Origin of the sequence: Bacillus sp. FJAT-53060 (assembly GCF_037104745.1) — a bacterium.
In the GTDB taxonomy this organism is placed as follows: domain Bacteria; phylum Bacillota; class Bacilli; order Bacillales; family Bacillaceae; genus Bacillus; species Bacillus stratosphericus_B.
Genome location: NZ_JBAWSW010000003.1, coordinates 57672 through 153178, shown reverse-complemented (window position 1 = coordinate 153178; position 95507 = coordinate 57672). Strand labels below are relative to the sequence as shown.

95 protein-coding genes and 1 pseudogene (1 of these 96 only partly in view) are annotated in these 95507 nt (G+C 39.5%); 20 read left to right on the top strand and 76 right to left on the bottom strand.

Annotated features, from left to right (window positions below):
* The 8 genes and pseudogenes from WAX46_RS02980 to WAX46_RS02945 all read right to left on the bottom strand — a co-directional run.
* Nucleotides 1–468 (bottom strand): annotated as a pseudogene (locus tag WAX46_RS02980) (IS3 family transposase); the annotation flags it as partial.
* A gap of 120 nt (nt 469–588) precedes the next feature.
* The gene (gene pstB / locus WAX46_RS02975; protein ID WP_226566863.1) at nt 589–1371 is read right to left on the bottom strand and encodes a phosphate ABC transporter ATP-binding protein PstB; all 783 of its coding nucleotides are present in this window, start codon (nt 1369–1371) and stop codon (nt 589–591) included.
* A gap of 14 nt (nt 1372–1385) precedes the next feature.
* A complete protein-coding gene (gene pstB, locus WAX46_RS02970; RefSeq protein ID WP_376776395.1) occupies nt 1386–2198 on the bottom strand; it encodes a phosphate ABC transporter ATP-binding protein PstB in 813 nt (270 codons plus the stop codon).
* Between the two features lie 23 nt (nt 2199–2221).
* Nucleotides 2222–3106 (bottom strand): phosphate ABC transporter permease PstA, encoded by an 885-nt coding sequence (pstA, locus tag WAX46_RS02965; protein WP_226566862.1) that lies wholly within the window; start codon nt 3104–3106, stop codon nt 2222–2224.
* On the bottom strand, nt 3106–4032 hold the full coding sequence (gene pstC / locus WAX46_RS02960) for a phosphate ABC transporter permease subunit PstC (protein WP_226566861.1): 927 nt from the start codon (nt 4030–4032) through the stop codon (nt 3106–3108). Before pstC ends, pstA begins: the two co-directional genes overlap by 1 nt.
* A 79-nt stretch (nt 4033–4111) precedes the next feature.
* Complete coding sequence (locus WAX46_RS02955) at nt 4112–5029, bottom strand: phosphate ABC transporter substrate-binding protein (RefSeq protein WP_226566860.1); 918 nt, start codon at nt 5027–5029, stop codon at nt 4112–4114.
* 215 nt (nt 5030–5244) lie between these two features.
* A complete protein-coding gene (locus WAX46_RS02950) occupies nt 5245–7380 on the bottom strand; it encodes a peptidoglycan D,D-transpeptidase FtsI family protein (RefSeq protein ID WP_336493331.1) in 2136 nt (711 codons plus the stop codon).
* 122 nt (nt 7381–7502) lie between these two features.
* A complete protein-coding gene (locus WAX46_RS02945) occupies nt 7503–8789 on the bottom strand; it encodes an MFS transporter (protein WP_336493330.1) in 1287 nt (428 codons plus the stop codon).
* Nucleotides 8790–8963: 174 nt separating this feature from the next.
* Between WAX46_RS02945 and WAX46_RS02940 the strand changes: the two genes are divergently transcribed.
* Nucleotides 8964–9146, top strand: a complete 183-nt coding sequence (locus WAX46_RS02940) for a hypothetical protein (protein ID WP_336493329.1) — start codon at nt 8964–8966, stop codon at nt 9144–9146.
* A gap of 75 nt (nt 9147–9221) precedes the next feature.
* Nucleotides 9222–9359: an IS3 family transposase gene (locus tag WAX46_RS02935; RefSeq protein ID WP_312887855.1), complete on the top strand. Its 138-nt coding sequence runs from the start codon at nt 9222–9224 to the stop codon at nt 9357–9359.
* Nucleotides 9360–9398: 39 nt separating this feature from the next.
* On the opposite strand, the gene sodA is transcribed toward WAX46_RS02935, so the two are convergent.
* A complete protein-coding gene (gene sodA / locus WAX46_RS02930; RefSeq protein ID WP_336493328.1) occupies nt 9399–10007 on the bottom strand; it encodes a superoxide dismutase SodA in 609 nt (202 codons plus the stop codon).
* A gap of 184 nt (nt 10008–10191) precedes the next feature.
* Nucleotides 10192–10677, bottom strand: coding sequence for a DUF456 domain-containing protein (locus WAX46_RS02925; protein ID WP_226566855.1), 486 nt, complete (start codon nt 10675–10677; stop codon nt 10192–10194).
* Between the two features lie 143 nt (nt 10678–10820).
* On the opposite strand from WAX46_RS02925, the gene WAX46_RS02920 reads away from it, so the two are divergent.
* From WAX46_RS02920 to ispG, 3 genes are all read left to right on the top strand, one after another.
* Complete coding sequence (locus tag WAX46_RS02920; RefSeq protein WP_264188616.1) at nt 10821–11573, top strand: DUF1189 domain-containing protein; 753 nt, start codon at nt 10821–10823, stop codon at nt 11571–11573.
* 145 nt (nt 11574–11718) lie between these two features.
* Nucleotides 11719–12021: a hypothetical protein gene (locus WAX46_RS02915; protein ID WP_226566853.1), complete on the top strand. Its 303-nt coding sequence runs from the start codon at nt 11719–11721 to the stop codon at nt 12019–12021.
* A 104-nt stretch (nt 12022–12125) separates the two neighbouring features.
* Nucleotides 12126–13241 (top strand): flavodoxin-dependent (E)-4-hydroxy-3-methylbut-2-enyl-diphosphate synthase, encoded by a 1116-nt coding sequence (gene ispG / locus WAX46_RS02910; RefSeq protein ID WP_226566852.1) that lies wholly within the window; start codon nt 12126–12128, stop codon nt 13239–13241.
* Between the two features lie 42 nt (nt 13242–13283).
* On the opposite strand, the gene WAX46_RS02905 is transcribed toward ispG, so the two are convergent.
* Nucleotides 13284–13646 carry a DUF308 domain-containing protein gene (locus WAX46_RS02905; RefSeq protein WP_226566851.1) on the bottom strand — a complete coding sequence of 121 codons (363 nt, stop codon included), beginning with the start codon at nt 13644–13646 and terminating at the stop codon, nt 13284–13286.
* 138 nt (nt 13647–13784) lie between these two features.
* Here WAX46_RS02905 and WAX46_RS02900 point away from each other — a divergent pair, with 138 nt between their 5' ends.
* The gene (locus WAX46_RS02900; RefSeq protein ID WP_226566850.1) at nt 13785–14363 is read left to right on the top strand and encodes a 5' nucleotidase, NT5C type; all 579 of its coding nucleotides are present in this window, start codon (nt 13785–13787) and stop codon (nt 14361–14363) included.
* A 438-nt stretch (nt 14364–14801) separates the two neighbouring features.
* Here WAX46_RS02900 and WAX46_RS02895 read toward each other — a convergent pair whose 3' ends face one another.
* The 4 genes from WAX46_RS02895 to WAX46_RS02880 all read right to left on the bottom strand — a co-directional run bounded on the left by WAX46_RS02895 (nt 14802) and on the right by WAX46_RS02880 (nt 17852).
* Nucleotides 14802–15221, bottom strand: a complete 420-nt coding sequence (locus tag WAX46_RS02895) for a Fur family transcriptional regulator (RefSeq protein WP_226566849.1) — start codon at nt 15219–15221, stop codon at nt 14802–14804.
* Complete coding sequence (locus WAX46_RS02890) at nt 15199–16059, bottom strand: metal ABC transporter permease (RefSeq protein ID WP_226566848.1); 861 nt, start codon at nt 16057–16059, stop codon at nt 15199–15201. The genes WAX46_RS02895 and WAX46_RS02890 overlap by 23 nt, the downstream gene beginning before the upstream one ends.
* A complete protein-coding gene (locus tag WAX46_RS02885; RefSeq protein ID WP_226566847.1) occupies nt 16059–16835 on the bottom strand; it encodes a metal ABC transporter ATP-binding protein in 777 nt (258 codons plus the stop codon). The genes WAX46_RS02890 and WAX46_RS02885 overlap by 1 nt, the downstream gene beginning before the upstream one ends.
* A gap of 135 nt (nt 16836–16970) precedes the next feature.
* Complete coding sequence (locus tag WAX46_RS02880) at nt 16971–17852, bottom strand: YitT family protein (protein WP_226566846.1); 882 nt, start codon at nt 17850–17852, stop codon at nt 16971–16973.
* Nucleotides 17853–17992: 140 nt separating this feature from the next.
* Here WAX46_RS02880 and WAX46_RS02875 point away from each other — a divergent pair, with 140 nt between their 5' ends.
* Complete coding sequence (locus WAX46_RS02875; protein WP_226566845.1) at nt 17993–18247, top strand: DUF2624 domain-containing protein; 255 nt, start codon at nt 17993–17995, stop codon at nt 18245–18247.
* Nucleotides 18248–18296: 49 nt separating this feature from the next.
* On the opposite strand, the gene WAX46_RS02870 is transcribed toward WAX46_RS02875, so the two are convergent.
* Both WAX46_RS02870 and WAX46_RS02865 read right to left on the bottom strand, forming a co-directional pair.
* A complete protein-coding gene (locus tag WAX46_RS02870; protein ID WP_226566844.1) occupies nt 18297–19190 on the bottom strand; it encodes a deoxyribonuclease IV in 894 nt (297 codons plus the stop codon).
* Nucleotides 19184–20518 carry a DEAD/DEAH box helicase gene (locus WAX46_RS02865; RefSeq protein WP_336493327.1) on the bottom strand — a complete coding sequence of 445 codons (1335 nt, stop codon included), beginning with the start codon at nt 20516–20518 and terminating at the stop codon, nt 19184–19186. Before WAX46_RS02865 ends, WAX46_RS02870 begins: the two co-directional genes overlap by 7 nt.
* A gap of 155 nt (nt 20519–20673) precedes the next feature.
* Here WAX46_RS02865 and WAX46_RS02860 point away from each other — a divergent pair, with 155 nt between their 5' ends.
* Nucleotides 20674–21390 carry a YqfQ family protein gene (locus WAX46_RS02860; RefSeq protein ID WP_226566842.1) on the top strand — a complete coding sequence of 239 codons (717 nt, stop codon included), beginning with the start codon at nt 20674–20676 and terminating at the stop codon, nt 21388–21390.
* A 159-nt stretch (nt 21391–21549) separates the two neighbouring features.
* Nucleotides 21550–22494, top strand: a complete 945-nt coding sequence (locus tag WAX46_RS02855) for a 4-hydroxy-3-methylbut-2-enyl diphosphate reductase (RefSeq protein WP_226566841.1) — start codon at nt 21550–21552, stop codon at nt 22492–22494.
* A gap of 36 nt (nt 22495–22530) precedes the next feature.
* Here WAX46_RS02855 and WAX46_RS02850 read toward each other — a convergent pair whose 3' ends face one another.
* The 25 genes from WAX46_RS02850 to rpsU all read right to left on the bottom strand — a co-directional run bounded on the left by WAX46_RS02850 (nt 22531) and on the right by rpsU (nt 45830).
* Nucleotides 22531–23652, bottom strand: a complete 1122-nt coding sequence (locus WAX46_RS02850) for a Nif3-like dinuclear metal center hexameric protein (protein WP_226566840.1) — start codon at nt 23650–23652, stop codon at nt 22531–22533.
* Nucleotides 23645–24361: a tRNA (adenine(22)-N(1))-methyltransferase gene (locus WAX46_RS02845; protein ID WP_226566839.1), complete on the bottom strand. Its 717-nt coding sequence runs from the start codon at nt 24359–24361 to the stop codon at nt 23645–23647. The genes WAX46_RS02850 and WAX46_RS02845 overlap by 8 nt, the downstream gene beginning before the upstream one ends.
* A gap of 119 nt (nt 24362–24480) precedes the next feature.
* Nucleotides 24481–24840: a cytochrome c550 gene (gene cccA / locus WAX46_RS02840; RefSeq protein ID WP_226566838.1), complete on the bottom strand. Its 360-nt coding sequence runs from the start codon at nt 24838–24840 to the stop codon at nt 24481–24483.
* A gap of 301 nt (nt 24841–25141) precedes the next feature.
* A complete protein-coding gene (rpoD, locus tag WAX46_RS02835; protein ID WP_008342392.1) occupies nt 25142–26263 on the bottom strand; it encodes an RNA polymerase sigma factor RpoD in 1122 nt (373 codons plus the stop codon).
* 202 nt (nt 26264–26465) lie between these two features.
* Entirely contained in the window at nt 26466–28295 is a 1830-nt protein-coding gene (gene dnaG / locus WAX46_RS02830; protein ID WP_226566837.1) for a DNA primase, read from the bottom strand.
* A 33-nt stretch (nt 28296–28328) separates the two neighbouring features.
* A complete protein-coding gene (locus WAX46_RS02825) occupies nt 28329–28829 on the bottom strand; it encodes a YaiI/YqxD family protein (RefSeq protein WP_226566836.1) in 501 nt (166 codons plus the stop codon).
* 260 nt (nt 28830–29089) lie between these two features.
* Complete coding sequence (locus WAX46_RS02820) at nt 29090–29911, bottom strand: pyruvate, water dikinase regulatory protein (protein ID WP_226566835.1); 822 nt, start codon at nt 29909–29911, stop codon at nt 29090–29092.
* Nucleotides 29912–29936: 25 nt separating this feature from the next.
* Nucleotides 29937–30575: a helix-turn-helix transcriptional regulator gene (locus WAX46_RS02815; RefSeq protein ID WP_024423017.1), complete on the bottom strand. Its 639-nt coding sequence runs from the start codon at nt 30573–30575 to the stop codon at nt 29937–29939.
* A gap of 166 nt (nt 30576–30741) precedes the next feature.
* Nucleotides 30742–32787, bottom strand: coding sequence for a glycine--tRNA ligase subunit beta (glyS, locus tag WAX46_RS02810; protein WP_336493326.1), 2046 nt, complete (start codon nt 32785–32787; stop codon nt 30742–30744).
* On the bottom strand, nt 32780–33667 hold the full coding sequence (gene glyQ / locus WAX46_RS02805) for a glycine--tRNA ligase subunit alpha (protein WP_226566833.1): 888 nt from the start codon (nt 33665–33667) through the stop codon (nt 32780–32782). Before glyQ ends, glyS begins: the two co-directional genes overlap by 8 nt.
* Before the next feature lie 330 nt (nt 33668–33997).
* Nucleotides 33998–34768 carry a DNA repair protein RecO gene (gene recO / locus WAX46_RS02800; RefSeq protein ID WP_226566832.1) on the bottom strand — a complete coding sequence of 257 codons (771 nt, stop codon included), beginning with the start codon at nt 34766–34768 and terminating at the stop codon, nt 33998–34000.
* 35 nt (nt 34769–34803) lie between these two features.
* Nucleotides 34804–34947 carry a YqzL family protein gene (locus tag WAX46_RS02795; protein ID WP_226566831.1) on the bottom strand — a complete coding sequence of 48 codons (144 nt, stop codon included), beginning with the start codon at nt 34945–34947 and terminating at the stop codon, nt 34804–34806.
* A gap of 135 nt (nt 34948–35082) precedes the next feature.
* The gene (gene era / locus WAX46_RS02790; RefSeq protein WP_226566830.1) at nt 35083–35988 is read right to left on the bottom strand and encodes a GTPase Era; all 906 of its coding nucleotides are present in this window, start codon (nt 35986–35988) and stop codon (nt 35083–35085) included.
* A complete protein-coding gene (locus tag WAX46_RS02785) occupies nt 35981–36379 on the bottom strand; it encodes a cytidine deaminase (protein WP_226566829.1) in 399 nt (132 codons plus the stop codon). The genes era and WAX46_RS02785 overlap by 8 nt, the downstream gene beginning before the upstream one ends.
* A 116-nt stretch (nt 36380–36495) precedes the next feature.
* Nucleotides 36496–36879, bottom strand: a complete 384-nt coding sequence (locus WAX46_RS02780) for a diacylglycerol kinase family protein (protein WP_226566828.1) — start codon at nt 36877–36879, stop codon at nt 36496–36498.
* Nucleotides 36857–37336: an rRNA maturation RNase YbeY gene (ybeY, locus tag WAX46_RS02775; RefSeq protein WP_226566827.1), complete on the bottom strand. Its 480-nt coding sequence runs from the start codon at nt 37334–37336 to the stop codon at nt 36857–36859. Before ybeY ends, WAX46_RS02780 begins: the two co-directional genes overlap by 23 nt.
* Nucleotides 37337–39466 carry an HD family phosphohydrolase gene (locus WAX46_RS02770; RefSeq protein ID WP_442895654.1) on the bottom strand — a complete coding sequence of 710 codons (2130 nt, stop codon included), beginning with the start codon at nt 39464–39466 and terminating at the stop codon, nt 37337–37339. It abuts the gene before it with no gap.
* Nucleotides 39467–39542: 76 nt separating this feature from the next.
* Nucleotides 39543–40502 carry a PhoH family protein gene (locus tag WAX46_RS02765; protein WP_226566826.1) on the bottom strand — a complete coding sequence of 320 codons (960 nt, stop codon included), beginning with the start codon at nt 40500–40502 and terminating at the stop codon, nt 39543–39545.
* Nucleotides 40503–40505: 3 nt separating this feature from the next.
* Nucleotides 40506–41696, bottom strand: coding sequence for a sporulation protein YqfD (gene yqfD, locus WAX46_RS02760; protein WP_226566825.1), 1191 nt, complete (start codon nt 41694–41696; stop codon nt 40506–40508).
* A gap of 18 nt (nt 41697–41714) precedes the next feature.
* Nucleotides 41715–41996 (bottom strand): sporulation protein YqfC, encoded by a 282-nt coding sequence (gene yqfC, locus WAX46_RS02755; RefSeq protein ID WP_012010618.1) that lies wholly within the window; start codon nt 41994–41996, stop codon nt 41715–41717.
* A 204-nt stretch (nt 41997–42200) separates the two neighbouring features.
* The gene (locus tag WAX46_RS02750) at nt 42201–42683 is read right to left on the bottom strand and encodes a hypothetical protein (RefSeq protein ID WP_226566824.1); all 483 of its coding nucleotides are present in this window, start codon (nt 42681–42683) and stop codon (nt 42201–42203) included.
* 31 nt (nt 42684–42714) lie between these two features.
* Complete coding sequence (floA, locus tag WAX46_RS02745; RefSeq protein ID WP_226566823.1) at nt 42715–43707, bottom strand: flotillin-like protein FloA; 993 nt, start codon at nt 43705–43707, stop codon at nt 42715–42717.
* 26 nt (nt 43708–43733) lie between these two features.
* Complete coding sequence (locus WAX46_RS02740) at nt 43734–45047, bottom strand: NfeD family protein (protein ID WP_336493325.1); 1314 nt, start codon at nt 45045–45047, stop codon at nt 43734–43736.
* Between the two features lie 145 nt (nt 45048–45192).
* Complete coding sequence (locus WAX46_RS02735; protein ID WP_226566821.1) at nt 45193–45642, bottom strand: GatB/YqeY domain-containing protein; 450 nt, start codon at nt 45640–45642, stop codon at nt 45193–45195.
* Between the two features lie 14 nt (nt 45643–45656).
* Nucleotides 45657–45830, bottom strand: a complete 174-nt coding sequence (gene rpsU, locus WAX46_RS02730; protein WP_003152957.1) for a 30S ribosomal protein S21 — start codon at nt 45828–45830, stop codon at nt 45657–45659.
* 181 nt (nt 45831–46011) lie between these two features.
* Here rpsU and WAX46_RS02725 point away from each other — a divergent pair, with 181 nt between their 5' ends.
* Entirely contained in the window at nt 46012–46941 is a 930-nt protein-coding gene (locus WAX46_RS02725) for a Na/Pi symporter (protein ID WP_226566820.1), read from the top strand.
* A gap of 39 nt (nt 46942–46980) precedes the next feature.
* Here WAX46_RS02725 and mtaB read toward each other — a convergent pair whose 3' ends face one another.
* The 12 genes from mtaB to gpr form a co-directional block, all read right to left on the bottom strand.
* Nucleotides 46981–48339, bottom strand: a complete 1359-nt coding sequence (gene mtaB / locus WAX46_RS02720) for a tRNA (N(6)-L-threonylcarbamoyladenosine(37)-C(2))-methylthiotransferase MtaB (RefSeq protein ID WP_226566819.1) — start codon at nt 48337–48339, stop codon at nt 46981–46983.
* The gene (locus tag WAX46_RS02715; RefSeq protein ID WP_226566818.1) at nt 48327–49109 is read right to left on the bottom strand and encodes a 16S rRNA (uracil(1498)-N(3))-methyltransferase; all 783 of its coding nucleotides are present in this window, start codon (nt 49107–49109) and stop codon (nt 48327–48329) included. The genes mtaB and WAX46_RS02715 overlap by 13 nt, the downstream gene beginning before the upstream one ends.
* 22 nt (nt 49110–49131) lie before the next feature.
* Nucleotides 49132–50067, bottom strand: coding sequence for a 50S ribosomal protein L11 methyltransferase (gene prmA / locus WAX46_RS02710; protein ID WP_226566868.1), 936 nt, complete (start codon nt 50065–50067; stop codon nt 49132–49134).
* Nucleotides 50068–50089: 22 nt separating this feature from the next.
* Nucleotides 50090–51223 (bottom strand): molecular chaperone DnaJ, encoded by a 1134-nt coding sequence (dnaJ, locus tag WAX46_RS02705; protein ID WP_226566817.1) that lies wholly within the window; start codon nt 51221–51223, stop codon nt 50090–50092.
* A 168-nt stretch (nt 51224–51391) separates the two neighbouring features.
* Entirely contained in the window at nt 51392–53230 is a 1839-nt protein-coding gene (gene dnaK / locus WAX46_RS02700) for a molecular chaperone DnaK (protein ID WP_226566816.1), read from the bottom strand.
* A gap of 24 nt (nt 53231–53254) precedes the next feature.
* Nucleotides 53255–53812: a nucleotide exchange factor GrpE gene (gene grpE, locus WAX46_RS02695; protein WP_226566815.1), complete on the bottom strand. Its 558-nt coding sequence runs from the start codon at nt 53810–53812 to the stop codon at nt 53255–53257.
* 63 nt (nt 53813–53875) lie between these two features.
* Nucleotides 53876–54907, bottom strand: a complete 1032-nt coding sequence (gene hrcA / locus WAX46_RS02690) for a heat-inducible transcriptional repressor HrcA (RefSeq protein ID WP_226566867.1) — start codon at nt 54905–54907, stop codon at nt 53876–53878.
* 84 nt (nt 54908–54991) lie between these two features.
* Nucleotides 54992–56131, bottom strand: coding sequence for a radical SAM family heme chaperone HemW (hemW, locus tag WAX46_RS02685; protein WP_226566814.1), 1140 nt, complete (start codon nt 56129–56131; stop codon nt 54992–54994).
* Between the two features lie 114 nt (nt 56132–56245).
* Nucleotides 56246–58084, bottom strand: a complete 1839-nt coding sequence (gene lepA / locus WAX46_RS02680; RefSeq protein ID WP_226566813.1) for a translation elongation factor 4 — start codon at nt 58082–58084, stop codon at nt 56246–56248.
* A 176-nt stretch (nt 58085–58260) separates the two neighbouring features.
* Nucleotides 58261–58593, bottom strand: a complete 333-nt coding sequence (locus tag WAX46_RS02675) for a YqxA family protein (RefSeq protein WP_226566812.1) — start codon at nt 58591–58593, stop codon at nt 58261–58263.
* Nucleotides 58594–58606: 13 nt separating this feature from the next.
* A complete protein-coding gene (locus WAX46_RS02670) occupies nt 58607–59815 on the bottom strand; it encodes a stage II sporulation protein P (protein ID WP_336493324.1) in 1209 nt (402 codons plus the stop codon).
* 66 nt (nt 59816–59881) lie between these two features.
* Nucleotides 59882–60997, bottom strand: coding sequence for a GPR endopeptidase (gene gpr, locus WAX46_RS02665; RefSeq protein WP_226566810.1), 1116 nt, complete (start codon nt 60995–60997; stop codon nt 59882–59884).
* 198 nt (nt 60998–61195) lie between these two features.
* Between gpr and rpsT the strand changes: the two genes are divergently transcribed.
* The gene (gene rpsT, locus WAX46_RS02660) at nt 61196–61462 is read left to right on the top strand and encodes a 30S ribosomal protein S20 (RefSeq protein ID WP_226566809.1); all 267 of its coding nucleotides are present in this window, start codon (nt 61196–61198) and stop codon (nt 61460–61462) included.
* Between the two features lie 128 nt (nt 61463–61590).
* Here the strand turns inward: rpsT and holA are convergent, their stop codons facing one another.
* Nucleotides 61591–62610, bottom strand: a complete 1020-nt coding sequence (gene holA, locus WAX46_RS02655) for a DNA polymerase III subunit delta (RefSeq protein WP_336493323.1) — start codon at nt 62608–62610, stop codon at nt 61591–61593.
* Nucleotides 62611–62847: 237 nt separating this feature from the next.
* On the opposite strand from holA, the gene WAX46_RS02650 reads away from it, so the two are divergent.
* Nucleotides 62848–62982, top strand: a complete 135-nt coding sequence (locus WAX46_RS02650; protein WP_226566807.1) for a YqzM family protein — start codon at nt 62848–62850, stop codon at nt 62980–62982.
* A 38-nt stretch (nt 62983–63020) separates the two neighbouring features.
* Here the strand turns inward: WAX46_RS02650 and WAX46_RS02645 are convergent, their stop codons facing one another.
* The 3 genes from WAX46_RS02645 to WAX46_RS02635 form a co-directional block, all read right to left on the bottom strand.
* Nucleotides 63021–65348 (bottom strand): DNA internalization-related competence protein ComEC/Rec2, encoded by a 2328-nt coding sequence (locus WAX46_RS02645; protein WP_336493334.1) that lies wholly within the window; start codon nt 65346–65348, stop codon nt 63021–63023.
* Complete coding sequence (locus WAX46_RS02640; protein WP_120208234.1) at nt 65341–65910, bottom strand: ComE operon protein 2; 570 nt, start codon at nt 65908–65910, stop codon at nt 65341–65343. Before WAX46_RS02640 ends, WAX46_RS02645 begins: the two co-directional genes overlap by 8 nt.
* A 65-nt stretch (nt 65911–65975) precedes the next feature.
* Nucleotides 65976–66602, bottom strand: coding sequence for a helix-hairpin-helix domain-containing protein (locus tag WAX46_RS02635; RefSeq protein ID WP_336493322.1), 627 nt, complete (start codon nt 66600–66602; stop codon nt 65976–65978).
* Nucleotides 66603–66692: 90 nt separating this feature from the next.
* Here WAX46_RS02635 and comER point away from each other — a divergent pair, with 90 nt between their 5' ends.
* On the top strand, nt 66693–67541 hold the full coding sequence (gene comER, locus WAX46_RS02630) for a late competence protein ComER (protein WP_336493321.1): 849 nt from the start codon (nt 66693–66695) through the stop codon (nt 67539–67541).
* Between the two features lie 48 nt (nt 67542–67589).
* Here the strand turns inward: comER and WAX46_RS02625 are convergent, their stop codons facing one another.
* From WAX46_RS02625 to WAX46_RS02590, 8 genes are read right to left on the bottom strand one after another with little or no spacing between them, the layout of a single operon-like run.
* On the bottom strand, nt 67590–68333 hold the full coding sequence (locus WAX46_RS02625) for a class I SAM-dependent DNA methyltransferase (protein WP_336493320.1): 744 nt from the start codon (nt 68331–68333) through the stop codon (nt 67590–67592).
* A complete protein-coding gene (gene rsfS, locus WAX46_RS02620; protein ID WP_226566802.1) occupies nt 68330–68686 on the bottom strand; it encodes a ribosome silencing factor in 357 nt (118 codons plus the stop codon). The genes WAX46_RS02625 and rsfS overlap by 4 nt, the downstream gene beginning before the upstream one ends.
* A gap of 14 nt (nt 68687–68700) precedes the next feature.
* A complete protein-coding gene (yqeK, locus tag WAX46_RS02615) occupies nt 68701–69264 on the bottom strand; it encodes a bis(5'-nucleosyl)-tetraphosphatase (symmetrical) YqeK (RefSeq protein ID WP_226566801.1) in 564 nt (187 codons plus the stop codon).
* Nucleotides 69254–69823, bottom strand: coding sequence for a nicotinate-nucleotide adenylyltransferase (locus tag WAX46_RS02610; RefSeq protein ID WP_226566800.1), 570 nt, complete (start codon nt 69821–69823; stop codon nt 69254–69256). The genes yqeK and WAX46_RS02610 overlap by 11 nt, the downstream gene beginning before the upstream one ends.
* 13 nt (nt 69824–69836) lie before the next feature.
* Nucleotides 69837–70127: a ribosome assembly RNA-binding protein YhbY gene (gene yhbY, locus WAX46_RS02605; RefSeq protein ID WP_226566799.1), complete on the bottom strand. Its 291-nt coding sequence runs from the start codon at nt 70125–70127 to the stop codon at nt 69837–69839.
* A complete protein-coding gene (gene aroE / locus WAX46_RS02600; RefSeq protein ID WP_226566798.1) occupies nt 70121–70963 on the bottom strand; it encodes a shikimate dehydrogenase in 843 nt (280 codons plus the stop codon). Before aroE ends, yhbY begins: the two co-directional genes overlap by 7 nt.
* Nucleotides 70964–70985: 22 nt before the next feature.
* Nucleotides 70986–72086: a ribosome biogenesis GTPase YqeH gene (gene yqeH, locus WAX46_RS02595; protein ID WP_336493319.1), complete on the bottom strand. Its 1101-nt coding sequence runs from the start codon at nt 72084–72086 to the stop codon at nt 70986–70988.
* A 2-nt stretch (nt 72087–72088) separates the two neighbouring features.
* The gene (locus WAX46_RS02590) at nt 72089–72610 is read right to left on the bottom strand and encodes a YqeG family HAD IIIA-type phosphatase (protein ID WP_226566866.1); all 522 of its coding nucleotides are present in this window, start codon (nt 72608–72610) and stop codon (nt 72089–72091) included.
* A gap of 361 nt (nt 72611–72971) precedes the next feature.
* Between WAX46_RS02590 and WAX46_RS02585 the strand changes: the two genes are divergently transcribed.
* Nucleotides 72972–73112 carry a sporulation histidine kinase inhibitor Sda gene (locus WAX46_RS02585; RefSeq protein ID WP_099681243.1) on the top strand — a complete coding sequence of 47 codons (141 nt, stop codon included), beginning with the start codon at nt 72972–72974 and terminating at the stop codon, nt 73110–73112.
* A 135-nt stretch (nt 73113–73247) separates the two neighbouring features.
* Here WAX46_RS02585 and WAX46_RS15715 read toward each other — a convergent pair whose 3' ends face one another.
* From WAX46_RS15715 to WAX46_RS02570, 3 genes are all read right to left on the bottom strand, one after another.
* Nucleotides 73248–73778 (bottom strand): hypothetical protein, encoded by a 531-nt coding sequence (locus WAX46_RS15715; RefSeq protein WP_442895653.1) that lies wholly within the window; start codon nt 73776–73778, stop codon nt 73248–73250.
* A 27-nt stretch (nt 73779–73805) separates the two neighbouring features.
* On the bottom strand, nt 73806–74546 hold the full coding sequence (locus WAX46_RS02575; RefSeq protein ID WP_226566795.1) for a polysaccharide deacetylase family protein: 741 nt from the start codon (nt 74544–74546) through the stop codon (nt 73806–73808).
* A gap of 177 nt (nt 74547–74723) precedes the next feature.
* Complete coding sequence (locus WAX46_RS02570) at nt 74724–75845, bottom strand: Rap family tetratricopeptide repeat protein (protein WP_226566794.1); 1122 nt, start codon at nt 75843–75845, stop codon at nt 74724–74726.
* Between the two features lie 215 nt (nt 75846–76060).
* Here WAX46_RS02570 and sigK point away from each other — a divergent pair, with 215 nt between their 5' ends.
* From sigK to WAX46_RS02550, 4 genes are all read left to right on the top strand, one after another.
* Nucleotides 76061–76798, top strand: a complete 738-nt coding sequence (gene sigK / locus WAX46_RS02565) for an RNA polymerase sporulation sigma factor SigK (protein WP_226566793.1) — start codon at nt 76061–76063, stop codon at nt 76796–76798.
* 660 nt (nt 76799–77458) lie between these two features.
* Nucleotides 77459–78901, top strand: a complete 1443-nt coding sequence (hpaB, locus tag WAX46_RS02560) for a 4-hydroxyphenylacetate 3-monooxygenase, oxygenase component (RefSeq protein ID WP_226566792.1) — start codon at nt 77459–77461, stop codon at nt 78899–78901.
* 439 nt (nt 78902–79340) lie between these two features.
* On the top strand, nt 79341–80684 hold the full coding sequence (locus WAX46_RS02555) for an ABC transporter permease (RefSeq protein WP_336493333.1): 1344 nt from the start codon (nt 79341–79343) through the stop codon (nt 80682–80684).
* An 11-nt stretch (nt 80685–80695) separates the two neighbouring features.
* Nucleotides 80696–81382: an ABC transporter ATP-binding protein gene (locus tag WAX46_RS02550; RefSeq protein WP_226566791.1), complete on the top strand. Its 687-nt coding sequence runs from the start codon at nt 80696–80698 to the stop codon at nt 81380–81382.
* 536 nt (nt 81383–81918) lie between these two features.
* Here WAX46_RS02550 and WAX46_RS02545 read toward each other — a convergent pair.
* The 7 genes from WAX46_RS02545 to WAX46_RS02515 form a co-directional block, all read right to left on the bottom strand.
* Complete coding sequence (locus tag WAX46_RS02545) at nt 81919–84549, bottom strand: RICIN domain-containing protein (protein ID WP_336493318.1); 2631 nt, start codon at nt 84547–84549, stop codon at nt 81919–81921.
* A gap of 568 nt (nt 84550–85117) precedes the next feature.
* Complete coding sequence (locus WAX46_RS02540) at nt 85118–86605, bottom strand: sensor histidine kinase (RefSeq protein ID WP_336493317.1); 1488 nt, start codon at nt 86603–86605, stop codon at nt 85118–85120.
* Entirely contained in the window at nt 86598–87263 is a 666-nt protein-coding gene (locus tag WAX46_RS02535; RefSeq protein ID WP_336493316.1) for a response regulator transcription factor, read from the bottom strand. Before WAX46_RS02535 ends, WAX46_RS02540 begins: the two co-directional genes overlap by 8 nt.
* A gap of 346 nt (nt 87264–87609) precedes the next feature.
* Nucleotides 87610–89037 (bottom strand): glycoside hydrolase family 1 protein, encoded by a 1428-nt coding sequence (locus WAX46_RS02530; RefSeq protein ID WP_226566786.1) that lies wholly within the window; start codon nt 89035–89037, stop codon nt 87610–87612.
* 26 nt (nt 89038–89063) lie between these two features.
* Complete coding sequence (locus WAX46_RS02525) at nt 89064–89411, bottom strand: PTS lactose/cellobiose transporter subunit IIA (protein WP_226566785.1); 348 nt, start codon at nt 89409–89411, stop codon at nt 89064–89066.
* A 25-nt stretch (nt 89412–89436) separates the two neighbouring features.
* Nucleotides 89437–90675, bottom strand: coding sequence for a PTS sugar transporter subunit IIC (locus tag WAX46_RS02520; RefSeq protein ID WP_226566784.1), 1239 nt, complete (start codon nt 90673–90675; stop codon nt 89437–89439).
* Between the two features lie 21 nt (nt 90676–90696).
* Nucleotides 90697–91011 (bottom strand): PTS sugar transporter subunit IIB, encoded by a 315-nt coding sequence (locus WAX46_RS02515; RefSeq protein WP_226566783.1) that lies wholly within the window; start codon nt 91009–91011, stop codon nt 90697–90699.
* Between the two features lie 157 nt (nt 91012–91168).
* On the opposite strand from WAX46_RS02515, the gene WAX46_RS02510 reads away from it, so the two are divergent.
* Both WAX46_RS02510 and WAX46_RS02505 read left to right on the top strand, forming a co-directional pair.
* Entirely contained in the window at nt 91169–93076 is a 1908-nt protein-coding gene (locus WAX46_RS02510) for a BglG family transcription antiterminator (RefSeq protein WP_336493315.1), read from the top strand.
* Nucleotides 93077–93885: 809 nt separating this feature from the next.
* Nucleotides 93886–95507 carry the 5' portion of a spore germination protein gene (locus WAX46_RS02505; protein ID WP_336493314.1) on the top strand. The gene runs 4 nt beyond the window's last position, so only the first 1622 of its 1626 coding nucleotides appear in the window; it begins with the start codon at nt 93886–93888; the stop codon falls past the right edge of the window.

Genomic DNA, 95507 nt, shown 5'->3' with positions numbered 1-95507 from the left:
ACGTGCCGACCTGTTTCTCTAGTTGTCTTTTAGATTGATTCTGAGTCAGCTCCTTTTTCCATCTATAATACGAAGTGCGTAAGATGCCTAAATGGACACAAATGTCCTGTACCGTCATCGTTTTGCGCAATTCTTCTACCAGTTCGATTGACGTTTCCTTATCAACTTCCTTTCCAATTCGTTGTACTTTTTTAAAACTTCATTCTGTTGACTCAGATAACGATTTTCTGCCTGCAGTCTCTCTAATTCGGAAGAGTACTCGGGACCCTTTCCATAGATATATTGTTTTCCAACAGGCTGTTCGAACCTGTGTGTATCCCCAGCCTTATGCCACCTCACCCATGTCTGAACCTGCGTCTTATTCTTGATATTCAATTCCTGCATGATCTCTTTCATAGGTACACCTGCCAATCTCATTTCTACAGCCTTCTGTTTGACTTCAACTGGATAACTCACTCTTGTCCCCATAGAAAAAACACCTCCATGTTTTATTTCGGATCACAACGGTCCGTTTTCAAACTTGAAGGTGTTTTTTATTTGTCTCATCTTAGGGGGTCAGTCCCGCACTGATTTCCAGGGGGTTTTTTATTATCCAAAACGTCCAGATATATAATCATTCGTCCTTTGATCGTTTGGCTCTGAGAACATCACATTCGTATCATTGACCTCAACAAGCTCGCCCATCAAGAAAAAGGCTGTTCGATCTGAAACCCTTGCCGCCTGCTGCATATTGTGTGTGACAATGGCAATCGAGTATTTTTCTTTCAGTTTCATAATCAATTCTTCAATCTTTAAAGTTGAAACAGGATCAAGCGCTGATGTGGGTTCATCCATTAATAGGATGTCTGGGCTTGTGGCAATCGCTCTTGCGATACAAAGACGCTGCTGCTGACCGCCGGAAAGACCTAATGCAGGCGCACTTAAACGATCTTTCACTTCATCCCAAAGAGCGACATCACGAAGCGCTTTTTCAGCGATTTCTTTCAATTGCTGCTTGCTCTTCACACCATGAATTCTTGGGCCATATACGACATTATCAAAGATAGACTGAGGGAATGGATTCCCTTTTTGAAACACCATTCCCACGTTTTTACGTAGTTCAACTAAATCGACACGGCCTTTTAAGATGTTTTCACCGTTATACATCATATCCCCTGTGATTTTCACACCTGGCACTGTTTTGACCATGAGATTTAAAGTTTTAATAAATGTTGACTTCCCGCAGCCTGAAGGGCCGATAATCGCTGTGACTTCATGCTTCCTAATGGCTAAGTCGATATGTTTCAGTGCATGATGCTCCCCATACCAAAGGTTCATATCATGCACACGAAACACTTCTTTTGCTGCTGTTTCAGTTGCTACTGCATTCATCAAAATCCACCGCCTTATCCAAATCGACCATTGATATAGTCTTCTGTTTTTTGCTGCGCAGGACGTGTAAAGATACGTTCAGTGGCATCATATTCCACTAGATCACCGTTCAGGAAAAAGGCCGTATGATCAGATACACGTAACGCCTGCTGCATGTTGTGTGTGACAATGACGATGGAATAATCATTTTTTAATTCTGTCAATAGCTCTTCAATTTTTGCATTTGAGATTGGGTCTAGGGCAGAAGCTGGTTCATCTAATAGAAGCACACTCGGTTTCATCGCAAGAGTACGTGCAATACACAGACGCTGCTGCTGACCACCTGATAATGACAATGCAGAGCGGTGCAGACGATCTTTGACCTCATCCCATAACGCTGCTTTTGTTAAGCTTTCCTCTACTGCATCATCAAGCACTGATTTTCTTTTTTCACCCGCATACTTTAACGCATGGGTAATGTTATTGTAGATCGATTTTGGGAATGGATTTGGCTTTTGAAAGACCATCCCGATTTCTCTTCTTAAATTCACCACATTAATGCGATCATCAAGAATGTTCAACCCTTCGTACATGATCGCGCCTTCACTTCTCGCACCTGGAATCAGGTCGTTCATTCGGTTAATGCTGCGTAAAAAAGTTGATTTCCCGCAGCCTGAAGGGCCGATTAAAGCGGTAATGGCGTTCTTTTCAATTTCGAATGAAATTTGATTAACTGCACTTTTTTCACCATAATAAATACTTAAATCCTGCACCTGTAAAATTTGTTCCGCCTGAAGTGGAGCCTTTTTTGCTGCAATCTCTTTTTTCTCTGCGAGCATTTGAACCATATCCCCTTCACACCTCTCTCAATTTATTTTGACGTAAGCTTCTTATGAATAAATGAACCAAGCCATCTAGCTGCTAAGTTAAAAAGTAAGACTGAAAGCACAAGTACGGCTGAAGCACCATTTGCAATGGCCTCTGCATCAGGAATGATCCCTTGTGTATTGACGTTCCAAATATGAACGGCCAACGTTTCTGCCGGTCTAAAAATATTTAGTGGTGACGTATCGGAGAAAGGATTCCAGTTCGTAAAATTAAGCCGTGGTGTTGTCAGACCTGCTGTGAAAAGAAGTGCTGCCGCCTCACCAAAGACTCTTCCTGATGCTAAAATAGCGCCAGTAATAATAGACGGAATTGCGCCTGGAATAAGAACGGTCTTGACTGTGTGCCACTTTGTCACACCGAGTGCAAGTGATGCTTCCTTTTGATCCTTGGGTACTGAACGAATCGCGTCTTCTGTTACCCTGACCATCACTGGTAAGTTAAACACAGTGAGCGCAAGAGCTCCTCCAATGATCGTATAACCCCAGCCTGTTAAATTAACAAACATCAGTAAACCAAACATACCAATGACGATTGATGGTAGTGACGATAGCACTTCAATACATGTACGAATAAAATCCGTGACTTTGTTTTGAGGTGCATACTCAGCCATATACACTCCGCCACCGACGCCAAGTGGAACAGTGATCATCATTGTAATAAACAGAATGTAAAACGAGTTAAACAGTTGATCTCGAATTCCGCCGCCAGACCCAATCGCACTTGAGCGTGTTGTCAGAAAATCAAAATTTAATTCTTTTGCACCGTTGAAAATGATATAAGAAAACAAACCAACAAGTATTGCGGTAATAATGGCGGCACATAATCCAAAAACAAACGTGGCAAAACGATCCGTCATTTTACTATTCATTAAATCTTCCTCCTAGACGATAAGTATCTGATCATGAGTATAAACATAAATGATACAACTAGAAGGACAAGTCCCATTGACCAAAGTGTATTATTTTCAACACTTCCATACGTAGTGTGACCCATGTTTAACGTAATAATGGTTGTTAAGGTACCAGCTGTGTCCATAATGCTCTCTGGTAGATTACGCGTGTTTCCAATGACCATCTGAACGGCAAGTGCTTCTCCAAATGCTCTAGCCATCCCAAGTACGACCGCTGTCATTAATGTCGGAAGAGCTGCCGGTACTAGAACACGTCTGATCGTTTGCCATCTTGTTGCTCCTAATGCATACGATCCCTCACGTAAACTTTTTGGAAGTGAAGCCATTGCATCAGTGGCAATGGATGTAACAGTAGGCAGAATCATAATAGACAGGACAATCGTTGCTGCTAAAACACTATGCCCTGAGCCGCTTGACTTAAAGTGTCCAATAAACGGCACCAATACTGTAAGACCTATGAATCCGTAAACTACGGATGGAATCCCTACAAGCAATTCAATGACTGGTTGGAGAATTTTCCGTCCCCATGCAGGTGCAATTTCCGTCATAAAGATCGCTCCTGCGATGCCTAGCGGTGCTGCAATGAGTGCCGATAGGAGCGTGACGGCGATTGATCCAAAAATAAATGGAAACGCGCCGTATTGCGGGTTTTCTGCTGTTGGGTTCCAATTGATACTGGTTAAGAACTCAATTGGGCTTACACCATTTACGATGAAAGATTGTAAACCCTTAATGCCAAGGAAGATCGTGATGGCGATCGATACAGCAATCATTAAGAAAGCGCAAAATCTCACCAAAATACTTCCTATTACTTCATCCATTTGCCTATTTTTCTTCGAGCTGATCAGTCGATCGCTCGCTTCTGTATGTTCTATCTGTTTCATCTTTTTCTACACTCCTATGAATGTCATAAAAGGAAAAGTGAAAAGTTCCACTTTTCCTTCATCATCAATTCAAGACCTCTTACTTATCTGTTTGTTTGCCTGTTGCATCTCTTTCTACTTGCATATTAGAGACTGAGATGTAGCCTTGGTCTTTGATAATTTCTTTTTGTACTTCGTCACTCATTAGGTAATCTATAAATTGTTTTGTTAGACCTTCTGGCTCACCTTTTGTATAAGAGTGCTCGTATGCCCAAATTGTATATTTACCGCTTTCTACATTGCTTTCTTCCGGTTTCACCCCATCAATGCTAAGCGGTGTAATGTTGTCATCTGTTAAATAAGAGAATGCTAGGTATCCAATCGCACCTGGTGTTTCTGCAATCAGTTTTTTCACTGTGTTTGAAGAATCTTCTGTGATTCCTTCTGCAGGAGTTTCACCATCAAGTGCATATTTCACAAATGTTGCACGCGTTCCTGAAGAATCAGGTCTGTTGACAAGTGTGATTTTTTGGTCTTTCCCACCAAGCTCTTTCCAGTTTTTGATTTTGCCAGTAAAGATTTTTTTCAATTCGTCCTTTGTGATGTCTTTGACACCAACTTCAGGGTTTACAGCTGCTGCCATTCCAACAACTGCCACTTTGTGGTCTTTTAAAACGTTTGCGTCGATTCCGTCTTTCTCTTCTGCGAATACATCTGAGTTACCAATTTGTACAGATCCTTCAGATACTTGAGAAAGGCCTGTTCCTGAACCGCCGGCTTGTACTTGAATATCGGCTTTTGGATGTTTATCCATGAATTTTTCTGCTGCCGCAAGAACTAAAGGCTGCATCGCAGATGATCCTGAGATGGTAATGGAACCTGATGCCTCATCTTTGTTTGAAGCATTTTCTTTACTGTCTTTTGAATCATCGCTTGAGCTGCTGTTTCCGCATGCTGTGACGAATGCTAACAATGCGATAGTAAGGAAAGTAAGCAGCCATAATTTGTTCTTTTTCATTTCAAGAATACCCCCTGAATAATTTGTCCTACGAGTAATACATTAAAGGTTTTTTATTAATTTCGTTTAAATGGAATGTTAAGTTTTTGTAAATGCCGAAGATTTGTAGAGATCTTGCGGAGTTTTTTATGTTTTTTGTCAATTTAAATCGAAAAGTTTGAAGAAAACATAAAAAAATCGCCCACAAAAAGTGAGCGTTTTTACCTATGAAAGGTCTAGTTATTTGTTTCTGCTTCATTTTCAATTTTATTTTTATTTTTTGCTTGTGTATCATCGCTTTCCTGTTTCGATTTCAGTTCAAAGTATTTGTCTAATACTTGTTCACCAATGTCATTCGTAATCGAATAACGCTGGTTGTAGTCTTGATACACCCACGGGACAACGACCGAAATGGCCACTTCTGGATTATCAGCAGGCGCATATGCAACAAGTGTTGTGTTATACGTCTGTGTGCCGCGTTTGCTTTTAATTGGGCCGTCATAGAACGATTGAGCGGTCCCTGTCTTTCCAGCTGGATTATAATTTTTGTTGCCAAAGTTCGAATACGCTGTTCCTCTTGGGTTTTGCATAACAAGTTTGAACCCTTGCTGTACCCGCTTGATCTCATCACTTGTCATATCCAGCTTATTCAAAACATCCGGTTTAACGGATTCGGTCACAGCGCCAATGCCGCGCTGCGGATCTGGCTCTCTGACTTCTTTTACAAGCTGCGGACGTAAACGGTAACCGCCATTTGCAATCGTTGAGACGTATTGCGCCATTTGCAGCGGAGTAAACGTGTCGTATTGTCCAATCGCATAGTCAAGTAAGAGACCAGATTGTGTAGACGTTCCTCGATAGCCAGTTGCTTCGTTCGGAAGATCAATACCTGTTTTGACTCCAAGACCAAATTTACTGAAATTATAGCGGAACGTATCAAATGCTTTCGTATCAATTGGGAGCGGCTGATTCTTCCGATATTCCCCTTTCCCAATCGCAATCGCTGTTTTGAACATATAAACGTTTGACGAACGCTCTAGTGCAGTTAAATCATTAATGAGTCCCATATTTTGATAGGATTTCTTTGGCGGTGATTGCGCGATATAGAGAGGTTCATCATACTGGGTGCTCCCAATATGAATGACGCCTGTTTTATATCCTGTCAGTACTGTTGCTCCTTTCACTGCTGATCCCATTGCATAAGAAGATGTCATGGATCCTAATGCATAGTCATCGAATTTGTATTTTCCATTTTTGTTTGTAATCTGCTTACCTGCAATAGAGAGAACCTCTCCATTTCTCGGATCCATCATGACCACAAACGCACGATCAAGAAGCTCTGTTCCACCTCGTTGCTTCGCACTTCTCAAATTCTTTTCAATGATTTTTTCGACCTTTTTTTGCAGCTGAATATCAATGGTAAGCACGAGGTCTTTCCCGCTTTTCCCTTCTGTTAAGACTTTAGAGCTTGTGACATTACCATCTTTATCGGTTGTATTCTGTTCTTTTTCTTTTTGACCTTGCAATACATCTTCATATTGATATTCAAGATAGCTTTTTCCTACACGGTCATTTCGGCTGTAGCCTAGTGACAGATAATGTTCAAGCAGCGATTGCGGAAGGCCTTCATCACTTGAAGACACACTACCGAGCATACTGCGGAGCAACCCTTTATATGGATAACTGCGCATCCAGTCTGTTGTGACATCAACGCCTGGCAGCTCGTCCAAATGCTCTGAGACGTAAGCAATTTCGCTTGGCTTCACATCTTCATTTTTGATGAATTGAGGTGTAAGCGCATAGCCTGCATCCATCTGTCTTTTAATCGCAAGCACTTGCAAATCTTTTTTCGTCAGCTGATTTAATTCCTTGTCTGTGATGCGTTTAAGTTGAAGTTCGTATAGTTTATCATCAGAGAGCTTATCGTCACCCTTTAATTCTGATTCCTTTTGAACAAGCTTTTTGGCTTCATTCGGATGCGTTAAGATCCAAAAATCTTTTTTATCACGATCTGTGACTTTTTTCGTACTCACATGAATCATATCCGCTAATTTTGTTGCCACTTTGAGTCGCTCTTCTTGTGATGTCGTCGAGGTTCTCGTATATGTAATGGCATTTAGCGCTTTATTGCTGACGATCGTGTTATAGTTTCGATCATAAATTTTTCCGCGCGGAGCAGATGAGCTGACATTCACATCATTTTGTTTCTCTGCCTGCTTTTTATAATCTTCTCCATTGACAATTTGCACAAAACCGAGTCTGACCACAACACCGGTAAAAATTATGAATGCAGCTAAAAATAATAAATTTAACCGAATCGGAAGTGTTTTGCGCCCTTCCTTCGCATCTTTTTTGTTTTTCTTGTTTCTCATCACATCACCTTTTCTATAAAGAAAGAAATGACACCCCTTTTTGTGTATAAAAGATGCCATCATCATTTTAGCGTTTTTTCTATAATTTATCTAGAAATTTGCTGTTCCAATGGTAAGAAATTTTACCTTTCTCCCTTAATAAGGTTTGTGTGAGATACTGGCTTTTGACTGTCAGCCTCTTTCATATCAGCTGTTTTTTCTTTTAATTGAATATCCTTTACAAAATAATAAATAAGAGTATGTCCCGCTCCGAGAACAACTAATGATGCAGGAATGCCAACCTCATCGCCTAGTAAGGTGACAAACAAAAGAAACAACACAATGGAGCAAATACGTCCCGCATTTAAAAATAGTTCTCTAACCACAATATATTCAATCCGGGCTTTTCTTGCATACCTAGCGTGGCCGATCACATCGTAGGTTAATGATACATACGGGACAAGCAGGAGCGGATATCCTATGGCAATGGCCACTGCATACATGAGAAGCGATACATAGGACAAGTGAAAAACAATTAAAAATAATGCGCCAAATAAAATAAGCCCACCAAGCATAATCGCTTTCTTCCGCCATTTTTTCTTAATTAGACGTGTAGCGAAAAAATAAGCAAAAAAGGCGACACCTGAGTTCACTAAACCAAATGTTCCAAGAGCAAGCTCACTGTTTGTCGCAATAAACACAAAAACACTAATTAAAAAGACAAAGACGCCTTCTCTAAGCCCCTGAAAGAAGTGAGCCGTTGTAATCTTACGCCAATTCTCGTCTGCATGCCGCTCTTTCCAAATTTGCTTGATCATAAACTTCCCTTTTGACTGCCTTCTCTTGAGAAAGAAACTCATGACGACCGCTAATGAAAACAAAAGAAGCGATAACGTAAAAATGACTGTATAACCCGTATCATCCGTTAGTTTAGAAATGACAATACCAGCAATTAGTGGACCGATCATGCCAGCTGTAGACGTGAGCACTCCTAGAAATCCATTGAAGAAATCTCTTGTTTCAGGTTCAGTGATTTCAAAGGTGAGTACATTAAAAGCAAGCCAGTAAAAACCATAGCCGATCCCAAGGACACTCCCTAATAAGACAAGCCGCGCAGCCGCTTGTTCTCCTGCCATTAGTACAATTAAGTAAAAAGCGGCTAAGAAGATGACACCGAAACGAAGGACAAACGCACGGTCTATTTTTTTAGCGAGCCGACCAGCAAATAAAAAAGTAATGGGCTGAAGCACAACAATCGCCAAGTTATAAATCGCAAGATCCGTAAATCGCCCTGACTGTTTCCATAAGTACACATTCACAAACGTATTCGAAAGTGCAATGGCAAGTGCGTACAATCCGCCAATCGTTAGGAGGAGCAATAAATCTCTTGTGACATCCATGTCCCCGAACATTTTCTTTAATCTGCTCATATATTTCATTCTCCTTTTCTACACAATAGTCTGTCTCATCACAAGGCAGATATGTAAGAAAAGGAGGGAAAATATAAAAAGACCCGCTTTATGGTATGTTCCCATCTAAGTAGACAGTGTAGAAAGCCCAATTTTCATAATCGGCTGTTACACTATACTTGGAGGGGATTTTTTATGGCGAGAAAAGGACAATCTTTTGAAGACATAGGAAAAAATACAAAGTCAGAAAATCCTTTTAGGGGATGTCCTAAGTCTATCTTTAAAAGTGTGGAAGAAGAAAAAGATTATTTAAAGGCACAGGTAAGCGTTATCCAAATCTTCACGGGGAGGACGGATTTTGAAGACTGCACGGTTTGAAGTTGTTCACGAATTAAAGACCCTTTATCTGTTGACATGGCTGGTGTATCCATGGCGTAAGAATCAAGGGTTTGAATCGAATTATTTTTCTCTCATCTCAAAACACTTCACAAGAGCATAGAAGATTACATTCAATTCTATAATCACGATCCATTCCAGAAAAAATTAAACCAGTGTGCTCCGGTAGAATACCGTCACACACTGGCTACTTAGGCTTTTTATATGTGTCTACTTGACAGGGATTAGACCAATTTATTTTGCTTGGCTGTAAAGGCGAGCCACTTCATCCCAGTTCACAACATTCCAGAATGCAGAAATGTAATCAGGACGACGGTTTTGGTAGTTTAAGTAGTAAGCATGCTCCCAAACGTCAAGTCCTAGGATTGGTGTTTTCCCTTCAGTTAAAGGAGAATCTTGGTTTGGAGTGCTTGTGATTTCAAGTTTGCCGTTGTTCACAACAAGCCATGCCCAACCAGAACCAAAGCGTCCTGCAGCTGCTGCAGCAAAATCAGATTTGAATTTTTCAAATCCACCTAATTCTTTTTCGATCGCATCTGCAAGTTCACCAGTTGGTGCGCCGCCTCCGTTTGGTGAAAGAAGGGTCCAGAATAATGAGTGGTTAGCGTGTCCTCCGCCATTGTTACGTACAGCTGTACGAACATTTTCAGGTACAGAGTTCAGGTTAGCCACTAGCTCTTCAATTGATTGATCTTCAAGAGCTGACACTCCTTCGATTGCTTTACTTAAGTTTGTTACGTAAGTATTATGGTGTTTTGTGTGGTGAATTGTCATTGTTTCCTTGTCGATATGTGGTTCTAATGCATCGTAAGCATATGGTAATTCTGGAAGTTTAAAAGCCATGGTAAAATTCCTCCTTAGAAATGTATGTACTGAAATGCTTCCTTTGTAAGCAAGCAATTTCACCTTACTCAAAGAGTATCAAAAGAAACGACTTGTTTCAACGTTATTGTTCATGATATGAAACATTTCAGTGCTTATTTTGTATTTAGCCCTTTAGAAAGAATTTTAAACACCCATTCTCGAATTAGAGTAGCACATAAAGTAAAAAGATTCCCAGCATTAGTGCTTGGATCAATCCTTTTGCAAATACACCTGACACAAATCCAATGAGTGAGCCTAAGCCTACTTTCATACTTGTCTTCACATCTTTTTGATGAACAAGAAGCTCTGCTATGACGCTGCCTATAAATGGACCAATGATAATCCCTGCAATTGGAATGACAAATGGACCGATTAATAAGCCTATAGTGCTTCCCCAAATGGCTGCTCGACTACCGCCAAAGTGCTTTACACCAATGAGATTTGAGACATAATCCGCTGCAAATAACACGGCTGTAAACATGGCTTGAATGAGCCAAAATGTCAGTGTCAACGGCTCGAAGCTGAAAAAGAAGCCATACAGAATAAAACCAAAAATGATAAAGACCACACTAGGGATGATTGGATAGACGAGCCCAACAAATGCAATGATAAATGCACAGCCAATTAGAATCCAGTACAGCACGTCCACGTCACGGCCGCCTCCTTTTTATATGCTGTATACATTATGCCTCATTCCTGCTGTCTTAACCAGCGATGAAGGCCGTACTTGTACTTGATGGATAGACATTGATACAATGTGAGAAATAGAAAAGAATGTAGGAAGTGAAACAGTTGAACGTATTTAGTCTATTGTTAAAAGGAATTTATTCACCAAAAGATATTGCAAGAGCACGGTTTACTGGAATTGGAAAACCCATTTTGTACATTTTTATCCTTTCCATCATCGCAACTGTTCCTCAGGGCTATCATATGAGTCAAGAGATTTCGAGCGCAATGTCAGGATTTCAGCATGTGATCAAAAAAGAGTTACCCGACTTTTCAATTGAAAAAGGGAAGCTTCAAGCTGATCAAAGCGCACCGATAGAAAAAGAAGAAAACGGGATTACGATCTTCTTTGACCCTTCTGAGAAAATAAAAATGAGTGAGCTTGAAACAAAACAAACAGCCATCGCTTTATTAAAAGACAAAGCAGTGATTGCCATTGACGGACAAATGACGGATATACCATATCAGCTTCTTGGCGGGACACTGACAAAAGATGACCTCGCTCGCGTGATAAACCAAAACCAAACGATCATTATCCCCGTCATTTGTGCGCTGCTTTATCTTTCAACTGCTGCTCTCATGTTTATCAGCGCCACATTCCTTGCGATGCTTGGGACATTTATTAAACGGATGCAGCAAAAAGAGCTTTCCTTCCAAATGCTATGGAAGCTCTCAGCCTATTCACTCACATTAACGACGGTCTTTTTCGCTATCATGAGTGCGTTAAACACCCCTGTTGCGAACTCATTTTTATTAAATTGGGTGATTAACTTTATCTTTTTATACCTTGTCGTAAAAGAAATACCTGCTAAAAAATAAGCCACTTGTCAAAGTGGTTTTTCATTCCGTTACAAGCCTTACTAGAACAAACTAGAACCATCCTCTCTAGCTTTTCTCCCCTTTTTGGTTCTATCATTTCAGCACATGCATACACTGAAGTAAAATCATAAAAGCGGTGAGTGAAATGCGGCGAATTATTTTTTTACTTATTAGTTTGTTTGTGCTTTTTATTATCTTTTTTGATTTAAAAAATGGAACGATTCCTGTTCAAGAAGAGCAGGCCGTTCCCGCAAGTGCGTTTCAGTCTTCTGAGAAAAAAACGTATAAGACCCTTACTGTCAAACAAGGTCAAACCGTTGTATCCATCGTACATACAAGTAAACCTCTTGATGAGGTCATTGAAGATTTCGAAGAGCTGAATAAAGGCGTCAAAGCGAACGAAATTCGAGCAGGCAGCACATATAAGTTTCCGGTATATCAAAGATAAAACGTTAATTCCTTGTCATTCATACAAAGAGACTGTTACAATATGACATGTAAAACACGTCGTACACTGCAAACGAACTGTGTACACTAAGGAGCGATTGACAAGTGAGTGAAGTCACACATCGTACAAAAACGCGTCCCGTCAAAGTGGGACCTTTAACTATAGGTGGAAATAATGAAGTGGTCATTCAAAGTATGGCCACAACCAAAACACATGATGTCAAAGCGACAGTAGCTGAAATTAAACGTCTTGAAGAAGCAGGCTGTCAGATCGTGCGTGTCGCATGTCCAGATGAACGCGCTGCAAACGCCATTGCGGACATCAAAAAACAAATTGATATTCCGCTTGTTGTCGATATTCATTTTGACTACAAGCTTGCACTGAAGGCCATTGAAGCAGGCGCAGACAAAATTCGAATCAATCCAGGAAACATCGGCAGACGAGAAAAAGTCGAAGCGGTTGTCAAAGCAGCAAAAGAAAAAGGCATTCCAATCCGTATTGGCGTAAACGCCGGTTCATTAGAGAAAAAAATCCTTGATAAATACGGCTATCCAACAGCTGATGGTATGGTCGAAAGTGCACTGCATCACATTAAAATTCTAGAAGATCTAGACTTTCATGACATCATCGTCAGCATGAAAGCATCTGATGTCAATCTAGCAATTGAGGCGTACGAAAAAGCAGCAAAAGCATTTGACTACCCTCTTCACCTTGGTATTACAGAGTCAGGCACTTTATTTGCAGGTACGGTAAAAAGTGCAGCGGGTCTTGGCGCTATTTTGAATATGGGGATTGGGAACACACTCCGCATCTCATTAAGTGCTGATCCCGTTGAAGAGGTCAAAGTAGCACGCGAGTTATTGAAATCATTTGGTCTTGCATCAAACGCAGCCACACTCATCTCTTGCCCAACTTGTGGAAGAATTGAAATTGACCTCATTAGCATTGCAAATGAAGTCGAAGAATATATCTCCAAAATTAAAGCACCGATCAAAGTAGCTGTGCTAGGTTGCGCTGTAAACGGTCCAGGTGAAGCGCGTGAAGCTGACATTGGAATCGCAGGCGCGAGAGGCGAAGGTCTATTGTTCCGTAAAGGTGAAATTGTTCGTAAAGTACCCGAAGAAACAATGGTCGAAGAGCTGAAAAAAGAAATCGATAAAATTGCTGAAGAACACTATGCAAAAATGGAAGCTGTAAAAGAAAAACAAGCTAACGCATAGCAAAAACGCCTGACGTCACTGTCAGGCGTTTTTCTGTTCTTGTTAAAAGAACGGGGTGATAAAAATTCCAAGGATGACGGAAACGATTCCGATTCCAATTGACCACGCACCAAGCGTATGTGCTCCTTTTCTTCTTGCAATATAACCAACGACGATTGCCGCTATCCCTAATAGCACAGGCAAGACAAATAATGAGATAATCGCAATTGCGAGTGCTGTATAGCCTATCCCTTTACTGCCTAAATCGTCACCTACATGGTCACGTTCTAATCTGTCTTCTTGATCTCTTGATGCTTGATATGGCTCTGCGATTTCAGCAGCTGTTTCCTCTAAATAGCCATCATCATGACTAAAATCTGTGTCGATTTCACGATCTTTTCGTTTGAAATCCTCGTCTCTTTCCATGAGCAATTCCCCCTTTTGGTTAATAGAAAGGAGCTTTTTTAGTATGAGCAAAAATGTCTATTTCATGTTTGCTAAAACTTGCTGGAATTGTGAAATGATTATGATACACTTAAGAGTATAAATATGAGGAGTGTGGGCATGTTACGTTTAGGAATTGATATTGATGGCACAGTGACGGCACAAGACACCTTTGTTCCCTACTTAAATGAGTCGTTTCAATGTGCCATCACACTAGATGATATGACGGAATATGATTTGACAAAGCTTTTAAGGATTTCAAATGAAGAATTTTGGGGCTGGATGGATCAGCATGAGCCTCTTATTTATAAACAGGCAAAGCCTGCAGACGGTGCAAAAGAGATCCTTGATCAAATGAAAAAGCACCACAAACTGATTTATATCACAGCAAGAAGACAGTGTCACGCTGATGTCACCTACACGTGGTTTCAAGAACATCAGGTGCACTATAATAATATTGAGCTTGTTGGCGGTCATCATAAGTTGGAAGCTGTCCAAAAACACAATATTGATGTGTTTTTCGAGGATCATCATGGCAATGCCACAATGATTGCAAAAGAAGCTGACATCCCGGTCATTCTTTTTAACTCACCTTATAATCAAATGCCAATTGATGACAGGATCATCCGTGTTAACAACTGGAAAGAAGCGGCTCAATGGATTAAACAATATGAACAGCGACTACAAACTGCCCATTAATTCATTGATGAGAAAAAGCAGACACCTTAATGTATCTGCTTTTTTGATGTATCAAGGAATTCTTCTTTCATTAAGAAATGCAGCGTCCCCTTTATACCTGCCTGATTCAGGTAGTAGCTCGGCTCCAGTTTCACCTCAATGTCCTTCCATGCAATGTATGTTCATGCTTATCAATGTTTGGTATCAAATCTGGCTTCCACTCACGCCTCACCAATGAGAAATTTCTCTGAATTGAGGACAGTCACTACGTAAATTCCGATGGCTATTTGTTTGTCACTGATCCAGCATTTTCTGAATGGACAGATCATGCGCAGCCTGTTCAAAAAAAGACTCAAAATTGTTTAGCGTCATACCTGATGATCTCATTCTAATGAAACGGATGTCTTTTGTAAAACGTTTTCAAAAGACAAAATAAAAAACCAGCTCGTCGGCTGGTCTTCACAAATAAACTTCACAAGAAGGACACGTCCCATATATTTCAAACTTATGTCCGATAATGTGGCAATCCTCTAAATCCACTTCTAACTGGTCCATTGGACAGGCATCGATTTCCTTTGTTTTACCGCACACAAGACAAATAAAGTGGTGATGGTGATGGGAAAATGAACATTTAAAACGAAATAGCTTCTCACCTGACAATTCCGTTGTCTCTAATATCCCAAGCTCTACATATAAGGACAGGTTTCGATAAATGGTATCGAAGCTAAGACCCGGGTAGTCTTCACTTAATGCTGTTAACACATTTTTAGCAGTCAAGTATTTGTCAGAATCAGCAAACAATTGAAGCATATCTTCACGCTTGCTTGTATATTTGTAGCCTTTTTCCTTTAATAAATCAAGTGCTTCTTGTACGTTCATGATGATTCCCCCTTCTAACTTTTCCAATACTAATACACCCGATTAAAATCAAAATGGACAGCATCACAATGGTGCCACCCGGCGCTAGATCTAAATAATAGCTTAAGATCAATCCGACCATAACAGACAATTCACCAAACAATATAGAAAGGAAAATCGCCTGTTTAAATCCTTTAGCAATTCGAATACTCGCCGCAACAGGGAGCGTCATTAGAGCGGATACAAGCAGTGTGCCCACGATACGCATAGATGCTGCAATGACGAGCGCGACGACCAAGATAAAGATAAAATGAATCCATTTCGCTGAAATACCTGAAGCTTTTGCATGCTCTTCATCAAATGAAAGCAAGAACAATTCTTTATATAAAAGCACGACAACTAAAACAACAACGAGTGAAATCCCAACAATAATCCAAAGATCCAGTCTTGAAACCGCACTGACACTTCCGAACAAATAACTAAACAAATCTGTATTAAAGCCATTTGCAAGTGAAATGAAAATGACGGAAATTCCAATACCGCCGGATAAAATAATAGGAATGGCTAGTTCTTGATAATGTTTATACACCGAGCGAAGACGTTCAATAAACAATGAACCTGCTACAGAAAACGCCATCCCCATGTACAGCGGGCTAACCCCTGTCAGAAGTCCAAATTTCTTATCTAAGAACAGGCTCGCTGCAATCCCTGCAAGTGACACGTGACTAAGAGCATCTGCAATAAGTGAAAGCCTTCTCACGACAATAAATACACCAAGTAAGGGCGCAATAAAACCGATCAGCATTCCTGCGATAAACGCATTTTGTAAGAATTCATAATGAAAAAATGGAAATAGCATTATTCGTGTCCCCCATGATGATGATGGTCGTGATGAATCACTTGAATGTCATGTCCATAAAATTGCGATAACGCTTGATCATCCATTGAATCAAACGTTTTTGCGTCTCCATGAAAATGCAATTGCTGATTTAAACAAGCCACATGGGTTACTTTATCAGAAACGGTTCCAACGTCATGCGTGACGAGAATTAAAGACATTCCTTTTTCTTTATTTAATGTTTCTAACAGCTGATAAAATCCTTCTACTGTTTTTTGGTCAACCCCAACAGTCGGCTCATCTAAAATGAGCAGCTTTGGTTGGCTGACGAGCGCACGGGCGATAAATGCACGTTGCTGCTGGCCACCAGAGAGCTCACCAATGTTTTGGTGCTTTAGATCTTGTATACCAACTGAACGAACGGCCTCTTCAACCTGCCATTTATCCTGCTTACTCATTCGCTTGAATAAACCAATTCTCGCCGTCAATCCACTTGCGACCACCTCGTACACTGAAGCAGGAAAACCTGTATTAAAGCTGTTTGCTTTTTGTGAAACAAACCCAACTTGATCCCAGTCTCTGAATTTTGAAACAGGGGTGCCAAATATCTTTAATTCACCCTGTTGGGGTTTAATTAGCCCAAGCAAACATTTTAATAGGGTTGTTTTACCTGATCCATTCGGTCCAACAAGTGCAAGAAAATTTCCTTCCTCTACTGTTAAATGAACGTGATCAATGACATTTCGCTGCCCATACGAGTAGGAAACATCCTTCATTTCAATAATTGGCTTTGCCATGAATCTTTCCACCTTTAATCCCTTATAAAAAGAATGATTACGATTTATACAACAAAAAGAAAATGGCAAAAGCCATTTTCTCGTCCATACATAAATTCTATTATATAAAAGAAAGACAAAAAAGTAAAATAAAAGCTAATGAATGGCTGTTTTAAATTTTCCACCTCTAGTTTCATGCGTATTCATAATGGTAATAAAGGCATTACTGTCTATTTCAAAGACAATGGTTTTGAGCTTTGTTATTTCAAGTCTCGTCACAACGGCGTAGATGACGTCTTTTTCTTCATCTGTATAGCCGCCTTTTCCTCTAAGCTTTGTTGTTCCCCTGCCAAGACGGTGAAGAATTGCATCTGAAATTTCATCATAATGATCCGACACGATAATAACAGCTTTTGTTTCATCGAGCCCTTGAATGACAGCATCAATTGTTTTCATTGCCAAATAATATGTCATGACAGAATACATAGCTTGTTCTGGTCCAAAGACAAAGCCAGCCCAAATAAAAATGAACACATTGACGATCATGACAAACTCACCAACGGAAAAAGGGATTTTTTTTGTAAGCAGAATTCCTAAAATTTCTGTCCCGTCCATTGAACCCCCATTACGTATGACAAGCCCAACACCAAATCCAAGTAATAATCCTCCAAATACAGTAGCTAAAATCGGCTGATCTGTAAATGCTTCTACATGATGAAGTGAAGACTCAATCACGGCCAAGCTGACAATCCCAATCACAGTAGAAATAAGGAAGGTTTTCCCAATATGTTTGTATCCTGATATCATAAATGGAATATTTAAAATGACAACAATCGTCGCAAAATTAATAAATGGGTTATCAGTAAAGAGATAATCCAAAATAAGCGAAATGCCGATGATGCCCCCGTCAATAATCTTGTTTGGCACTAAAAATAATTCAATGCTGACTGCTGCACAAGCAGCGCCTACTAGGATCAATAAAATTCTCAAAATAAAATGAGGCACTGATTCCTTTCTATGCTGTTTACTATTTGCCATACGTTCTCCCTTCTACACTTGTTAAATTTTCAATGAATATTTCATTCACTTTTCTATTTTATCATTTCACAGAGTAAAATAAAGTTTTTGGAACATTTTCCGTTTTCGCCCATACATTATTACAGAGGGGAGGAATGGCATTGATTTTAATTCAAAAAATTGTGCTACAACGGCTCAATCAGATGACAGCCAATGATCTATTAAGGTATGCAAAACAGTATGGGGTCAGCTTAACTCCAAATCAGGCTGTAGAGGTCGCTAAACTGATGAACGGAAAAAACGTGAATATTTTTAATGATGCAGAGCGCAATCGACTTCTTAAGCAAGTGGAAGCGATTACTTCTAAACAGATAGCACAGACCGTCAACGATCTGTTTAATCAATTTACAAGTTAGGCAAAAAAGGGCCGCATTTAGCGGCACCTCATCATGTTACATGTGTTTTTTACTGTTCAGTAATTTTTTCTAGTAAGTCTTCATCAAATTGTTTTTCTTTCAGCATCGCAATTTCGAATTTGTAAGGTGGTTTTTTGTTCTTTTTATCTTCACCTACATAAGGCGTTTCTAGAATTTTTGGTACATCTTGAAGCTGTGGATGATGCACTATATCATTTAGCGCATTGAAGCCAATTTCGCCAAAACCGATATTTTCATGTCGGTCTTTTCTTGCGCCTTGCACGTTTTTACTATCATTGATATGAAGAACCTTGATTCGGTCAATGCCGACGATTCGATCAAATTCTTCTAATACACCATCAAAGTCTCTCACAATCGAATAACCAGCATCGTGCGTGTGACATGTATCAAAGCAGACAGAAAGTGCTTCGTTATGTGTCACACCGTCGATAATTTGGGCAAGCTCTTCAAAGCTTCTTCCGCACTCTGAACCTTTGCCTGCCATTGTTTCAAGTGCAATTTGAACCTCTTGCCCTTTTACAATAACCTCGTTTAAACCCTCGATAATTTTCTGAATACCAGCTTCTGCCCCTGCTCCTACATGCGCCCCTGGATGAAGAACGATTTGTTTTGCACCAATTGCTTCAGTACGCTCTATTTCTGAGCGAAGAAAGTCAACACCAAGCTCAAATGTAGACGGATTGACTGTGTTCCCAATATTTATAATATACGGAGCATGAACGATGATATCTGTCATACCATGCTCTTTCATATGAGCATGTCCAGCTTCAATATTAAGGTCTTCAATTTTTTTACGGCGCGTATTTTGAGGTGCACCTGTATAAATCATAAAAGTATTCGAACCATAAGAGGCTGCTTCTTGGCTCGCTGCATAAAGCATATGCTTTCCGCTCATGGATACATGTGATCCAATCTTCAACAATGTTTCCCCCTACTTTCCATTCGCTTTGACTTTCTTCGTTCCTGTCTTTTGATTTTATCCACCTCACGTGACATTTTCTGTTTATATCCAGGTTTGACGGCTTTTGGTTTTCTAACAAGACGCTTTGCTTTTTCTTCAATTTCATTTGGTGCTTTTTTACGTCTTTGACGCTTCAACCGGTCCTCCGCATCTCGCCATTCTCCATGAACGATTGTTTTGTTTTCAAACACAACGCCCATTTTCTCGATCTGAACAAGTGCATTCTCATCTGCCAAGTCGTAAATAGTCATCGCAATTCCAGAAGAACCCGCTCGAGCCGTTCGTCCTACACGGTGAATATAGAAATCAAGATCAGATGGAAGTTCATAGTTGATCACGTGGCTAACGCCCTTAATATCAATCCCGCGGGCTGCAAGATCAGAAGCCACAATATAGGTAAACTCTAAATTTTCAATTTGTTTCATCACTTTTTTACGTTCGCGTGGTGTTAATCCACCATGAAGCACACCAATTCTCATTCCTTTTTCCTGTAGGAATGAGGCAATTTCATCAACGGTGGTTTTTGTATTGGCAAAAATGATTCCTAAATAAGGCTGTACATTTGTCACCATTTCTTGCAGTAATTTTAATTTGTCACGCTGTTTAGATGGGACTAAAATATGCTGAATATTTTCGGCCGTAATACGTCTCGGTTCAACATGGGCGTACTTTGGATTGTCCATATATTTTTTGAGGAAGGGCTTTAGCTTTTCCGGAATAGTTGCTGAGAACACTAGCATTTGCAACTGCTCTGGCATTTGTGCACCAATACGGTCCACATCTTCTAGAAATCCCATATCTAGCATTAAATCCGCTTCATCAATGACAAGGGAAGTCGCTTTATATACATTCAGTGCTTGCTCATGAATGAGGTCAGCAATACGCCCAGGTGTGCCGACAACCAAATGCGGCTGGTTCTTTAGCTTTTGAATGGATTTCTGCTTGTCCGTTCCGCCAATGTAAAGCTTTGCCAGGATTTCTTCTTCTGGAGATGTGGTTTTTAGGATCGTTTGGGCTTCCTTGAAAATTTGATTGGCTAATTCTCGTGTTGGTGCAGTAATCACCACTTGTACTTGCTCTTTGCTTGGATCAATCGAATGAATAAGCGGCAATAAATATGCGTGGGTTTTTCCTGTTCCTGTTTGTGACTGACCAATCACGCTTTCTCTTTTTAAAACCGCAGGGATGATTCTTTTTTGAATATCAGTTGGCTCATAAAAACCTAGTTCATGAATAGCATCTATAATAAAAGGCTTTAATTCATATGTCGTAAATTTCGTTTCTTTCATGTTTTCACTCCTTAAGGCAATGCCTTTTTGCTCATCTCCTCATTATAGCTGATTTTCAGCGAAAAAACCATGTCCCCTTTTCTTACAGGAAACCAATTGACGCTTACTTGCATAACCTATGAAGAGAAAGAGAATGCAGTAAGGGAGGTACAAGTATGTTAGGGCAAAGGCCTATGGGCGATTTTCAGCCGCATCGTCCCTCACGACGGCACCTTGGAAATGGCGGACAGCCCAGCATTTTTCAAAGGAGACAGCAGGCTCCTATCGAACAGCCTTTTCAAGGGCAAGGGAATCCATTTCAACAAATGATGCCTCGCTCCCCGTCTGTACAGGGCGGCGGTTTGCGCGAGATGGGGGGGGTTCCAGTTGGCGAGAGCCGTGCACTAGGCGGCGGAGCCGGAATCAAGGGAATGCTCACTAAATTTCTTCCTGGAGCTGGAGGAGCAGGGATCTCTGGAGGTGGTGCGGGATTACAAGGAATCCAGAGCTTCACAAATCCTGCAACCCTCTCAAGCATGTTAGGAAATGTTCAAAAAGTGCTCGGTATGGCGCAGCAATTCACGCCAATGATTCAGCAATACGGCCCTTTAGTGAGAAATCTACCTGGGATGATTAAGCTGTACAGCCAGCTTGGCAGTGCGGATGATGATGAAACGAATGTGAATGATGCTGACGCAGAACCAAAAGAGATCGGTGAGAAAACAGAGGTCCCACAGGAAGAAACAGCACCAGATGATGAAATAAATGAACATGCAAAACCAGAGGACATTCTTGTCAAAAAAACAGGTGCAACCTCATCGCATGCTCCTTCCTCTACTGAAGCAAAACCCCAAAAAAGATCTGGCAGCTCTGTTCCAAAACTATATGTCTAGTGATCTTTGAAGGGCAAAGTGTTCACCGCGTATAACAATCTTTGATATATGCGCTTACTTTGGCTATAATGGAAGGAAGAGAATGATAAAAAGCCGTTTCCTACGGCTTTTTATATTGTTTTTCTCTTTTGCAGCACTTCCCTACAGGAGGACGAATAAATGAATGTGATTAAAATATCACCGCGTGGCTATTGCTATGGCGTTGTGGATGCTATGGTCATTGCTAAAAATGCCGCACTTGATAAAAACTTGCCACGCCCAATTTATATATTAGGTATGATTGTGCACAACAAACATGTGACAGATGCCTTTGAAGAAGATGGGATCTACACACTAGATGGACCAAACCGCTTGGACATTTTAAAACAGGTTAAAAGCGGAACGGTGATTTTCACCGCTCACGGAGTTTCTCCTGAGGTTCGCCAAATCGCAAAAGAAAAAGGGCTAGTAGCTATTGATGCCACCTGTCCAGATGTGACGAAAACACATGAACTCATTTCAGAAAAAACAGCGGATGGTTATGATATTATTTATATCGGGAAAAAGGGTCACCCTGAGCCAGAAGGAGCTGTCGGAGTTGCACCTGACAAAGTGCATCTTGTTGAGACAGAAGCCGACATTGAAGCGCTCGATTTAGCGTCAGATAAACTGCTCATCACCAATCAGACGACAATGTCTCAGTGGGATGTCCATGACTTGATGGAGCTCATTAAGGAGAAATATCCTCACGTCGAGTACCATCAAGAAATTTGTCTTGCAACACAGGTGCGTCAGGAAGCTGTTTCACAGCAAGCTTGCCAAGCCGACCTAACCATTGTTGTAGGCGACCCGAAAAGTAATAACTCCAACCGTCTTGCACAAGTGTCAATGGAGATTGCAGGAACGCAGGCTTATCGTATTGGTGACCTCAGTGAGCTTAATCTAGGATGGCTGCAAGGCGTAAAAACCGTTGCCGTCACCGCTGGTGCTTCCACACCAACACCTATTACAAAAGAGGTCATTCACTTCTTAGAAAATTATGAACCGGACGATGAAACGACTTGGAAGGTTGAACATGCTGTTCCTCTTTCGAAAATTCTACCTCGCGTGAAAACGAAGAAATAAGAAAACGTCAGAGCTACTGTGCTCTGACGTTTTTGTTTACAAAAATTGAAATGGGTTTGTATTTGATTCTGAAACAAAGAGCTGTACATCATATTTTTTATCTGTACATAGCGACTCAAGCTTCGATTTCACGCCATCTTTCATGATCTTTTCAGCATAATGACCTGGGTCCACTACATTCAGTCCGAGCATCATCGCATCGTGAGCGACATGGAAATAGAGATCTCCTGTCACATACACATCAGCACCCATTCTTTTCGCTTGATGGATGTATTTATTTCCGTCTCCACCAAGCACAGCTACTTTTTTCACAACCGCTTCCTTATCTCCTACAAAACGAGCACCATTCACACCTAGCTTTGTTTTCACAAATTGCGTAAAGTCTCCAAGTGTCATTGGCTCTCTTAACTCTCCAATACGGCCGAGACCTTTTTGAATAGGAGGAAGATCCGTCGTATGTACACTGTAGGCAACTTCTTCATAAGGATGTGCTTTGATCATTTCATCAATCACTAGTTTTTCAATACTTGCTGGAAAAATGGTTTCGATTCGCATTTCTTTCACAAATTCTAGCTTACCCGTTTCACCAATAAATGGTGTTGCATCATCTGATGGCAGAAAGCTGCCTGTCCCTTCACTTGAAAAAGCACAATGACTGTAGTTACCAATATGTCCAGCTCCCGCATTTCCTAAAGCCGTTCTGATGGCCTCTTCAAATTCCTCTGGAACATACAGGACAAGCTGCTTTATCTGTTCTTCATATGTCGGAACTAACACACTTGTTTTTTTGAGCTCTAAATCTTCAGCAAGTAAGTCATTGACTCCTCCATCAGCTACGTCTAAATTTGTATGTGCCACATATACCGCAATATCATGTTTGATGCATTTCTCAATGATACGTCCAGCCGGTTGATCTGTCGCTACATGCTTTAATGGACGGAAAATCGGCGGATGGTGGGCGATGATAAGGTCGACATTCCTCTCAATGGCTTCATCTACCACATTCTCTAACACATCCAAGGTGATCATGACATTGGTGACACGTTTATTTAATGTACCAATCTGGAGCCCGATTTTATCACCTTCCATGGCATATGCCTTTGGTGAAAATTGTTCAAACAATTGGATGATTTCCTGCCCATTTACTGTTTTAGCCAACAGTCAAAACCTCCTTTAGAATGTTTATTTTCGCATTTAGCTCTTTCAGGCGTTCTTTGTTCTCTTCTGTCGGAGCTGCCTTTTGTATTTGACCTTTTATATTCTCCATATGCTGAAGCTCTTGCATCCACTTGCGCAGGAAAACGTGATTTTGCTCCTTGGCAAGAAACGGACCAACGAGCATTCCTGCTTCAACTGACATGCCTTCATAGGGTTTATCTTGATCGCCTTTTTCCGCAATGATGATTTCGTATATTTTTCCATCCTCTTCTAAAATGACTTCATCCATCAGTTCATACCCTTCTTGATACAGCCATAAACGAATATGGTAAGCATGGATATTCGGCTGAAGAATGAGCCGTTCATGGCCTGCAAGCTTATGCTTGCCTTCGTTTAGAATGCTTGCGATGAGTGCACCACCCATACCTGCAATCGTTACAGCACTCACCTCACCTTGTTCAATGACTTCAAGGCCATTTCCTTTTCTCACCGAGATCTGTGCATCTAATTCAAGTCTATGTACTTGCTGCTTGGCAGATTGAAGCGGTCCATCAGTAACTTCACCAGCAATGGCTTTCACTGCTTTTTGATATAAAATCGCATAGCATGGCAAATAGGCATGATCTGAGCCAATATCAGCAAAGACAGCCTCCTTTGGTAAAAAGTCTGCAACTCTTTTCAATCGCTTTGATAAATTCATTTCATTCATATGTATCACTACTTTTCTTTAATGTTTATACTTGTCTATCTTATATAAATTATGGACTTTTTAAAAGCCGTTTTCAAATGAAAAAAGCTCTTCCTTAAAAAAGAGCTTTTTGCGTAACATTATTTAATGTTGGATACCCATTCCGCCATTTCATCTAACTTTTCATTCGGAATCAACCCGCCTGGCATCCCGTTTCCACCTTCTTGGATTTTCTTCTTGATGTCTGCCACTTCAAGCTTATCGCCAACACCTTTTAATGCAGGACCTGCGCCACCTTCATAGTTTTCCCCATGACAGCTCAGACAGTTCTGCTTATACAATTCTTCCGGCGTCGCATTTGCTGTCTCTTCTTGTTTTTGCTCTTCACCCCCAGAGGCAATTTTCTCTTCATCTTTCAGTCCCTTCAGTGATAAGAAAAAAGTGAGTCCAATTCCTAAAATGGCAATCAATAAGAATGGTATAAGTGGATTCCGTTTCATTTCTTTCATCCTCCCCTTTGTGAAAACCCCTTTGAGACTATGCAAACAATTCTAATTCTACTTTAATTTTACAGAAAGTAAACGAATTATGATACAAAATTTTGGTCAAGTTCACAGATTAGACAAAAATGAATCAAGATGAGAAATGAAGCCTTCAGCACATTTTGATGTATTTTTTTTACATATTTTCTCTAAGAACGTTGCAAATTCATTTGTTATTCAGTAAAATATAATCAGATTGAAAAAAGCGTTTTCATTTTGATGAAGAAAGAACGGATCTCTTTCAAGATCCGTCCGGTTTCTATTCTAAGAAGTCTTTTAAACGTTTACTTCTGCTAGGATGTCTTAATTTCCGAAGAGCTTTCGCTTCAATTTGGCGGATACGCTCTCTTGTTACGCCAAACACCTTTCCAACCTCTTCTAACGTGCGTGTTCTTCCGTCATCTAGTCCGAAACGTAGTCTCAGCACATTTTCTTCACGATCCGTTAGCGTGTCTAATACATCTTCAAGCTGCTCTTTTAACAATTCATATGCAGCATGGTCAGATGGAGATGTCGCCTCTTGATCTTCAATAAAATCACCAAGATGCGAGTCATCTTCTTCACCAATAGGTGTTTCTAAAGATACAGGCTCTTGTGCAATTTTAAGAATTTCTCTTACCTTTTCTGGTGTTAAATCCATATCTTCAGCAATTTCTTCTGGCGTTGGTTCTCTGCCTAAATCTTGCAGAAGCTGTCTTTGAACACGAATCAATTTATTAATTGTTTCCACCATATGCACTGGAATCCGGATCGTTCTCGCCTGATCGGCAATGGCTCGCGTGATCGCCTGTCTAATCCACCAAGTCGCATATGTTGAGAATTTGTATCCTTTTCGATAATCAAACTTCTCAACTGCCTTCATGAGACCCATGTTTCCTTCTTGAATCAAGTCAAGGAACAGCATACCACGACCGACGTAGCGTTTCGCAATGCTGACAACGAGACGAAGGTTCGCTTCCGCTAATCTTCTTTTTGATTCCTCATCGCCTTCTTCGATTTTTTGAGCATACGTAATTTCTTCTTTAGCAGATAACAAATTGACGCGTCCGATTTCTTTTAAGTACATACGAACAGGATCATTAATTTTGACACCTGGTGGTACGCTTAAATCATTCAGGTCAAATTCCTCTTCTGCTTTAGCCAACTGCTGAACATTTGGGTCTTCTGTCTCTTCGTTTTCACTAATGAGCTCTACACCCTGTTCACCTAAGTATTCATAGTATTCATCCATTTGGTCTGATTCAATTTCAAAGCTAGACATACGCTCTGCAATTTCTTCGTATGTTAAAACGCCCCGTTTTTTACCGGTTTCAGTGAGTTTATCCCTCACCTGTTCAAAGGTTAATTCAGTTTCGGTTTCGTGGGCTTGTTTATCAGCCATTATGGATCCCTCCTTCCAAAGCTTGCAACGAATTCTAAAGTAACTTGCGATTTGCTTCCGCTCTGCTTTTCTCTCTCTATCAAACAGGATAAGCAAATAAGAATAAAATAAATAATGATGAAAGCAAGATGCTTGCGGTCTTTTGCTCCTCCCCAAAAGGATTCATTGCCAGCCGTAAGTCTTGTCATAAATATTTGACGTATTACTTCAGCGAACGGTTCAATTGAATAATTTCTTTTGCAAGTGTTGCCGCTTTGAAGAAATCTTTTTGCCTCTCCGCCTCTGCACGTTCCAGTTCTTTTTCCTTTATCATTGACAAATTCCGATGATTCAACACTTTTTTTACATAATCACTTAATTCAGCTTCACTTAGCTCGTCTCCAACTTGAATCATTAATATATCCGTCAAAAGCTGATTCATGAAATCATCTTCAAAACGATTCATCAGATGCTGCGGAGCCGGTTCTTTACCTTCTTCATGCAATGCATAAATGTACGTTGCCAGCGCCCTGTGTGAATCTATATTAAATTCAATCCCGACTCTGTCAAGTACTTTACTGATCACGTCATCGCTTTTTAACATATGAGCAAGCAGCATTCGCTCTGCATTTTCATATGCCGGCCTTAGACGCTTTCTTCTTACCTGTGTTGAAAGATGTGCACGCCTCTTATCAAGCCCATTTTTTTCTTGCGAGCTTTTGGTTTCTTGCCGCTGCTTTTTTTCAAACAGCTCCAATTGTTCCTTTAATGAGTCAAGTGAGATAGAGAACTCTCCAGCAAGCTGTTTCATGTAAATCTCTTGTTCCAAGGAGCCGTTTAACCGGCTGATTTCTCGGAGAACTTGCTTCATATAAGCAAGTCGGTCTCCTTCATCTGATAAATTCTTCCCTCTACGGAAAAAATTCATCTTAAATGTCATTAATGTCACGCTTGCATCTATGATGTCATTCCTAAATTTCTCGCCGCCATATTTACGAATGTAATCATCTGGATCGAGTCCATCTGGCACCATGGCAATGCGAACTTTACATCCTCTTTTTTCAAGCAAATCTGACGCTTTCATAGTCGCTTCATACCCGGCCGTGTCAGAGTCATAGCATAGGATGATCTCTTCTACATTCCGCCTGAGAAGTTTGACGTGCTCTTCTGTTAAAGACGTACCCATTGTTGCAACACTTTCGCCAACACCAGATGTGACAGCCGAGATGACGTCAGCAAATCCTTCGAAAAGGACAGCCCGCTCGCGCTTTCTAATATGCATACGCGCATCATGAAAGTGATAAAGCAACTTACTTTTATGAAAAAGTGGCGTTTCAGGACTATTCATATACTTAGGCTGCTGATCACCAAGCGATCTTCCGGAAAAAGCGACAACCGTTCCGTGATGATCATGAATGGGAAACATCACACGATCTCTAAAGCGGTCAAAAAAGCCTGTGCCGTTTTCACGTTGAATCAAAAGACCAGCCTTCTCCATCATCACTGGATCAAACCCTCGTTTTTCTAAAAACTTGGTCATGAAATCCCAGGAGTCAAGAGCATACCCGATCTCAAACTTGGCAATTGTTTCATCAATAAAGCCCCTGGACCGTAAATAATCGAGTGCGTTTTGACCTTCCTTTGTATTTACCAGCAAATGGTGGTAAAATTTCTTAAGAAGCTCATTGGCGTCAATCATTTGATGATCTGCTGTATCCTCTTGCTGAGAGGAACTGATCTGAGCATTCGCTACATGATCAGGCAAATCAATATGGTACTTATCAGCAACATGTGAAACGGCTTCAATGAATGAGTAGCCTTCCATTTGTCTGAGGAACGAAAACACATTACCTCCAGCACCACAGCCAAAACAATGGAAAATTTGCTTATCTGCTGAAACAGAGAATGAAGGAGTATTTTCACCATGGAATGGACAAAGACCGAAGTAATTCCGACCTTGCTTTCTAAGCTGTACATATTCTCCAATCACTTCGACAATGTCTGCGTTTTTTTGGATCTGCTCCAAAAGTTCATCTGGTATACGTTTGCTCATCCTAATAACACTCCGTCGTACATTATTCGCCTTTTAATTCGAAAATCCTTCATGATTCGACAGGATTTTTTGCAGTTGGGCAATAAATCGCTTTTTATCCTCTTCTAAAAGCTTTTTGGGACCTTTTCCGTATACACCTTTTCTACGTTGTTTACTGGAAACATGCCTGCGTTCCAAATGAAAATCAATTGTTTCGTTTGTGTACATTCGTCCTCTTTCAGACAAAACAATGACATGTCTTGGAAGCAGTAAGGAGGCAAGACCAATATCTTGGGTGACGACAATATCGAGTGCGACAGCTGAGTTAGCAATGACTAAATCCGCTGCTTCCTTATGTGTATCAACAAACCGCCAATCTTCAAGTGGTGATCTTTTGGTTTGAAAATGCTCATATGAAGCAATGAAAGTCACAGGTACTTGAAATTGAGATGCGACAGAAAGGATTTCGTCTTTTACAGGACAAGCATCTGCATCGACATAAATCGTCCTGTCTTTTTTACGTTCATTCAGGTGACTAATTCTCCATCCCTCCACCTTATTCCTGCTTTAGAGAAGCAAAAAGACCATACTTTTCCCCCATAAAGCAATCAACAGTAAAACTCATTTTGTCGAAAAGTTATGTTCAGAATCACTTGACTTCTGCCAATATTAGTTTATTCGTTCTTGACTTAACTTAAACCTAAAATAAATGATTTTATCACAATTTTTTATTATAATACAAATACAGCAAACATGCCATTGTTTTTGTTTACCCTTTCCCACCAAAGGAAAAACCCAGGAGGAGCATCCTGAGTTTATTCGGAACCTCTTTTGGTCAGCATTTGATGAATGACATTTGCCGTTTCCTCAACTGCTTTATTCGATACATCGACAACTTGACAGTTAATTCGGTCAACCACTTTTTCAAAATACTCTAGTTCCTCTTTAATCCGCTCGATGTTTGCATAAATCGCTCGATCATTTAAACCAAGAGATTTCAAACGCTCTTTACGAATGTGATTTAGTTTGTCTGGACTAATTTTCAGGCCAATGCATTTCATTGGGTCAACTGAAAATATCTCCTCTGGCGGATCTACTTCAGGAACAATCGGAACGTTCGCTACCTTCAGCCGCTTATGCGCCAAATATTGAGAAAGGGGTGTCTTGGACGTGCGCGATACACCAATCAATACAATATCAGCCTTTAGGATTCCTCTTGGGTCTCTGCCATCATCATATTTCACAGCGAACTCAATGGCTTCTACCTTTTTAAAATAGTCTTCATCTAATTGACGTACACGCCCCGGCTCATGTTTCGCTTCATTTCCATATGCGGTCTCCATTTTATCAATGAGTGGACCGATAATGTCATAGTAAACGACTCCATTTGCTTCTGCCTCTTCTATTAAAAATTGGCGCATTTCTGGCACAACAAGAGTAAAGCAGACGATCCCGTTATCTGCTTTCGCCAATGAAATGACTTCTTTAATCGTACCGATATCCTCTACATATGGGATTCTTCTAATATTTGAATGGTCTGATGAGCCCCCATCAAATTGGCTAAGTGCCGCTTTGACCACGAGCTCTGCCGTTTCTCCTACTGAATCTGATACAACAAAAATTACGCGATTACTCATAACATCCCCTCGCAGTCTTCTGTAATTAGATAATTTCATTCTCCGATAAGCTAACAAGTATTTTCGTCATGTTTGTTTTCGTAATTCTACCGACAACTTCAAAGCCTTTATCCGTATCTTTTATGACAGGAAGTGCGTCTATTTGCTTTTCAATCAAGTGCTTGGCCACATCCATAATAAAATCTTCCTTGCGGCAAACGGTGATGTTCGGCATTCTTGTCATAATAATATGGACAGGTATAGATGGAAGCTCCTGTTTTCCAATACTTGCTCGAAGAAGGTCTTTTCTTGATAACACGCCTGTTAAAATAGAGTGATCGTCCACAACGAATAATGTGCCCACATCCTCTAAAAACATCGTACAAATCGCATCATAAACTGAAACATTCTCATGTATCACCACAGGAATGGATTGGAAATCTTTCACTTGAAGTTTTTTCAGCTTATCTGCCAGAAGCTGCGTGCCTGTTTTACCTGTGAAAAAGTAGCCGACCCTTGGTCTTGCTTCTAAAAAGCCAGACATCGTTAAAATGGCTAAATCCGGTCTGAGGGTAGCCCTTGTTAAGTTCAGCCGATCTGCGATATGCTCTCCAGTAATCGGACCATTCTCTTTGACAATCTGTAAAATCTGCTCTTGCCGTTTATTTAACTCGATTGTACTCACCACCTTTAAATAGAGAAAGCGAACCTTTACTTTATGTATATCATTTTCATAACTCATCATATTATAGCGCATCTTTGTCCGAATGAAACAAAAATCCACTCAAAATCTATGAATTAAATGAGTAAAAAACGATTGCCCTTTGGAAAAGGCAACCGTTCTTAGGAATTTATTTTACATTTAAATTGTGCATATTTGCAAATGATTGAATAACTTTTGCTAGTTTGACCATTTGCGCCAAACGATTTTGCTTCAGTTTTTCATCATCCGCATGAACCATTGTATGATCGAAATAATGAACAATTGGTGCTTTTAGCGTATCTAACGCCTCAAGTGCTAAGTTGTAATTTCCTGCTGCCGCATGTTCCTTTACAGCTTTCTCTACGTTTTGATACGCCTCAAATAGCGTTTGCTCATGTTCATTTTCAAACAGTGCAGGCTGAATTTCTAAATCTTCCCCTTTTTTACTGATTGAAATGACGCGGCCTAATGCCTCAGCTGTTTCTTTGAAGCTTTCTTGTTTCACGCTCTCTTCAAGAACAGCTGTTTTTTTTACGACTGCATAAGGCTCAATATTTTCAACATCAAGGACTGCATCAACAACATCATGGCGGATATGCTCTGCTTGAAGGACATATTTTAAACGTTGCGTCAAAAATTCAATGAGAGCAGCTTCATGTTCTGTCTCTACTTGAGCAAGCGCTAAAAGCTCTTTAAATGAAATATTCCAATGACGGTCGAGAAGAATTTGGACAATACCACTTGCTTGTCTTCTTAGTCCATAAGGATCTTGAGAACCCGTTGGAATGACATCAATTGAGAAGAAGGAACAAATAGAATCTAGTTTGTCCGCTACTGCTACAATCGCTCCAATAAGAGTAGAAGGCGCCTCGTCACCAGCAAAACGCGGCATATAATGCTCATTTATGCTCTTTGCCACTTCTTCATGTTCACCAAGGGCTTTTGCATATTTCTCACCCATGATTCCCTGTAATTCTGGGAATTCATAGACCATTTGGGTGACAAGGTCAAACTTAGAAATGCTCGCTGCTCTTGCCACACGTTTTGATGTTTCGTCATCTGCACCGACATGCGCTGCTAAGCGGGTCGCAATGTCTGTGACTCTCTTCAGCTTGTCACCAATCGTTCCAAGCTTCTCATGGAATACAACTTTATCAAGTTTTTTAATATTGTCTTCAATGACTAGTTTACTGTCTTCTTTATAGAAGAATGCAGCATCTGATAAACGTGCACGAAGAACTTTTTCATTTCCTCTTGCGACATTTTCTAGCGCCTCACTGTTTCCGTTTCTCACCGTAATAAAGTGTGGCAATATTTCCCCTTGCTCATTTTTTACCGGGAAATAGCGCTGATGCTCTTTCATCGTCGTGACCAATACTTCTTCTGGCAATGCAAGAAACTCTTCTTCAAAGGAACCAAACAGCACTGTGGGGTATTCAACTAGATTATTGACTTCTTCTAAAAGCTCAGAATCAACTGGAATGACCCAACCTTTTTCTGAAGAAAGGGCATTTAGCTGTTCAGTAATCCATTGTTTTCTCTTATCTGAATCAGCAATGACAAACTGGTCTTGTAATGTTTGCTCATAAGAACCAGGTGAGTCAATGCTAGCTGTCATGCCTAGGAAACGATGCCCTCTTGTCTCACGGCCGCTTTTCACGCCTGCAATTTCAACAGGAACAATCTCATGTCCAAATAAGCAAACAATCCATTTAATCGGACGGATATAGCGTAAATCTTTACTTCCCCATCTCATGTTCTTTGGAAAGCTTAATGAGGCGGCAATATCACCTAGTGCTAGGAGAAGGTCCTTCACTTGCTTTCCTTCTTGAAACTTTTGGACATGGACATAATCCACACCTTTGATCTCTTTGAAATAAAGATCATCTGTTGAAGCACCTTGTCCTCGGGCAAAGCCTTCGGCCGCTATTGTCCAATTGCCTTCATTGTCTTGAGCAATCTTTTTAGCTGGACCTCTTGCTTCTTCTTTGATGTCTTCTTGTTTTTCTGCGACACTTTTGACTAGCACGGCAAGACGTCTTGGTGAGTTGAATAAGGCAACGTCTTCGAATGAAATATTTTGCATTTCAAACCAAGCTTTTACTTTCTCACCAAGCTGCTTTGTGCTCTCTGCCATGAAACGAGCCGGCATCTCTTCTAAGCCGATTTCCAGTAATACATCTTGTTTATTCATGAGAAGCCGCCTCCTTTTTTAGCATAGGGAATCCAAGTTTTTCTCGTTCTTCGTAATACGTTTTGGCTACCTTTCTCGCTAACTGACGTACTCTTCCGATATAGCCCGTTCGCTCAGTGACAGAAATAGCGCCCTTTGCATCTAGCAGGTTGAACGTATGGGAGCATTTGAGCACATAATCGTATGCCGGGTGAACAAGTCCTTTGTCCATTTGCTTATGCGCTTCTTTCTCATAGGTTGTAAACAAATCAAACAGCATGTCAGTATTAGATGTTTCAAATGTATATACAGAGTGCTCATATTCAGCCATTAAGAATAAATCTCTTACAGTAAATCCGTCTGTCCATTCAAGGTCAAAGACATTTTCTTTGTCCTGGATGTAAGAAGCAAGACGTTCTATACCGTATGTGATTTCAACGGAAACTGGCTTACATTCTAAGCCGCCGACTTGCTGGAAATAAGTAAATTGCGTAATTTCCATGCCATCAAGCCATACTTCCCAACCAAGCCCTGCACAGCCAAGAGATGGATTTTCCCAGTTGTCTTCAACAAAACGAATATCATGTTTTAACGGGTCAATGCCAAGTGCCTTCAATGACTCAAGATATAGCTCTTGAATATTGTCAGGTGATGGCTTAATGATCACTTGAAATTGATGATGCTGATACAATCTATTTGGGTTTTCTCCATATCTACCATCAGCAGGGCGTCTTGAAGGCTCTACATATGCTACCTTCCACGGCTCTGGTCCGATGCTTCGCAGGAACGTGTATGGACTCATCGTTCCAGCACCTTTTTCTGTGTCATACGCCTGCATTAATACGCAGCCTTCATGTGACCAATGCTTTTGCAACGTCAAAATCATGTCTTGAATATTCAATGATCGCACCTCCATCTTTTCTACACCATCCGCTATGTATGACGGGTGGGGACTAGAACCTCGCAAGAGAACACAAAAACTCCCGTCCCTATGTTCGCAAGGCTCCTTGCAAACATAGGGACGAGAGTTTTTCCCGCGGTTCCACCCTATTTGCTGGTGTCGTAGCATCCAGCCGCTTTGTTTACGTTGCTCAAGAATGCCCTTCGTTACGCCTCCATCCTTAGCTCACACCGCCCTAAGGTCGCTTTTAATGGATTCTACGTAAGTACTTCTTTCTGTCAATGCAACATATTTGATCTTAGATGATCTTACAAAAAGTCATGGGAGATGTCAACTTTTGTTTTCGCCGCCCATAAGCTTTTTCATGGATTCCATTTGATTCATGAATTTTTTTGATTTTAAATAAAGGCCTGAATATTCGTCATAATAGTGATCGAGCACTTGACGAATTTCTTGTTTCGTCTGCGGTTTCACATCAACCGAACCGAGCCTTGATAAGTCAAAATAATGAAACAAACGGAGCAGCCTTGCAGCTGCTGGGGATAAGGGCAGTTTATAAGGATCTTTAGAAAAGCAATTTTGGCAAATGAATCCATTATCTCTAATCGAGAAATGGAACTGCCCTTCTTTTTGACCACAGTGGACACATTGATCCAGTTCAGGCTTCATCCCCATTACTGATAACATTTTGACCTCTACGATAAATAAAATAATATCAGCATCTGTGCCTTCATTGAGATGGCGCAGAGATTGAAGCAGGAGCTCAAATAAATAAGGGTTTGGCTTTTTTTCTTCTGTTCCTTTATCAAATAACTCTGTCATATATGCAGCATATGCGGTCAGAAATAAATCTTCCCGAATGGTCCGCATGCTTTCGATCATTTCACCTTGCTGGAGCGTTCCAAGTCCTGTTGATGATTGGATAAGGAAGGTTCCGTATAAGAACGGCTGGCTTATGGCTGACAGGCGGCTATTTGACTTTTTAGCGCCTCTTGCCATTACACCAAATTTCCCATGTTCTCTAGTGAGCAGCGTGACAATTTTGTTTGTTTCGCCATAATTTGTTGTTCTAAGGACAATTCCTTCACTTTTAATGAGCATTTGTCTACACTCCGAGCATTGGAGGGAGTCAAGATTTATAAAATTGGAAAATCAAGTCGTGCTATTTCTTCTTTAAGTACATCGGGTCTTTCCAGGTTCTCCTTTTCTAACTCTTTGAAAAGCAGATACGTGTCAACGCTGCCTGTTTGTGAAAATACGTTCCATGTAAAATTCAACATAAAAACCCCACCTTTCTTTATTAGAAGCAGCAACGCTACATCCAACATATTTAATTTTATCTTGACCAGACTACCTCCATTTCATAATAAACAATTTTTACTAATCGAGCCGCACTATTGTCAATTGCTCGTTTTTTAATATTCATCTTCTCTAAATCCAAAATCACGGAGGTGAGTGGATTTATTACGCCAGTCCTTCTGAACTTTTACCCAAAGCTCCAGATACACTTTTGAGCCTAGAAGTGCTTCAATATCTCTGCGCGCTTTTTGTCCCACTTCTTTTAATAAGCTGCCTCGTTTACCAATGACGATCCCTTTTTGCGAATCACGTTCGACGACAATGGTTGCCGCAACATGGACCTTACCATTTTCATCAGGCTTAATAGATTCGATCGCAACCGCAATACTGTGAGGAATTTCTTCTCTCGTTAAATGCAACACTTTCTCACGAATTAATTCAGAAATAATAAACCGCTCTGGGTGATCTGTTACTTGATCTGCTGGGTAAAATTGAGGCCCCTCTGGAAGAGAACCTTCAATCTGTTGAAGAAGCGTATCAATGTTGTTGCCTTCAAGAGCTGAAATTGGCACAATTTCCTTAAACGGATAACGTGTGCGGTATTCATCAATTAAAAGGAACAGTTCATCTGGGTGAATTTGATCAATTTTATTGACGACAAGGAATACAGGTGTAGATGTTTGCTTTAGTCGTTCAATAATGAATTCATCACCTTTGCCATAGCTTTCCTGTGCATTGATCATAAACAAGATCAGGTCGACTTCCTTCAGTGTATTTTGAGCCACTCTCATCATAAAATCACCAAGCTTATGCTTAGGTTTATGGATCCCTGGTGTATCGATAAAGATTGTTTGTGAGGTGTTCGTTGTCAGGACACCTTGGACTTTGTTTCGTGTTGTTTGAGGCTTATCACTCATAATGGCAATCTTTTGTCCAATGACACGATTAAGAAAGGTTGATTTTCCTACATTTGGTCTTCCAATAATTGAAACAAATCCTGATTTGAAGCTTTCGTTAGTCATTTAAATCCTCCGATGAAAATGCGCCTGGCAATAATTCGTTTACTGTAGTTTCGTATATATGTCCTTTTAAGTTCGTTAGAATCACTGGCATATCAGGTGCACATAGCTCTGAAATAACCTGTCTGCATGCGCCGCATGGTGAAACAGGTCGATCTGTATCAGCTACTACTGCAAGCATTTGAAAAGATGTAATGCCTTCTGAATAGGCTTTAAAAAGTGCTGTTCTTTCCGCACAATTACACATGCCATATGCCGCATTTTCAATGTTGCAGCCGCCATACACTTTTCCATTGTTCGACAATAATGCTGCACCGACTTTGAATTTAGAATAGGGTACATATGCAAAATCTCTTGCTTTAATTGCTTCTGAAATCAACTCTTGTTTGTTCATTCCTAGTTCCCACTTTCAGAAGAAATGGTATCACTGTCACATTTATATTTTACATAATTTACATGACATTTTCACGCCCATTTCCAATAATGTTAATAAATAGTAACATTGTTCTATTACATGATCTTCGGTAAAAAGATGATCAACCCAATCATAACCGAAATTGCGGCGTAAACGCAAACGGCGCCAGCTGCAGCGTCCTTCGCTCTCTCTGCAAGCGGATGCTTTTCATCTGTCAAAAGGTCCACTGTATGTTCAATGGCTGTATTGACAAGTTCAAGCGCAAACATCCCCCCGCACAAAAGCAGAACGATCATCCATTCAACTTGCTCAATCTGAAACCAACAGCCGCATATCACCACGATGATGGTTGCGACTGCGTGAAATCGAAAATTCCGTTCATTCAAGAAAGTTCGCCATATTCCTCTAAACGCATAATAAAAACTCCGAAAAAAACGGGCAAGCGGACTCCGTTTCTTACAATGATCTTGAAAGGCCATAATTATCCAATATTTTTGTCTGTTTGGCGAACATTTCTTTTTCATCTTCCTCTGTCATATGATCATAACCAAGTAAATGAAGAAAACCATGAATCGTTAAAAATCCAAGCTCTCTCATAAAGGAATGTCCATACTCCTCTGCTTGCTCTTTCGTTCGATCAACACTAATGATAATGTCACCGAGTACCGGCGGGATGTCATCAGCGCCAACGATTTCAATTTCCCCTTCGCCTTCTTCCTCAAGTGCAAAGGAGACCACATCTGTCGGCCCATCCTTCCCCCTGTATTCTTTGTTGATCTGATGAATTTCTTCGTTCGAGACGATTGTCACTGAAACTTCCGCTTGATCTTTTACCTCAAGGACATCAGCAGCAAATTGAAGAAGCTTTTCCACTTCTTCTAGCTGCTCTTTTGATACTTGTCCTGTTTCATCTATGAAATCGATTAACAATGTCATTTACTTCACCTTCTGCTTTGGGGCATCTGGATATTCAATCCGAGAATGGAAAATCCCCTTTAATGTTGTACAAATCGTTTGACTAATAATATTTAATTCTTTAAAAGTTAAATCACATTCACTAAATTGCCCGTCCTGCATTTTATCTGAAATTATGCCTTTGACAAGCTTTTCAATCCGTTCTGGATTTGGGTTATGCATCGAGCGTACCGCCGCTTCAACGCTGTCAGCCACAGAGATAATCGCCGCTTCTTTTGATTGCGGTTTTGGACCAGGATAACGAAATTCTTCTTCTGTCACCTGATCATCCCGTTCTTTTGCTTTATAATAAAAGAACTTTAAAAGCGATTTCCCATGATGCTGTTCTGCAATATCGACAAGCTCTTCTGGAAACTTCTTTTCTCTCAGCATATCAGCTCCATCTGTCGTATGGGCAATAATAATATTTTTACTCAACTGAGGAGAAAGCTTGTCATGCGGATTATCAATGTTCATTTGGTTTTCGATAAAGTATTGCGGCCTTTTCGTTTTCCCAATGTCATGATAATATGCGCCAACCCTCGCTAAAAGTCCGTTTGCTCCTACTGCTTCACATGCAGCATCCGCTAAATTGGCCACCATGACACTATGATGATATGTACCTGGTGTCTCTGTTAAAATCTTTTTAAGCAGCGGATGATTTGGGTTAGATAATTCAATGAGTTTCATTGTCGAAAGAATACCAAACATGCTCTCAAAAACAGGCATTAATCCAATGACCAAAATAGATGATGCAAACCCAGACACAATAGCCATCATTAGATTCACACCAATCTCAAGCCAAGATGGAGAGGAATTTTGGATCAGAGTAATGGATAGAACCACAAGAATATTCACCGCAGCAACCAAAAGCCCCGCCTGCAAAATTTTTGATCTCGCATTATGTTTTCTGAGAAACAAAATTCCTGCCATCCCGCTAATGAGATAGTAAGCGCAGATGACATAATTAAAGACGCCGGTAACTCCTTGATTAAACATCATACTGCCACAAAGGGCAAATACGAGACCAGAGAAGATCGCTAAGCGCTCATTGATGAGCAGCTTGATTAGCATCGTCCCAAGTGCCACTGGCACGACATAACCAATCGTTGTGTATTTTGTTTCCTGGAAGAGACTGAATACTTCCATGATGATTAAAATAATGGTGAAAATGAGCGAGTAGAGCAGTAATGATTTATTCTTATGGGCAACCGATTTCTTCCTCGTTTCAAATGAGTGAATAATGGCTGCTAAAAAGAGACCAATCAATATCATAAGACCGCTTACAGGCTTAAACAAATTTGAGCTATTTAATAGACCAGTTAGCTCTAATTTACGATAAACTTCCCGGTCGATGAGTTCCCCTTCCTCCACTAAAATTTGCCCTTGCTTGATTTGAATTGGCTGAATATTATCAGCTGCTTCTTGCCTTTTCTTCTCTGTTGCCACAGGATCAAATACATAGTTTGGAATAATCGCAAATTCACCAATTTCCTTTGCTGCATTTAAGTATTTTGACGGAATTGAATTGTTTTCAAGCTCTGTTTTCACTTTTTTTTTCTCATCGTGTAACTTAGCCGCTGTGATTTCCTTACTCATCAGTGAATTGACCACTGTGATGATGGAATCCTTTGTAAAAGAAAGATTTTCGTCACTTGCTTGGAGCAACACTTTAATGGATTGATCCGAAACAGCTTCCTGCATATCAGTTGTTAGTTTTTCTTTTACACGTTTGACTTGGAGATTCTCTTTTGCTGCTTTCTTTTCTTCCTTAATGGCTTCAAATAGGGATGAAATGAGATCGACACGATTATCAGAATACGCTTTTTTGAGCGTATATTGGTCTTCTACTTGATCCGTTGCTTCTTGTTTCTTTTCTTCTGTCGCTTCTTGATCATCAACGGTTGACGGAGAATAGATGGTCTGTTCACTCACTGAAAACAAATCTAAATCGAGCGATTCAGGCTTCACATGGAAGAAGAGCACCACAAACAGAATGGCTGCTAACGCAGCATATAACAACACGTTGATATGACGTGAGCGCTCCATTTTCTGAGGTTCTTTTTTAGACAGCAGTCTTTTGCGCTTACTGCCTTTCTGATTCTTTCTCAAGGAAAAGTCCCTCCTTTTTTACTTTAAACCACGATCGAAACAAAATGACCCGATGAAGACGATCGGGTCACTCAGTTCATTTTTGCTTTTCGTATGCTCCAATGATCTTTGCCACAAGCGGGTGTCTGACCACATCTGTTTGATCTAATTCAATGAATGAAATGCCCTTGATTTCTGCAAGCATGTCCTTTGCAGCTGCAAGCCCTGACTCCACACCCTTTGGCAGATCAATTTGTGTAATATCTCCTGTAATGACCATTTTAGAGCCAAACCCTAATCTCGTCAAAAACATTTTCATTTGGGCTGGCGTTGTATTCTGCGCTTCATCTAAAATAACAAATGCATCATCAAGCGTCCGCCCTCTCATATAGGCGAGAGGTGCTATTTCAATCACACCACGCTCAATTAAACGTTCCGTATGATCACTGCCAAGTACATCATGCAAGGCATCATAAAGTGGTCTTAAGTAAGGATCGACTTTTTCCTTTAAATCACCTGGCAGAAATCCAAGACTTTCTCCCGCTTCAACAGCTGGTCTTGTCAGGATAATCCGTTTCACATGTCCATTTTTCAGAGCATGTACTGCGTTGACCACTGCCAAATACGTTTTACCTGTACCAGCAGGCCCAATCCCAAAGACCAGATCATCTTTTTTCATTGCCGCAGCATATTCACGCTGGCCGATCGTTTTGACTCTGATGGACTTTCCTTTGGCATTTTTCGTAATTTCATCTTCATACATATTTTCAAAATAATTGAGCTTACTTTTTTGAGCCATTTTAATGGCATAGACAATATCCCGTTCTGAAATCTCGATACCTTTTCGAATGAGGTGTAAGAGAGATGTGATCAAATGGCTCGCTGTATCTCTTGATGCTTCCTGACCAGAAACATACACTTTTTCTCCACGCGTAATAATGGAGACATTCAGCTCGTTTTCCATCAGTTTCAGATAAGCATCTTGATTACCGAATAAAGCAATGGCTTCGTTTGGGCTATCCAATTTTTGTTGAATCTCAAGTAAATGTTCTGTCATTCTCTAGTCTCCCTGAACAATAGGTCTTGGTTGAACAATATCTTCTATTACTTGGTAAAGTATGATTAGCTTAACTTTACCATTCCCTGTTGTCTCGTGCAAAACTTTTTCACTTTTCACCTCGCCTGTTTGACCTAGCTTCTCTGCTAATTCTTTTTTACCCATTTTAATCCCTGCTTGAACCGCTTCTTTATTTGTGTATTCTCGATTTATTTTTTCACTTTCGCGTGTGATTTCCTTTTCGTAGGAGAATGGCAGTTGAACGTTCAAGAAATGAAGTGGATGAATTTCTGTTTCTGTTTTTGGGTGCTCAAAATCATCTTTTTTAAAGGTAAATCCCCAAAATAGCAGTGAACCTCCAAATAAGGAGAGCTTGTGCTTTGTCTTCATTTTACCCGTAAAGACGTCAAAAGATGTTTGAAGAGGGACAGAAACTTCAGAACGATACCATGTCTCACCATAAATATTTGCTTTAGCTCCTACTTTTTTTTGTTGATCTTCGCTTCCAATCAGTCCAGAAACGAGCATCTGACCCTTTTTCACATGTTCATCAACCTCGGCAAGCGGCTCTCCTTTTTCTACATACATTCTCGTGATGACTGCTTTTTTCTTAGCGACGATGTGCTGAGGACTTGTATATTTCTCTTTTTCTGGCTCATTTTTTTCAACAACTTTCATTTGAAACGTCGTTCCATTTAATTCTACGCCAACCCATGTAATGCTTTGAATATTGCTTGTCAGGGATTTTTGTATTTTTTCAGGTGTACCCATGAGAAACTGAAACCGGCCTTTTTGTACACCAATATCGTCTAAATGCTTTCTAATTTGATGTTCTGTCTCTGGATTGGCTCCTGTGATATCAATTTTCCATACCATATTTGAAAGGGCCAATATTGTCATCAAAAAGAAAACAATCCCAAGGGTAAATCCAATATTCCTTCTTGACCATAGGAGAAGAAACGGAAAACCCTTCTTTTGATGAAATGAGCATTTCACCTCATGATGTCTGCGCACTTTTCTAAAGGCATGTACATCTGATAAGCGAATAAATAAGCGCACGCTGTCTTGACGGCGGCTCACTTGAAAAATTGTGATTCCCTGTCTCGTGCACTCATTGATGACCCGCTCAATACCGCTTCCTTTGATCTCCACTTCCACTCTGCCAATAAAATAGGCAAACCATTTATTCTTCACGCTTCTCCCCTCCGCCAGTTAAGAATCAATATAACGGACCTCATCGATTTTCCCTTCTAATAAAATTTCTTCTGGCAAAATCGTTTTAATCACAAAATCTTTCCCTGAAATTATGCATTGTCCTTGTTTCAGCATCAGCCTTACCTCTTGATCACTGAAAAGTAAAAGCCCTTTGTGGTTCTCTATGTAAATGTGGAGTCTGCCAACCATCGTAATACGGGGAAGATCCATCATCACGTCCGGAGGGATTTCAAGTGTTCTTGTCAGCCATGCTTTAAGTCGATTTTTCCTTTTTCCCATTCAATAAGAACCCCTTCCCACCTCATGTGTATGAGATCAAAACTGAAAGATGGTGAGACTGATAAGAAAGCCTCTATATCATCCTATTCCTGAGCGGTTCATATCATGCTAATGAATCCCGTAAAACAGCGAGTTCATCGTTTATCAATTATTTTACTGATGGAAAACTGCAAAAAAAGCCCCCCTTTACAGGGGGCTTTCTTCTTACCTTTTATACGGCCGTTTCATCGTTCGATGTGGACTTTTAGCGCGGGGCTCTCCAAACACTTCGCCAAGAAGCATGCCTTGAACAACAGTGTTTTGGTTAAGCTTTTCAATGATGTGCGGCTTCATTTCAAGTGCTGAGACTTTTGGGCTTGCCAGCTGCCTTTCAAGCGATTGAAACTCTTTACTTAGCTCACTTTTTCGTTCTTCCATTTTGACTAGTGTATCCGTATAGCGATCTTGTAAGGACTGAGACGTTTTTTCCATCCGGCCATGATCATGTACATCGCCAAAATCGTCTTGCTGGTCCGTCACGACTGGATCGCGACTTGTTTGTTCTGTTTGCTTTTGGGGCATCGGCTTACGCTGAGGAGCCGGCTTGTTTTGCTCATTCTCCTCCTGTTTGCCAATTTTCCCAAAAACAACAGAGATGATACCGATGATAATCGCAATTAGTAATGGGTTTTCAAATAGAATGTCCAATGGGCTCCCTCCTTAAAACGTGAGAGGATGCTTATTTGTTTTCATTATCAGATGGACCTTTTGTCATTTTACCAAATGAATCTCTCATATCCGTATCAGCATCGATATTTTTAATGTTCATGTAGTCCATGACACCAATATTGCCTTCGCGTAATGCTTCAGCCATTGCAAGTGGTACTTCAGCCTCTGCTTCTACTACCTTCGCGCGCATTTCTTCCACTTTCGCACGCATTTCTTGTTCTTGTGCAACAGCCATTGCGCGGCGTTCTTCCGCTTTAGCCTGTGCAATATTTTTGTCTGCTTCTGCTTGGTCTGTTTGCAGAATAGCCCCAATGTTCTTACCGATATCAACATCTGCGATATCAATCGAGAGAATTTCAAACGCAGTACCTGAATCTAATCCTTTTCCTAGAACCGTTTGAGAAATCATATCAGGATTTTCCAGAACCCTTTTATGATTATTTGATGAACCGATTGTAGAGACAATCCCTTCACCTACACGAGCAATGATTGTTTCTTCCCCTGCACCACCAACAAGTCGTTCGATGTTTGCACGAACTGTAATACGTGCTTTTGCTTTTACTTCAATCCCGTCCATTGCCACACCAGAGATAAATGGTGTTTCAATCACTTTAGGGTTTACACTCATTTGTACCGCTTCCAGTACGTCACGGCCTGCTAGGTCGATCGCTGCACAGCGTGCAAAATTTAATTCGATATTCGCACGTTGAGCGGCAATCAATGCATTTACTACACGGTCAACGTTACCACCTGCAAGATAGTGGCTTTCTAACTGGTTAATCGACACATCAAGACCTGCTTTATGTGCTTTGATGAGCGGATTCACCACTCGGTTTGGAATAACGCGACGAAGTCTCATTCCTACAAGTGTAAAAATGCTCACTCTTACGCCAGCCGCTAGGGCAGAAATCCACAGCATCACCGGTACAAAGGTGAAGAAGATCGATAAAACGATCAAACCTGCTACGATAATCACAAATAATAGTAATGTAGATGGATCCATTTTATTCCTCCTATAAATCAGTATATCTATACTTTCCTCACGACAATGCGTGAGCCTTCCGCTTTTACAATCTTGACTTGTTCATCCTTCTCAATAAACGCACCTTCAGATACAACGTCAACGCGCTCATCTCCTAGTAGAATCGTTCCAGACGGACGAAGTGCTGTTAAAGTGACAGCAATCTGTCCAACAAGATCCTCTCTTGTTTCATTGGAGACATAACCACTTTCTTTATTGGTTGAATCAGTTAAAATGAACTTTCTAAAAAACTTCATACGTTTCCCCAACACCTTTGTCAATATGATAACTGCTATGATTGAAACAGCAGTGGCAATCAAGATGGAAATCGCCATTTCTGTAAAGCTTCCAGCTGCTAAAAATAAGCTGACAACGACACAGATAAGTCCAATGACACCTACGATTCCCCCTGGCAAAACCAATTCAAGAATAATGAGCGCAATTCCTGCTAAAAACAGGAACAATGTCTCATACCCTGCAAAGCCTGCCACGAGATGACCATAAAAAAATAGAAGAAGCGCTGTAATCCCCATAGTGCCTGGAACCCCAAAGCCGGGAGAATAGAGTTCAACGATTAATCCTAAGCTTGCGATGGATAAAAGGATTGGAATGACGATTGGATGCGTGAGAAAACGCGCAACCTTTTCAGCAAAGCTCACTTCATCATATTGAACAGACACACCTGCTAAATTAAGCTTCTTAAGCAAGTCACCCATATTCTTGGCTTCACCTTCTGCGTAGCCAAATTGAAGCGCTCGATCTGTATTAAAGGTGAGCAATTCACCTTTTGGTGCGCCAGCTTCTTTTGCATCTATATCTATATCTGCCATTGCAAGAGCATACTTTGGATCACGCCCCTGCTTTTCCGCAGCATCACCCATTTCAGCAAGCCATAGAGATTCAGATTTTTGATCGGCTGCATTGCCTTCTCCATCAATGATCGCAGCAGCCCCCATCTTTCCGTTTGGGGTCATATAAATTTCATCAGCATTTAATGCAAGGAAGGCCCCTGCTGAAAGCGCTCTATGATTGACAAACGCTGTCACTGGGATATCGGACGAACGAATGGTATCTGCGATCTCAAGAGCCGCATCGACTGCACCGCCTGGTGTATTGATGTCAAGAATAATGTGTTTCGCCTGTTCGGACTCTGCTTGCTCAAATGATCGTTCAATGAATTTAGAAAGTCCTTTTTCTACTGTATCCTCAATTGGTATGACATGAACTCTCTGCTCTGCTGATTTCGCGGTCAATTGAACCCCTAATAACAAGCATATTATAAAACAACTGAAGAGAGCAATAGAAATTTTTATTTTTTTCATCTATTTGTTGATCACTCCTCTCCTTTTTTATTTTACCGTTCATTTACATTTACATACGTTACAAATGTATCATAGGTTTCATTTTTATATGACAGATTTAAGAGGGTATAAAAAAGTATCCTTCTAACAATAGAAGGATACTTTTTTATTGAGACAGCTGCTCGCTGACAAGTCTATTTATGACAGCACCATCAGCTTTACCTTTTACTTTTGGCATAATAGCGCTCATCACTTTACCCATATCAGCCTTCGTTGAAGCTCCTGTTTCAGCGATCGTTTCTTTCACAACCGTTTGCAGTTCTTCTTCAGAAAGCTGTTCAGGTAAATAAACGTCTAAGATGTCAATCTCTTTTTGAACTTTATCTACTAAATCTAAGCGATTAGCTTTCGAAAATTCATGGAGGGAGTCTTTACGTTGCTTAATCTCGCGGGAAAGGACGGTTAGTTCCTCATCGCTGGTCAAACTGTCTTTCTTAAGCTTTATTGCTTCATTTTGGAGTGAAGCCTTTACCATACGAATGACAACAAGCTTGTCTTTCTCACGGTTTTTCATCATCAGCTTCATATCAGAGTTTAATTGCTCAAGAAGACTCATAAATCCACCCTCTTTTAAAATTTGCGTTTTCTAGCAGCTTCGGACTTTTTCTTGCGCTTTACGCTAGGCTTTTCATAAAATTCACGCTTTCTTGCTTCTTGCAATGTTCCAGTTTTTGATACACTGCGTTTAAAGCGACGAAGAGCATCTTCAAGCGATTCGTTTTTTCTAACGACCGTTTTTGACATTCTCTTTCCCTCCCTCCGAATACACCAATCGACTGCATTAAAAAAAGATATACATGCAAACATGTACCTAGACATTATAATATAAGCCTAGTGTGAGGTCAACTAAGTGATTTGGAAATATATTTTCGTCATGAGCAGGTAGACAAGTCCATATATTTATTGGTAAGAGGAGGACTTTTCTATGATGGCGATCATTTATTTTTGTGCACTTATTTTCATTTTTTTATGGTCAATGGGTTTAATGAGAAAAGGATTAATGGCTCTCGCATCGTCTCGTATTGAGAAATCACTTCTTCTCTTTACAGATCACTCGTTAAAAGCATTCTTGGTTAGTATTGTGTTTACAGGTATTCTTCAAAGCAGTTCAGCGTTTATGGTCATTGTCATCGGCTTTGTGAGCACAGGCATTCTCACTTTTAAAAAGTCGATTCCGATGATCCTTGGGACCAATATCGGGTCCACTTTTACAACAGAATTTATTGCGATCAAAATGGACGTGTTCATGTGGATTTTGATTGCAGTTGGTCTTTTATGTATCATTTTTGGCCGAAGGTCCTTCAAATATGCGGGAAAAAGTATATTTGGACTTGGTATGATCTTTTTTTGCATTCAAGGCTTTTCAAAAATTGCGGGTATGATGACAAGCCAGCCAGAGACATTGCGTTTCCTTGAAATGATGCAGCACTCTGACTGGAGAGCTCTCGTCTCCGGTACGATTTTAACTGCCATTGTTCATTCGAGCTCTGTATGTATTGGCATTTTGATGGGCTTTATGAATGAAGGGACTGTGGCATTACAGGAGGGTATCAGTTTTGTTTTAGGATCCAATATCGGAACATGCATTACGGCTGTCATGGCTGCAATATCAGGCGGCTATGCAGCACGTCAAACGGCCTACGCACACGTCGTGTTTAATGTTCTCGGGGTTCTTTTGTGCCTGCCTTTTCTTGCCATTATCACTCAATTCGTTGCGCTTCTGGCGAGCTCTCCTGCACAGCAAATTGCCCACTTCAGTCTGCTGTTTAATGTCGCGAGTTCTCTACTCTTCTTCCCGTTTATTCGCCCTTTTCATGCGTTGATATTGTTTCTTTTGCCGAATCAGTCGAAATAAAAGAAACCGGATTGCCCTGTGGCAGCCGGTTTTTGATTATTATGAAGTCATTCTCACTTTATCTGTTTGCACGTCATCACTGATACGGACGAATTGTCCTTCGTTATAAGGATAACCTGCCTTTGTAATTTTCACTTTCACCAAACGACCAATCATATCCTCTGTACCTTCAAATACAACCTTCATATAGTTATCTGTATAACCAACATAAAGATTGTGTTTTCCATCTTGTTCTTTGAAGGATTCTTCTGGAATAATCTCTAAGACATCTCCTTCATATTCCGATGCATATTCTTTCGCAAGCTGGTCAGAAAGAGCGATTAAGCGATGAACGCGTTCGTTTTTCACATGTTCATCCACTTGATCTTCCATTCTTGCAGCTGGTGTACCTGTACGTTTGCTGTAAGGAAATACGTGGAGCTCAGAGAATTGATGGTCTTTCACAAAATTATAAGTTTCCATAAATTCTTCTTCTGTTTCCCCAGGGAATCCTACGATCACATCAGAGGTCACAGCAAGGCCTGGCAATGCTTTTTTCAGCTTTGTTAAACGCTCTGCAAAAAATTCCATCGTGTATTTACGGCGCATTCTTTTCAGCACAGTATTAGAGCCAGATTGAAGCGGAATGTGTAAATGCCTGACAATTTTATCTGACTGATCGAGCACTTCAATCACTTCATCTGTAATTTGACTTGCTTCAATGGATGAAATGCGGATTCGTTTTAAGCCAATCACACGTTCATCTAATTCTTTCAGAAGCTTAGCAAAGTCATAATCTTTAAGGTCTTCACCGTATCCGCCTGTATGAATACCTGTTAACACAATTTCTTTATAGCCGGCAACCACAAGCTGCTGCGCTTGATTGATGACCTCTTCTGGATCACGAGAACGAAGAAGTCCACGAGCCCAAGGGATGATGCAGAATGTACAGAAATTGTTACAGCCTTCTTGGATTTTTAAAGAAGCACGTGTGCGGTCTGTAAAAGCAGGAACATCTAGCTCTTCAAACACGCGTGCTTTCATGATGTTGCCAACTCCATTGATCGGTTGTCTTTCTCTACGGTATTCTTCAATGTAACCAAGCAATTGATGTCTGTCTTGTGTTCCAACCACAATATCAACGCCAGGAATGGCCATGATTTCTGCCGGAGACGTTTGTGCATAACAGCCTGTTACACAAATGACACCATCTGGGTTATGACGAATGGCTCTTCTAATGACTTGACGGCTTTTTTTATCGCCTGTATTCGTAACCGTACATGTATTAATAACATATACGTCTGCCTTTGATTCATAATCTTTTCTTTCAAAACCCGCTTCTTTAAACAGCTGCCAGATGGCTTCTGTTTCATAGTGATTGACCTTACAGCCAAGTGTATGGAACGCTACTGTTCCCATAATGATTCACCTCTTAATAACTCTGTTTGATAAGAAATAGCAGAAAGCGCGTAAAGAGGAGCTGTTTCCGTTCTTAAAATGCGTGGTCCAAGTCCACAAATGACTGCACCTAGCTTTTCAAGCTCTTCAATCTCCTTTTCTGTCAAACCGCCTTCAGGCCCAAAAACAATTAATAGGGTTTGTCCGCCTTTCATCTGTTGAAGCACAGTTTTAAACCTGCTTTGCTCTCCTTCTTTCGATAATTCTTCGTAGGCAACGACACATTTATCGAATTCACCGGCCATTTGAATCAGCTCTTTACACGTTGATACTGGAAGAACACGGGGAATGATATTCCGATAGGACTGCTCGGCTGATTCTTTTGCTATTTTTTTCCATCGCTCTCGTTTTTTATGTGACTTCTTTTGGTCAAGCTTTGTAATGGAACGAGCCGCTTGAAACGGCACAAAAGCACTCGCGCCAAGCTCGGTACCCTTTTGGATAATCAGCTCAAACTTATCTCCTTTTGGCAGACCACTTGCTATCGTCACCCTAATCGGAAGTTCTCTATTTTGATTCGTCCAGCCTTTAAGGTGACAAATCACTTCTTCCTTTGTTATTGTATCAATTTTACTGAGCGCTTCAAAGCCGTCTGTCGTTAAGCAAAGGATGTCCTGCCCTGCTTTCATCCGCATGACGTTTGAAAGGTGATGTACATCTTCACCTTTTATGACGATGGCTCCCTTTGCCATCACTTCCTCTTTCGTGAGGTCGATAAAATATCGTTGCATACGTGACTGACACCTACTCGCTTTATTTTTTCGCTATAATGCTGACCCAATCTTCCATTGACAGCACTTCCACAATCTCAAAACCAGCTTCTTCTAGTGCCGTTTTGACTTGTAACTTCTTCTGACCGATGATTCCTGATGTAATGAAATAGCCATTTTTCTTCAATAAGGCATATGCTTGATCTGTAAATCGTAAAATGACCTCTGCAAGAATGTTGGCAACGATCACATCACGTTCACCTGAAATACCATCAAGTAAATTGTTTTGCTTCACAGTCACTTGATCACGAACACCATTTAGATCAATATTTTGCTTCGCACTTTCAACTGCAACGGCGTCGAGATCAAAGGCATGAATGTCTCTCGCACCAAGTATCGCTGCAGCAATACTTAAAACCCCAGATCCTGTTCCAACATCAATCACCGTATTGTTTTCCTTCACATAACGCTCAAGCGCCTGAATGCAAAGGACTGTTGTTGGATGCGTACCTGTTCCAAATGCCATGCCAGGGTCCATTTCAATGATCAGTTCATCAGAATGAACAGGTGTATATTCTTCCCATGTTGGAACGATGGTGAATTTTTCAGAAATTTTCACAGGATGATAGTATTTCTTCCATGCAGTTGCCCATTCTTCTTCATTTACTTCACAAATAGACAGCGTATTTCGTCCAAGGTCAATATCATATAGAAGAAGATTGTTGATGGCTTCTTTGATCTCATCTACCGTTTCCATCAAAAAGCTGTTCATCGGAAGATAAGCTTTGACAATAACGCCTTCATCCGGATAATCATTCGGATCGAGCTGGTAGATCTCACCGTATACATTTTCACGTTCCTTGAATAAATCAAGCGGGTCCTCAATCACGACACCACTAGCACCTGCTTCATGCAAAATATTGGTGATCGGTTCCACCGCTTCATTTGTTGTGTGGACGCTAATCTCTGACCACTTCAATACTACCAACTCCTTATCCATCTTACTCCCCTTTAAATGCGCGTTTTACCTTATCAAAGAAGCTCATTTCTTGTTCGTCCGGTTTATTTCCGCTCACTTCAGCAAATGTTCTAATGATATCTTTTTGATTTTCAGTTAAATTCGTTGGTGTGACTACCCGTACCACGATATGCTGATCGCCTTGGCCATAGCCTCGTACATTTTTTATACCTTTTCCTTTCAGTCTAAACTTCGTACCAGTTTGAGTGCCTGCAGGAACTTTTAATTTTACTTTTCCGTGTAATGTAGGTACTTCAATTTCATCACCTAATGCGGCCTGCGCAAAGGTAAGAGGCATTTCACAGTAAATGTCATCTCCGTCACGTTCAAAGAATTCATGCGCACGCACATGGAAAACAACGAAAAGATCGCCTGAAGGTCCTCCATTGACACCTGGTTCACCTTGACCAGATACTCTGAGCTGCTGACCATCATCCACACCTGCTGGGATCGTCACGTTGATTTTCTTACGCTTACGCACTTTACCAGATCCACCACATGTTGAACATTTGTGATCAATTTGTTTTCCAGTTCCGCTACAGTAGTTACACACTCTGCGGTTGACTACTTTACCAAATGGTGTTGATTGCTCAACATTTAATTGGCCAGAACCGCCGCAATGTGAACATGTCTTTGCTTGCGTTCCAGGCTTTGCACCTGATCCATAACATGTTTCACAGGTTTCTTCACGAGGGATTTCAACGGTTGCTTCCTTCCCAAATGCCGCTTCTTCAAACGAAAGCGTCATTGTATACTGAAGATCCGCTCCTTGACGCGGTGCATTCGGATCTCTTCTTCTGGTTCCGCCACCAAAAATACTAGAGAAGATGTCATCAAAGCCGCCGAAGCCGCCAAAATCTCCTCCGTCGCCAAAGCCGCCGCCGCCGAAGCCTTGGTTTGGATCGGTATGACCGAACTGGTCGTAATGCGAGCGTTTTTGATCGTCAGAAAGGGTTTCATAGGCTGCTTTTACTTCTTTGAATTTTTCATCTGAGCCAGCTTCTTTATTAATATCAGGGTGATACTTTTTTGAAAGCTTGCGGTATGCCTTTTTGATTTCGTCTTTTGAGGCGCTCTTACCAACGCCAAGCACTTCATAGTAATCACGCTTACTCATCTCTTCACACTCCCGATTTTCTCACATAAATACGATTGTATCATTTTGATTCGACATTTTTCAATTCCTTTTCATCGTTGAAAAGGAAAAAGTCAAAGCCAAGAGATCCTGACTTTGACTTTCCGACGAGTACGTTTCAGCAGTCTTTTTCAAAAGTAAAGGAGGTAATTATTTTTTCTCTTGATCGTCGCTTACTTCTTCGTATTCTGCATCCACTACATTTTCATCTGCTTTTTGAGCACCTTCAGCGCCTTCTTGCTGAGCTTGTGCTTGTTTTGCAGCTTCTTCATAGAGCTTAGTCGTTAATTCTTGAACGATTGTTTGCAGCTCATCTTTTTTCGCTTTGATGTCTTCAAGCTCGCCTTTTTCAATCGCAGATTTTAATGCATCTTTTGCTTCATTTGCTTTTTTGACTTGCTCTTCATCGATTTTGCCTTCTAGATCTTTTAATGTTTTTTCTGTTGTAAACACTAATTGATCTGCTTCATTGCGTATTTCGATTTCTTCTTTTTTCTTTGCATCTGCTTCAGCATTTTCTTCTGCTTCTTTCACCATTTTTTCGATCTCATCTTCAGAAAGACCTGAAGAAGATTTGATTGTAATGTTTTGTTCTTTTCCAGTGCCCATATCTTTTGCACGTACGTTGACAATGCCGTTTTTATCGATATCAAAAGATACTTCGATTTGCGGTACGCCGCGTGGTGCTGGCGGGATATCAGTCAATTGGAAACGACCTAATGTTTTGTTATCTGCTGCCATTGGGCGTTCACCTTGCAGCACGTGGATATCTACAGCTGTTTGGTTGTCAGCAGCCGTTGAGAATACTTGAGACTTACTTGTTGGAATTGTTGTATTACGTTCAATCAGCTTTGTGAATACGCCGCCCATTGTTTCAATTCCTAAAGAAAGTGGTGTCACGTCAAGAAGTACAACGTCTTTCACATCTCCTGTGATCACTCCACCTTGGATTGCAGCACCAAGTGCAACCACTTCATCAGGGTTTACGCCTTTATGAGACTCTTTCCCTGTTTCTTTTTTGATGGCTTCTTGAACTGCAGGAATACGAGTTGATCCACCAACAAGGATGACTTTATCAATCTCGCTAGCAGATAAACCAGCATCTTTTAGTGCTTGACGTACAGGGGTCATTGTACGCTCAACAAGGCCAGCAGAAAGCTCTTCGAATTTAGCACGAGTTAACGTTAACTCAAGGTGAAGAGGACCTGCTTCTCCAGCTGTGATAAATGGCAGTGAAATTTGTGTAGATGATACACCTGAAAGATCTTTTTTCGCTTTTTCAGCAGCATCTTTTAAACGCTGAAGCGCCATTTTATCTTTAGAAAGATCAATCCCATTTTCTTTTTTGAATTCAGCCACTAGATGATCAATAATGACTTGGTCAAAATCGTCTCCACCTAGTCGGTTGTCCCCAGCAGTTGAACGCACTTCAAATACGCCGTCTCCAAGCTCAAGGATTGAAACGTCAAATGTACCGCCACCAAGGTCGTATACCAGAATCGTTTGATCTTCTTCTGTTTTATCTAAACCATAAGCAAGAGCAGCTGCTGTTGGTTCGTTGATGATACGTTCTACTTCAAGACCAGCAATTTTACCTGCATCTTTTGTTGCTTGGCGTTCTGCATCGTTGAAGTAAGCAGGAACTGTAATCACTGCTTTTGTTACTTCTTCGCCAAGATAACCTTCAGCATAAGATTTAAGATGTTGAAGAATGATTGCCGAGATTTCCTGCGGTGTGTAGTTCTTGCCTTCAACTTCTACTTTATAATCTGTACCCATATGTCTTTTGACAGACATGATTGTGTTCGGGTTTGTAATTGACTGACGTTTAGCCACTTCACCTACTTGACGCTCTCCGTTTTTAAAAGCGACAACAGATGGTGTTGTACGTGCTCCTTCAGCGTTTGCAATGACTTTTGGCTCGCCGCCTTCAAGTACTGCAACACATGAGTTTGTTGTTCCTAAGTCAATCCCAATGATTTTACTCATATTTGATGACCTCCCATTATGTAGTTATTGATTTACTTTTACCATTGATGGACGAATAACTCGGTCTTTGAGTTTATAGCCCTTTTGCAATTCTTCTACAACAATATTTGAATCGTAGTTTTCATCTTCAACTTTCATGACGGCTTGATGAAGGTTTGGATCGAACTCTTTTCCGGCAGCGTCAATTGGTTCAACGCCTTCATTTTTCAACGCATCTACAAGCTGCCGGTAAACCATTTGCATTCCTTCTAACAAACTTTTCGTCTGCTCATTGTCTGGATCGATTCCAAGCGCTCTTTCAAAGTTGTCAAGAGCTGGGAGAAGATCGCTGACAACATGTTGAGAACGATATTTTTGCACGGTCTCCACTTCAGTTCGAGCACGGCGTTTATAGTTTTCAAAATCTGCTTGAACACGCAGAATTTTGTTTTCTTTTTCATCTAGAAGCTGCTGCAATTCTTCAATCTTCTCTTGAAAGACAGTCTGTTCATCACGCTTTGCTTCCTCATTATCTGCTTGAACTGCTTCTTCTTGTGCTTCAACCTCTGCTTCTTGCTCAGGTGTCTGTTTTTCTTCTGACATTGTGTTCACCTCCCTCAAAAGATTCAAGAATACGAAAGGGCTGTGCCCTCATTGATGATCACCCTACTCATCATACAAATTGGAAAGTGCGTTTGACAAGTCTTTTGATACATGATGTAAGAGACTAACGACTCTCCCGTAATCCATGCGGGTTGGGCCGATGACGGCAATGGAGCCGAGAGATTTTTGATCAATCGAATAGGTCGCAGTGATGAAGCTACAGTTCTCCATTGCTTCCAAAATGTTTTCTGAGCCGATTTTAATGGTGATTCCTTGCTGATTTGGATGAAACAGCTGCATGACATCATTCTTTTTCTCAATGAGCATCATGAGTGATCGAATGCGGTCAATGTCATGAAACTCTGGCTGATTCAACATATTAATCTTCCCGCCAAAGAAAAGTTTTGATTCATTTTGTGTCGATGTAAATGTGTTGCCAAGCGCATCTAAAATATGATCATAATCTTTTAAGTGCGTACGAAGCAGCATGACGACTTCTTTATACATCCTGTCCTTCAACTGATCCATCGGAATCCCAACTAGGCGACTGTTTAGAATATTCATCAGCTTCTCAATATCGGAGACATCAAGATGCTCAGAGAAGGTTATGGTCTTGCTTTCAACATGTCCGCTGTCTGTAATCATGATCGCGACTGCTTTGTTTGGCTGGACGGGGACAAGCTGAATTTGCTTTAATCGATTTTCACATAGCTTTGGACCAAGTACAATCGATGTATAGTTTGTGAGATCTGATAAAATTTCCGCCGATTTTTGAACTGTTTTTTCCAGCTCAAAAATTTTCTCCTGAAAAGCTGATTGGATGAGCACAAGCTCTTTAAACGACAGTTTTCGCGGAGAGAGCAAATGATCTACATAATAACGATATCCTTTTTCGGATGGAATTCTTCCTGATGAAGAGTGGGTTTTTTCAATAAAACCAAGTTCCTCCAAATCAGCCATTTCGTTTCTAATCGTCGCAGAGCTGAATGTCATGTCTTCTTTTTTAGAAAGAGTTCTTGACCCAACTGGCTGCGCAGAACGAATAAAGTCATTAATGATGACTTGCAGAATCAAAAGCTGACGATTTGTTAACATCATCATCATCACCCCTGTTAGCACTCTCTTTCAACGAGTGCTAATTGTATAAACAAAATTACCAAACTCAAATAAAAATGTCAATTATAACTCACCAAGAAACGCTTGAAATACTTCATTTCCTAACAATTTTCCTTTTCTTGTTAAACGAATCCCGATGTCATCTTGTACAATGAGACCTTTTTCTTCTAATTCTTCAAGAACGGTGGAAAAGAGCATTTCTGGTGCAGCTCCATATTTTGCTTGGAAGTGGGTGGTTTTAATGCCTTCGATTTTTCGTAGACCTAAAAACATTTCTTCTTCTATCTGCTCCCGCTTTGTGACCTGATGTGTTTCCTTATAGGGGAAGCCTGTTTGTTCAATCAGCTCCAAATAGTGTTTCACTGGCCCAGCGTTCACATTTCGGATGCCATCTACATAGCCATGCGCCCCTGCACCAAAGCCGAAATAATCTTCATTGCTCCAATATGTGAGGTTATGCTGGCTTTCAAAACCACGTTTAGCGTAATTGCTAATTTCATATTGTTTGAGTCCATGACGCTCCATTTCATCCATGACAAGCTCGTACATTTCAGCCTCACCTTCTTGGGATGGTAAATGCAGCTTCCCTTTTTGCATCAAGTTGTAAAAAAACGTCTTAGGCTCCACAATGAGTGAATAGACAGAGTAATGCTCTGCACCTAAGGAAAAAGCGGTCTCAAGTGAATTCAGCACATGATGCTTTTCTTGATGAGGCAAACCAAACATGAGATCAAGACTAATGTTGTCAAACCCAACCGCTCTTGCTCGTTCAAAAGAGGTTAGGACATCTTTCTTTTGGTGAACCCGGCCGATTTTTTTGAGCAAGTCATCTTCAAATGTTTGTACGCCGAAGCTTAGCCGATTCACGCCAGCTGATTTGAGGACATGCAGTTTATCAAACGATAGTTCGTCTGGGTTGGCTTCTACTGCAAATTCGATCAGGTCTTTTGACGGCTTCAATACGCGATAAATGCTGTCCATGAGCTGATCTAGCTGACTGACTGTCAGGGATGTCGGGGTTCCCCCACCAATAAAAATCGTTTTTAGTTCTTCCTCTCCCTTTTTCTCGATCGTGTGCTGCATCTCTTTTTCAAGTGCGGCTAAGTATTCATCTACTGGCTGCGTTTTGATGAAAAATTTATTGAAATCACAATAGTGACATATGTGCTCACAAAATGGAATGTGAATGTATGCTGCTTTCATTTGATGACACCTTCTTTACAGGTAAAGAGCCGCAGTTTATTGCTGCGGCACCTTTGTTTGTTTGCGACTATAAACATCAAGGCGAACATTGTAAAGCAGGTTGCCTTGAGGACCTTATTTTTTCGGCGTGCTGTCATCCATTTTCAGCACAGCCATGAATGCTTCTTGCGGGACTTCAACTGAGCCCACTTGCTTCATGCGCTTTTTCCCTTCTTTTTGCTTCTCAAGAAGCTTTCTTTTCCGGGAAATGTCTCCACCATAACATTTGGCAAGTACGTTTTTACGCATCGCCTTAATGGTAGAACGAGCCACGATTTTTTGACCGATTGCCGCCTGAACTGGTACTTCAAAATGCTGGCGTGGAATAAGTTCTTTGAGTTTTTCTACAATGATCTTCCCTCGTTCATATGCATAATCGCGGTGAACAATAAAGGAAAGGGCATCGATTTTTTCGCCATTAAGCATAATATCCATTTTGACAAGAGTGGATGGACGATAGCCTATCAGCTCGTAATCAAAGGATGCATAGCCTTTTGTATTGGACTTTAGCTGATCAAAGAACTCGTAAACGATCTCTGCCAAAGGAATTTCATAAACAATACTGACGCGGTTGGCATCAAGATATTGCATATCAATGAAATTGCCGCGTTTTCCTTGGCAAAGCTCCATGACAGAGCCTACGTAATCATTTGGCACCATCATTGTAGCCTTGACGTATGGTTCTTCAATTCGCTCAATCTTTTGTGGATCAGGCAAATTGGACGGGTTATCTACGACGATTTTTTCTCCATCTGTCATATAGACATCGTAAATAACACTTGGTGCTGTCGTAATGAGGTCAATTTTAAATTCACGTTCAATTCGTTCTTGGATGATTTCCATATGAAGCATTCCAAGAAAGCCGCAACGGAAACCGAAGCCAAGTGCTTGGGATGTCTCTGCCTCATATTGAAGTGAAGAGTCATTTAATTCAAGCTTTTCTAACGCTTCACGTAAGTCGTTATATTTCGCTGTGTCAATTGGATAAAGTCCGCAGTACACCATCGGGTTCAGCTTTCTATATCCTGGCAGTGCTTCTTTGGCAGGGTTCTCCGCACTAGTGATCGTATCCCCTACACGTGTATCCCCAACATTTTTGATGGCAGCTGTTAAATATCCAACATCTCCAACGGCGAGTTCGTCTGTTGGCATTGCTTTCGGTGTGAAAACGCCGACTTCAAGCACTTCAAATTCTTTTCCTGTTGCCATCATTTTGATTTTCTGACCGGGTCTTACGGTTCCTTGGACAATCCGTATGTATGCAATGACGCCTCGATACGCATCGTACAGGGAATCAAAAATAAGGGCTTGAAGAGGTGCTTCTGGATCTCCAGCTGGTGCCGGCACTTTTTCTACGATTTGTTCTAAAATATCCTCGATCCCAATGCCCGCCTTCGCAGATGTCAAAACAGCTTCAGATGCATCCAAACCGATGACATCTTCAATTTCTTTTCTTACACGCTCAGGCTCTGCACTTGGCAAATCGATTTTATTGATTATCGGAAGAATTTCTAGGTTGTTATCAAGAGCTAAATAAACGTTTGCAAGTGTCTGTGCTTCAATTCCTTGCGCTGCATCTACAACGAGAATTGCGCCTTCACAGGCAGCCAGGCTTCGGGATACCTCATAGGTGAAGTCGACATGCCCTGGTGTATCAATCAGGTGCATAATATATTCTTCTCCATCCTTCGCCTGATATTTCAGTTGAACAGAGTTTAATTTAATTGTAATGCCGCGTTCACGCTCTAAGTCCATGGAATCAAGTAATTGTTCTTTCATTTCTCGTTGAGTAATCGCCGCTGTTTTTTCCAAAATACGGTCCGCCAATGTGGATTTTCCATGGTCAATATGGGCGATAATGGAGAAATTTCGAATTCTTGATTGCCGTTCTAATCGTTTTTCTTTATCAGTCACAATCTATCACTCCTACTATAAAACGCGGGTTGCGCTAGGTTAGATTATATCAATAGGGTTGTAAAGATTCAATCGAAATCAAGAAAAGCCGCTCATCGATTAGCGGCTTTCATTAAAATGGGAATATTTCATTAAACATGGCATAATAATTGGATTGGTTTTGCCAAATTTAATGTTTATTTTCCATTCACCCAATCATAAAGAGAACGGGCTGCATGTGTCATGCCATCAGATAGAGCTTTTCCGGCCTTTGAGAAGGCATTAAAGCTCTCCATTTCTTCAAGCTGTTTTTGTTTTTCTGCTAAATCCTTTTCTGTGACGGATGTCCCTAAGATAGAAGCTTCTCTTTCTTGGTCGTCATTCACTTGAATGGAGAAGGCCCCTTTCAATTTTGGATCATGGTAGCCCTTCATTTGCAGCATCCCATTATTCGCTTGTTGCATTCCTAAAAAGACACCAAACAGCAAGACCAACCCTAATATAATGGTTTTTCCGATAAATGAGCCCATGCCCGTCACCACCTTAAGAACGTTTTTTCTCATCCTTTGTCTTGCCATTTACTTTTTCTGCGTCCCAGAAAATTTCACTGAACACATCAGCGGCCGCATTGGATGCATTTTTTAATTCTTCCATATTATTATCCACACCGCCAAATTCTAAAAGAAGAGCTTTGTCAGATAAATCTTGATTATAGATTCCATTATCGCCAATTTCTCCTTTAGCAAACACTCCGATGCTAAGTCCTTTATATTTTTTTTCCATCAAATGGTGAAATTCTGTCGCTATCTTTAAATTCTTCTCATAGCTTTGATTCTTTTTCCCGATCACAAATGCAATTCTCGCATATTTTTCCCCTTTGATCTCCACAGTGGTATCTTTCTTTCTTCTTGAATCACGGTGAATATCAATTAAATATTCAAGTTCATCATTTTTAGCGAGGGCTTCTTTTACGACCAATCTTGATTCATTATACGATTGTGGATACTTTAATCCTTTTTGCAGAAGCCTTTTTTCAATTTCTGTTTTGTCTACTATATTGCCGACTCCTTGTTGATCAAGCGCCTTCCCAAACATTTCCCCGACAAGGGTTACGTTTACTTTTGAGTGCCGTGCATTGTTTGGGTTGGTTTCCTCTTTTAAAAATGGCAAATATGATTCCGTATTATGTGTGTGATAAATGTACACGGCTTTTCGTTTTCCTGTAGAACGGTTTGGCTCTTTTACAGGCTTTTTCGGCTCATCCTCATCAAGCTTGTCCAGCTCAGCTAAATTTGCTTCTTTCTCATCTTTGATCACTTCACTTGGTGGTGGTGATTCCATTGGCATGTTGGTATAGTCTGTTCCTTCACCCGCTAAGATGATTTTTGTATCAAAATGTTCAAAGCCTGGCAGCTCTCTTCCCAGAAAACTGCGCGGATCTTCTAAATTGATACTTGTCGCAAGCTTGAGTGACAGTCCAGAGAAATTGAACCCTTTTTGATTTTTTGGAACTGCTGAGGCGAAATATTGGTTTTCCATCCCCATCAGTGTGGCAAAGAACGCTCCTGACAGCTCATCAGCCACCCCATACAACGATGCTTGAGGTCTAAGCTCAGGTTTTAAGGACGTCAAAGCTCCTGACATGACAAACACGACCACAAGAGAGGCAATAAACAAGAAAATACTTTTCACTACTTTGGTTCCATTAATCGTAACGACCAACTGTCGACGACGGCGGGGTCTTTTTTTCATGATTTACTCCCTCCAGCACGCTTTCTAGTAATTACACTATGAGCGAGCTAGAGAAAGTAGAACAGATTAATGATTATAAGATCCCATGTTATCTTGAGAGATTTTACCATGAAGTGCTGTGTTTAATCCATTGGCGATTACGTTCGCCATGTCGTCAATGAATGTATCCACTTCCTTAGGCGTTACCATTAAGTTTTGCCCTAGCGGCGCAAGCACTTCATGGATGAGCTGTCTTTTTTCTTCTTCAGGAAGCGTTCCTACTATTCCTAGAAATGATTGACGCGTTTCTTCATCTGGTAAGTCTTCTTCGTTTAACACTTTTTTCTTCCCAAATGTCAGACCAGCTGGCACAAGAGAGCGGGAGGGGCTATCATCTTTCAGTTCTCTACCAAAATGCTTTAAGACATAATCAATCGTGTCACTTGCGATCGTCACTGCATCAACAACTGTCGGAACACCAATTGCAATCACTGGAATACCCAATGTATCTCTGCTTAATTCCTTACGCTTATTCCCTACACCAGATCCTGGATGGATGCCTGTATCAGAAATTTGAATCGTTGTATTCACCCGTTCCACCGCACGAGCGGCAAGTGCATCGATGGCAATCACAAAATCAGGCTTGGATCGTTCTATCACGCCTTGTATAATGTCACTTGTTTCAATACCAGTCAGTCCCATCACACCAGGTGATAAAGAAGACACTGGGCGATAGCCTTCCTGTACATTTTCTGGCTGCAATTCAAATAGATGACGGGTCACAAGTAAGTTTTCAACTGTAAGTGGCCCTAGGGCATCTGGCGTGACATTCCAGTTTCCTAAACCCACAACAAGACAGCTGGCATCTGCCTGAATTCCTCGGTCTTTTAAAAACTGAGCAAAATGAAGGGCGAAGACTTCGACTACTTTTTCTTGCATCTCAGAATCCTTCTCACGAATCCCCTGCGCCTCTAGCGTCAAGTATGTACCTGCCTTTTTTCCGGTCATCTCTTCTCCTTCTTTCGCGATATCCACAGTGCGTATGCGGATGCCGTTCTCTTCCTTTTCCTTCTCGACAATCCCTTGAATGCCGTCTTTTTTAATGACATTAGGATCGTTTTCTTGTTCTAATATCTCTTTTGTTTCAACGGCCAAGTCTGTCCGAATTTGATAAGCGCTTAAATCAAGTTTCTGTTTCTTCATGAAAAGGCTCCTTTCACCAAGTAATTAACAGTAGTCTTTCCATCTCTGAAGAGAAACATTCGAGCGCTTCATCAATGAAAAATACTTTACATTTATATTGCATTCTAATGGTGTGTTTGATAGAATACAATTTGTTCTATTGTGAAGATTTAACCTTAAGACAATTGTGTTTAGGTTGTATCTTAGGAGGTGAAACATATGCCAAATATTAAATCAGCGATCAAACGTACAAAAACGAATAACGAACGCCGTGCACACAATGCAACAATCAAGTCTGCGATGCGTACTGCGATTAAACAAGTTGAAGTTTCTGTAGCTAACAACGATGCTGAGCAAGCAAAAGCTGCTCTTTCTTCTGCTGCAAAACGCATTGACAAAGCCGTTAAAACTGGTCTTGTACACAAAAACGCAGCCGCGCGTTACAAATCAAGACTTGCTAAACACGTAAACGGACTTTCTGCATAATGATTGCATCGCCTCAGTGATGAGGCATCTGTTTAACTGTACGTCCGTCCTGACCGGCTTAGCCATAAGGACAGACTGACAATTATACATCTAAACAAAAACGACCCTCTTTTTAGAAGGTCGTTTTTTTATGCACCTAATAACCGAACCAAGAAAAGCTCTAACAATAGCTGCTTGTCCTTTTTACCCGTTTTCATTTCATAATCGATGGTGGAGAGCCCTTTCACGATCTGCTTTAGCTCTTGTTCTGAAAACAGTCTTGCCTGGTCCATGGCGAGCTTAACCCGGAATGGATGGACCTTCAAATTTGAAGCAATTTGTTTTTGGCCATATCCCTGCTGGGCGAAGTATTTTGTATGCAAAATCAATCGAAATTGCTTTGAGATGAGTGCCAATATTTTAATGGGCTCCTCATTTTGTTTCAACAGGTCATAAAACATTTGCATCGCCTCAGAGCGGCGTCTGTTCACAATTTGGTTAATGAGTTCAAAAATATTCTGCTCTAAGCTTCGTGCCACGAGCTGATTGACATCAGAAAGTTCAATTTCTTCCCGCTTTCCAATATATGTACTAAGCTTCCGAACCTCTTGGAAAAGAGAGGACAGACTCCCGCCACATAACATCACAAGCTGCTCAGCCGCATCGGCTGTTATCGCTTTTCCTTCTGTCTTAGCCAGCGTGATCGTAAAATCAGTTGTTTCTTTAGGATTTAACTCTTTCGCCTCGACTACAGCCGCTTTCTTTTTTAGCAATTTGGTGATTTTCTTACGTTCATCCAGTTTTTCATATGGCGCTAATAACACAAGAATCGTATAGGGCGCTGGCTTTTCTAAATAGGATTCTAACACGGAAAGTTGATGCTCTATCTTCTCTTTTTTCTTTTCGGCTGTGAGAAAATAAGGATTCTTGATCACAACGAGACGTCGTTCTCCCATAAACGGAAAGGTTTCTGCGTCTGTCACAGCCTGCTCAAGCGGCACCTCTTCCATATCGAAGACGGAGTAATTAAAATCTTTTGTCTCCTCGTCAACCACAGCTTGTCTCAGTTTAGCAACTGTCTCTTGCAGCAAATATGTTTCTTTTCCATATAAGCAATAAACGGGATGGACATCCCTTTTTTTAAAATTATTCCATATATCAAAGACCATAAGTTAAATCCCTCTCTTTCACTTCCTCCTCTATCCTAAAGTGTGTTGGGACATTAGTAAAGAGGAAGCTGAAAGTGCCGCCTCCTCATTTATAGTAAACGTCTGGCGCAAGCTCCCGGGTCAGCTTGCTGTCAGGCGATATTCATAAAATGATTAAGAAAGTGGAAAACGGTTACTTTACCTTCTAGCAATTCCAATTGAGTTCAAGTATACTAAAATTAGCCAGGAGGGATGAAAATGAATGAATTTGAAAAAAATGTTCAAAGCAAGCGGAATGATGTGACCGACTCAGCTGTTGGTTTTGTCGTCACATTCGGATTTTTCGCCTCAATGTTTATTTTGGCAACAATCATACACCTCGTTGGATCTTAAACTTCATGACTGTAAATGACTGCCTTTTTGGCAGTTTTTTATTGATTTTGTAAGATATCATATGGAGAGTGCGAGTAAAACGTTCCATTCTGATCAATAAATTCATAGGTCACACTTCCATCTAGATCTGTACGGTACACCCTCAACTGATGATCATTCAATTTTTTCAATACTTCTTGATGGGGATGATGATAACGATTTCTTTCACCTGCCGAAATCATTGCATATGACGGCATTAGATGCTGAAGCCATTCTTCACTTGTTGATCCCTTGCTCCCGTGATGTCCAACCTTTAGTACATCCGTGTGCAAATAAGGATAAGCTTTTATGATGTCCCGTTCGCCTTCTTGTTCAAGGTCACCCGTCAATATAAAGTGCTTCCCGCCAAGAGTAAACGTTAGAACGAGTGAATCATTATTCTTCGTTGTCACTTTGCCTTGAGCTGGATGAAGAATCTCAAATTCTTGACCTCCAATTTTTAGCTTATCCCCTCTCTCTAATTCATCAACAGGGACTCCTTTACTAGCTGCTTCTTTTAATATTTGTGCATCTTCTGGACTTCGAGCAAAGCCTTTTGGCACAGCCAGCCGCTTTACTTTGTTTCTTTGTATTAAACGGACTGCTTCCCCCATGTGGTCTTGATCCGCATGTGTGAGGATAAGGAAATCGAGTTTCGCTATTCCTTTAGAATGCAGAAAAGGAATGAGCGTTTGATCACTGATCGTAGATACTTTTCGTCTTTTTTTCCACGGTTCTTCTTTAAAAGAAAGTCTACCTCCTGTATCCACTAATAGATTCCCCTTTCGATGAGGAAGCTGAATAAACAAACTATCCCCCTGCCCTACATCCAGCATCGTAACCTCACCTTTATGAAGAAAATTTGGAGTAAGATAGTGTGCGCTCAGCACTACAATGAGAAAAAGAATGGTCAAAATATAAGATTTCACGGAAGTTTTGGTCTCCAGCACAAATAGCAGAAAGATAATAGATCCAACTTCAAGAAGAATATGCCACCAAGTAGATTTCATAAAGATCAGGTTGAACCCCTCATAATTAGCTATATATGCTGATAAATGATGGCTAAGCTGAATCACCCAATCAAGTAGCTGAAACATTTTTTGACCAAGCGGAAGGTACACAATAGACAAAAGAAAAAAGAATAAAGACAGCGGCATGACAACCGTTGTATAAAAAGGCACAAAGATCATATTTAAGGGAATGCTCAGCAAAGAAAATTGCTGAAAGTGATATAAAAGAATAGGGAGCGAAGCAATCTGGGCAACAAAAGAAATGAGAAATAACTGCATCACCGCACTTTTCGCTTTTGATAAGATCCTGGCAGACAACAAAATAAAAAACGTCACCACGAATGAAAGCTGAAAACCAATATCAAATAAGTAAAGTGGATGAATGGCCAATAACAGCAAAAATGTCACACTTAACACCACCGTAGAAGACTGTTTCATTTCTTTTGGCAGGCTTATGATCATTAAATATATCCCTGCCATAAGACAAGCTCTTAAAACGGAAGGCGCAGCACCTGTTAAACATACATAAACCGGAAGAAAACAAAGTAAAACAATACGTGCTGTCTCTCTTGTCACCCCAAAACGAATCAGACACCAAAATAAACAAGCTAAAAGAGTCTGAACATGCAGTCCTGAAATTGCTAGTAAATGAATCAAGCCGAGCATTTGATAATCTCTTAACGTGTCAGGGTCAATCCACTCACGATCTCCAAATATGAGAGCCTGTACAATCCCAACAGAACGCTTTGGAACATGTTTTTCTAAAAATTTCAGCCCTTTTTGCCTCATGGTTTCAAGAAGATATGAATGTCTCTCTTTTTTCGAGCAGCTTTTCATAGACTGCGGGAGGAAAATAGCATTAATGCCTTTTGTTTTAAGAAATTGATCGTATTGAAATCCGTTAGGAATGGTTGCTCGTTTAGGTAATCGGACATCACCAGTCATATGGCAGCTCATACCTGGTTCCACACCTTTCAGCAATTCCTTTTCATACTCCGTTTGAATCGTATAAAAAGCCACTAATCGATCATTACCTGCTGAAACAGTTGCTGAAAAACGATTGCCATCTATATTCGGAATACTTTCAATCACAACTAAATCAGACAGGGATTTTTCTTTAATGACATGGCCTGATTCAAATGACTGATGAACCATAAAGATGAGTGTATAGACAGTTCCGCATAAACTAACCATTAGAAATAGCTGGGGTGTTTTTTTCAGTAGGCTGAGAAGAAAAAAAAAGAAAAGAAAGAGAAGGAAAAACATATGAAGATCAAATGCGGCCAGGGCAATTCCGACAGCTGCCGAAATCGCCCCGAACGGCAAATAGTTAAACATAGGAAGTGAATAATTGGTTCGCCTTTTCATGCATGTCTCGAATTTCTGTTTCGCTAAGTCCTGATTCACTTAGCTTACCAATTAAATCTGCAACAAAGGCTAATTTCTCTTGATTTTTTAGGTCAATGATCATTTCATCTAGTTCAACCTGTTCTATTTGAACTCCGGCCTGCTCAAATAAATCGATAGCGTATGGATGATTTTTATAATCCTTTGCATAATACACTGTTCGAATGCCTGCTTGAATAATGGCTTTACAGCACTGTAAACAAGGGAAATGCGTGACATATATTTCAGCATCAGCTGTTGGTGCGCCAAACTTGGCACATTGTAAAATGGCATTCATCTCCGCATGGATTGTGCGTACACAGTGATGATCAATGACATAGCATCCTACATCTGCACAATGGACATCACCAGCAATTGAACCATTGTATCCTCCTGCGATGATGCGCTTGTCTCTTACGATAGTTGCCCCAACAGCTAACCGCTCACAGGTACTTCGTAAAGCAAGCAAATGGCTTTGAGCCATAAAATATTGATTCCATGAAATTCTTTCCACGAGCTGATCCCTCCAGAATGATGTATGGTATTAAGTGTACATGCCTTTCTTCTATACCGTCAATTTTACTTGACGGTTAATTGACTTTTCAGCCGTTCAACTGTTTTATCCCCGAAGCCAGGAATGTTCCGCAAGTCTTCAATTTGTTGAAATTCTCCATGTTCCTCTCTATAAGTAATGATGGCTTCCGCTTTGGCTGGCCCTATTCCGTTAATTGTCTGCAATTCCGTTGCATCGGCTTGATTGATATTGACACCTTGACTCTTTTCATTCCCTGATGAAGTGTCAGTTGCTGCTGTTTGCCTCTGCGTGTCCGCTTCTCCCTGCTTGCGAACATAAATCATCATACTATCCTCTAATTTTGCTGCTTGATTGATTTCAAACGTATCTGCTTTACTAGTAAAGCCTCCTGCTCTTTTAATCGCTTCCTCAACCCGTGCATCAGATTGAAACATATAAACACCTGGCTTCCTTACAGCTCCTTTGACCTCTACAACAATTGATGATGGTTCATTTCCTACGTTATCTTGTTTTTCTAATGTGAGTTTCCTTTCTTTATTTTCCTTTAATACGCTTGGCTCGGTGCTGTTTTGCCCTTTTCCTACTAAAAAGAAGAGGATGATTGTCACCATGATCATGAGCCCTGCAATGATATAAAGACTGTATTTTTTCAATGGACTGAGTCGCTTCACTTGCTCACGCTTCTTTCATTCATAATTTCCCATAGCTCAACATACTGTTTAGAAGATAACAGATCCTATGCGTCTAAGGAGGGAGAACGTTTGAAGATAGGTTTAATCGGTACAGGAAACATGGGTACCATACTTACTGAGGCATTTATTGAATCGAAGGCAGTCAATCCCTCATCCATCACCATCACAAACAGGACCATTGAAAAAGCGTTCAATATAAAAAAGAACCATCCAGAGCTCGAAGTAACCAAACAGCTTTCAAGGGCTGTGACAGATAAGGATTTCATCTTTATTTGTGTCAAACCACTTGATATTTACCCGCTGTTAAAAGAGCTGAGTCCTCTTTTAACAGAGCAGCAAACCATTGTCATTATCACAAGTCCGATTCATCCTGAACAGCTTCAAGATATCGTTCCTTGTCAAACAGCTAGGCTGATCCCAAGCATTACTAACCGTGCGTTATCAGGTGCATCACTTTTAACTTTCGGTTCATCCTGTAATGTCGCGACTAAAGCAGCGTTAAGACAGTTAGCTTCCGGTATTTCAATACCGATTGAAATCCATCATTCGATTACAAGAGCTGCCTCAGATATCGTCAGCTGCGGACCCGCTTTCATAAGCTTTCTCGTTCAGAAAATGATTGAAGCTGCCGTCGAAGAAACGGATATTTCAAGAGAAGAAGCCACCACCTTATCAGAAGATATGCTTGTAGGACTTGGCCGTTTGATTGAAAAAAGAGTCTATACCCTTCCCACACTGCAAGACAAAGTGTGTGTAAAAGGTGGCGTCACTGGTGAGGGAATTAAAGCTCTTGAAACAGGCGTTCAAGATATGTTTCACCGGCTTTTTCAGAACACTCATGAAAAGTTCGATGAAGATCTTAAAGCGGTAGCGCATCAATACCCGCCAAGTGTGTTTACTGATGATCGCAGAAATTAATCACCTTTGCAACAAGCGAAAAAAGGGTTTTAAAAAACCATCGTTCCATTAAACGATGGTTTTTGGTTTCTTGGCGGAGATAAAATATCTTTCGGCGAGTTCCTGAGGAGCTTCATTTGTAAAATCAGCGGTCACTTCAATCTTTTCGAAGCCAACAGACTCTAGGAACAATGCATATTTCTCAAATGTGAATGTACGCTGTTCATGTGTCTCATCATAACGTTGATACACGTCTCCGTTCTTTACAAAAAAGCTTAAATCATGAATAACCGAATATAGGGCATCCCCCTGATCACTCTGCCAAATATAGCTGATCTCTTCATCTTGATCTGCATAAGTAGAGCCAGGAAATACCTTTTCCATTTTATAAGGGGTATGAACATCAAAAAGTAAAACTCCATCTTTCTCTAAAAGCTGAAACATGTTTTTAAAGGTTTTTTTGACGTCATTTTCGTTTTTTAAATAATTCAGGGAATCACAGCAAATGACCGATGCTTGAAACGCTTGATCAAAGCCGGTAAGCTCTCTCATATCTTGATGTAAAAATTGAATTGGCAGCTTGTGAGCTTGTGCTTTTTGCTGCGCGAAGGCCAGCATCTCTTCACTTAGATCAATTCCTGTCACCACGTGGCCATTTTGAGCTAATCGAAGAGAAATTTCTCCAGTTCCACAGCCTACATCGATAATTTTTGCCTTCGGTCCAATATACTGCTGTATCCACTGAACCCATTCATCATAAGGTGCATGTGTCATGAGCTCATCATACACACCTGCAAACCCTTGATAAATCATGAGTTAATGCCAAGCGAAAGTGTTTCTCTTGGCGCATCTCCCCATAGTTTTTCTAAGTTGTAGTATCCTCTTTCTTCTTTGTGGAACACATGAGCAATGACATCTCCTAAATCAATCAATACCCATCTTGCCTCGTCAAAGCCTTCCATCTTTTTCACTTCGACTCCACTTTTTTCTGCAAGATGTTTTACTTCTCTTGCAATAGCTTGTACTTGCTTGTCAGAGTTCCCATGACAAATGAGAAAGTAATCTGCTACAAGTGAGATTCCTTGCATATTAAGGGCAATAATCTCTTCAGCCCGCTTATCATCACACGCTCCTGCTGCGATGTTTAAAATTGATGATGCATCCATTCCATCATTCCTCCTTAGTTGTTCTTATGCACTAGCGAGTTGTAAGTAGCAATTGTATCTGGAAAGACTGGCTGATTCTTTTTCATTAAAAAGTTCACTGTATTTTTTAACGATTGAATCAATGAACTGTCCAAATCATTTTCTGCTAACTCCCGCACTTCTTCTACACCAGGAAAATGGCGCCCTGGCTCAATATAGTCTGCGACATAAATGACTTTCTCAAGCAATGTCATGCCTGGTCTGCCAGACGTATGAAACTCAATCGCTGTTAAAATATCTCGATCGTCTATTCCTACTTCTTTATTAACCAAATATGCACCGACCGGAGCATGCCAAAGCTCGGGTGAATAATCAAGCAATAAAGGGTTCATCTGTTCTTGTTGGATGATGCCCTTCATTTCTTCCTTCGGTCTAAATTTGGCATAATCATGAAAAATAGCGGCAATCTCTGCTTTTTTTACATCTGCGCCGAACCGTTCCGCTAAAGAAATGGCTGTATCCATGACCCCAAGTGTATGTGTATATCTATGCTCTGTTAACTGCTCTTTGACACAGTTCAATGCTTCCTCACGATTCATATAAATGATGCTCCTTTATATAACGCTCAACAGCTTTAGGAATCAAATAATCAACAGGTTGCCCCTGCTCTATTCGTTGCCTAATCAATGTCGATGATACATCAAAAGCTGGAACATCTGCAAATAAAAGAGGATACGTCGTGCTCCCTTCATCACCATGCCTTTTCATCCCAATAAAGGTGATCATCTGAAGCAAATCATGAATTCGGTGCCAATTAGGCAAATAATCCACCATATCCGCTCCAATCATAAAAAAGAACTCATCCTCAGGATGACGTTTCTTTAACAGCTCCACCGTATCTACTGTATAAGATGGACCCTCTCGCTCCATTTCAATGAGCTCCAGCCGAAAATGCATATTTGACTGAATCGCTCGTTCCACCATTTTCACCCGGTGATGACTATCTGCTCGTTTTCGGCCCGCTTTATGAGGGGGGTTGTGATTTGGGATAAACCAAATTTCATCAAGCCCCACCTGAAAGCGCACCTCATTTGCCATTAGCAGATGCCCATTATGCGGGGGGTCAAACGTACCGCCGAACAACCCTATTTTTTTCATATCTCATCCACCTTTACGGCAGCTTAATTTGTTTATTTTCCTTAGATTCTTTATAAAGGATAATCATATTTCCAATCGTTTGAACGAGTTCAGCTTTTGCACCCTTTACAAGTGCTTTAGCGACCTCCGTTTTATCCTCGTCGCAGTTTTGCAATACGCTGACTTTTATCAGTTCTCTTGCTTCAAGCGCCTCGGAAATTTGCTTGACCATATTGTCATTTACCCCGCCTTTTCCAACTTGAATAATGGGTGATAAATGATGTGCTTGTGCACGTAAGAAACGTTTTTGCTTACCTTTTAACATGGTGTTCCTCCTAATTTCTCTATGACAATTGACTTCATTTTTAGGGCGTCGGGTGTGATGCCTGTCCACAGTTCAAAGGCTCTTGCCGCTTGACCAACAAACATGCCAACACCATCTACTGTTTTCAAACCTAATCCAGTTGCTTCTCTTAGCAGTTTTGTTTCTATTGGATTATATACAATATCACAAACGACCGCTGTTTTTTTTGCGTTTGCTAAAGAAATTGGGGTTTCTTCAACATTCGGATACATGCCGATTGAGGTTGTATGGATAATGACATCATAATCCCCAAGCTGGTCTTCTGCTTTATTTAATGCGAGTGCACTGGAGTTGATGTTTCCATGAGTACTTTCAATTAATCCCTCTGCTTTTTTAATGGTACGATTGGTAATATCAAAGCTTTTCGGTGCATACTCAGCAATCGTCGTATAAATCGCTCTTGCCGCTCCGCCAGCACCGATCATGAGAAATGATAGCTCTGATAACGGCTGATCCAAGGCTTCAAGCAATGAATGAAGAAAGCCCTCTCCATCTGTATTGTACCCAACAAGTTGGCCTTTTTCGAGCCGCACAGTATTGACTGCACGTAGGCGTTCAGCTGTCACATCAATTTTGTCAAGGTACTGCATGATCTCCACTTTGTGCGGGACAGTGACGTTAAAGCCCCTGATTCCTAAGGCTTTCATGCCGCTAATGGCATCTGCAAGGTCACTTTCCTCTACTTGAAAGCCCTGATAATGCCCGCCAATCCCAGCATCCTTTAATGCTGCGTTATGAATATCCGGAGACATTGAATGGCCAACAGGGTTACCAATTAATCCATATAAAGGTTTCAAGGTCTCTCCCCCTTCGAACTTTTTAAATTAACGAACGTCTCATAAACACATAAACGCCTTTTGGCGCATATACTTTAATTTGCTTTCCTGCATCATTCGCTGTCACCCAGCCTAATCCTGAAAAGACGATGTCCGTTTTCGGCTGATCAATGCTAAAAGTATGCGGAACGAGCAGGGGGAAATTTTTCATTCCCTCTTTCGATGGCGGTGAAAGCAGCTCACCTGCATGCTTTTCATATAAGTCATCTGCGTTTTCTAGCTTTGTCCGGTGAATGTTGAGCTCATTTGGCATATAGCAGACAAATGATGTTCTGCCGCCTTTTACATAATCAAAACGAGCAAGCCCCCCAAAATAAAGCGTTTGGGCTTCATTTAACTGGAACGTTCTGGGTTTCAATTCTTTTTTCGGCGTTAAAATTTTCAGGTCATTTTTGCTCACATAGTGTGCCATTTGATGGCGATTGATGATGCCCGGCGTATCGAATAAAGCAGACCCGTCATCAAGTGGAATCTCAATTGCATCAAGAGTTGTTCCTGGATATTGGGATGTGGTGATCACGTTCTCTTCTCCAGACACCTCTTTGATGATTCGATTGATAAATGTTGATTTTCCAACGTTCGTACAGCCGACAATATAGACATTTCTACCTTCACGATAATAATCGATGGCTTCCATCACCTCAGGCACGCCTTGACCTCTGCTTGCACTAATTAAAAAAACATCGATTGGATTTAGTCCATTTTCTTTTGCTTCCCGCTTCATCCAATGAACAAGGCGATCTTTTTTCACTGATTTCGGTAAAATATCCACTTTGTTACCGACAAGTAAAATCGGGTTACCACCAACAATACGGCTCAGCCCGTTGATCCAGCTTCCGTTAAAGTCAAAAATATCAACGACCTTGACAATGAGAGAATCTGTTTCCCCAATGTTGTGTAAAATATTTAAAAAGTCGTCTTCTGTTAAAGAAACATCCTGAATGTCATTGTAGTTTTTTAACCTAAAACAGCGCTGGCAGATCACATCTTCTTTCAAAAGAGATGCTGCCGGCGCATATCCTAATTGATCTTTATCTTCCGTCTGAATGGCTACACCGCAGCCAATACAAACAACCTTTTCCATTATTACTCTTCCTCCCACTGAATGTGGCCCTTACGTTTTAAGGATCCTAAAATTCTGCGTTCAATCTGCCTGTTAAACTTTGTGAAAAATCCGTCGGAGGCAGCCACAGGAACGACCAAAATTGTATGGAAGCCATGCCTGTTCCCGCCCAAGACATCTGTCATGAGCTGATCCCCAATGACAACCACATCTTCTTTTTTCAATTGCATATCAGCGACAGCCTTATTAAAGGCTCTTCCCATAGGCTTTCTCGCTTTATAAATAAACGGAATGTGAACCGGCTCTGAAAAAAGCTTGACCCTTTTTTCATTATTATTCGAGACAATTGTCACTTGTATCCCGTGATCTTTCATGTCTTGAAACCATTCAATCAAACGCGGTGTCGCACTTGGACGGTCCCATTCTACTAGTGTGTTATCTAAGTCAGTAATAATTCCTTTTACATTTCGTTCTTTTAATTTTTTCGGCGAAATGTGGAAAATACTTTTCACAAATTCATCCGGTAGAAAATACTTCTTTAGCACAATTTGCACCCTTTCTTTCATTGGTTTTTCAGCGATTGTGTCGAAAAAAATCACAATTTGTCTGTCTATCGAATACAATGAAAAAGTTTTCGACATATGATGAGGCCCTTCAACAGGTGTGGATAATTTTACACACATTATCCACCTATATTTCATCACACTTTCATACAATTATAAACACTCTACCCACAAGTTATCCACTTAACCATGTGGATAACAGAACGATTGTTCTTGTTTCCCATTCATGGTAGATTAAAGGTACTTCAAAGACATTCGATCAACCTATGATGATATGTTCTTCCTCAAGTTTTATGCCAACTTTTTCAGGGGAGGTGTTTTTCCCATCATATGGGTTTCTAGTATGAAAAAGCTGTCAGATGATTTACTTATAGAATCATATTATAAAGCACATGAAATGAACTTAAATCGCGACTTCATTGAATTAATTGAGACAGAAATGAAAAGACGTTCGCTCGGGCATATGCTCTCTGTTTCCTCTTAATTCCATATCGCCAGGAACCATGCCTCCCGAGCACTCTCCTTTTTCAACTCAGGTGACTGATATTATATCACTTGCGCTATAGGCTTACTACTATTTTCCGTAAAAAACACCCCTTCTTATAAAAGAAGAGGTGTCTTATTTGCAAGGCTGTTCATTCCAAAACCATAACCCTCCGCCTACTACCAAAATAACCACAAGAAACACAACAAGAAAAGCGTAACCGATTCCTGCTCCTTGGGCTGGATACGCACACTCAGGGTAAGGATAAGGACATCCCCACATATCAGTTACCTCCTTATAGGAAGATATACTATAGACTATGCTAAATGGATGGTCTTGTTTAGGCAGATGGCCAATATTTAAAATGTTTGATGACATCACGCTCTTTATTTCGTTATAAATGATTCTCACCCCTTTAGGTGTCATATGATTGCCCAAAGGGTGGATTAGACCTGATTGAATGAGAGCATTGTCACTATTTTCACCCGCTTCTTGGATGAAAGCTTTCCAATTGTCGACAAGTGGCACTTGCTGATCCTTAGCCTCTTCTCTTGTGATGTCAATGACGCTTTCTTGTACTGGTTTTGAGCATCCAGCTACGACACATATCAGGATGACCTCCAAAAGCCTCTTCATATAGTAAACGACAAGACTTTTTGGTTTCAATGAATGACTGTTTTTGACGAATTCCCCTTATTGTAGCTGAACAGGTAGATACGCTCTGTCATAATGCAGCAGTTCGCTTACTTTCACAAACTCATAGCCCCTATTCTTTAATTCAGGGATCACCTGTTTCAGTGCTTCTACTGTTTGCTTACGATTTCCTCCGCCATCATGTAAAAGGATAATATCGCCGCCCTGAATATGATCGATAATACGGCTTGCAATTTTGTGTGCACCAGGTCTTGACCAGTCTTTTGGATCTTGCGTAAAGGACCACATGACCACATCATACCCTTGCTTTGAAAGAATGTGAAATGACTTCATCGTCAGCCTGCCACCAGGAGGACGAAATAATAAGGGCCCGCCTGGCTGGAGGGATGCGATATGAGCCGCTGATTCTTTTAGTTCCTGCTTGATTTGCTTCGATGACAAACGATCAAAATACGTATGGTTCATGGTATGATTGCCGATCTCATTTCCTTCGCCCACAATCCGCTTCGCAACCTCTGGATATGCATGAACCCTGCTCCCTAAGACAAAAAAGCTGGCATTCACTCTGTTCTCTTTTAGTACATCCAATATTTGATTCGTGTACACCGGATGCGGTCCATCATCGAAGGTTAACGCAATCTTTTTTCGTTCCTCTCTCATGTCCCAAAAGACCCGTCCGGTTTTTTCCAGTTCGACTCTTTTTAATGTTCCTGCCTCTATATCATTAGGAACAAAACCGCATAATAACAATACACACACAAAGATGTGCAACCCTTTCATCAGACCGCCTCCACAGAACATCATTATGGATTAAAATGCCCGTTTTCAGATGTATTTATGCAGGGATTATGATCATGTCTGCTCCTCACTGCACTCTTTTTCACATCAAAAAAGCCGGCCATACAGGCCCGCTTTTTGCTTCACGTTTGGTTTCTCTCTTCAACTGTCGAACGTTGCTTAGAATTCATACAGACAATCTCCTTCTTTGATTTGATTTTGAGCCCATAATAGCTTCTGATAATACTGGTTGGCCTTCTGGTATTGTTGAGAGGCTTCTAAGGCTGTCGCAATTTCAAGTGAGATATCCTCTATATAAGAGTATAGGCTAAGTTTTTCCAAATAATCAATGGTTTTTTGCAACTGCTTTTCATTGATCTCCTGAACATATAAAGCATCCAGATACTCAAACATATGACAGAACAGCTGGTCTTCATGGTTCTTTGCGGCTAATTTCCCATCTTCTAATATGTGCAGCCCATGCGCCTGTTCATTTTGTCTAAAAAGTAGCTTCGCAAGCGTAAATAGCGTATGTGGGAGCGTGGGAAGGTCCTCTTTGCGAGCGAGGTCAGCCGATTCAGTTAAATATCGTTCTGCTTCCTCTCTATAGCCAAGCTCTCCATAACATTTCCCTAAATTATAGAGCGCCGAACTGTATATACGCGGATGATCAATTTCGGATGCGAGCTGTTTCGCTTTTTTCAAGTGAGGCACTGCTCGATCCTTTCGTTTTAAGTCTTGATAATTGCCTGAGATGACAAAGAGGCACTGAATAATGCGAATAGAATATGCATCATGCTGATCGTATATTTCCAGCGCCTTTAAAATATGGTGCATGGAGACATGTGTTTGTTTCATAATATAGTAGGCTTCTGCAACTTTAAAATGAAACTCAGCTTGCTCAATATCATCAAATACCCTGGACATCTGTTTTTCTGCCACTCGATAATATTTGACGGCCTCTAAATATTCTTTTTGACTAAACTCATGCATGCCACGAAAAAATGCATGGTAATAATGCAGCATATCAGATAACTCATGATTGGAATTTTCGATTTTATCGACAAGGTTAGATACTGAGAAAGGTTGGTATTTTGAAGGGTGTATATAGTCAAGCATGATCTGGTGCCGAAAGCACATGAGCTGATAATAAATCAGTAAATGCTGGTCCTCTTCCATATGTTCAATTTCTGCTTCTACTTCCGCTTTCAAGATTTCCGCATCTGGAACACTGAACTGCCGTATCATCCGATACCATTCATTAATTTTCATACCTACATGTGAAGAAAGAACCTTCCCCATGTTCCGAAAAAACCCCTTCCTTTTCGGTCTAATATTACATATTTTAGCACGCTTCTTGACCGCCAAGCACCGCAAAGAAACCGCAAACATTCAAGAAAGACAACAAAAACATACGAACAGGAGCACGTTTTTTTGAAAAAGATGAATTTTTCATCGTACAGACACAGACAATCCCTCCTTCACATACATTTGAGGATATAGGCAGAGGCCTAAACATGGTGGAGGTGAAAATCGTGGCAGGAGTATTTACAGCGATGGGGTTGATGGTCAAAGAATTGGTGTTTTTAGTGTCCTATGTCAAAAACAATGCCTTTCCACAGCCCCTTTCTGGAGATGATGAAAAAAAATACTTAGCCCTCATGGCACAGGGCGATGAACATGCGAGAAATATGCTGATTGAACATAACCTTCGGCTCGTCGCCCATATTGTAAAGAAATTTGAAAATACCGGGGAAGACGCTGAAGACCTCATCTCCATAGGGACGATCGGACTCATTAAAGCCATCGAAAGCTATTCCTCTGGAAAAGGAACGAAGCTGGCAACGTATGCTGCGCGGTGTATTGAGAATGAAATCCTCATGCATTTACGCGCCCTCAAAAAAACAAAAAAGGATGTTTCCCTGCATGACCCCATCGGTCAGGATAAAGAAGGCAACGAAATTTCATTAATTGATGTCTTAAAATCAGAAAATGAAGACGTCATCGACACCATCCAGCTCAATATGGAGCTTGAAAAAGTAAAGGAGTATATCAACATTCTTGATGGCAGAGAAAAAGAAGTCGTCGTCGGCCGGTTCGGCCTTGATTTAAAGAAAGAGAAAACGCAGCGGGAAATAGCGAAAGAGCTTGGGATATCGCGGAGCTATGTGTCCCGGATTGAAAAGCGGGCGCTGATGAAGATGTTTCATGAGTTTTATCGGGCGGAGAAGCGAAAGAGGGAGAAGGGGAAATAATGACGCAGAAGCCGGTCTCATCATCCGGCTTCTATTTTATTTCGTTGAGCCTAAAATCCAAATCATAGATACCAAAATCCACCTTTTAGAACCCCTGCCCTGCCCATTGAAGCCCCATAGCACTGTAAAAGTTATAGTGCGAACCTCATATTACGAATGACAAAAGTAGTGGTCAACTACGTCTGACTCCCGTCGACAAAGTATTAAAACTTTATCCATTAATAAATAGTTGAAACAAATAGTTATTTTATCAGTGGATAAACAATCCTCTATTACTTTCCTTAAGGCGTTCTCTACACCTACAGAGTGTTTGCAAGTGCTTACCTGAATGATTTAGAACACATTCTAAAAGAAGTGCTGCAACTTTAGTTGGAATAGTAGAACTTTTCTTACTTAATCAATAAAAACAGTTCCAAGTCAACAATGTTTTTTGAACTAACTTCCTGCATGGAGTGGATACAAAAACTTCACCGTCGTAAGAAAAGTAGAAATTGGTTTTCAAATACAACTTATTTAAGAATTCAAATATTAATTTATAGGAAAGAATGTGTTTTCCTCAACAAAAAGGCTTAAACCCATTATATATGTAACCAACATTTATATTAATCCATATTATGTAATCTAACCCAACATAACATTATTATTGAAGGAGCGATTTCAATGGGAATCATAAGTGGTAAAGGGTTTATAGATCGTTTAAATAAACTTAAAAATGAAGTTTGGTTTGACGGTATAAAAGTCGAAGGCGACATTTCTGAACATCCTACATTTAAAGGTCTTCTAAAAACCAAGAGTTCCCTTTACGATTTACAAACAGACAGCAACTTAACAGATGAGATGACTTTTCTTCTCCCAGGAAAAAAAGAGCTGGTTGGATTATCTTATTTACAGCCCAAAACAAAAGAGGATTTAAAAAAAAGAAGAAGAATGATTGAACGTTGGGCAAGACACACACATGGAATGATGGGAAGAAGTCCTGATTACATGAACACTGCATTAATGAGCTTTGCATCTTCTGCATCCCTTTTAAATAATAAAGAAAACTGCTTCCCTGAAAATATTCGTTCACTTTACTATAAAGCTATGGAACAAGACCTTTCGTTTACCCATACATTTATTACTCCTCAGGTCAATCGTTCTCAAATGAATTTAGAGATGTCAGAAAATCCAATCTCCGCTAAAGTCGTTGATCGTAATGACGAAGGAATTATTATAAAAGGCGCCCGCCTCCTCGCTACTCAGGGTGGCTTAACAGATGAAGTCTTAGTGCTTTCAGCCCCGACACCCTTTTGGGATCAGGATGAAGCTTTCGCTTTTTCCATCCCCTCTAACACTCAAGGGGTTAAGTTTATTTGCAGGGAATCTTTCGTATCAGGAGAATCTGCATTTAATCATCCTCTTGCTTCAAGATATGAAGAAATGGACTCTATTGTAATCTTTGATAATGTTTTAGTTCCATGGGATAGGGTATTTTTTTATGATAATGCAGAAGCTTCCAACAGCTTTTTGGTGCAAAGCTCTTTTCAAGCGTTTACGTTTCATCAAGTAGTCATAAGACAAATAGTAAAGACTGAATTTCTATTAGGGATTTCTCAACTTCTCGTGGATACCATTAATATATCTGAGTACCAACATATACAAGGAAAATTGTCAGAAGTAATTATTGGTCTCGAAACCATAAAGGCACTTTTAGAAAAATCAGAAAATGATGCAAAGTTAGATGAGTGGGGATATATGCGACCTAGTCTGATTCCCCTTCAGGTAATCAGCACACTTTTTCCTAAAATCTATCCTCGTTTTACAGAAATTATACAGTTAATTGGTGCTAGTGGAATGGTTACATTGCCGACCGAAGACACCTTTAATTCAGAGATGAAAGAGGATCTTAACCATTATTTGCAAGCTACTGATACGAATGGGGAAGATAGAGTTAAAATTTTTCGCTTAGCTTGGGATCTCACTATGAGCTCTTTTGGCACAAGACAAACACACTATGAAAGATTTTTCTTCGGAGATCCAATTCGCTTAGCAGGCGGATTATATGAAAGCTATCCAAAAAAAGCACAAGTTACGGAGATTAAAGAATTTTTAAATCTAAAATGATCACAGAGTTATTTCTATTGGTGCGCAGGAATAGAGCTCATTCTTAAATAGCAGTACAAATGTGGCTTTTTCTCTTCTCAGAGAAAAAGCCTTTTAAATGATCACAGTTTTACTGTGTTTCTACTCAACCATAATTTACATGTAAAAGAGAAGTGTTTCAAGATGAAATTCAAAATATGAAAAATTAAAGCTAACTGCTAAAATATCGGCGGAAAAATCCCACAAAATACGGAGAATAAATTAGATATAGATTTTCATTTGTTAGATTTTTCAATATTTTAAAATCTTAGATGGTGTTAATTTATTTTTCATTACCTTTAACTTTCTATATCTTTTTCTACACATAAACTCCTCTAACTCTCTAGACATTCTTCATTTTATCTACATATCAACTACAGATTGATTCTATAAAGTATAGATAACAAGGAGGAGTTGAATGATGAATTTTATTAAACGTGCATTTCTTAGTATGAAACAACGAAAGGTAAAGTCTATAATACTTCTATGTATTTTCTTTATTGTAACTAATTTAGTATTAGCCGGCTTCGCCATTCAAAACGCATCCCAAAAGGCATCAGAGTTAGCAAGAGAAAAATTAGGGGCTGATGTCACTCTACAACCAGATTTTGAAAAAAGCATGAAACAAAATGGGGGTATGGTCAAAGTCCCATCCTTTCCTGATAAAAAAACAATAGATAAATTAGCAAATTCTCCATATGTAATAGACTATAATGTTACAACACCTAGTATAGGAGAAGCTGATGGATTTACACCTATTAAAGATGAAGATAGTGAAGACAACAACTCTCAAATCATGCAAGTTCCTGGAGATCTATCCATTGACGGGGTAAGGAACTCTAATTTAACAGCGAGTTTTAAAGATGGAAGAAGCAAGATAATAGATGGGAAAGCCATTACACCAGATGTAAAAAACAAAAAGGTTACCCTAATTGAAAAAAGATTAGCTGAAAAAAACAACTTAAAAGTAGGAGATAAGATTAAATGGAAATCACGAGAGGGTAAGGAAATGGAATATGAGATTATTGGTATCTATGAAACGGACGAACAACCTCCAAATATAGAAGGAGTTCCTCTAGCTATTATGGATCCTGCTAACAAACTGTATGTTCCTTATGAATCTCTGACAGATGCTGAAATTAGTAACGCGGTTTACTATCTAAAGAACCCAAGATATATCGAAGAATTTAAAAAAGAAGCAAAGAAAACAGATATTGACTTTGATACATTTAAATTAGATGCACATGATAAATTATACCAGCAGATGAGTGGTCCAATTGAAAACATCGCATCCATTTCTAAAATGGTTATTTATGTGGTTTCCATTGCAGGTGCAGTCATTTTAGGTTTAATTATTACCTTATCTGTTAAAGAACGCAGAAAAGAAATTGGAATCTTATTATCCATTGGCGAGAAAAAATGGAAAATGATTGGCCAGCTAATGGTTGAAATACTATGTATTGCATTATTAGCATTCGGTCTTTCTTTAATGACTGGTGAGAAGGTGTCACAAAAAATTGGAGATCATTTATTAGCGAATGAAATTGCGACAACTGAAGAGACTACATCATCTTCTGAAATGATTATAGATCCAACTCAACAACAAACAGCGGATCCTATTGATCAGATTGATATTAGTATAACAAAAGGAGATTTGGCGAAAGTCGGGGGAATAGGGATTGGTATTGCACTTCTTTCTACAATCATTCCAGCTTTATCAATTCTTCGTTTAAAACCTAAAAATATACTCTTGAAAGATGAATGAGGAGGATTAAAATGAGTACAATTTTACAGTTTAAAAATACCAACTATCACTATGAGAGTAACCATAAAAAAATAAAAATATTAGACAATGTTACCTTTTCTTTTCAACAAGGATGTTTTTATACAATCATAGGTCCATCCGGATCTGGTAAAACAACCACATTGGGCTTAGGGTGTGGCTTAGACGTACCAAAGAGTGGATACGTACTCTACAAAGGAAAGAATATTCAAAAAATAGGATTAGATCAATATCGTAATCAACATGTAGCATGTATTTTTCAGTCGTATAATTTAATTACTTATATGACAGCTCTGCAGAATGTACTGACAGCAATGGAGATTACAGGGGTTGAGTTGAATAATAAAAAAGAAAGAGCATTAGAATTGTTAGAAAAGGTCGGATTAACAGAAGCTCAGGCGAAACGTAATGTATTACAACTTAGTGGTGGACAACAACAGCGTGTAGCAATTGCCCGTGCATTATCTTGCAATGTAGATTTATTAATAGCAGATGAACCAACAGGAAATTTAGATAAAGAAACAGCCCGGGAAATTATTGAACTATTTAAAGAGTTAGCCCATAAAGAAAATAAATGTATTATTGTAGTGACTCACTCATTAGACGTAGCAGATCAATCAGATAAAACTGTTTATCTAGAAAACAAAAAATTAGTTTTAAAGAATTATAATCGCAAGTAACATACCTACTGTCAAGAGACAGTGGAAATAACCGAAACACACTAAACAGCTTCAGCCCGTCGGAATACAGGGCAAAAGCTGTTTAGTTTTTTCTTATAGACGATCATGGTTGTAAAAGTGAATATATGCGTCAATATCATGCGTTTTTCAATCATCCTTCTGTTGATAGATGTGCTTATGATTGAGGCGCTTTTTAAAACGGCGGTTCATGTTTAAGATGGTTCTTCTTATCATGCTGGTTTTCTGATCCTTTTTCGACAGAGGATGTACCCATTTCGTTCATATATGTTAGTACATCCTTTTTAAGTGAGTAGAGTAGCTTGTATAGCTTTTTATAAAGCCGCATTCCCCTTGATGTTCATGATGAACACCTATATAATTTCTCTTATCAATTCTTTCCCTTGATTATATCTCAAAACACTTTGTATCTTTTCTTCTCACGTAAATTTGGCCCAAAAAACACCCGTAAAGGTTAATGATTGGTGTCTAATATTTACGGGGCAGTTCAGATGTCGGCTGTCTTTCTTTTTCTAAGTTTAATTAATACGAGGCATAAAATTCCACAGTTGATTTTTATTAAGATTAGGCGTATAGCTAATTATGTTGTTTCCATTCTCTAAACTTGAATCCTGTAGATCTAGTACTTGAGTAGGATCATACGCACTTCTGATTGAAAAAGCCCCATGCTGATTATTATATTCTACAATCCAAAACTTTCGCAATTCGTTCTCATCAGGAGGTGAGTCTATATTATCTACAGCAATATTAAGGTTTTTACCTTGATAATACAAACCTAAATTTTGAGCATAACCATTACGAATTTTGTAGGCTTTTTTATTAGAGTCATATTCAAGTTTCCAATCTTGAGCTGTAGCATTAATGTACTGCCATATGATAGCGTTATTGTTGTTTTTATCGATTACTTTTTTATAATCTAGCTTACTTGATATATTGTACGTACCATCTGGCAGGATTGGAACATCCACTCTTTGCAGCGACCATTTCTGTGCTATCTGTGTGACTGTTCCGTTGTCTTCATAGGCTTGTAATTGTGTACCATTAGTCGTATTTCTTCCAGGGAGATCTAAAACCATCTTAGGATTTTTGTAATTTCTAAGAATAAAGTAACCATCTGATGTTTTTTCGGGACGCCAATATTGATCACTATAATCTCCAGTTGCACCAATTATTTTTCCGGAATAATTACTATCCCAGGCAAATGCTAAGTCTGTGTTATTTACATTTACGACTCTATAAGCTTGTTTATCTTTATTAAAGGTAAATCTCCACTTTTGATTATTCTTAAAATGTTTATCATATATAACTACCTTACTGTCAGATGTTAAATCTGCTACTTTATTTTGGTTTATACTACTTGTTATTAAATATTCACCGTCTTCTATGGTTTGATTCACAACAGAAGTAATACCCCATTTTTGAGCTTTTGTTCCATTGTATTCATAGGCTTGTAATTGTGCACCATTAGTCGTATTTCCTTCAGGGAGATCTAAAACCATCTTAGGATTTTTGTAATTTCTAAGAATAAAGTAACCATCTGATGTTTTTTCGGGACGCCAATATTGATCACTATAATCTCCAGTTGCACCAATTATTTTCCCAGAACGATTACTATCCCAGGCAAATGAAATTACTGGATTACTAGGGATTGTAATTTTATAAGCTTGTTTGGACGAATCAAAAGTGAAATTCCATTTTTGATTATCCAGACTGTAGTTTTGATAAATATGAATTTTAGCGCCATCTTCTACTTTGCTTAGATCGGCTATTTTATTTGTATCAATACTACTTTTGATTTGATATTGACCATCTTTTAATGGTTGATACTGTGTTTTATCTATTTTCCATTCCTGTGAAGGTGCTCCATTCTCAATCCATGCAAACAATGGGGTTCCATCAGACGTATTACCAGAATGTAAATCCAGTAACATATTAGTATTATACAAACTTCTGAACTTATAATAACCATCGCTCGTTATTTCTATTTTCCAATACTGATCATTATAGTTATTATCATCATATCCAATAATATTATTCCCGTGTTTACTATTCCAAGTCAACAATAAATTTTGATTTTGAGTGCTTTTTATTTTATAAGCATCCTTGCTACTATTATAAACGAAATTCCATTTTTGATTATTAAAACCATAATTTTGAGATGCATGAACGAGTGATCCACTTTCATTTTTAGATAAATCTGCTAAGATGTTTTCGTCTTTTTTACTCTTTATTTGATATTCACCATCTGGAATTATTCCTGGGCCAGTGAAAGTAGAAAGATCATCTCCTGGTGGAACAGTGCCGTTTTCTCCATACATATCGTTATCAGGGTTAAAGCTTGTATTTTTAATCTTTTTATCTGGAACATCAGCATCTTTATGGTTACCATCTGGATGATCTGGATACCAATTTACTAGTTCTGTTCTAGATGAAGCTGCTATCCCTTCTAACTCCCCAGGGTCTGAAAAATATGGGTTAATCCAGACTCTTTGAATTCGCCCGTCTTGCAGTTCTCGAACCGATCGAATAAATTCAGGGCGAATTCCGCCCGGGAAAGCTACTTCTATTTGATTTGGCCAAGGAGATTGATCTCCAAAAACATTCACATCGATTCCTCCTGGTGCAAAAATTTCATATTGATAGACAATTCCCCTAGCTGAGGATCGAGGAGTCCATGGTTGTTGTCTTTTCCCATCTTTATATCTTGTTTTTGTTGTTGAAACAAATATAGAAGGTGTATTTGAATCTACATACCTATATAAATCTGTTTCTTGCACGCTTGGAGCTTCTTGAATAACTTGTGGAATAAATCCATCTCGCAAAATCTGATTGGGGGGACGCCGATCCCACCTTAATAACCTTTGTCTTGTATCTAGCTTGTTCTTCCCATCCAGATCTTGTATTTCTGTAGGTCTCCAAAAAGGAGCTTTGTCCATTAAATCAAGAGCTAATCCTCGCGCGATATATAGCCCAGCGACCAATAAATCTAAGTTTCTTATCCAGTCAACAGTAGCTGACTGAACACCATTCGTATTCTCTGGAGCTTGTGCATAAGTTGTTTCCTGTGTAGTAGGTATTACACTAATTCCTAGTAAAAGTGTGATCATAAAAATTAATACTGTTTTTTTAAGTATAGAAGACTTGTGCATAATCCCTATCACCTCAAATAAAGTTTTAACAAAAATCTAGGGAGAGACAGGCTACATTAAAAATTTAAAGAATCACTTTCACCTCCCTTTTTCTTGCAACAATATAGTTAAATATACCATGGATTTTTTTAGAATTCAAAATTTTCTGTCAATATTTTAGATTTCACCCAGCTTTATGATATTAACCTATGAGCAGGTGATCCAGTTGTGTAAAAGCCAAGTCTTACTAAAGACATAAAGCTATCTAAAGAAAAGACACCATTATTGCAGATTTGAACTTGATGACATTCATTCTGCACTACGGATTTCATCAACGGTGAGAAGATCAGAGGGTTAATCGGTGTGTATTCCCATCCTTATACCACCTGACCCATGTCTGCACCTAGTTCTTATTCTTGATATTTAATTCCTGTCATATTGTCCCCATAGAAAAAACACCTCCACATTTAGGATAACAACTATCCGTTTTCAAACTTGAAGAGGTGTTTTTTATTTGTATCATCTTATGGGATCAGTCCCATGGCAAAAAGATTTTTTATTCAATCTGTCTACCTTTAAGGGGAGCATATCAAGAATGGGGGTCTTTATCTATATTTTTGTTTGTTATAGGAATCGTAACAGCAAATTGCACACCTTTTTTTATATTTCTCACATTATATGTGATTGCAAGAGCTTCAAATACTCGTTTCACAAGATAGAGGCCTAATCCACTTCCACCTGTATTACGATTTCTCGATTTTTCAATACGATAAAATGGCTTAAAAATTTGCTGAATGTCGTCATCTTTAATCTGTACACCTGTATTCATAACTTGAAATTGGATGTTAGTATGGTCCTTTGATAGATTTAATTTCACATATACCTTTTCACCACGTGGCGAATACATAATGCCATTATGAATAATGTTTTTATAAGCTTTTTCTAAAAGATTACAATCTGTGTATACACAAATATTAGGGGCAATTTGTTTTATCATCTGAATATCCTTTTCAGACGCAAAGAAATCAAGTTTTTCTACAATAGCAAGAATCAAGTTCGAAAGATTTACTTCTTCACATTGAGGTTTAAAGGTATGTTGCTCCAACTTGGATATACTTAAAATTTCACGAATTAAATTTTCCATATCATTAACAATATAGAAGTTTTTATACAAATAGGTGTTACGATCTTTATAGGGACCAATATTATATATCATCCCTTCAAGTTGTCCTTTCAAAGTAGTCAGAGGTGTCTTTAATTCATGTGAAACAATGGCAAAGAACTCCCTTCGTTTCTTTTCTATTTCTCTTTCCTTTTCTATGTCACTCTTTAATTGTTGATTCGCCTGTTGTAAAGCGTGTATATTTTCTTGCAAGTTAATAGCCATATCATTAAGACTATTTGATAATTCTCCCAACTCATCATTAGAACGCACCTCAATTTTTTCTGAAAAATCGAGGTTTGCCATTTTTTGTGCTCCTTGACTAACATATAGGATTGGTTTCGTAATGAACCTTGAGTATAAATAAGCACTTCCAATTCCGATAAATATCACAATAATACTGATATACGGAATGAAAAGAGTCAAAACTTGTGATGCTTCATCTATAGGCTGTAATGTTGCCGCTACATTAATAATTAGCGTGCCATCCTTGAATTGTATAGATTGATTAATACTGTATGAATTTAAAGGCGTATTTGTTGAGACCCTACCAATTGAATTAATCTCTGTACTCTTACTCGGTATGGGTTCCTTTGAATCACCTATAATATGGATAGAAGGAGAATAGATAATTATTCCTTCAGTATTTTGAACGTAAAGAAGGGCGTTATTTTTGTTTCCGTATTCAGTTAGCAGTGGTTTCGCCTCTTGAAACGTAAGATCTTTGGCTTTCTCAATCATTTCTTCAAATCCTATTTGGAGCTGATTTATTTTATACTTTTCATAAAAAGTAGGGAGAAAAAAGTATAAGGAAACATAAATTAAAATAGCAAAAGAACACAAAATGAGTGATGTAATGAGAAACAGTTTATAGGTAATACGTTTCATTCGTATTATTTCTCGTATTTTATTCATCTATTTGATATCCTATACCTTTTATCGTTTTAATATAGGGGAGGTTTAGCTTCTTTCTTATATTCTTAATATGTGTATCAATGTTTCTTGTATCTCCTACATACTCATAACCCCAAACTTCTTCTACTATCGTCTCCCTCGTAAGTACATTTTTACCATTCCTTAATAATAAATACAAAATTTCAAATTCCTTTGTTGTAAGAGGTATTTCTACCTTATTTACGTATGCTTTATATGCATCACCGTCCACCTGTATTTCTTTAAAAATAAATTGATTTCCCTTCCTTTGATCATAACTTCTTTTTAGTACAGCTTCTACTCGCCGAATCAAAACATGAAAGGAAAAAGGCTTCGTAATATAATCATCGGCTCCATGTTCAAATCCTTTGATTTGATCTTGTTCTTCCTCCATTGCGGTTAGCATAATAATAGGTACCTTTGAATGAGTACGAATCATTTTTGCCACATCAAAGCCACTCAGATTCGGCAACATCACATCAAGAATTATAAGGTCAAATGGCTGTTTATTAAATTGCTTCATTCCCTCAAATCCATCAGATGCAGTCTCTACAATATATTTTTGCGTCATTAAAAATTGTTTAATGAGTTCTTGAATCGCCTGATCATCCTCTATCACAAGAATTCGATAATTTATCATTTATATCACCTCGCCTAATATTATAACTTTGTTATCTGAAGTTGGCATGTAGAAATATATAGGTGAAAGAATATTTGTTAGCAACACCGAAAATGATATGGGACATGTAAAAGAAAAGTATTTTAAAATGAGAGGAAGGGAGAAAAAAGCAAAGCGATAAAATGAATAACCGAATTCTTATCGACAGGGAATTGGATCTTCCGGAATTGGAAATGAAAGCTACTACACATAGCAAGACATCGATAATGCACTGAAACACAAAAAAGCTTGTCACAAAATACATACAAATAATGCATTTTGCGACAACCTTCTTAAGCTAAATCAATATTCATACTCTTTCAGCATCCTAACTATCTGATAGATGTCGTCCATTAGAAGCAATCACTTTTTGATACCAGTAAAAGCTATCCTTTTTGATTCGCTCCAATGATTTTACTTCTTGATCATCACGGTCAATATATACAAAACCATAACGCTTTCTAAAACCGCTGGACGTACTTAGTAAATCCATAAAGGACCATGCCATATATCCCCATATGTCCACCCCATCTTTAATTGCCAGTAGAAGCTGTTGAAGATGATCTCGCAAGAAGTCCACCCTCTCTTGATCATGAATCTTTTGATCATCCGTCACTTGATCTAATGTACCAATCCCATTTTCGGTAATCATTATTGGAACATGATAGCGATCATATAGTTCATTCAATAGATATCGAAAACCTACAGGATCAATCTCCCAATCCCATCTAGTTTTTTCTGTGTAAGGGTTGACTCCCCCTTCAAACATACCGGGAATGTTATCGAATTGTGTATAATCATCCTCACCATCATAATTCATCTTCAATTCTTTTTTATCAGTTTCCTCTGGGATATACTTCACAACACGTGATTGATAATAATTCAACCCTATAAAATCAGGTTTGGCAGACTTTATGTATGCCATATCATCTGATTCTATCGTGGGCTCCAGTCCATTATCCACCAGATAATTCCATACAAAAGAACGGTATTCACCTTTCATGTATAAGTCCATAAACAAATAGGTTCTTAAGTCATCTGCGTGTCTGGCAGCTAAAATATCTTCTGGTTTGGATGTTGCCGGATAGTTGGGTATGATTCCTAAAGCTGGTCCAATTTTTGCTTTTGGAAGCATATTACGACATAAATGCACCGCCTTTGCATGTGCTAATGTCATAATATGATTCATTTCATATTTCTGTTTCTCTAATGGCATATCAGGATCAAACTCCATCAAATATGGCAACTGAAACATATTGCTTTGTTCATTAATGGTGAGCCAATAGTTCACATCTGGAAAATGTGTAAAAAGCACCTCGCAATATTCTTCAAAATCCTGAATCACTTTTCTAGATGACCAGCCACCATATTCCTCTTGCAGACATTGTGGTAAATCAAAATGATAAATCGTCACAATAGGTTCAATTTGAAATTCCTTTAGTTTGTTAATGATACGACGATAAAAAGCAATGCCATCTTGATTTATTTCGCCGCGGCCATTAGGCAAAATTCTCGTCCAAGCAATGGAAAAGCGATAAGCTTTCAATCCTAACTCTTTCATTAATTCAATGTCTTTTTCCCAATACTGATAGTGTCCAGAGGCGACGCTAGAGTCCGCATATTTACGATTCATATTCTTTTCAACAACAGACAATGTTTTGCCATGAGACAAGTGTTCACCTTCTATTTGATAAGCTGAAGTTGCCGCTCCCCAAAGAAAGGAAACTGGAAATTGATTATTTGCATGCCGATACATCTCTATCACTTCCCATCTACTTATAGTTACTCTTTTAGTTTTTTTATTCTTTGTTCTAATGATTGAGAGATTCTTAATAAATTTCTCGCCATATTCCATTCACTCATAACCGTCATCAAATGATCTTGTGCATGGGTAAATAAGGTCGAGAAAACTATTTCTTCCCCCCTTGCCTCTTTTTGGATCGTTTCTGTCTGGAAAGAGTGAGCTTGAGACATATGCTTTTTTGCTTGTGTTAATGCTTCTTCTGCGTGTACAAACTCAAATGTTTCCACATGCCTCAGAGCCGTTTGAATATCGGCACGCGCATTGCCTGCCCCTAAAATGATTTGCATCGCAACTTCTTGCAGTGCCTCTGTATTATTTTGACTCAAATGAATCACCCCTAAAGTTGATAGATTAAACTTGTTGTTCTGTTTCTTCTGCTACTTTTTGTTTATCATATACCTTGACGAATGGATACCATATGATCAGCGATACAACAAGGTTAATAACCAAAAGAAATAAACTGCTAAAGTTTGTATTCACCAAAAAGGTGGAAATACCAATTGGTAAATACCATAATTGCATAACCTCTGCTGGCAGTGGAATGACTCCAAACGAAAGCACTAAATAAGTGATGGCTGGAATAATAATACCATTCAACCACATTGGAATCATCAAGATTGGATTAAAGGCAACCGGCGCCCCGAATACTACGGGTTCATTAATATTAAAAATCGAAGGTACAATGGTCACTCTACTAACCGCCTTCAAGTGATTCGACTCAGCAATCACTAACATAATAATCACCAATGGTAATGTGGTACCCATGCCACCAATCCAAATCCAAGCCATTAATGTTTCAAACGTATGGATATTGGAAGGGTTCAGACCTTGCGCTAATTGGCTTGCATTCTGTTCAATTCCTGCCATCCACATCGGAAATACAACTGGGTACAGTGCCCATGGGCTAATACCAAAAGAATATAAAAACACACAAATAAATGTAATAGCGACAAAGCCAGCAAAACTTTGTCCAATACTATTCAACGGCTCAAATAAACTAAGAATCGAGGCATAAAGATCAAAGGTTCCAACAATTGTAACGAGCCATCCAGCTAATAATAAAAGAGAAATCGGTACAATCGTATCAAACCAAACGATAATAAAATCAGGTAAAGAACTAGATTCTTTAAAAAAGGAGATCTTACTAAACAAATAAAAGACAAAACCAACCAATAAGCCAACGATAATGGCAACAAACATCCCATTTGCGCCAAACCTTTCAAAGGAAAATATAATTTGACCTTCCGCATCAAAGGTTGGAGAAAGCAATAACAAAAACATTGCTGCCCCCGTCAATCCAGCAATTAATTTTCGGTCATTCTTTTTTAGCTTTTCCAGTATAAAATATGGGACTAAAAAAGAGATAAACAAACTCATCAGACCAAACGAAAAATCACTGATAGGCTGTAAATTAGGCATATTGGGTATAAAATCGTTTAAAATCATAATCAAGGTGATTAATGATCCGACAAGAATTAAGGGCAACACACCCATGATAGACTCTTGAATAGCCGATACCCAGGCATTTCGAGTAATTTTATTCATTTTAGGTGCAAAAGACCGATTCATGTATTCAATTAATTTATTCATTCTTACCCCTCCTTCATCAGATTATTCTAAGCCTAATCCTTTTACAATGATTTCGAGTCCTTTCTCTCCATTTAAAGTGCCATATGTCATTTGATCGATTAATTGAAATGGAATATTTGTATTTGCAAGTTCGGCCGCAATATCGTCTTGAATATAACTCAAGTGGGGAGCAATCAACACCATATCAATGCTATCCTTATAATCATTTAATTCGGATTCTCCACGAGCCATCACTTCGACCTCTAATCCTTTTTTCTTGGCTGCCTTTCGAATATTCTGAGCTAAAAACCCACTAGAGGCTCCGCCACTGCAAATTAATAAGATCTTTTTTTTCATTGTTGTTTCCTCCTTATTTCACGCTTAACTATATTATGTCCAAATCATTGTAAAACTAACCAATGTAAATATTACCTACCTATTGGCAACATATTTATTTTCGTCATCAAGCTTATAGATAGTATAATGATAATAAAAAAAAGAGGTGGAATTATAAATGAAGGACAAGAATATCAAATCACTAATTCAGATACTGAAAGAACGAAAAGATTGGATGAAAACAAACGAAATTTTGGATTATTTAAATATCTCTTCTCGGACGTTACGGAATTATGTTCAATATATCAATCAACAATATCAGTCATCGCTTGCAATAGAATCATCTAATATGGGGTACCGTTTGAAAACGGCAGAAAACTTGAGGGGGCTGTCCCAGCAAAAGAAAGAAAGCTTAAGCAATAGAGTATACTACATTTTACAGCAAATAATTCTATCAGAAGATGGTATTGATATATTTGATTTGAGTGAGGATATGTTTGTAAGCGTTCCCACTGTTGAAAAGGATATTATCGAATGCCGGAAGTTTATTAGCAACTATCATTTGAATATTTATCGTGTGAAAGGTCATTTGTTCCTGCGAGGAAAAGAAATTGATAAACGAAAAGTAATGAGTATGATTTATTATAAACAATATAATACTACCTTTTATAATATTATAGATCTAGAAAAAATATTTGGATATGAATTACACAATTTCAAAACAATGTTGTTGCAGATTATCCAGAACCATGGTTACGATATAAATGAATATACGCTAGGCAATATTATCTATCATATTATTATATCTATTGAACGCATGCAGGATAACCAGTACGTCAATCACCTTGTCTATCCGTATAAAGAAACTTTTATTTCGATGACCATCATACATGAAATCCAAGGCCTAATAGAATCGTATTTCCAGGTTCACATGGATCACAATGAATTATATTATTTACAAGCACTCTTTAGCAGTAAGACTACCAATATGTCAGAGGAAAAGGAGAAGTTTGTCCAAGCAAAATATGAGACTTTAATTGATGAAATCTTAGAAAAAGTGAACGAGAACTATCTTATTAGTTTGGAGGATGAAGAGTTTAAAACCAAGTTTGTCTTGCATGTCCAAAATATGGTGGTAAGGTGTTCCAACAATTTTCCATATAAAAATCCCTTAACACAATCAATTAAAATGTCTTCTCCACTTATCTACGATTTATCGGTCTATATTAGTAATCTAATTTCAGAAAAGCTAGATATACACCTGCATGAAGATGAGATTACATATATTTCCTTACATGTAGGAAGCTGTTTAGAATTAAAACAAAAAAAACATGACCTGCTTGAAGTCGTACTCGTCTGTCCTGCTTATAATCATTTACAGTTTCAATTAAAAGAGAAGATAGAACACTACTTCGCCAATCAATTACGAGTCATAAAGGTAGTAACAAGGATTGACAAGGAAATATCAGCACTTCAGGCTGATTTTATTATTTCTACGATGGAGATTCCATTAGATCAGACTATTGCCAAAGTTGTTATCAGTACGTTTCTGTCCTCAGATGATATACTAAACATACAAACACTTGTCTACCGAATCAAACAGGAAAAGGAGCAACAGCAACTTAAACAAAACCTGCTTTCCTTATTTGATAAACGGATATTTATGTTCAGTAATCAAACGTTCCAAGATGAATTTGATATTATATCATTTATCACCGGAAAGATGACCGATCTTCGCTTAGTTAAAAAGGATTTTGTGGGAAATGTTATTAAAAGGGAAAAGTTGTCCTCTACCGCCTTTAATAATATCGTAGCCGTTCCTCATTCCATCCATATGGATGCATTACAAACTTCTATCGCTGTACTAATCACGAATAAACCAATTAAGTGGGGAGACGCTACTAACATACGGATTGTGACGTTAATCGCCATGAACAAGAATGAACGAAATATCTACAGGGACATATATGACGAATATATTAAAATCCTTGCAAGTGCAACGAATGTGAGAAAGCTTGCAAATTCACCGTCATATGAAGCGTTTATTGATCAACTAATGGACCTGATTGACCAGCCGAGTGGATAAATACAACCATGTCCGTAATAAAGGACATGGTTGTATTTACTGTTTAATCACTCTTTCGTAGAATTTAACTTTAATGGCTAAATGACTACCTAAGTTAATCATTGAATGCTCCCCGTTTAATTTTATAAAGTTTTATCCTCCACTTTAAAGAAGTACAAACTCTTTATTAATTGTAAATTTTTTTTACAAGAATTTCATTAGAAATAGCATCAGGACAGTCCCAGTGAATGGTATAGAATCAGCCGCTAGATTTGTTGCATGTGCATACGTTCTCTGCTCTTGCAAATTCCACTCACTTGATCCACCTTGTATATCCGGACTTCATAATAATTGAGGAAAGTATCATTCATGTAAAAACTCCGCCAATTATTCTTACACATGGTGGTTCTAAAGAAAGTTCAAGACAATCACATCCTCTTTCGTGCTCTTCCACGATCCAACATTTCCACCTGTTGTCTTATTTCTACCTATCAAGACTTTTTTAAAAAGACATATAAACATCGTATGTAAAGCTCAATCCGCCGATATGTTACAATAAAGGGATTTAATTCTGACGAAAATAGACGGAATTTCCCATTTATCCCCTCAAATTATTCATTTCCTCATTTAAAAAGAAAAATCTAACCTATGGATGTATATTTGTGTTGAAGGTGAACAAAAATCAGTGGAATATCACAGCCTTTTCTCATTTGGATTTAACAAAAAACAAGTGCTTTGATTAGCAATCCAATCAACGATATCTGTGTAAATCTTTCAGTCATAAATGCACCTTTTATAGGACATGCTATGAAAAAGGAGGGAAAACAAAGATGGATGAATTGTATTTATTTCTCTTTCGTTTTGATGTCATGGCAGGGGCTATAATTGTATTTATTGTTCCCTATATTTTTTCTGAAATAGGAGAGTCTTTAAAAAAAATCCACAAAGAGACGAAACGCCCCTACATAGAGAAAAAGTCAATGAAATCTTTAACAGGAGATCTGTCTAAAGATATCAGTCATATATCTGAGTGCGTCGGACGCAGCTCCGACCTCTCAGTCAGGAAATTTGTCATCGGATCTTCTGGAATGAAAGCTGCCCTCATTCATATAGACGGACTTACAGATAAACAGATGATACATGATCATCTCTTAACTCCTTTAATGACTTTATATGCTGGCAAAAACTTCTCATCTAATGAAGTTGAGTCATTTCTTTTGAGTAAGCATATTCCTATGACAGATGTTAAGGAAAACAAAACTATTGATGATATCCTGCATGGGATTTTGACTGGATCGGCCGCTTTAATCATCGATAGGCTTCACGACGCAATCATCATTGATGTAAAGGGATGGAAATCTAGGGATATTATGGGAGCACCAACAGAAACCCTTGTTAGAGGTCCCCGTATTGGCTTTGTTGAAAATCTTAGGGATAATACGGCCCTTTTAAGAAGGCTTAGTCCAAGTCCCAACCTTAGAATGGTTGATTATCAAATCGGAAAACAGACTAAATTATGTTCACTCGTTTATATAAAAGGGATTGCAGAAGAAGATCTCGTAGAAGAAGTCTCGGAGCGAATCAAACAGATTGACATTGATAATGCACTTGATACCGGATATATCGAGCAGCTTATAGAAGACAATTATCTTTCACTCTTTCCTCAAATTCAAAATACCGAACGGCCCGACCGAGTAATGGGCGCCCTTTTGGAAGGGAGAGTTGCCATACTGTTGGATGGATCTCCATTTGCTTTAATTGTTCCTGTGACATTACCTATGTTCATTCAAACTCCAGAAGACTATTATGAAAGATGGTTGCCGATGTCATTCTTTCGAATGCTGCGCTTTACGGCATCTTTTATTAGTGTATTCCTGCCAAGTCTCTACATTGCGTTTGTCTCCTTTAATCAAGGAATGATACCAACTAAACTGGCTCTGTCCATGGCAAGCTCAAGGATTAACTCACCATTCCCTTCTTTAGTCGAAGCCATCCTAATGGAAGTTTCAGTTGAAATTTTGCGTGAAGCTGGACTTCGCTTGCCAAGACCTGTCGGTTCTACAGTCGGGTTGGTCGGAGGACTTGTTATTGGTGAAGCGGCCGTTAAAGCCAATCTTGTGAGCCCAATCATGGTCATTGTGGTTGCCTTGACTGCTATCTCCTCCTTCGTAATTCCTCAATACAATATAGGGATTGGTTTAAGAATACTACGTTTTGGTGGGATGTTTTGCGCAGCTACTTTAGGATTGTACGGTATTTTATTGTTCTTGCTGATAATATGCATTCATTTATCAAAACTTGAAAGTTTTGGAACACCTTATTTTACTGCAAATATATTTGATTTTAAAGATGTAAAAGACACCATATTTAGACTACCTTTATTTTCCATGATTATCCGTCCGAAGGAACTTTCATCTGACATAAACAAGTATCGAAGAAAAAAGAAAAGGCT

Bases quoted from the DNA above. Each gene is read 5' to 3' on its own strand.
- WAX46_RS02530 (WP_226566786.1), bottom strand. From the start codon at position 89,037: ATGTATCGGCATGCAAATAATCAATTTCCAGTTTCCTTTCTTTGGGGA.
- pstA (WP_226566862.1), bottom strand. From the start codon at position 3,106: ATGAATAGTAAAATGACGGATCGTTTTGCCACGTTTGTTTTTGGATTA.
- gpr (WP_226566810.1), bottom strand. From the start codon at position 60,997: ATGAAGAAACAGAAACTTGATTTAAGCGCTTATCAAATTCGGACAGAC.
- WAX46_RS02940 (WP_336493329.1), top strand. From the start codon at position 8,964: ATGGCGAGAAAAGGACAATCTTTTGAAGACATAGGAAAAAATACAAAG.
- WAX46_RS02905 (WP_226566851.1), bottom strand. From the start codon at position 13,646: ATGGAAAGAGACGAGGATTTCAAACGAAAAGATCGTGAAATCGACACA.
- WAX46_RS02670 (WP_336493324.1), bottom strand. From the start codon at position 59,815: ATGAAAAAAAGACCCCGCCGTCGTCGACAGTTGGTCGTTACGATTAAT.
- grpE (WP_226566815.1), bottom strand. From the start codon at position 53,812: ATGTCAGAAGAAAAACAGACACCTGAGCAAGAAGCAGAGGTTGAAGCA.
- WAX46_RS02645 (WP_336493334.1), bottom strand. From the start codon at position 65,348: ATGTTTAACTATTTGCCGTTCGGGGCGATTTCGGCAGCTGTCGGAATT.
- WAX46_RS02550 (WP_226566791.1), top strand. From the start codon at position 80,696: ATGAGTACAATTTTACAGTTTAAAAATACCAACTATCACTATGAGAGT.
- dnaG (WP_226566837.1), bottom strand. From the start codon at position 28,295: ATGAGCAAACGTATACCAGATGAACTTTTGGAGCAGATCCAAAAAAAC.
- WAX46_RS02860 (WP_226566842.1), top strand. From the start codon at position 20,674: ATGTTAGGGCAAAGGCCTATGGGCGATTTTCAGCCGCATCGTCCCTCA.
- WAX46_RS02955 (WP_226566860.1), bottom strand. From the start codon at position 5,029: ATGAAAAAGAACAAATTATGGCTGCTTACTTTCCTTACTATCGCATTG.
- WAX46_RS02545 (WP_336493318.1), bottom strand. From the start codon at position 84,549: ATGCACAAGTCTTCTATACTTAAAAAAACAGTATTAATTTTTATGATC.
- era (WP_226566830.1), bottom strand. From the start codon at position 35,988: ATGACTAACGAAAGCTTCAAATCAGGATTTGTTTCAATTATTGGAAGA.
- pstB (WP_376776395.1), bottom strand. From the start codon at position 2,198: ATGGTTCAAATGCTCGCAGAGAAAAAAGAGATTGCAGCAAAAAAGGCT.
- WAX46_RS02610 (WP_226566800.1), bottom strand. From the start codon at position 69,823: ATGAAAAAAATAGGGTTGTTCGGCGGTACGTTTGACCCCCCGCATAAT.
- WAX46_RS02715 (WP_226566818.1), bottom strand. From the start codon at position 49,109: ATGCAACGATATTTTATCGACCTCACGAAAGAGGAAGTGATGGCAAAG.
- WAX46_RS02535 (WP_336493316.1), bottom strand. From the start codon at position 87,263: ATGATAAATTATCGAATTCTTGTGATAGAGGATGATCAGGCGATTCAA.
- WAX46_RS02855 (WP_226566841.1), top strand. From the start codon at position 21,550: ATGAATGTGATTAAAATATCACCGCGTGGCTATTGCTATGGCGTTGTG.
- WAX46_RS02570 (WP_226566794.1), bottom strand. From the start codon at position 75,845: ATGGGGAAGGTTCTTTCTTCACATGTAGGTATGAAAATTAATGAATGG.
- cccA (WP_226566838.1), bottom strand. From the start codon at position 24,840: ATGAAACGGAATCCACTTATACCATTCTTATTGATTGCCATTTTAGGA.
- rsfS (WP_226566802.1), bottom strand. From the start codon at position 68,686: ATGGATGCATCATCAATTTTAAACATCGCAGCAGGAGCGTGTGATGAT.
- WAX46_RS02585 (WP_099681243.1), top strand. From the start codon at position 72,972: ATGAAAAAGCTGTCAGATGATTTACTTATAGAATCATATTATAAAGCA.
- WAX46_RS02515 (WP_226566783.1), bottom strand. From the start codon at position 91,011: ATGAAAAAAAAGATCTTATTAATTTGCAGTGGCGGAGCCTCTAGTGGG.
- WAX46_RS02510 (WP_336493315.1), top strand. From the start codon at position 91,169: ATGAAGGACAAGAATATCAAATCACTAATTCAGATACTGAAAGAACGA.
- WAX46_RS02865 (WP_336493327.1), bottom strand. From the start codon at position 20,518: ATGAAAGAAACGAAATTTACGACATATGAATTAAAGCCTTTTATTATA.
- WAX46_RS02795 (WP_226566831.1), bottom strand. From the start codon at position 34,947: ATGTTGAATTTTACATGGAACGTATTTTCACAAACAGGCAGCGTTGAC.
- WAX46_RS02780 (WP_226566828.1), bottom strand. From the start codon at position 36,879: ATGGCCTTTCAAGATCATTGTAAGAAACGGAGTCCGCTTGCCCGTTTT.
- yqfC (WP_012010618.1), bottom strand. From the start codon at position 41,996: ATGGGAAAAAGGAAAAATCGACTTAAAGCATGGCTGACAAGAACACTT.
- WAX46_RS02885 (WP_226566847.1), bottom strand. From the start codon at position 16,835: ATGGCAAAGCCAATTATTGAAATGAAGGATGTTTCCTACTCGTATGGG.
- mtaB (WP_226566819.1), bottom strand. From the start codon at position 48,339: ATGGGAACAGTAGCGTTCCATACACTTGGCTGTAAGGTCAATCACTAT.
- glyS (WP_336493326.1), bottom strand. From the start codon at position 32,787: ATGAATAAACAAGATGTATTACTGGAAATCGGCTTAGAAGAGATGCCG.
- rpsU (WP_003152957.1), bottom strand. From the start codon at position 45,830: ATGTCAAAAACGGTCGTTAGAAAAAACGAATCGCTTGAAGATGCTCTT.
- holA (WP_336493323.1), bottom strand. From the start codon at position 62,610: ATGGTCTTTGATATATGGAATAATTTTAAAAAAAGGGATGTCCATCCC.
- WAX46_RS02740 (WP_336493325.1), bottom strand. From the start codon at position 45,047: ATGAAAAAAATAAAAATTTCTATTGCTCTCTTCAGTTGTTTTATAATA.
- WAX46_RS02735 (WP_226566821.1), bottom strand. From the start codon at position 45,642: ATGAGTCTTCTTGAGCAATTAAACTCTGATATGAAGCTGATGATGAAA.
- WAX46_RS02520 (WP_226566784.1), bottom strand. From the start codon at position 90,675: ATGAATAAATTAATTGAATACATGAATCGGTCTTTTGCACCTAAAATG.
- ybeY (WP_226566827.1), bottom strand. From the start codon at position 37,336: ATGACATTGTTAATCGATTTCATAGATGAAACAGGACAAGTATCAAAA.
- WAX46_RS02915 (WP_226566853.1), top strand. From the start codon at position 11,719: ATGCGGCGAATTATTTTTTTACTTATTAGTTTGTTTGTGCTTTTTATT.
- hemW (WP_226566814.1), bottom strand. From the start codon at position 56,131: ATGAAAGCAGCATACATTCACATTCCATTTTGTGAGCACATATGTCAC.
- yqeH (WP_336493319.1), bottom strand. From the start codon at position 72,086: ATGGAAAAGGTTGTTTGTATTGGCTGCGGTGTAGCCATTCAGACGGAA.
- WAX46_RS02765 (WP_226566826.1), bottom strand. From the start codon at position 40,502: ATGACAGAACATTTACTTGAGATTCAACAAAAATTGGATAGCCCAAAC.
- floA (WP_226566823.1), bottom strand. From the start codon at position 43,707: ATGGATCCATCTACATTACTATTATTTGTGATTATCGTAGCAGGTTTG.
- rpsT (WP_226566809.1), top strand. From the start codon at position 61,196: ATGCCAAATATTAAATCAGCGATCAAACGTACAAAAACGAATAACGAA.
- sigK (WP_226566793.1), top strand. From the start codon at position 76,061: ATGGTGGAGGTGAAAATCGTGGCAGGAGTATTTACAGCGATGGGGTTG.
- WAX46_RS02895 (WP_226566849.1), bottom strand. From the start codon at position 15,221: ATGAACGTACAAGAAGCACTTGATTTATTAAAGGAAAAAGGCTACAAA.
- recO (WP_226566832.1), bottom strand. From the start codon at position 34,768: ATGCTCATTAAAAGTGAAGGAATTGTCCTTAGAACAACAAATTATGGC.
- WAX46_RS02540 (WP_336493317.1), bottom strand. From the start codon at position 86,605: ATGAATAAAATACGAGAAATAATACGAATGAAACGTATTACCTATAAA.
- yhbY (WP_226566799.1), bottom strand. From the start codon at position 70,127: ATGTTAAAAGGTAAGCAAAAACGTTTCTTACGTGCACAAGCACATCAT.
- sodA (WP_336493328.1), bottom strand. From the start codon at position 10,007: ATGGCTTTTAAACTTCCAGAATTACCATATGCTTACGATGCATTAGAA.
- hrcA (WP_226566867.1), bottom strand. From the start codon at position 54,907: ATGTTAACAAATCGTCAGCTTTTGATTCTGCAAGTCATCATTAATGAC.
- hpaB (WP_226566792.1), top strand. From the start codon at position 77,459: ATGGGAATCATAAGTGGTAAAGGGTTTATAGATCGTTTAAATAAACTT.
- yqeK (WP_226566801.1), bottom strand. From the start codon at position 69,264: ATGAATCGTGAGGAAGCATTGAACTGTGTCAAAGAGCAGTTAACAGAG.
- WAX46_RS02890 (WP_226566848.1), bottom strand. From the start codon at position 16,059: ATGCTATTTCCATTTTTTCATTATGAATTCTTACAAAATGCGTTTATC.
- WAX46_RS02820 (WP_226566835.1), bottom strand. From the start codon at position 29,911: ATGAGTAATCGCGTAATTTTTGTTGTATCAGATTCAGTAGGAGAAACG.
- pstC (WP_226566861.1), bottom strand. From the start codon at position 4,032: ATGAAACAGATAGAACATACAGAAGCGAGCGATCGACTGATCAGCTCG.
- WAX46_RS02625 (WP_336493320.1), bottom strand. From the start codon at position 68,333: ATGATTTATCAAGGGTTTGCAGGTGTGTATGATGAGCTCATGACACAT.
- WAX46_RS02845 (WP_226566839.1), bottom strand. From the start codon at position 24,361: ATGAATGAAATGAATTTATCAAAGCGATTGAAAAGAGTTGCAGACTTT.
- WAX46_RS02945 (WP_336493330.1), bottom strand. From the start codon at position 8,789: ATGAGCAGATTAAAGAAAATGTTCGGGGACATGGATGTCACAAGAGAT.
- WAX46_RS02675 (WP_226566812.1), bottom strand. From the start codon at position 58,593: ATGGGCTCATTTATCGGAAAAACCATTATATTAGGGTTGGTCTTGCTG.
- pstB (WP_226566863.1), bottom strand. From the start codon at position 1,371: ATGAATGCAGTAGCAACTGAAACAGCAGCAAAAGAAGTGTTTCGTGTG.
- WAX46_RS02575 (WP_226566795.1), bottom strand. From the start codon at position 74,546: ATGAAAGGGTTGCACATCTTTGTGTGTGTATTGTTATTATGCGGTTTT.
- WAX46_RS02650 (WP_226566807.1), top strand. From the start codon at position 62,848: ATGAATGAATTTGAAAAAAATGTTCAAAGCAAGCGGAATGATGTGACC.
- WAX46_RS02725 (WP_226566820.1), top strand. From the start codon at position 46,012: ATGATGGCGATCATTTATTTTTGTGCACTTATTTTCATTTTTTTATGG.
- WAX46_RS02555 (WP_336493333.1), top strand. From the start codon at position 79,341: ATGAATTTTATTAAACGTGCATTTCTTAGTATGAAACAACGAAAGGTA.
- rpoD (WP_008342392.1), bottom strand. From the start codon at position 26,263: ATGGCTGATAAACAAGCCCACGAAACCGAAACTGAATTAACCTTTGAA.
- dnaK (WP_226566816.1), bottom strand. From the start codon at position 53,230: ATGAGTAAAATCATTGGGATTGACTTAGGAACAACAAACTCATGTGTT.
- WAX46_RS02900 (WP_226566850.1), top strand. From the start codon at position 13,785: ATGTTACGTTTAGGAATTGATATTGATGGCACAGTGACGGCACAAGAC.
- WAX46_RS02880 (WP_226566846.1), bottom strand. From the start codon at position 17,852: ATGGCAAATAGTAAACAGCATAGAAAGGAATCAGTGCCTCATTTTATT.
- WAX46_RS02785 (WP_226566829.1), bottom strand. From the start codon at position 36,379: ATGAACAAACAAGAGTTGATTTCAGAAGCAATTAAAGCAAGAGATTTT.
- dnaJ (WP_226566817.1), bottom strand. From the start codon at position 51,223: ATGAGTAAGCGTGATTACTATGAAGTGCTTGGCGTTGGTAAGAGCGCC.
- WAX46_RS02950 (WP_336493331.1), bottom strand. From the start codon at position 7,380: ATGAGAAACAAGAAAAACAAAAAAGATGCGAAGGAAGGGCGCAAAACA.